Raw genomic sequence first — 97,100 nt, forward strand, 5'->3', positions numbered from 1 at the left:
GAATTACAGAAATCTTTCACCGTCTGCGCGATCCCGTTTTAACGCCGCTTATCCACCTAAACCTTGGGCGCCACACGTCGAGTCTGCTACGCCTGAGCAAGCCGCAGAATACCTGCAACTTGAGGGGCCGAATGCCCGTGCATACCAGCAAGGGTATGTCCGGTATGCGGGCGGTGCAACCTGGCATTGGGCTGGCATTTGTTGGCGTTTGACACCTGACGATATGCGCCTGAAAAGTTTGTACGGGGTGGGCCGAGACTGGGACTTGGATTACGCGACACTTGAGCCGTATTACGTTCGTGCAGAGTACGCGATGGGTGTTGCAGGTCCTTCTGATCCTGAACTGCAGTGGCCGCCCATTCGCTCAAAACCTTACCCGATGGGCCCATTTCCTTTTGGGCCTGGAGAGCAGCGATTTACCGAGGCCGCGGCATCGATAGGGTTGCGCAATCACCCCTCAGCGCAAGCGCGCAACAGCGAAGTTGCCTACGACGGACGGCCACCTTGCTGCGGCAACAATAATTGCATTCCTGTCTGTCCAGTTGCCGCCAAATATGATGCCGCGGCTACGCTCCCAAGAATTGAATCCAAGGGCGGCAAGATAATGTGCGATTCGGTTGTTTACCGACTCGAGGCAGGCGCGAAAAATGAAATTGTGGCTGCACATTATTTTGACAGTAGCAAAGTTTCCCATCGGATAAGTGGCAAATTATTCGTCGTCGCTTGCAACGGTATTGAGTCACCTAAAATACTGCTGATGTCTAAAAATGAGCAAAACCCCGAAGGCTTCGCTAACAGTTCTGGCCAAGTGGGAAGAAATATGATGGATCAACCAAAACTCGTGGTCGCTCTTGAACTTGCAGAGCCCGCTTGGACTGGAGTGGGTCCAGTACAAGGCAGCAGTATTATTGAAACTTCTCAAGGCGATTTTCGGAGCCGTCACGGTGGGGCACTGTTTCGCTTCAATAATATGGCTCGTAGCAGAGTTGGCGCATTCGCCGCTCTGGAAAAAGGACTGGTTGGCAAAGCGTTGGATACGGAGATACGTCGACTGTCAGCGTGCACCGCAGAAATAGCGATAGAGCACGAGCTGCTGCCAGATCCTGACAATCGTCTAACACTTTCCAACAAAAAAGATTGGCTGGGCATACCCAAACCTAATATTTACTACGACGTCGGCGCCTATGTTCGGAGATCTGCACAGGAATACTCGGTGCCTATTGCTAAAAGACTGGCCGAAGCCTTGGGGGCAACTCATTTCCAGGTGACGACGGAATTTGTTCAAAGTGATCACATCATGGGAGGGACGATCATGGGTCGAGATTCTGCCACATCCGTGGTCGATCTCGACTGTAGAGCACACGATCATTCCAACCTTTTTTTACCGGGGGGGGGAGCGATGGTTACCTCCGGAAGCGGTAACAGTACGCTAACGATGGCGGCGTTAGCGCTCAAGTCTGCGGACGCCATCGTTACCCAATTAAGGAATGCTTGATCATGTATTCCTTTAAATCCTGGGTTATGAACAGTGCCGTAGTGATGTGCGTCGCCAGTGGGACGTGCGTGGCCGGCGAGCAACCACAAACAGACCTGATAGCGCGTGGAAAATACCTTTCAATTGCATCCGATTGTGCTGCCTGCCACACAGTTAAAGGGGGGGCGGAATTTGCGGGTGGGTTGGCTATTGTATCTCCCGTCGGGAAGATATTTGCCAGCAACATTACCCCATCCAATTCCGCAGGCATCGGCTTATATAGTGAAGGACAATTCTCTTCGGCCTTGCGTAAAGGCATTCGTAGGGATGGCGCGAATCTATATCCAGCAATGCCATATGCGTCCTACTCGGCACTCAGCGATGTTGATATAAAAGCGCTTTATGCGTACTTCAAAGACGGTGTCAAAGCGGTGGACACGCCGGCGCCAAAAACCTCGCTGCCATTCCCAATGAATATTCGCATGTCCATGAAAGCATGGAACTTGCTGTTCTTGCCCGGTCGGCCGATGAAGGATGACCCGGGGCAGTCCAGTGAATGGAATCGCGGCAGGTATCTGGTTGAAGGGGCGGCACACTGCGCAGAATGCCATACCCCACGGGGCCTGCTGATGCAGAAAAAAAGCGGCTCGGCAATGAGTGGTGGATTGGTGGGAGCCTGGTACGCGCCAAATATTACATCAGACCCGATTAGCGGGATAGGCATCTGGAGTAATACAGAATTAGTCGAATATCTTCGAACTGGCAAACTCCATGGAAAAGCCCAGGCGGCTGGAAGTATGGCAGAAGCGGTTGAAGACAGTTTCCAGTATCTTACGGATCAGGACTTAAGCGCGATAGCCACGTACATCAGGCGCGTCCCGGCTATAAATGACGAAGGCGAATCGAATAATCGGTTTTCACAAGGAAAAGCCAGTTCCGAAACGGCAGTTTTTCGCGGTGTGACGTCTTCAACCTCATTGGAAGAAACGGCTACTGGCGCCCAGCTTTTCCAAGGTAATTGTGCAAGCTGTCATCTGGACAAAGCCCAAGGCACTAGAGATGGATATTATCCAAGTTTGTTCCATAATTCGGCGACCGGTTCTATTAATGCCAACAACCTTGTGGCTACCATTCTAAACGGCGTCGATAGAACGACCACGAAAGGCCAAGTTTATATGCCCGGCTTCGGTGGGAAACCCGCAGACCTCAACGCCCTTAGCGACACTCAGATTGTCTCATTGGCGAACTATATTCTGTCGAACTATGGACAACTGTCTGTAAAAGTTACTTCGGAAATTGTAGCGACTGTCCGCCAAGGAGGGCCAGCATCGAACCTTATCCTATGGGCAAGAATTGGCATGGCAGGGGGTGCACTTATAGTAGTGCTGCTGGGTGTTTGGTGGTTGAGACGTCGATCTCGATCGCGCACAAAAGGAACAGCGAGCTTCCCAACCTCCTAACGTTGAAACTCATTTAGCAGCGTGTTGCCTACCGGCTGCGAAGAAGGAGAAACATGAATAGTTCTGGTTTTTATGAAATTGGTGATCTTCGGATTACAAAAATTACCGAGCAGCTTTTTAGTACGCTATCAGTAGTTCAGCTTTTTCCTGATGCCACTCCACAGTTGCTAGGTTCGCTTGCGTCGGCTGCGGGAATAACACAGGACAGCGCTGTTGAAATGAGTATTCACAGTTGGTTGGTTGAGACGCCACACCATAGACTGTTGATTGATACGGCTTCTGGCAATTTTAAAGATCGACCTTTCAGCAGTATATTTCACCAATTGAATAGTCCATGGATGGAAAACCTAACACTGGCAGGGAAACGTCCTGAAGATATTGATTATGTACTTCATACTCATCTTCACGCCGACCATGTGGGTTGGAACACGGTTTTGAAAGATGGCGTATGGGTTCCGACTTTTGTGAATGCAGTTCATGTGTGTTCCCAAGCTGAATTAGACTTTTACGACACGCCAGCGGCTGCTCCACGAATGATGATTTTTGAAGACAGTATCCGTCCGGTGCGTGATGCAGGTCAGTTGCAAATCATCGACAATCAAGGTGGCGAGTTCCTGCCAGGGATTAGATTTTATCCCACTCCAGGTCATAGCCCTGGTCACATGAGTATCGCCATTGAATCAGGCAATGAGGTTGCGTTGTTCTGTGGAGATGTCATGCATAGCCCGCTACAAATTGCATTTACTGATTGGAATTCAATGTTCTGTATGAGCCAATCAGCAGCTCGTGAGTCTCGAAAATGGTTTCTTGAGCACAGTCTTTCCGATCATATTACCGTGTTCACCAGCCACTTCACCGAGTCTTCAGTGGGTCGTATTACTAAAGACAATGAGCAATATATCTGGGAATTTATTTAATTTAAATTCCGCAAAAAGATGAGGCTTGTATATGAACATACTCCACAGTTTTATAGTGTCTTCAGTCGCCGTGTTTTTTTTGGCCGCTGGTTCAGCCAGCGCAACTCCGCTGGCACAGGCGCCTGGCTACTACCGAATTCCTCTCGGGGATTTCAAGGTCACGGTTTTGTCTGACGGGACAGCGCCCAGGGATCTCGCTTCGATCATGAGCAAACCTGCTGTAGTGCGTGCCGCTTACGCCGCCGCGCATGAAGCGCTACCGGTCGAGCTTTCCATCAACTGCTTTTTGATTGATACGGGTAAGCAACGCATCCTCGTGGATACGGGCGCTGGTGAGTTGTTTGGTCCGGGCTCGGGGAAAGTGGTTGCCAATCTTCAAGCGGCGGGTTACAAGCCGGAAGATATCGACACGATCCTGCTTACTCACATTCATGCAGACCACTCGGGTGGCTTAACCGTAGCGGGGAAGCGTGTGTTCCCCAAAGCTGCCGTCTATGTCGATAAGGCAGACCCTGCTCTGTGGTTGAGTCAGGCCGAAGAGGCCAAAGTCCCTGCCGACCGTAAAACCACCTTCGAGCAGTCGCGTAAAACGGTAGGCCCTTATGTCGACTCAGGTCAGTTGAAAACATTCACCGCGCCGGTCAACCTGTTTCCTGGGGTTAGCGCAATTCCATTGCACGGCCACACGCCGGGCCACACTGGCTACATGATCGAAAGCAAGGGGCAGAAGCTATTGCTTTGGGGTGACACCGTTCACTCGACCGAAGTGCAACTGGACCATCCTGACATTACGATCCAATACGACGTGAACGCGACCGATGCTGCCAGTTCGCGACTTAAAGCTTTAGAACAAGCAGGCAAAGAAGGGTATCTGGTCGGGGGCGCACACATATCCTTTCCAGGATTTGGCCACGTCGAACATCGTGCTGCAGTCTACATTTGGCATCCAATTCCCTATTCGGCCACAGATTGAATCTTTTATTTTAAGTGGACACTCGCGCCTGTCAGTTCAGCGATCTCGGCCATGTGCATTTGGCGATACGCATGAAGTTTTCACCGTAAATGGCGTTGATCTCCGAGGGTGCGTAACCCAGGCGGGTCAATTGTTGCGCAACCTCCCCAAGCATTTCCGGCTGCAACTGTTTGTGACCGTTCATTTGCTCGTAGTGCTCATGTGGCCACCAGTCGTCCTCGCTTTCACCCTCTGGCAGATCTTTGTGTTCCGGATATAGCTCGGTATCCAGGCCCAAGCCTATGTGGCTTGTCCCGATACGTTCGGCCAGATAATCGATTTGACGAACGTATGCCGCTACCGATGCGGATGGATCGCCCATGAAAATACCTAAACCGGTGAGGCCAATGACGCCGCCTTGACCCGCACAAGCGAAGATTTGCTCGTCATCGATTGTTCGCGGATGGTCGAAAATCGCTTTAACGTTAGTGTGGGAAAAAATCACAGGCCGCTGTGAAATTTCCATAATTTCGAGACTTGAACGTTTGCTCGCATGGGAGGAGTCGACAATGATCCCGGCAGCATTCATAGCGCCAACAACCTCGCGACCAAGGGGGGTCAACCCGGTCCCTTTTCCATGGCAGCCGCCCGAGCAGCTGTTGTCCCGGTTGTAGGCGAGCAACATCTGGCGAACGCCTAAAGTCGCAAATAGCTCGACCATGGCGAGATCCTGATGGAGCATATTGGAACCTTCGAGATCGAAAGAAACTGCCAGCTTTCCATGACTGCGGGCTTGGTAAATATCGTCAGTGGTGGTCACGAGTACGAAGTCTTCACTGTGAAAAGCCAGCCATTGACGAAACCCCGCGATCATTCGCATAACGGTAATAAACGGGGTCATGTCCATGCCCACGTTGATCGATACATGATGGAAGCCGGCGTCGCGATACCTTGTCAGGCAGGACATGTCCTGCCCGGGAATCAAAGGCAGGCACGCGTGCGCTTCCCACTGAACGACTGGGGTGGTGTCCGATTGCGATTGCTTGAGGGTCATGTCTTGCCCATCTTTGGCTGCAGCATAGGGTTCTGGCCTGGAGCGGGGTCATCTTTACTCCCTGACCGTCGCTTGCATGATGCATGTTTCTTCCAGTCAGCGAGTACCCAGTAGGGAAAATAAGTCCACGGCGTTTTCGTGGTCTATCGAAACTCGCTCAGATTCACTCAGTTGCAATTGAGGCAGGAGATTCGCCATGGCGGATACCAAAAAAGTATTGATATTGGGGGCCACGGGGGGAATCGGCGGCGAGGTGATGCGCCAGCTGTGCGAACGCGGCTGGGACGTACATGCATTGCGACGTGGCGAGGCGAACCTTGCAGGGAAACGCGACGGAGTAACCTGGGTGATTGGCGACGCGATGGACGGCCATACGGTGATGGCAGCGGCGCAGGGCTGTTCAGTGATCGTCCATGCAGTTAATCCCCCGGGCTATCTACGCTGGGCTGAGCTTGTACTGCCAATGCTGGACAACACCATTGCTGCAGCCAAGGTTCTGGGCGCAACCATCGTTCTACCAGGCACGCTATATAACTTCGGCCCCAGCGCTTTTCCACTCGTAAATGAGCACTCTCCGCAAAAACCGGTTTCTCGTAAAGGTGCCATCCGCGTGGAGCTAGAAGAACGTTTGCGCACTGCTACCACGCGAGGATGTCGCGTGATTATCCTCAGGGCGGGGGAATTCTTTGGGCCAAAAGCGGTGCAAAGTTGGTTTGCTCAGGCCTTAGTTAAACCAGGTCAGCCCGTTAACCACATAAGCCTTCCAGGAGCTCCAGGCGTCGGTCATCAGTGGGCCTATCTTCCAGATGCCGCGCGCACAATGGCGATGCTGCTGGAATGTCGTGGAAAGTTACTGCCCTTCGCGGTATTTCACATGAATGGTCATTGGGACAATGACGGAAACCAGATGGCTGAAGCAATCTGTAGAGTCGTGAATAAGTCTGGTGGTGCGCAGCCCAAGCTACGTAGGTTCCCCTGGTGGTTCGTTAGATTGGCCTCACCGTTCATGGCAACCTTTCGCGAGATGCTGGAATTGCGGTACATGTGGCGTGTTCCTGCGCAAATGACCAACTCGCGGCTGCTGGCCACGCTCGGGCATGAGCCGCATACCCCATTGGATCAGGCTGTGGAGGCTACATTGGTGGGAATGAGATGTTTGCCGAAAAGACATACCTGAGGAAATCGGTCGCACGGTGCTGAATTAATGACCTTCTTGGCTCGATGTTGGCCAGTGGCGACAGATGTCGGGAGGATCCCCTTCCGGGGATTGGGTCATGTCGAACATCTTTCCCCGAACTACATAATGCGAAAATCTGCTATTGGAATCTAATCAATCAGGTTCGCTCAGCTCCATTTTCAAACCATTCACTGTGATGGAAAACCTGAAAGGACGATACTGGATCGCCCCGATTTCCTAAAAGCATCCGACGTCTGCTTTTGGCCGATTCTGTTGAAAAAGTAGCTCTTCTGTCTGGCCTGCGGCAAAATCTCTGCATTGGCCAGCAGGGAAGCACGCAGCATGATGGGACAGTTATCGAGTGGGCAGGAGCGGCTGTTTTACTCGTTCAACCTTGAAGATCACATTCCAGCCAATCACCTTCTGCGCAGCATTGATCAATGTCTCGATCTGAGCGACCTGCGCCATTACCTCGCCGATATCTATAGCCCGATTGGGCGTCCGTCGATTGATCCCGAACTGAGATGCCCATTTGAACCTGGCGTATCGCTGGTTCTGCCGGTTGAGCCTTGAGACGAAATCCCCAACCACTCGACCTTTTCCAAAAATCGACACGGCCGTTTTCGGGACAGTGATCTGTTTCGCTGGTTGTTCAATGAAGTGCTGCGTCGCTGCATGGACGCCGGTCTGGTCAAGGGCGAAGGCTTTGCCGTGGACGCCAGCATCATCAAAGCGGATGCGAGTCAGCAGCGCGGCGTACCGGGAGATGAACCGGTCAACTGGAGCGATCCATCCCTGAGCACCCGCGCCGTGCGTGAGTACCTTGAGGTACTAGATGAAGAGGCTCTGGCCGAAACGCTACCGAAGCGAAATCCGCCGCTCGCCGAGATATTCCGCCCAAAGTCACAGGCGACTTTACTTACATGCAGGACTTCAAGGTTCCGGGGATGCTCCATGCACGAGTCATTCGACCGCCCGCCATGAGGGCGACGCTTGTCAGCGTCGATCAGGGGGCGGTCAAGGAGATTCCGGGACTGCTGAAAGTCGTACGCGAAGGCAATTTCCTGGCCGTAGTGGGAAAGACGGAATGGTCAGCGATCCCGGCTGCGAGAACCCTCAACGCTTTGTGGACGCAATGGACTGGATTGCCTGAGCAGGAAAAGCTTTGGGAGCATGTGCGTGCTACCCCCGTGACGAATACCGAAGTCTCCAGCAACTTAGGCGATACCGGTGCGGCATTGCGTAGCGCCCATCGCATGTTGAAATCCACCTACGATTTCGCCATTCATACCCATGGCTCCATCGGCCCGTCGTGCGCCATTGCCCAGTTCAAGGACGGAGATCTGACTTGCTGGACTGCATCCCAAGGCGCGCACGCTCTGCGTCGGCAGTTAGCGATAATGTTCAAGCTTGATCCAAAAAACGTGCGCGCCATTTACCTCGAGGGTGCAGGTTGCTACGGTCGCAATGGTCATGAGGACGCTGCGGCAGATGCAGCTTTGCTGGCGAAGATCATGGACAAGCCGGTGCGCGTACAGTGGATGCGTGCCGATGAACACGGATGGGACCCGAAGGGCCCTCCGACGCTCATCGATATGCAGGCCAGCTTCGACGCCGATAACCATCTGACTGCTTGGCAAAGCGACTTTTTCGTGCCGGACGGCAAACCGGGCACGGTAGCGCTGATTGCTGCCGAACTGAGCGGCATGCCCCATGAAGACTTCATCTCGCCAGGCGGCGTGATGGGTAATTCAGGCATTCCCTATCGCTTCGCCAATATCCTCACGCAAGGTCATCGCCTGGCCAATACGCCGTTTCGTCCTGCCTGGATTCGCTCCCCCGGACGGATGCAGAACACTTTTGCCAACGAAAGTTTTCTCGACGAAATCGCTGCAGTCGAAGGAATTGATCCGATGACGATTCGTCTCAAAAGCATCGATCCGACCGACCTGCGTGGTGCCGAGGTGTTGCAACGTTTGGCGGCGATATCGAAGTGGCAGGCAGGAACTTATCCTCGCCCGGTCGGTACCGACGATACGGTAAGGGGGAGGGGATTGGCCTACGTCAAATATGACTTGTCGAAAACTTACGTGGCCATGGTGGCGGAGGTTGAGGTAAACCGAAAAACCGGCAAGATCCTGGCGCGCAAGTTCTACGTCACTCATGACTGCGGGCTTGTGATTAATCCCGATGGGACTCGCAACCAGATTGAAGGCTGCATCGTACAAACACTAAGTCGTACCTTGCGCGAAGAGCTCAAATTTGATCAGTCCACTGTTACCAGTCGGGACTGGGCGTCCTATCCTATCCTGACATTTCCGGAAGTTCCGGAGATCGAAATTGAATTGATCGAACGCCCCACGGAACCTCCGCTGGGCGTGGGTGAAATTGCCGCAACAGTGGTGTGTGCGGCGGTCGGTAACGCGGTGTTCGACGCTACGGGCGTGCGTCTGCGGTCGATCCCTTTCACCGAGCCAAAAGTGTTGGCCGCGCTGGGGCATACCGCAACTACGCACGCTTGATTGCCGTCCCTACCTTCAATCATGTCCGGAGGCCCCATGGACAGCGTCGACCTCAATGTCTTGAAAAATGTACTGCAATGGCGCCGTGACGGACATCGTGTCTGGCTTTACACCGTCATACAGACGTGGGGGAGTGCTCCGCGTCCACCGGGCGCGATGTTAGCCTTGCGCGAAGACGGCATGGTGATCGGATCAGTGTCCGGAGGGTGCATTGAAGATGATCTGATCGCACGTCGTCAGTCGGAACGAGATCAATTAACGCTCAATGTTCCCGTGCAGCTGATCACCTACGGGTTGAGCAGGGAAGAAGCGGCCCGCTTTGGACTGCCGTGCGGAGGCACGTTACGGCTAACCGAGGAACGGATAACTGATGCGTCCTGGGTCGAAGAATTATTGACGTGCTGCGAAAACCACGAAATTGTGAGTCGTGAACTGTCGATAAGCACAGGTCAGTCAAAACTGGGTGGCGCAACGCGCGATGATATCCTTGAATTCGACGGAAAACGGCTGAAGACTGTTTATGGACCGCGCTGGCGTCTGCTGTTGATTGGCGCTGGGCAACTGTCGCGCTACGCGGCCTCTATTGCACGAATGCTGGATTTCGACGTCCTTATCTGCGATCCGCGAGAAGAGTTTGCCTATGGTTGGGACGACGAAGGGGCCCGTTTTGTTCCAGGAATGCCTGACGATGCAGTGCAAGCTATTTTCCCTGATGCGCATACCGCCATCGTCGCGCTGACTCATGATCCACGGTTGGATGACATGGCATTACTGACCGCACTGAAATCCGACGCTTTCTATATCGGTGCGCTTGGCTCACGAGTCAACACACTCAAACGTCGAGAAAACCTCCTTTTACTGGGGTTGTCAGAAGACGAAGTCGGGCGATTGCATGGACCCGTTGGTTTACATATTGGTAGTCATACTCCACCGGAAATAGCCTTGTCCCTGATGGCCGAAATCGTCTCGATCAAGAATGGTGTCCATGCGGTACAGAAAAAGTCATTTGTTGAGCCGCGGGTTTTATCGCTGATTGCAAGCGCCTGAGTCTCTGTGATCTACACCGAGTGAACCAAAGCGTTGTTGAATGGGCATTGCATGAGAGGACAAGACGCATCGTACAATATCCGGGGCTGACAGTTATCGGATGTTGCATCTGTATTGAACCCTTCTGGTCTCTAGCCAGTTAGACCTGCTTCGATCTCGTGCCGAATGCGCTCAATCAACGAGTCAAAATCAGCCGCTGGATCAAGGAGCAGAAAACACTCGACAAGGAGAGTCAGCGGATGGACGTCCATTCTCTCCGCGAGCTCGGAAGCCTTCTCCAATGTGACATTTTTCAGGCCTCGCTCAAGCGTACTGAGATAGGTCCTGCTACTCACAATTCCAAAGTCTTCTTGGGTCAAGCCGTGGCGAACGCGCGTGTTACGTAACGCAATGGCAAATGCTTCCCTGAGTTCCATTTTGCTTAATCCACAAAAGGAACGATGAAGCCTTTTTGAACTCTATAGGGCTACAATCTATAGTGTTCATTTTGAGAAAGATTTATGCCCGCACTTAAGATAAGCGCCCGTCAGGTATCTGCGACGAGTAATGAGCACAGTCCTTCAACCATGCTAATGGTCGCAGTGGCGAACGTTACGCAGCCGGAGCAGGGCATAGAGATAGTCAAACGCTTCTCCGGTCAACATCTGATCGACCTGTTCAACGAATTGGATCGGCCTGATTCAGAAAAGGCGATCGTTGGCGTCCTGCTGGCAATTCCCCCAAAACTTAACGGCTCTCCGCGATGGATCGCTGATAATGTGCTTGATTTTGGCCGAGTCGAGCTAAGGTTTGCTGATGGCGCTTGCTTGGATACCTACGCCTACCGGCTTGCTTCAAAAGCTGTATTCAGAGACAACGCTAAGGTCGACCCAGCAGATATCCAGTGCTGGAGATCACTCTATGAAACGTCCAATGCGGATGGTGACGTTGATCCAGAGCTTGTTGCCCATCAAACCTGGTTGTCGGTCGTCATCACTCGAATGGTCAACGCGGTAAATCTACCTGATGAGGAGGATGCCCCTGAGTAGTTGGCGACTCCCCATTGGTACCGTAGCCCAATCCCAAAGGACCTTTTTGCAGATCAAACCGAGGAGGAGGGTACGGATACTTTCGGCTTTCAAACTTATCGACCTCCACATCAATCATCGCCGCCGGCGAAAGGTCACGACGAACGCGCCGACGAAGCCCCCTTACCCAACAGCGTTCATGAGAAGCGGCCATGAAAGGAAGACGTAAAGTTAAAACGTCTAAGTGGTTTTTAAAGGCTCAATTTGAGGCCGAAGCTCAGCGCATGATGGCAAATAGATCTAATGAAGCACCACATAGATTTCTTGATGCGGCCTCGCAATTCGGAATAGAACATGAACCTACTGGGCGCCTTGCGGGCGGCTAGCATAACCCTAATCCTCAAGGTGACCGCGGCTGCACACGCCTATTTTCGACCCATCACATGAGGGCAGATAATGCCCTCTGGATGCATAGACAAATCTGAATTGCCTAGCTGACAGCCTAACCCTCATCAAGCGTCCCAGTATTTCTTCCGATATTGAGAGCCCCATGCACAAATCAAATCTTCCAATGCTACTCACTCAGACTATCGAGGTAGTTATCCGCGCGGGGCAGCTACTTATTGCGGAATGGGCGAGGGTAAATGGACCACGAGGGAAGGGCGATAAGGCCATAGTAGACATAGAAATCGAACGCGTTTTACGCCAGCAACTTCTAGGACTTTTTTCTTGTGACTTCTGGGGCGAGGAAACCGGACATAGCCTCACGGGACATTCCTGGTGTTGGGTCGTCGATCCTAACGACGGTACGAGTGATTTTCTCAAAGGTCTCAAAGGGTCTGCCATTTCTGTCGGCCTTCTGCATAAGCAAATTCCGGTATTGGGCGTGGTCTACGCACCAGTCACTGTTGAGGGCTCGCCTGATTGCATCGCCTGGTCTGAGGGACTACCCGATTTGTTGCGCAATGGACAACCAGTAGTAACGAAGCTTTCTGAAATGGCGTTGTCGCGCAGCACTCGCGTGATGGTGAGTGCCGCTGCGGTTTACAAGTCTGAGATCAATCGCGAACTCTGTGCTCCCGGCAGCATTGTTCCTATGCCCTCAATTGCCTACAGGCTTGCAAAAGTCGCCGCAGGAGATGGCGTCTGCGGAATTTCTCTGTACGCGGTTTCTGCACATGACGTCGTCGCAGGACATGCGTTGTTGCGAGGTGCGGGTGGCATTTTGGTCAATGAAAATGGTGAATCAATTTTCTATGTAACAGAAGCAAACATGCAGACCGTTTCAAGACGCTGCTTCGGGGGAGCAGAGATCGCGTGTCGGACTTTGGTGGCTCGAGATTGGAATCGTATTTTCACAGCGGAATAGGGCGAAGCTTGAACGGCAATCATTGACTCTGGCGTTTATAATTAATCCATAGCAATGGTGACGCTTCGGGCGTCAGACAATTCTCCCGCTGCTCGCCAGCAGCGTGTTTCGTACAGCAGGAGAATTGGAAGGTGAATCAGCTTAGCGTCCATGAGCCGATTGATTGGCCGTGCTAAGTTTTTGATATCACCCGTTCAAGCTACTGTGCCCACCGCCTCGTGCGCCGAAAGTCTGATATCGAACGGCCTCGGTTGCTCAGCCGTATAAGAGAGCCGTGCTCGCAAAGTCGTAGTTCTGACGGCAGGCGTAGCGAGCTACTCACGACTAAGAATCCATCTTTGTGACGCATCCGACGGAAATTACATGAATTCCATCCGAGTGCGACGAAGAGGCCATGTTTTCTGTCTTCGCGGGATTCTGGACACTAAAAAAATGGGCAAATATACCAAGAATACTGTCGGTGCGGGGGCGCGGGACGGGGCTCTCATTTCTAATGACATCGCTCTCATTTCTAATGATCACCTAGGGCTCCCACAGGGGTGGGCTTGGGCATCTAAACGATGGGGCGTCTACGTAGAACTACGTAGTCCGGTTGTACGTAGTTCTGCGGATTTATTTGTGGACGGCATGCGCGGATATTGGGCCCGCTCCGCACAGCGGACACAATTATAAAAATTACCGCCGCAGCCATGCGCTGTCGGCAGGAGACGCATATGCCCCGTCTGGCTAAACACCTTGCCTGGTTTGCCGTGGCTGTCCTGGGAGCGTTCGCGCTGAGTGTCGTGGCCCTGCGCCGCGGCGAAGCCATCAACGCCCTGTGGATCGTAGTCGCAGCAGTCGCCATCTACCTCGTCGCTTATCGCTACTACAGCCTGTTCATCGCCAAAAAGGTGATGCAGCTTGACCCCAACCGAGCCACGCCTGCCGTGCTCAACAACGATGGTCTGGACTACGTTCCCACCAATAAACACGTGCTGTTCGGTCACCACTTCGCGGCCATCGCCGGCGCGGGGCCTTTGGTGGGTCCGGTACTGGCGGCGCAGATGGGTTATCTGCCCGGTACCCTGTGGCTGATCGCCGGTGTGGTGCTGGCCGGTGCGGTGCAGGACTTCATGGTGCTGTTCCTGTCCACCCGCCGCAACGGTCGCTCCCTGGGCGATATGGTCCGTGAGGAAATGGGCCGCATCCCTGGCACCATCGCCTTGTTCGGCTGCTTCCTGATCATGATCATCATCCTCGCGGTGCTGGCGCTGATCGTGGTCAAAGCCCTGGCCGAGAGTCCGTGGGGCATGTTCACCGTGATGGCGACCGTGCCGATCGCGATGTTCATGGGCATCTACATGCGCTATATCCGCCCGGGCCGCATTGGCGAGATCTCGGTGGTGGGCGTGTTGCTGCTGCTGGGCTCGATCTGGCTGGGTGGCCAGATTGCTGCTGATCCGGTGTGGGCCAAGGCGTTTACCTTCACCGGGATCCAGATCACCTGGATGCTGATTGGTTACGGGTTTGTCGCTGCGGTGCTGCCGGTGTGGCTGATCCTCGCACCCCGCGACTACCTGTCGACCTTCCTGAAAATCGGCACCATCTTGGCCCTGGCGATCGGCATCCTGGTGACCATGCCAGACCTTAAAATGCCAGCCCTGACCCAGTTCATCGACGGCACTGGCCCGGTGTGGAAAGGCGGTCTGTTTCCGTTCCTGTTTATCACCATCGCCTGCGGTGCGGTGTCGGGTTTCCATGCGCTGATCGCTTCCGGCACTACGCCGAAGTTGCTGGCCAGCGAGGGGCATGCCCGTTACATCGGTTACGGCGGCATGCTGATGGAATCCTTCGTGGCGATCATGGCCATGGTCGCCGCTTCGGTGATCGAACCGGGTGTGTACTTCGCCATGAACAGCCCGGCGGCGATCGTCGGTTCCGATGCGGTGACGGTTGCGCAGACGGTCAGCAGCTGGGGCTTTGCGATCACGCCGGACGCGCTGGAAGCGGTGGCCCGGGATATCGGCGAGACCACCATCCTGGCCCGTGCCGGTGGTGCGCCGACCCTCGCGGTGGGTATCGCGCAAATCCTGCACCAGTTGCTGCCGGGTGAAAACACCATGGCGTTCTGGTACCACTTCGCGATTCTGTTTGAAGCGTTGTTTATCCTGACGGCGGTGGACGCCGGTACCCGTGCCGGGCGCTTCATGCTGCAGGACTTGCTCGGCTCGTTTGTGCCGTCGCTGAAGCGCACCGAGTCCTGGGCCGCCAACCTGATTGCCACCGCTGGCTGTGTGGCGATGTGGGGGTATCTGCTTTATCAGGGCGTGATTGATCCGCTGGGTGGCATTAACACCTTGTGGCCGCTGTTTGGTATCTCCAACCAGATGCTGGCGGGTATCGCGCTGATGCTGGCGACGGTGGTGCTGATCAAGATGAAACGTCAGCGTTATGTGTGGGTGACCATGCTGCCTGCGGTGTGGTTGTTGATCTGCACCACGACTGCCGGTTTCATCAAGCTGTTCGATGCCAACCCGGCGATCGGTTTCCTCGCGCTGGCGAAGAAGTACAGCGATGCGCTGGCCAACGGGCAGATTCTGGCGCCGGCCAAGGACATCAACCAGATGCAGCACGTGATCTACAACGCCTACACCAATGCAACGCTGACGGCGCTGTTCCTGCTGGTGGTGTTCAGCATCCTGTTCTTTGCCCTGAAGGTCGGTATTGCCGCCTGGGGTAGCAAGGAACGCACCGATAAGGAAGCACCGTACCAGGCGCTGCCAGAGGCCTGAGGAGGGCGGCATGTTTAATGACTTGAATCGGCTGGGCAAGTACCTGGGGCAGGCGGCGCGGTTGATGGTGGGGATGCCTGACTATGACAACTACGTCGAGCACATGCAGACCCGGCACCCGGACCAGCCGATGATGGATTACGAGATGTTTTTCAGGGAGCGGCAGGAGGCGCGGTACGGGAGCAAGGCCGGGCCGAAGTGTTGTTGATTTGTTGAATGCTGGAGTAATACCTGTGGGAGCCAGCCTGCTGGCGATGGACTTCAACGATGACGCGTGCATTCTGGATGTACGCGTCGTTGTTGAGTTCATCGCCAGCAGGCTGGCTCCCACAGTTGTTTTTGCAGTGACTGCTGGCTCCCACAGTTGTTTGTGCAGTGACTGATAGTGTTCGCAGCAAACTGAGCTGCGATCAGCTACCGCCACTGCCACCGCTGCTGCTGCCGCCACCGGCCTTGTCCGCACCGCCCGCCTTGGAACCGCTGGGCGTTGGGCCGTTGTCGGTGGTGTCGCCGTCTGCGCCCTGGGGCAGCGAGGCAGCATCCGGATCGGCGTTGGTGGCTTTAGGCGCCGGGTCGCGGGTCTGGCTGGTGCCATCCGCCGACGGCGTGCCACTGGTGGATTCGCCGGCCGCGAAAGCGTTGAGCGAGAAGGCAGACATGACGCCTGCAAGCGTGAGCACCGCAATTTTTCTGTTCATCATGTTGAATCTTCCTTGCGAGTGGTTAACACAGCATTGGAAGGATGCCCCGGCCATAGGTGCTGGCCAGTGGACGAACGGTAGGGTGCGATTTTTCGTGGCAGCTGGCGCCGCCTGCGCGGGTGCGTGAGGCGGCTCAGCGTGTTTATCGGTGGTGTTTAACGGCGCAGACGAATCTTCTGCCAGTTATCGTCGCTGGTGAGCGTCCCCGTATCGCCGCGTACGGCGTACAGGGTCGCCCGATACAGCGCAGTGAAGCGCGAGCAGTGCAGCCCGCGAAGTTTTTGGTAGGCCCAGGTCCAGCCGTGCTTGGGTGTATGGCCCATACGTCTCCCTCTGTCCAGTTCGTCCCTGACCTGAGGTTAGCAGCGAACCAGGCAGAGTGGGGCGAGTTGGATCCAAGCCCCGGTCCCGACATCAGTAGCGCATTTCCACCGCCACATAGGCGCCGATCCCGTCACCCGGGTACAGGGATGCGGTGTCCTGGCCCTTGGCGTCGTAGAGCGGCTGCACCGCCGTGACGTATTTTTTGTTCGCCAGGTTTTTCAGGTCCAGCGAGACTTTCCAGTCCTTGTTCGGCGTTTCGTAGCCCACGTTCGCGCCGAAAATGGTGTAGGAGGGCGCATAAAAACTGTTGGCGTAATCCACCGCCGTGCGCGAGGCCGACTGCACGTTGACCCCGGTGTAGAAGCCGCTCGGATGTTCGTATTGCACTTCGCCCTGGTACACGTGCTTGGGAATGCCCGGCAGTTGGTTGTCGCCGAAGGTTGGGTCATGGCGATAGTAGAAGTCGTTGTAGGTGTACACCTGACGCAGGGAGACCTGCTCGCCGCTGTCGTTGTCCCACAGGCGAGTGTTTAAACCGGCTTCAACGCCCTGGTGAATCGTCGGCGTTGCGTTAAACGCGCCGGTGACGGCGGCAGCAGTAGGCGTGGCGCCGATCAACTGGACGTTGAGCAACTCGTCCTTCACCCACGAGCGATACAGCGCCAGGCTGCCGTCGAAAATCCCCGCGGAACCCTTGATGCCGACCTCCACGGTGTTGGCTTTCTGTTCCACCAGCGGCCGCACATAAGGCGCGGTGGGGCCGGAGCCCGAATATTCCCAGGACGCCGGAGGGTCGACCGAGCGGCTGACGTTGGCGAACACCTGCAGGTCTGGATTGAACTGGTAGCGCACACCGATCCGCGGCGCCAGGCTCCAGTTGTCGTAGGTCACGTCGGTGGGGAAGGCGGTGGTGTTGGCCACCAGCGACTCCTTGACGTTGGCGTGGCGACGCACGTTGATGGCGGACACGCCGGTGGTGAGCCACAGGTCGTCGACCAGTTCCAGGTCGTTGCCCAGCGAGAACACGTGGTCGAAGGACGAGCCGTAGTCCACCCGCTTGCGCGTCTGCTTGTTGGCGAAGGCGGAGTCGACTTCGCCCTTGAGGTGTTCGGTGGAGGTGAAGGCGATGCTGGAGCGGCTTTCGTGGCCGAACCATTGATCAGTGCGGTCGTAGTTGATCACGGCGCTGAGGTCGTGCCAGGTCCAGAAGCTTGGGTTGCTCGGGCTGTTGGGGCTGTTGTTGTGGGCGTACTCGTAGTAGGCCAGGCCCACGGACAAGGTGGCGTCGTCGTCGAAGGTGTAGGTGGTCTTGCTGCCGGCCCAGACGCTGCCTGGGCGACGGCTGCCGGCGCCGCTGGAGGCAGCGGTGGCGCTGGCGCGGTCGCTGTGGTGCTTGACCTGGTCCAGGGTAGTGGCGCTCGGGTCGTTGTGGTACTCGTCGCGGTAGCGCAGCATCAGCTGGGTTTCGAGTTTGGGGCTGAATGTGTAGCCGAAGTTGGCGACCACGCCCTGGCTTTTTGACAGGCTGTAGTCGCGAAAGCCGTCGCTGCGATAGTTGTCGGCGTTGATGTAGTAATCGAAGTCGCCCTCGACTCCGCCGAAGCTGGCGCTTTGTTTGTTGTAGCCATAGCTGCCGGCCTCTGCCCGCAGGCGCAGGCCCGGGGCGGTGTAGCCGGTCTGGTTGACGAAGTTGATCGCGCCGCCCAGGCTCAAGGCGCCGTACTGGAAGGCGTTGGCGCCGCGCAGGATTTCGGTGTAGTTGACCCCGGAGCCGTTGAGGAATTCGTAGGGTGTGCCGCCGGGGCCGGTGATGGGCAAGCCGTTGAAGAGGAATTTGATGCCTTCGCGGAAGTAGCCGGGCGAGGTGTTGGCGCCCGAGCCGCGGATGGAAATTTTGGCGGCGTCGTTGCCGCCGGTGGATTGCACGAATACGCCGGGTTGGTAGGCGAGGGTGTCTTGCAGGGTGGCGGTGCGGCCTTTGGACACTTGTTCGCTGTCGACGATGCTGGTGCCGCCGGGTACTTGGTCGAGCTGGGTTTTTGCGGTTTCGGCGGGTGTGGCTTGCTGGCCTTTTACGGTGACGGTTTGCAGTTGTGGTTCGGTTGAGCCAGTGGTGGTTTGTTCATTTGCCTGGGCGGCGCCTGAGAGCAACAGGGCGGAGCTTAGTCCTACTGTTGTTAACCAGGTGGCCTGGCGGATGGCGTGCGCTAACGTGTGTAGCTCTCCCCGGAATACTGATTGCATCAAAGTTAATCCCCAATGAATAGATAGAGTTGTCTGGGCTTTCTATTCGTATAGTCATGCTTGGGTTGGGTCTAAGCAGTAAGTGTGCCAGTGCTTCTTTTCGCTCTTTGGGTGGGTGTTCGATTGTGAAGTTTGCTGTTGGGGGTTCTTTTATTTGGATTGGTGTTTGTGGGGCAACACTTGAGGGTACATATTCGTTTCTGCCGTGACAGCGGGCCATAACGTTTCTCCTGTAGGAGCTGTCGAGTGAAACGAGGCTGCGATCTTTTGATCTTGCTTTGTGTGCATATCCATTGCTGCGGTAACGGCGCCTTATGGTTCCGCCCTTACGGCGGGTCACTTTTGATAGAGCGCAAAAGTAACCAAAACGCTCTTGCCCCACCACTCGGCACCTCGCCTAGGCTCGGTGTGCCCTCACTCCGGCATTGCTCCGCGGGTCGCCGCGATGGGCCATCCCTGGCCCAGCGCGGCTAAACCGGCATCCTTGCCGGTTTCCCCGCTGCGCAATGCCTGCGTTCGGCCAGCGTGGTTAACGGGGCGCCTGCGATCAAGAGCCTCGCCGTGGCGGCCTCTGGGCCGACCAAGGCATCACGCCGGCGCGCTGCGCTGCTCTGATGTGCACACCCTCTGGGCTGTAGCTGTAGCTGTAGCTGTTGCTGTTGCTTGTGGGAGCAAAGCTTGCTCGCGATAGTGGGGTGACATTCAGCATCAATGTTGGATGCGAAACCGTCATCGCGAGCAAGCTTTGCTCCCACAGATATCAATCGCTCCACAGAGATATCTTTCCAGAGGGATCACTTCCCAAGGAATTCGCCTTCCTCGGATACCACCTCACAGGTGTCATTTCATATCCAGAAAAGGTTCACGACCCAACAAGCGAAGCGCGCCAGCTTGATGCCTTGGTCGGCCCGAAGGCCGCCACGGCTCGGTTCTTGATCGCGGACGCCCCGTTAACCACGCTGGCCGAACGCAGGCATTGCGTAGCGGGGAAACCGGCAAGGATGCCGGTTTAGCCGCGCTGGGCCAGGGATGGCCCATCGCGGCGACCCGCGGAGCAATGCCGGAGTGAGGGCACACCGAGCCTAGGCGAGGTGCCAAGTGGTGGGGCAAGAGCGCTTTGGTTACTTTCGCGCTCTTCGAAAGTGACCCGCCGTAAGGGCGGAACCCTAAGCAGCCATTACCGCAGCAATGGATATGCACACAAAGCAAGATCAAAAGATCGCAGCCTCGTTTAACTCGACAGCTCCTACACACCAACAACACCACCCGCCGCACCCACAGCACCCACCAATGAAGTGTTTGTCCCAATGTGTCTACCAAGCGGCACCCTTTGAACCGGAGGGGTCGGGTATACTCCCGCGTTTTGCGATGCCCTGCCGGCGTCATGGCTGAGATGGACAGCGTCATGCAATCCGCACTTACGATTTGTTCAGTGCAGACCGCGCGATTCTGAACCAGCCTTGCAGGGATGTTTCGGTGATTTTTGGAGTTTTTATGCTCGAACAGGCTCAACGCGTCCTCAAGGACATCTTCGGCTACGACAGCTTTCGTGGCCGCCAGGGTGCGATCATTGAGCGCGTGGCCAGTGGTGGCGACGCCCTGGTGCTGATGCCTACCGGCGGCGGCAAGTCCCTGTGCTTCCAGGTACCGGCATTGCTGCGCGAAGGCCTGGCCGTCGTGGTCTCGCCGCTGATCGCGTTGATGGACGATCAGGTCGCCACCCTCGAAGAACTGGGTGTTGCCGCCGCTGCGTTGAACTCCACACTGAGCGCCGAACAGCAACGGGACCTGGCCAACCGCATCAAGCGCGGTGAGGTGAAGATGCTCTACCTCGCGCCTGAACGCCTGGTTCAGCCGCGGATGCTGGCATTCCTGCAAAGCCTGGAAATCGCCCTGTTCGCCATCGATGAAGCACACTGCGTATCGCAATGGGGTCACGATTTCCGCCGCGAATACCTGCAATTGGGCCAACTGGCCGAGCTGTTCCCCAACGTCCCGCGCATCGCGCTGACTGCCACCGCCGACAAACGCACCCGCGAAGAAATCGTCGATCGCCTGCACTTGCAGGACGCCGAGCGTTTCCTGTCGAGTTTCGACCGCCCGAACATCTTCTATCGCATCGTCCCCAAGGAGCAGCCGCGCAAGCAGTTGCTGGCGTTCCTGGCCGAGCGGCGCAGCGACGCCGGTATCGTCTACTGCCTGTCGCGCAAGAAAGTCGACGAAGTCGCGGTATTCCTCAGCGAGCAGGGGTTTCCGGCGCTGCCTTATCACGCCGGGCTGCCCAACGAAACCCGCGCCCATCACCAGAAGCGCTTTCTCAACGAGGAAGGCCTGATCATGGTGGCCACCGTGGCGTTCGGCATGGGGATCGATAAACCCAACGTGCGTTTCGTCGCGCACCTGGACTTGCCCAAATCCCTGGAAGCGTACTATCAGGAAACCGGCCGCGGCGGGCGTGATGGCCTGCCGGCTGATGCCTGGATGGCTTACGGCCTGCAAGACGTGGTGATGCTCAAGCAGATGCTGCAGAACTCCGAAGGCGACGAGCGTCACAAGCGCCTGGAGCAGCACAAGCTCGACGCCATGCTTTCGCTCTGCGAAGAAACCCGCTGCCGCCGGCAAACCTTGCTGGCCTATTTCGACGAAGATATGCCGCAGCCGTGTGGCCATTGCGACAACTGTGTCGATGGCGTGCAGACGTGGGACGCGACCGAGCCGGCTCGCCAGGCCCTTTCGGCGATCTTCCGCACCGGCCAGCGTTATGGTGTGGGGCATCTGGTGGACGTGTTACTGGGCAAGGACAATGAAAAGGTCCGCAGCTTTGGGCATCAGCACCTGTCAGTGTTTGGTGTCGGCAAGGCGATGGGCGAGAGCGAATGGCGATCGCTGTTTCGCCAGCTGGTTGCCCGCGGGCTGGCGGACATCGACCTCGAAGGTTATGGCGGCCTGCGGTTGAGCGCCACTTGCCGGCCGCTGCTCAAGGGCGAAGTGACCCTGGAGCTGCGCCGCGACCTCAAGCCGCAAACGACTGCGAAAAGCAGCAAGAGCCAGGCGAGCCAGCTGGTTCGTGGTGAGGAACGCGAGCAGTGGGAAGCCTTGCGCGCGTTGCGTCGCAAGCTTGCCGAAGAGCACGGGGTGCCACCGTACGTCATCTTCCCGGATTCGACCCTGCTGGAAATGCTGCGCAGCCAACCGGGCTCCATGGCCGAGATGGCACGGGTCAGCGGCGTCGGCGCGCGCAAGCTGGAGCGTTACGGGGAGGCATTCCTCGAAGTGCTGGGCGGCCAGGCCGAGGCGCCAAAAGTGGTGGCCGACCTGCGCCACGAGTTGATCACACTGGCCCGCGCAGGCATGACGCCACTGCAGATCGCCGGCCAGTTGCAGTGTTCGGAAAAGAATGTGTACACCCTGCTTGCCGAGGCGATTGGCAAGCAACAGTTGTCCCTGGAGCAGGCACTGGATTTGCCTGAGGAATTGATGGGCGAAATACAGGATGCTTTTCTCGACGGTGAAGGCGAGTTGCCACCGGTTGTGGAGATCGCAGCAATATTTGCCGGACGGGTTCCAGAGGGCGTGTTGTACTGCGTCCGGGCGGCACTGCAGTCGGAATTCGAAATTTGAAACAACCCTTGCTTTGATGTAACGATTCAGTACAAAGCGAGCCTTGCGTCATGTCATCGGCCATGCTTAGCTGACTAATAATTAGGTTTTCTCTATTTCAGTCTAACCATGAGTTTTTTATGCCGTTAACCGATCAACACCGCTTTGGCATGCAGTTGGCGCAGGTGTCCCGTGGCTGGCGAGCCGAACTGGACCGTCGCCTGGCGGGCCTGGGATTGTCCCAGGCCCGTTGGCTGGTGCTATTGCACCTCGCGCGTTTCGGAGAGCCGCCGACCCAACGAGAGTTGGCGCAAAGCGTTGCCGTAGAAGGTCCGACCCTGGCCAGATTGCTCGACAGCCTCGAAAGTCAGGGTCTGGTCCAGCGCCAGGCAGTGGTGGAAGACCGCAGGGCGAAGAAAATCGTCCTCTGCGCCCCGGCCCGTCCGTTGATTGAACAGATTGAAACCATTGCCAACCAGCTGCGCCAGGAACTGTTTGAAGGCGTTGATGAGGCGGAATTGAAGATATGCATGCGAGTTCACGGGCATATCCTGGCCAACCTGGAAAAATCCTGACTCGTTGCTTCGTGCAGGACTTTTGAGATCGCCCGTTGGGCGGACTATAAAGAACTACTATGCATTATCGCGTTCGTACCGGATGTGCGAACGCGTACGGTTGGTTCTGGTTATCTAAGGGATGCTCATGCTTGAGAGTTTGCACGTTGTCTTGCGGTGTGGCACCAGGCTGCTGCTGGTGGGTGGCGCTGTGTGTTACTCGGCATTGGCGCCTGCGCTGGGGTTGGGTGAAATCACCCTGCATTCCGCGCTGAATCAGCCGTTGCGGGCAGACATCGCGCTGGTGGACGCGGCGGGGCTCGAAGAGGGCGACCTGTCGGTCAACCTTGCTACGGCGGACGAATTCAGCCGCGCGGGTGTTGAACGCGTGTTTTTTCTCAACGACCTGAAGTTCACCCCAATCCTCAAGGGCAATCGCAGCCTGATCCGGGTGAGCTCCAATAAAGCGGTCAATGAACCCTTCCTGAATTTCCTGGTGCAGCTCAATCAGCCCAATGGGCGGGTGCTGCGCGAATACACGGTGTTGATCGATCCTCCTGGCGCGCCGGGTGTTGTTCCTGTGGTCGATGAACCCGCCGCCACCACGCCAAACTCTCCGTTTCCTGCAGTCAAGCCTGCGGCAGCCACGCCAGCGCCAGCGCCGAAAAAAGCTGCTGCGCCCAAGGCCGAGGCTGTTGCCCCGGTAGCGGAAATTGACCCCGCTGCAGAGCAGTTGGCTGCCAGCGTCCTGCAAAACCAACAACTGCAAGCGACCATCACTGAGCTGAATGCGCGGCTGCAGGCACAGGACGAACAGATTGCCGCCCACAAGAAGCAGGTGATCGAACTGCAAACCCGGTTGGCCGAACTGCAACAGGCACCGCCCGCGGCACCTGTTGCCGTGGCACCGCCGGTAGTCGCCGTTGAACAGCCTGATGCCAATCAATGGCCAATGATTCTCGGCGTTCTGGCCCTGGCGGTCCTGGTACTCCTGGGTTTGTTCATGCGGCGCCAACGCCAACGCCAACAGGCGGATGAGGTGGCGCAGGAGGCTCCCGTGCCTGCTTCCCGGCCTGAGTCCGTGGCTGATGATCCTGTAGGAATGCAGGCACCGCCGGCCAAATCGGCGGCTGATCACCAAGAGGATGCGCCGTCGGGCGACGTGCTGGAGGGCGTGGGTATCTACATGGCCTATGGCCGATTTTCCGAGGCGGCCGGTTTGCTGCGCGAGGCGCTGGCCAAAGAGCCACAGCGCACTGATCTAGCCGTGCAACTGCTGGAAGTGCTCGGCAAACAAGGCGATGTGGCGGCCTATGACGCCCAGGAAACCCAGCTGCGCGACTCAGGATTTGACCCACAGGCCCTGCAGGACATTCGCAGCCGACACCCGAAAATGCACAACGTGACGCCGCTGGCTGCTGCGCCGGTTGTCGCTTCAGTGATCGCCGCAGCGCCCGTTGTTGCCCAGGGCGATGAGTTCCAGTTGAATCTGGATGACCTGTCGATGGACGCCAATTGGGACCTGATCAGCCCCTTCGACAGCGCTCCGCCGCCACCCGCACTTCCAGAAGAGCCGGCGTTTCACTCCAACCTCCACATCTTGCCCGAGGTGTTCGAAATGCCCGAGGAGCCGTCACTGGGCGAACCCGAGCTGGAGTGGGATGCGCCAGCGGATTCCCAGGGGCTGGACGACGATTTCCTCGCCGAATTCGGTGACCCGGACTCATCGCTGGAAATTGAGCCCTTCAGTCTTGAACCGGACAACGCCGGCAAACTCGAACAGGCTCAGACCTGTATTGATGACGGCGATCTGGACAGCGCGATTGAGCTGCTCAACGAGCTGCTCAAGGATGCCGATGAGCCACTCAAGCAGACCGCGCGGAGTTTGTTGGCCGGCATTCGCTGATAGTGCATGTGTCGTTATCAATGTGGGAGTGAGCCTGCTCGCGATAGCGGTGGGTCAGTCGACATAAATAGCGACGGACCAGCCGCAATCGCGAGCAGGCTCCCTCCCACAGGCTTCAGAATGTTTGCCCCAGGTTCAGGTACACGGCCTGCTCATCGGCATCGTTAAAGCCGTAACTGAAGTTCAGCGGACCCAAGGGCGTGTCGAAGCCGATGAATACGCTGGCGGCATTGATGTAGCCACTGTCGAACTCATTGTCGTTGTTCCACGCCCGACCTCGTTCCAGTGACCCACCGGCATACAGCGGGAAATCGAGCGGCAGGTACGAGCGCGGTGTCAGGCGTCGATAGTAGACGGCGCGCATCAGGCTGATGTTCTGCCCGGAAATCGCATCCTCCCTGAAACCCGATAACTGCCGTGCTCCGCCGAGCAGGAAGCTGGAAGTCACCACATTGGCGTCATTGAGCGTGCGCCCGTAGCGGCCGCCGAGAATGAAGGTGTCCGGGCCGTGGCTGAGGGCCTTGTCCAGCGCGACTTCCCATTGTCGATAGCGATTGTCCGAGCCCAGGCCGGGTTCGTACTGCCGCAAGGCCAGGCCGAAGTCTTCGCCTTCATGGGGGAAGTAGACGTTATCCAGTGAATCGAACGAGTACTTCACTTCATAAAACCCTTCGTTGAAGCTTTCGCTGGGCAGGTCCTGGTCGCCAATGCGCACGTCTGCCTTGCCCCAGGCTTCGCCAACACCCAGGCGCACTTCGCCGCTGTTGCCGATCTGGCGGCCTACGTTCAGGCCAAAGCCGTAGCGCTCAACCCGGTATTGGGCGATCGGATCGTTGTCCAGAGTGGCTTCGACGTTCTGCGCGTCAAAGGCGGCGTAGGGCGCAATGAAATATCGCGATCCGACATCCAGTGGCTGGTAGAACTCGCTGTACAGTTCCTGGCGGTCGCCGATCTGCGCGCGGGTCAACCATTCGGCACCCAGGCGGTTGATGCCGTTGACGCGGTAACTGGCGCCCAGGTTGAACGCACTGTCGCCGCGCATATCGTCCGAGAGGTTCAAGCCCAGCCGCAGGTAATCCGTGCCGCTGCGCTTGCCGCGGGCAGTGATGATCAGGGTGTGGTTAGTGCCCTTGTGGGCGACTCGGTATTGCACCTGCTCGAAGTAGTCCAGGCCATACAAGGTGCCCATATCGGTTTGCAGGCGTCCCAGGTCCAGTGGTTGACCAATGTGCTGGCGAATGTAGTACCGAATGACATCATCGCCGACTTTCGAGTCATTCTCGACCTTGATTGCGGTGATGATCGGCGTGCGCTCACTGGGCTCACGGGCGGCGCTCAGCTCCGGATCCAGCGGCTGCGACGGCTTGAGCTGCGCCAGGCGTGCATCGAGAATCCTGGTTGCGCGATAGCCTGCCTCGATCATTTCTTCGGCACGACCAAAGTCGGTCACCCCAACACTCGCCAGTGACGGCTGGATCAGGATGTCGTCCGGGTGCAAGGCGGCGAGCTGTTCTTCGGAGTTGCGGCGGGTCATCAAGGTGATCGACTGGTTCAGCACGTCGACCACGGTGGTCAGTTGTTTGCTGTTGCGCAGGGGCGTGCCGATGTCGACCACGATCGCCACGTCGACCCCCATTTCCCTGGCGACATCCAGCGGGATGTTATCGGTCATGCCGCCGTCCACCAGCAGGCGCCCATCCAGTTCGACAGGGGCGAACACCGCCGGGATCGACATGCTGGCGCGAATCACCTGAGGCAGGTGACCCTTGCGAAACACCACCTTCTCACCACTGGCAATGTCGGTGGCGACCGCGCGGAAGGGTATGGGCAGCTTGTCAAAATCCCGGGTATCGCTGGCATGGGCCAGCAGGCTTTCCAGCATCAAGGCAAGGTTCTGGCCCTGGATGACCCCGAGCGGCAAGCCGAGGCTGCCGTCGTCGCGAAAACTGAGTTTCTGCTTCACCAGGAAGTCGCGATCATCCTGCTTGCGCCGGAACGGCACGTCAGCTCTGGGCGGCGCATCCGACAGGGCCTGCTGCCAATCAATGTTGAGGGCGAGCTTTTCCAGCTCATCGATCTTGTACCCGGATGCGTATAACCCGCCCACCACCGCACCCATGCTGGTGCCGGCGATGGCATCGATCTGGATGCCTTGCTCCTCCAGCGCCTTGAGCACACCAATGTGCGCCAGGCCTCGGGCTGCGCCACCGGACAGCACCAGGCCGACTTTTGGTCGGGGGGCCTCGGCGGCCTGGACGATCATGGGCAGCAAGCAGAGCAGCAGGCAGGACAGAAGATGGCGCATCATGAATCTCGGGACCAGCGGAAAAGGTCGCTATTATAGCGGCGCCCCTCGCCTCTGGAGTCTCGTCAATCATGCCTGCCAGCAAACCGGAAATTGTCATCACCTATTGCACCCAGTGCCAGTGGTTGCTGCGCGCAGCCTGGCTGGCCCAGGAACTGCTCAGTACCTTTGGTGACGACCTGGGAAAGGTGTCGCTGGTGCCCGGCACGGGTGGGGTATTCCATATTTTTTGTGATGGCGTGCAGCTTTGGGAGCGCAAGAGTGACGGCGGTTTTCCCGAGGCCAAGGTGTTGAAACAGCGGGTCCGGGATCAGATTGATCCCGACCGCGACCTCGGTCACAACGACCGGACTCAGTGAGAGGCTGCCTCTGCAGCAACGGTTTTCTTGTCTGACCCGCCGGCAAGACGGCTGGAGACCACAATCGCCACGATGATCAACGCGCCGCCGAGCAGCATGCGTGGCGTGGGATTTTCGTTGAACAGCAGCCAGGCCATGGTGATGCCGTATACCGGTTCCATGGCGAACACCACTGCGGCGGTGCGAGCCTTGATCACCGCCAGGCTGGCGACGAACAGGCTGTGAGCGACACCGGTGCAGAAGATTCCGAGCAGGCTGATCCACAGCCAGTCCAGGGCGCGCACTTCGCTCAATTGCGGTGCGGCCACCGGCAGCAGGCACAGCGCGACCACCACGTTCTGGCACAGCGCGGCCTGCACCGGCGGAATCCGTGAGGAACTGGCGCGGTTGGTCAACGACAATAAAGCGAAGAGCAAGCCCGAACCCACTGCCCACAGCAGGCCGGTGGTGGCGCCGCTGGCGAGGTCGAAATCAGGCGTGACCAGCACCAACCCGATACTCACCAGCACCACCAGGAGAATTTCGTTGGCGCGAATTCGCTCGCGGAAGATCAGTCCTTCGAGGATCACGGTAAAAGCCGGGAAACTGGCGAATCCCAACGTCGCAATCGCCACACCGGCAACCTTCACCGCGATGAAAAAGCTTACCCAGTGCCCGGCCAGCAGTACGCCGCTGAGTAACAATCGGCGCCAATCCACGGCTTCGAGAGGTTGCCAGCGGGTGGCACTGGCGAACCGCGCAAACACCGCCAAGGCGAGCACCGCGAATGCCGCGCGGCCAAAAACGATTACGGCCGGGGAGGCTGCCGCGAGTTTGCCGAACACGCCGGTCAGGCCGAACATCAGTGCACCAATGTGCAGGGCGCCAAGGGCGGTACGGGGAGTCATTGCAGATCCTTGATCGATGTGTGAGCACGGCCGATACAGCTCCTACAGTAGACCGTGGAGGAGCCGTATACGTCTGTCGCCAGACTAGCGTCTTTTGTCGCCGCCCTCGCGTCGCAGTTTTCCCGGAGAGGCGCCGAACTCGCGCAACACCGCGGCGGCGAATGCACTTTGCGAGCTGTAGCCGACCCGGCTGGCGATTTCGCCGATAGGCAGCACGGTGTCGCGCAACAGCTCGACAGCCCGGTGCAGGCGGCGGCTGCGGATGTAATCCATCGGCGTCTGCCCGCATTCCGCGACGAAGCGGGCATGCAGGCGGGCGCTGGACAAGTCGGCGATGCGGGCGAGGTCAGCGACCTGCAGGGGATAAGCCGCGTGCTGGTCGATGTGCGCATTCAACGCCGCGTAGGGCAGGCGACGCCCCCCCATGACCTCGGGTTTGACGTTATTGAGAGTGGCCAGCAACAGCACGGCACCCTGTTGCGCGATCAGCGGGTCGTCGACCTGGCTGCCCGCCAGCCAGCTCACCAATTGGCTCTGCCCGGCATCGAGGGGCAGGCGTGCGGCGCTGTCGAGCAGGCGTCGGCTGGCGTCGGCATGCTCACCCAGGGACTGCGCCACCCATTGATCGCTCGGTATATCCAGCACCAGGCAACGGCTGCCATTGGCACTGTTGCAGGCGTGATGAAAACCGGAAGGCACCACCACAAAACTCTGCTGAATCACCTGGCTGCCATGCCCGCCCACCTCGAAATCCAGCGCACCCGACAACCCGAACACCAACTGCGCATGGTCGTGGCTGTGGATGATCAGGTCCTTGGTGTATTGGCGGAGCGTGAGGATCGGTCTCATCGCAGGTCTCCCGGGCAAGGTGGGCATTCTACACCGCGTTGGCCTCCCGGCGTTGTCACAGGACTGACGCGTCATTGTCATGGGCGATTCACCCGCCCGGCGCACAGTTGCCCAAACCATCGTGGAGCGTTGCCAATGACCAGTGCCGAGCTCGCCAGACCCGGTCGCAAGCAGCGGGTGCGGACCTTGTGGATTTCCGACGTGCATCTGGGCACCCGGGACTGCCAGGCCGAGCACCTGAGCACATTTCTCAAGGGTTACCACGCGGACAAGGTCTACCTGGTCGGCGACATCATCGATGGCTGGAAGCTGCGTAGCGGCATGTACTGGCCCCAGGCGCACACCAACGTCATCCGCCGCCTGCTGACCATGAGCAAGCGCGGCACCGAGGTGATCTACGTGACGGGCAACCACGATGAATTCCTGCGCCGTTACTCGAAGTTGATCCTGGGCAATATCCAGTTGGTCGACGAGGCGGTGCACGTCACGGCGGATGGCCGGCATCTGCTGGTGATCCACGGCGACCAGTTTGATGTGATCACCCGCTACCACCGCTGGCTGGCGTTTCTTGGGGACTCGGCCTACGAATTTACCCTGACGCTCAACCGCTGGCTGAATCACTGGCGCGCCCGCTATGGATATGGGTACTGGTCGTTGTCGGCCTACCTCAAGCACAAGGTGAAAACCGCGGTCAGCTTTATCAGTGATTTCGAGGAGGCTATCGCCCACGAGTGCGTGAAGCGCGAGTTGCACGGCGTAGTGTGCGGGCACATTCACCATGCCGAAATCCGCCGGGTGGGCGGCGTGGATTACTTGAACTGCGGGGATTGGGTTGAGTCGTGCACGGCGCTGATCGAGCACTGGGACGGCTCGATCGAGTTGTATCGATTGGCGGACGCACAGGCGCGGGAAGAGCAGATGACGGCGCAGAAGGTGGGTGAGCCTGCCTGAGATCAAAAGATCAAAAGATCAAAAGATCAAAAGATCGCAGCCTTGTAGATCGAGTTCTTCGGCTGCGCAAACAGGCGCTCCATCATCGGCTCGAAGAAGCTCAGCGGCAGCGTTTCGTAGGCGGGGTCAAACGCCGCCGCATCATATTTGGCACAGAAATCAATGGTCGCCTGATACTGCGGATGACCACTGAATTGCTCGCGCAGATGCCGATCCATACCCAAGTGATGAAAAAAGTAGTAACCCTGGAAAATCCCGTGCTTTTCCACCATCCACAAATTCTCGGCGCTGACGAATGGCTTGAGGATCGCCGCAGCAATGTCCGGATGATTATAGGAGCCCAACGTATCGCCAATGTCATGCAACAGCGCACACACCACATATTCCTCATCACGGCCGTCGCGCCAGGCACGTGTTGCGGTTTGCAGGGAGTGGGTCAGGCGATCCACGGGAAAACCACCGAAGTCACCCTCGAGCAGCGTCAGGTGGGCCACGATCCGTTTCGGTAACTGCCTGGCGTAGGCGCTGAAGTCGGCAGCGATGATTGCCCAGTCTTCCTGGGTGCCGTCCTGCATGTGGGTGAAGCGGGCATTGGCATTCATCGACTGTCCTCGAATAGCGGGTGATTCCTAGAACGGCACGCGACCCAGGATCATGTCGCGGTACATGACAAAATCGCCGAGCAGGCTGTAAAAGGGATGCTGGAAGGTCGCGGGACGATTTTTCTCGAAAAAGAAATGCCCGGCCCAGGCGAAGCTGTAACCGGCCAGCGGCAGGCTCAACAGTAATAGCCAGGCGCCTTTGCCGATGGTCATGGCCAGAATGAAAATAACCAGGGTGGTGCCGATGAAGTGCAATCGTCGGCAAGTACTGTCGCTGTGCTCGCTGAGGTAATACGGGTAGAACTCGGCGAAGCTGTTGAAACGTTTGATGTTTTCCACGACAACGGTCTCTGTGGTTATTGTTCTGGCGCCAAGTTGTTCTGCGGGTAGCTTATTTAAGTCTAGAGTGATCATTGGCATCAGCCAGTGACAATAGGCGCCACTTTAGTATCCTTCGGTAAACCTGACGCCGTAGACGGCTCACCAAGACAGTAAACGCCATGAGCGAAAGAACGACTTCTGCAAGCTGGGCGATGGGGATTGTCAAGGCACTGGAAATGGACGGCCTGGATTGTCGGGTCCTGTTCAGGCAGCTGGGGCTGGACTACGCGGCCCTGACCGACCCGGATGGGCGCTTTACCCAGGACTCCATGACACGACTGTGGCAACGCGCGGTCGAGCTGTCGGGTAACCCGGCGATCGGCCTGAACATGGGCAAAGTGGTGCGGCCGGCATCCTTTCATGTGGCGGGCTACGCCTTGATGTCGAGCCAGACTCTGGTTGAAGGTTTTCAGCGCCTGGTGCGTTATCAACGGATCATCGCCGAAAGTGCCGACCTGAGTTTCCGCCTGCTGGACGAGGGTTATGCGCTGATCCTGACGGTGCATGGCGACCATCTGCCGCCGACCCGGCAAAGCGCCGAGGCTTCCCTGGCCTGCGCCCTGGGGCTGTGCAACTGGCTGACCGGGCGAACCCTGCAACCCCGCAAGGTGATGTTCCAGGGTGAGCACCCCGTCAACCTTGAGCCCTATACCCAAACATTCCACGCCCCGCTGGTATTCAGCGCGCCCTATGACGCGCTGATTTTCGAGCGCGCCGACATGGAGGCGCCGCTGCCTACGGCCAATGAAGCGATGGCGGCGTTGCATGACCGGTTTGCCGGCGAGTACCTGGCGCGGTTTTCCGAAAGCCGAGTGACCCACAAAGCGCGTCAGGTGTTGTGCCGGCTGCTGCCGCAGGGCGAACCCAAGCGCGACACCGTAGCGCAGACGCTGCACCTGTCGCAGCGCACCTTGCAGCGCCGGTTACAGGAAGAGGGCACCAGTTTCCAGGCCTTGCTCGACGATACTCGCCGCGAGATGGCCGAGCAGTACCTGGCCCAGCCCAGCATGACCCTGCTGGAAATTGCCTACCTGTTGGGTTTCGCCGACCCCAGCAACTTTTTCCGCGCGTTCCGCCGCTGGTTTGACGCCACGCCGGGAGAGTACCGGGCACGGTTGGCGGGCACGCCTGCGCCGGTCAGTGACGCCAAAACGCCGGAATACACAACACAAACACCGTGATGATCTCCAGTCGGCCCAGCAACATGCCGAACGACAGGATCCACTTGGCGGCGTCGGGCAGCGTCGCGAAGTTGCCCGCCGGGCCAATGGTCTCACCCAGCCCCGGGCCGACGCCGGACACGGTACTGGCTGCGCCTGTCAGCGCGGTCATCCAGTCCACTCCCAGCAGCGAAAGCAGCAGGGCGATGACGCAGATGGTGATGGCAAAGAAGAACGAGAAGGTCAGGATCGACCGCACGATCTCTTCGTCGAGCCGGTGTCCGTTGTACTTCTGCTTGATCACTGCGCGCGGGTGAATCAATTGGTTAAGGTTGGCCTTGAGCAGGATATAGGCGACCTGAAAGCGGAAGATCTTGATCCCGCCAGCGGTCGAGCCTGAGCAACCACCGACAAACCCCAGGTAGAAAAACAGCATCAGCGAGAAATTGCCCCACAGGCTGTAGTCTCCCAGGGCAAATCCGGTCGTGGTGACCACCGAGGTCACGTTCAGTGCCACGTGGCGCAGGGCCTCCAGCCAGTGCAGCTGGGTGGTCCACCAGTACCAGGTGCCGAGCACCAGCCAGGTCACCAGCAACATCCCGAGCAAACCCTGAACCTGCTGATCCTTGATCAAGGCGCGCCGGTTGCCGCGCAAGGTCGCCACGTACAAGGTGAATGGCAGGCTGCCGAGGATCATGATGACGATCGCCACCCAATGCACCGCGGGCTGTGTCCACTTGGCCAGGGACAGGTCGGAGGTCGAGAAGCCCCCGGTGGAAATGGCCGACATCGCATGGTTGATGGCATCGAAGGGGCTCATCCCGGCCCACCAGAAGGCCAGGCTGCCGAGGATGGTGATGCCGACATAGGCTGCAACAATAAGACGCGCCACCATGTGCGAGCGGGGCATGACTTTTTCGGAGCGGTCCGAGGATTCAGTCTGGAACAGGCGCATGCCACCGATGCGCAGCAACGGCAGGATCGCCACTGCCATGCCGATAAAGCCGATGCCGCCGATCCAGTGCAGCAACGAGCGCCACATCAGGATCCCGGGGGACATCTTGTCCAGGCCGTTGAGCACTGTCGACCCGGTGGCGGTGATGCCGGACATGCTTTCAAAGAATGAGTCGGTGTAGCTGATGTGCTGGGTCAGCAGGAACGGCAGCGCGGCGAATATGCACACCACCAGCCAGCTGCTGACGGTCAGCAGGTACATGTCCCGCGGGCGCAGGTGTATGTGTTCGGGGCGACCGGGGATGACCAGCGCCAGGCCGGCGACGAAGGTGATCATGCTGGCCCAGAGGAACGACGGCAGGTCGCTGGTGCGGTCGAAAATCACCAGCGTGGCCATGGGCACGACCATGGCGATGGCCAGGGTGATCAGAAAGATGCCGATGATGAAACCAATGATCCGTAAGGTCGGCAACGCCATGAAGTCCGCTCGGGCTGAATAGGGAAGGGCGCCATTCTACCTGCGGGGCAGGGCATGTAAACCGGCATCCCTGCGGCAGTTACCGCTAGAATAGCCAAACATTTTTCATTGGAGGTGGCCGATGCAGGCTCTCGACGCTTTGCTCAACCGTGTTTCCGTTCCCCGACTGCTCGAACCGGCACCGACCGCCGAGCAGCGTGAGGCCCTGTTCGCCGCAGCCATGCGCGCACCGGACCACGGTCATTTGCAGCCTTGGCGGTTTCTGACCATCGAGGGTGCTGCACGGGAGCAGATGGGCGAGCTGCTGGCTGAGGCGGCGAAGCAACAGGACAGCGAAGTGTCTGAAGCCGCGGTGGACAAGGCGCGCAACGGGCCGCTGCGAGCGCCGCTGGTGGTCGTGGTGATCGCGCGATTGCAGGAACACGTGAAGTATCCGAAATCCGAGCAGCTGCTGGCTGCGGGTTGCGCGGCCCATGGCATCCTGCTGGCCGCCTATGCCCAGGGGATTGGCGCGGTGTGGCGCACTGGCGACCTGGCGTATTCGCCCCACGTGGCCAAGGGCTTGGGTTTGGCGGAGGGGGAGGAAGTCATTGCGTTTCTCTACCTGGGCACGCCGCAGAAAGAACCGCGGGTGGCGGAGAAAGTGAACCTTGATGAGTTCGTCAGCGCCTGGCCGGGCAAGCGCTGAACATCGACAGATCGCAGCCCCGTTTCAAAGACGGCGCGTTCTGTAGGCGCTGTCGAGTGAAACGAGGCTGCGATCTTTCCGACAACACCGCTATCGCTACGGCTGGACCACGGCCCCTGGCACCAACGGCAACTCGAGACTGGCAATGAACCCGCCTTGCGGATGATTGCTTAGCATCAGACTCCCGCCATGCCGCTCCGCCGCTCGGCGCGCAATCGCCAGACCCAGGCCATGCCCTGCGGCAGTCTGTCCCGGCGCCCGATAAAACGGCTCTCCCAGCTGACTCAGATGCACGGCCTCCACGCCGGGGCCGTGATCGCGCACGCTGATCACCATCCGCTCGCCCTGCCGGGTCGCCCGCATTTCTATCGATTGCCCGGGCGGATTGAATCGTTGGGCGTTGCGCAGCAGATTATCCACCGCACGTTCAATCATCGTTGGCCAGCCCTTGAGGCTGAGCGCCGAGTCGGCTTCCAGGCTTACGGGCTGTTCCGGCGAATTCAGCTGGGCATCTTTTTGCAGGGTTTGCAGCAGCGCATGCAGATCAACGTCTTCGGCGCTGGCATTGTCGGCATCGACCCGCGCCAGGACCAGGATTTCGCTGATCAGCGCCTCCAGTCGGTCGCACTCGCGGGTCAGGCGAGGCCAGAGCTTCTGCCGTTCTTCCGGGTTGGCCCGCTCGGCGAGCGCCAGGGCGATACGCAGTCGGGCGAGGGGCGAGCGCAGTTCGTGGGATACATCGCGCAGCAATTGCCGCTGGCTGCCGATCAGGCTTTGCAGACGCGCGCCCATGCGGTTGAAATCATTGGCCAGTACGCCGAATTCGTCGCGGCGATTGGCCAGTTTGACCAGGCTGTTCTGTTGGTAGGTGGTTTGCCCCAGGTCATGCACGGCCCCGCGTAAGCGGCTGAGCGGGCGGGTGATCGACAGGGTCACGAACAGGCTGAACAGGGTGAGTACCACCAGCGCGATGCCTAGCGCACTCAAGGGCCACAGCAGGCTTTCGCGGTGCCAGGAGTCGAGTTCCGGGTGCGGGATGCGGTAGATCAGCAAGTAGGTGTTGCCGGTTTTTTCGCTGGTGTACTCGTCGGTCAGGCGCCGCCAGGGCAGGCGTCGATCACCGTCGTTCTGGCGTGCTTCGAACGCTGCGGCGCGACGCGGGAAAGTGCCGCGAACCACCGGATCGCCGCTCTCGTTAAGCACCTGGACGTCGATATGGTATTGGCGTTTGCGCTGTTCAAGGATGTCTTGCGCGGCTTCTTCGCCCTGGGCTTCGAAGGTTTGCGTCCACTGTTCGGCCAGGGTGTTGAGGCCCGGGTGGCGGCTGAGGATCCATGCGTCCTGGTTGAGCATGTGCCCCAGCAGTATGGAAAGCCCTGCAACCAGAGCGATGGCTAGCCAGAAGCTGGCCAGGATACGCCAGAACAGTGAACGCACAGAAAGTCCTCAGCAGACACGAATTAACACTGTAGGAGCGAGCTTGCTCGCGAAAAACGCAGGTACGACGTGGGCTGTCTGATATCCCGCGTTTTCGTTGACGATTTTCGCGAGCAAGCTCGCTCCTACAAAAAACAGGACCCAACGGTGGGGGCCGTTGGGTCTGTGGTCAGCGTATTATTGCGCTTTTTGCGGTTGCTGCGCTTTCCACGCCTTGAACTCGGCCCATTCGGCGCGACGTTCAGCTTTTTTCTTCTGCATCTCGTCGAATTGCTTCTGCTGATCCGGTTTCAGCAGGGCGCGGACGTCCGCTTCGGCCTTCTTGTGGTTGGCGGCCATTTCATCTTTCATGGCTTTCTGGTCGGCCGGGGAGAGTTTCTCCAGGTACTTGTCGACCACTTGCTTACGCTCGTGCATCTGCTCGCCCATGATCTTGCGGATCTGCTCGCGCTGTTCGCGGCTCAGGTCAAGTTGGCCGTAGGGGCCTTTGCCGTGCACGCCGTGCATCTGACCGCCGTGGCGCGGGCCATCCATCGGACCACCCATCGGGCCGGCGCCTTCAGGCATCGCCATGGCAACGGTCGGCAGGGCGGTGGCGAACATCAGAGCGATAAGAGTCTTGCGCATGGTGAATCTCCTTGTCTCGTTCCCGGTACGTTCCGGATGAGTACAGATTATCGAGACCAAGGTAAGCGGCGGTCAGTGGAGCGTAAAGCCTGTGTAAAGAGAATTTTGGCCCGGCCTGACAAACCAGTTAACCACCTGATCTCCAGGACTCATGATCTACCGCCCCGCCCCCGAGCCTCCGGCAGCTCCTACCGAGAGCGCGATTTATGTCGATCGTAGGGGGCTTCAGAGACTGTAATAGTACCCACGGCTGCGCAACGCAATGATGCGCGGGCGGCCGTCGGGGTGGGGGCCGATCTTTTTGCGCAGGTTGCTCACGTGCATGTCCAGGCTTCGATCGTAAAGGGTTAGTTTGCGGCCCAGGGCGATCTGCGCCAGTTCCTGTTTATCCAGCGGCTCGCCCGGTTGCTTGAGCAGCGCTTCGAGCAGGCGGCTTTCGGAAACCGTGAGGGTGAACTCCTGTTCGTCGATGCTGACCACGCCTCGCGCCGGGCTGAAGCACAGGTCGCCCAGTTCCACCTGGCTGGACACCGCCGCCGGATGACTGCGCCGTAGCACCGCGCGCAGGCGGGCGGTCAGTTCCCGCGGGTCGCAGGGTTTGGCCAGGTAGTCGTCGGCACCCAGTTCCAGCCCAAGAATCCGGTCCAGGGGTTCGCCACGGGCCGAAAGCATCAATACCGGCAGGTCCGGATGATCGCTGCGCAACTGCTTGAGCAACTCCAGCCCGCTGCCGTCCGGCAACATGACGTCCAGCACCACCGCTGCGGGAGAAGTTTCGCTCAGGGCCCGGCGGGCACTCTGGCCATCGTGGCAGGCACGGACCTGAAAGCCTTCCTGGCCCAGCCAACTGCACAGGAGCTCACACAGCTCCTGGTCATCATCAATTAATAACAGCTCGCTCATGAATCACTCAATTTAGCCATTGCCGAGGTTTTTCGACTTGCCCCGATGGCGAAGATACCGCACAGCAGGGCCAACCGCGCAACTCCCGCCTGATTCCAATCGGTTATTGGGCAGGTTGTCGGCAGGTAAACGGGAAGGATGAGCGATTGAGAACACGATGAACCCGGGAAGGTTCATCGTGGGGGACAAACTAAGGCAGGACTTGCTTGAACGGCTTGACCGAAACGTTGGCGTACACGCCCGCGGCGATGTAGGGGTCGGCGTCGGCCCAGGCCTGGGCGGCATTCAGGGAGTCGAACTCGGCGACGATCAGGCTGCCGGTGAACCCTGCAGCGCCCGGATCATTGCTGTCGACCGCCGGGTGCGGCCCGGCCAGTACGATTCGGCCTTCGCCCTTGAGCTGTTGCAGGCGCTCAAGGTGGGCAGGCCGCGCGGCCAGGCGAGCTTCCAGGGAGTTAGCGACGTCTGTGGCAATGATTGCGTAAAGCATGTCAGTCCTCGGTTTTTGGCGTTGTGGTATCGGTGTCGTGCAGGTGGCGCGACAGGTAGATGCCCTGAGCGACCAGGAACAACAATGTCATGCCCAGGCTGCCGAAAACCTTGAAGTCGACCCAGTAGTTCTGGAACGTGAACGCGACAAACAGGTTGGCGGCTCCGCAGAACAGGAAAAAGCCGATCCATGCGATGTTCAGGCGAGTCCAGACCGGGTCTGGCAGGGTCAATGCATGGCCCATGATGCGCTTGATCAGCAGGCGGTCGCCGATGAAATGACTGCCGATGAACGCCAGGGCGAACAACCAGTTGACCACCGGTGCCTTCCATTTCAGGAAGGTTTCGCTATGAAACGCCAGGGTCATGCCCCCGAACACCAGGCAGGCGATAAGGGTCAGCCACTGGCTCTTCTCCAGCTTGCGCTGGCTGATGAACAGGGCGCCGTAGACCACCAGGGAGCTGATGATCAGCATCGCGGTGGCGCTGTAGATCCCGCCTACAGTCAACTCATGGCCGGCGATGTCGACGACCCGTGGATCAAGTTTGTAGACGATGAAAAACAGGAGAAGCGGGATGAAATCGATGAATTGTTTCACAGTGGCAGCCAGAAGCAGGATGTGGCGGCATAATAACAAACATATGGGCGCGCGATAGCGCCAGCTGATTTGAGGTAACACTTCCCCGTGAATGTTGATCTGCACTGCCATAGCACGGCTTCCGATGGCGCCCTGGCGCCGGCGATTCTGGTTGCGCGTGCGTTCGAGAAAGGCGTGCGAGTCCTGGCCTTGACCGATCACGACACCCTTGAAGGGCTGGATGAAGCCCGCACGGCCGCCACGGCGCTGGGCATGCAGTTGGTCAATGGCGTCGAATTGTCCTGCACCTGGGGCGGCGCGACCATTCATGTGTTGGGTTACGGGTTTGATGTAAATGCGCCATCGCTGGTCGAAGCTATCGCCCGGTTGCACGATGGCCGCTGGTTACGGTCCGAGGAAATAAGCCGCAAGCTGGCGCTCAAGGGCATGCCGGGCGCGCTCGAAGGCGCACGGGCCATCCAGCAGGAGTTGGGCGACAGTGGCAACGCGCCGGCCCGTCCGCATTTTGCCGACTGGATGGTGCGCGAAGGTTTCGTCAAGGATCGCGCCGAGGCGTTCCGCAAATGGCTGGGTGCCGGCAAGTTGGGGGACGTCAAGCAGCATTGGCCGACCCTGGAAGAAACGGTCGAAACCCTGCGCGCGGCGAAAGCCTGGGTCAGCCTCGCGCACCCATGGCACTACGATTTCACTCGCAGCAAGCGTCGTCGGCTGATTTCTGACTATATTCAAGCAGGCGGCCACGCCATAGAAGTGGTCAATGGCCATCAGCCCGCCGAACAGGTCGGCAGCCTGGCGATTCTTGCTCGTGAGTTCGGTCTGCTGGTCAGCGCCGGCAGTGATTTCCATGGCCCTGGAGGCTGGTCCGAGATCGGCGAATATCGCCCGCTTCCGGAGGATCTGCCGCCACTTTGGTCTCGATTCAAACATGACCCAATTATTGCCGCCGTCTGAACAGGTAGAGAATGTGAGTCAATTTTTCCAGATTCATCCGGAAAACCCGCAAGCGCGCCTGATCAAACAGGCGGTCGAGATCATCCGCAAAGGCGGGGTGGTGATTTACCCCACGGACTCGTCCTATGCGATTGGTTGCCAGATTGGCGACAAGAATGCGGTTGAGCGTGTGCGTCGCTTGCGTCAATTGGATGAAAAGCACAATTTTGCGCTGATTTGCAGCGATCTTTCGCAATTGGGCCTGTTCGCCAAGATTGATACCGGTACGTTTCGCCTGCTGAAGGCCCATCTTCCGGGCCCCTACACCTTCATTCTCAACGCGACACGGGAAGTCCCGCGGCTGTTGCTGCACCCGAAAAAGCGCACCATCGGCCTGCGTGTGCCGAGTCATCCGATTGCCCTGGCCTTGCTCGCAGAGCTGGGCGAGCCGCTGATGAGCGTGACGCTGATCATGCCGGGTGACACCGATCCCTTGACCGACCCGTACGAAATGCGCCAGCTGCTCGAGCATCAGGTCGACCTGATCATCGACGGCGGCGTCGGCGGGATCAAGGCCTCCACCGTGATCAGTCTTGCCGATGGCGAGCCGGAAGTGATCCGCGTCGGCTGCGGCGACCCTGCGCCGTTCATGGCCGAAGCCTAGATGTCGGCAGTAGAGCCCGTCGACACTCAGGCCGGCGCCCAACAGGAGCTGCCTTTCGCCATGGTCTATGGCCAGGCGGTAATGGAAATGCCGCTGGACCTGTACATTCCGCCGGATGCTCTCGAGGTGTTTCTCGAAGCCTTCGAAGGCCCCCTCGATTTGCTGCTGTACCTGATCCGCAAACAGAACATCAACATTCTCGACATTCCGGTGGCGGAAATTACCCGCCAGTACATGGGCTATGTCGAGTTGATGCAGTCGGTGCGCCTGGAGCTGGCGGCCGAATACCTGGTGATGGCCGCGATGCTGGCCGAGATCAAGTCGCGGATGCTCTTGCCTCGGGCGGAGTCGATCGAGGCCGAGGAAGACGATCCCCGCGCCGAACTGATCCGGCGCCTGCAGGAGTACGAACGGTTCAAGGCCGCAGCCGAAGGCATCGATGGCCTGAGCCGGGTTGGCCGTGATGTCGTGGTGCCCAGGCTTGATGCCCCCGAGGCGCGGGCGCGCAAGCTGGTGCCGGACGTCAGCCTGGCGGAGTTGCTGATGTCCATGGCCGAGGTGCTGCGCCGGGGCGATATGTTCGAAAGTCACCAGGTCAGTCGCGAAGCCTTGTCCACCCGCGAGCGCATGAGCGATGTACTGGAAAGGCTCAAGGGCGGCGGGTTCGTGCCCTTCGTCGAGCTGTTCACCGCCGAGGAAGGGCGCCTGGGGGTGGTGGTGACCTTTATGGCGATCCTCGAACTGGTCAAGGAATCCCTGGTCGAGCTGGTGCAGAATGAGCCGTTCGCGCCGATCCACGTGCGGGCCCGAGCCGAATAACGAGTTGAATCATGAACCTGACTGAACCCCGCGAGCTGGCACCACTGCTTGAAGCCTTCCTGTTGGCCTCGGGAAAGCCGCAATCGCTTGAACGCCTGTTCGAACTCTTCGAAGAGGCCGAGCGCCCGGAGCCACCGGTCTTCAAGAAGGCCCTGACGATTCTGGCCAAGTCCTGTGATGGTCGTGCCTTCGAACTCAAGGAGGTCGCCTCCGGCTATCGCCTGCAAATCCGCGAAAAATTCTCGCCGTGGGTCGGGCGCCTGTGGGAAGAGCGCCCGCAGCGCTATTCCCGCGCCATGCTCGAAACCATGGCGTTGATCGCCTATCGCCAGCCAATCACCCGGGGTGAAATCGAGGACGTGCGGGGTGTGGCGGTCAACAGCCACATCGTCAAGACCCTGCTTGAGCGCGAGTGGATCCGCATCGTCGGCTACCGTGACGTGCCCGGCAAACCGGCGATGTTCGCCACCACCAAGGCGTTTCTCGACCATTTCAACCTGAAGAATCTGGACGATCTGCCACCCTTGGCAGAGCTGCGCGAGCTGGAGCCCGACCCGGTGCTCGACTTCGACGACGCCCCCGTACCTGCCAGCCTGCAAGAGCTGGCCGACGCCAGTGCCGAACCGGAGGAGCCCAAGGAGGAAACCAGTTTCCATACCTTGCTGCTGGAGCTGGACACCATGGAGGAGGGGCTCAAGACCGATTTCGACGATCTGTTGCGCGATGGTGCGGTGACCCAAAGTGATGAGTTTCAGGATCAGCCTGAATCTGAATCCGAGATTGAGCCTGAGATGGAAGTTGAGGTTGAGGTTGAGCCAGAACCTGCGATTGAAGTTGAACTTCACGCCGAGCCTGACGCCACACTCGAAGAGGAACCGGGCGACGATGTGCTTGGCGTTGCCGAAGCTCGCGAAAAACTACTGGCCGCCGTCGCTGCCCTCGAACAGCACAAACCGGAGCCCGAATCTGAGTTGAGTGACGAGGAAGCCGAAGCCCGCGCTCTGGCCGAAGCCATCGAAGCTGAACGCCGCGAATTCGAAGACTGAGGTGCTGCCAAAAGATCGCAGCCTTCGGCAGCTACAGGACCGCGTTTGCCACCGGTATCAATTTGTACCCGGTCATGTAGGAGCTGCCGCAGGCTGCGATCTTTTGACTTTAATTTTTGAGGCCTCAAGTGAGCTCAACCAAAGACCCCTGCATCAGCGTCTGCAAATTCACCGACGACATCTGCATCGGCTGCGGCCGCAGCAAGCGCGAGATCAAGTCGTGGAAGAAGCTCGACAAGGTCGACAAGCGCACCGTGCTCGCCGAAGCCGCGTTACGCCTGATCGCGCTCGGCCCTACCGCTCGGCGCAAAAGCAAATAACCTGGTCTGCCTGCGCTAGTCTCTGATGCGTAAATCCGCGCATGCGCGTATGATTCGCGACCCTTCGGCGATCCCTTCGCCCAAGTACCAGATAGACAACGCTTCAGGACGCCTTATCAGCGCTTCCTGAACAGACCACACCGGGAGGTGCCCAGATGAGTATCAACGACCAGAAAGACGACCAGGAAATCGGCCCAGCAGGCGAAAAACTGCAGAAGGTCCTCGCCCGTATCGGCGTAGGCTCGCGCCGTGACGTGGAAGCCTGGATCAGCCATGGCCGCATCAAGGTCAATGGCAAAGACGCCACCCTTGGTCAGCGCGTCGACCTGCATGACGCCATCACCATCGATGGCAAGGTGATCAAGCGCGAAGAGGCCGCCGAGTCGGTTCGCCGCGTGATCATGTACAACAAGCCCGACGGTGAAATCTGCACCCGCAACGACCCGGAAGGCCGTCCAACCGTTTTCGACAAGATGCCGCGCCCGAAAGAAGGTCGCTGGATCAATATCGGCCGCCTGGACATCAACACTACCGGTCTGCTGATGTTCACCACCGACGGTGAGCTGGCCAACCGCCTGATGCATCCTTCCTACGAGATGGACCGTGAATACGCGGTACGTGTGCGTGGCGAAGTGGATGACGAGATGATCGAGCGCTTGAAAGCCGGGGTTGTCCTCGAAGACGGCCCGGCCAAGTTCACCGACATCAAGCAGGCGCCAGGTGGCGAAGGCTTCAACCACTGGTACCACTGCGTGGTGATGGAAGGTCGTAACCGCGAAGTTCGTCGTCTGTGGGAATCCCAGGGCCTGGTGGTCAGCCGCCTGAAACGCGTGCGTTTCGGTCCGGTGTTCCTCAACTCCGACCTGCCGATGGGTCGCTGGCGCGAAATGAGTCAGTACGAAGTCGACATCCTCAGTGCCGAGGTTGGCCTGACGCCTGTGGCCATGCCGCAGATGAACGCCAAGAGCAAGGACAAGCTCGAGCGGATGCAGCGCAAGTCGTCGCGTCCGATGGGCACCACCGAGCGTGTACGGACCCTGCGTCCAGCCGCCGGTGCTCCAGCTGCCAACCCGCGTCCGGCCCGTGAGCCGCACATCGAAGGCGAACGTCCGGCCCGCAAGCCGGCGGCTCCTCGCGCCGATGGCGAGCGCGGTCCACGCACGCCGCGTCCGGCCAATGGCCGTACCGAGCGCGGTGAAGGCCGTGGCGCGCCAGCCGGTGGTCGCAGTGATCGCGGCGCTCCCGCCGGTCGCGGTACGCCAGTGGCGGATCGTCCAGCGGACACCAAGCGTCCAGCCAAGCCAGCCGCGAAAAAGCGTCCGGGCATTGTCCTGGTCGACAAGGATGCGCCATCAGGCAAGCGCCGTGGCGCGCCGGCCGGTTCGGGTCAGCGTCCGGGCTTCGGGCGTCGCAAGCCGGAGTGAAGCAGCGGTAAGCTTCAAGCGGTAAGCCGTCAGTGAAAAGCGCCATCCTTCGGGGTGGCGTTTTTTTTTGTCTGGCTCAAATGCTGCGGCGCCTGGCAGTCCGCCTTCGCGAGCACGTCGCACCGTCGCTCCCACAGGGTGCTGGAGGTAGACGCAGCATTTGTGTTCGGCGGATATGCCTGTGGGAGCCGGGCTTGCCCGCGATGGCACCGGCGAAGACACCAAAGCATGTCGATTGGAAATCCGTCGTTACACGCTGTAACGAGATCTTGACGAATTACCCAGTGCTTCAGCTACTTCCCGCCGGGTGTAAGGAAATCCTTCCGCTAGCCCAGACCTTATGGATTCCCAAGCCCTCTATCGCGCTTGTTTCAACCTCCATAGCAGGATCAGATGCGCCCCATGCCTGCCGTGCAGGTGAATAAAAACAAGGAGGCGCAATGAACGCCGTGACCCAACTCCACCTCTCTCCGAGGGGCGATTTTCCTGTCGTCCCCGTCGATGACCTGCAAAGGTCTGAATCAGTTTTTGCAGCCGTCCGGCACTGCCGGGGCGGACACAGGCAATCCCGGCAAATGACACGCTGATCCAGCGGGTCTGGCAGCAGGGGGTTACAGGTGTACAATGCGCCGCGTTTTAACTGTGACTTCCTGCGCACCAGCGCAAACCTCAGGGCTATCCGCCTTGTTAACTCCGTTGCGCCACAAGCGCGTCGGGTTCGATTTCGTCACAGATAAAAACAAACAGGTGACGCATGAACGTTGTAAATACGCTGAACTCCTGGTGCTTGCGCTGGGGTTTGATCGGCGCTGCTTGAAATCGCAACCCGAGCAGCACGTCTACTGAACATCATCAAACCTTGCGTGAGACCCTTTTCATGAGTGGACAAAACTCGCATTCAGGCGAGCTGAAACGCGGCCTGAAAAATCGCCATATTCAACTGATCGCCCTCGGTGGGGCGATCGGTACCGGACTGTTCCTCGGCTCGGCCGGGGTGCTTAAATCCGCCGGCCCTTCGATGATCCTCGGCTACGCCATCTGCGGCTTCATCGCATTCATGATCATGCGCCAGCTTGGCGAAATGATCGTCGAAGAGCCGGTTGCCGGTTCGTTCAGCCACTTTGCGCACAAATACTGGGGTGGTTTCGCCGGCTTCCTGTCGGGCTGGAACTGCTGGATCCTGTACATCCTGGTGGGCATGTCGGAGCTGACTGCCGTCGGCAAGTACATCCACTATTGGGCGCCGGACATCCCTACCTGGGTCTCGGCGGCCGGTTTCTTCGTCCTGATCAACCTGATCAACCTGGCCAACGTCAAGGTGTTCGGCGAGGCAGAGTTCTGGTTCGCGATCATCAAGGTCGTGGCGATCGTCGGCATGATTGCCCTGGGCAGCTACCTGCTGGTCAGCGGCAACGGCGGGCCGCAGGCGTCGGTGAGCAACCTGTGGTCCCACGGCGGCTTCTTCCCCAATGGTGTCAGCGGGCTGGTGATGGCCATGGCGATCATCATGTTCTCCTTCGGCGGCCTGGAAATGCTTGGCTTCACCGCAGCAGAAGCAGACAAGCCGAAAACCGTGATCCCGAAAGCCATCAACCAGGTGATCTACCGGATCCTGATTTTCTACATCGGTGCATTGGTCATCCTGCTGTCGCTGACCCCATGGGACAGCCTGCTGGAAACCCTGAACGCCTCCGGCGATTCCTATAGCGGCAGCCCGTTCGTGCAAGTGTTCTCGATGCTGGGCAGCAACACGGCGGCGCACATCCTCAACTTCGTGGTGTTGACGGCGGCATTGTCGGTGTACAACAGCGGCACCTACTGCAACAGCCGCATGCTGCTGGGCATGGCCGAGCAGGGCGATGCCCCGAAAGCCCTGGCGAAGATCGACAAGCGCGGCGTGCCGGTGCGTTCGATCCTGGCCTCGGCGGCGGTCACGCTGATCGCGGTGTTGCTCAACTACCTGATTCCTCACAGCGCGCTTGAGCTGCTGATGTCGCTGGTGGTAGCCACCCTGGTGATCAACTGGGCGATGATCAGCTTCTCGCACTTCAAGTTTCGCCAGCACATGAACAAAACCAGCCAGACACCGCTGTTCAAGGCGCTGTGGTACCCGTACGGCAACTACATCTGCCTGGCGTTCGTGGTGTTTATCCTTGGCGTGATGCTGTTGATCCCGGGCATCCAGGTCTCGGTGTACGCGATCCCTGTATGGCTTGCCTTCATGTGGATCTGCTATGGCATCAAGAACAAGCGCAGCGCACGGCATGCCTTGCAGCCTGCCGTGAAGTAACGCGGTACGCAGAAACAACAAACCCGGCCATGTGCCGGGTTTTTTTGCAGGTGAGCAGCATAATCTGTGGGAGCTCGCTCCCACAGGGTATCCTGCACCTTCTGAATACGGACACTTTTACCATGCTGGAGATTTCCAACAACGTGCACCTGCCGGATGCCGAGATCGAGCTGACGGCCATTCGCGCCCAGGGCGCCGGCGGGCAGAACGTCAACAAGGTCTCCAGCGCCATGCACCTGCGCTTCGACATCCCCGCGTCTTCATTGCCCGAGTTCTACAAGGAGCGGCTGCTGGCGCTGCGCGACAGTCGCATCACCAGCGATGGCGTGCTCATCATCAAGGCCCAACAGTACCGCACGCAGGAAGCCAATCGCGCCGATGCGTTGGAGCGCCTTGTCGAGCTGATCCAGAGCGCCACCAAGGTCGAAAAGAAGCGCCGCCCGACCAAGCCGACCCTTGGCTCGAAAAAACGTCGCCTCGAGTCCAAGACCAAACGCGGCAGCATCAAGGCCGGGCGCGGCAAGGTCGACTTCTAGCGGGCGTCCCGTTGATCCCGGTACTTCGGCGCCTGGCTGTACAAATAGATGCTCAGGGCCAGACCGCCAAGGGCGGCAAGCGCGGCGAACAGGAAGATCGAGGCAAAGCCGAACCCTGCGGCGATGGCACCGGCCAATGGCCCGGTGATCCCCAGTGACAGGTCGATAAACAACGAATAAGCGCCCACTGCTGCCCCGCGGCTCGAAGCCGGCACCAGGTTCACGGCTTCCACGCCCAGCGCCGGGAACACCAGGGAGAAGCCAAATCCGCTAAGCGCTGCGCCGGCCAGGGCCCAGTGTGCATCCGGTGCCAGCCACAGCAGCAATAAGCCCAGGGTTTCCACCGACAGGCAGGCGATCGCCACGCGAAAGCCCCCGAGGCGGTTGATCAGGTTGCCGAACAGCAGGCGCGCGCCAATGAAGCTGGCGCCGAACAGGCTCAGGCACAGCACGGCGTTGTTCCAGTTTTGCGTGGCGTAATACAGGGTAATGAAGGTGGCGATGGTGCCAAACCCGATGGAGCCCAACGCCAGGCCACAGCCATGGGGCAGCACTCGCCCCAGCACGTGCATGAACGGCAAGCGCTCGCCGATCACGATCGGCGCGGCGGTCTTTGGCCATGCCAGGGCCAGGCCGATCACCGCCAGCAGCACGATACTCACGCCCATGCTCCACAAGCCCAACTCCCTCACCAGCAGCACACCCAGCGGCGCGCCGACAGCCAGTGCGCCGTAGCTGGCGATGCCGTTCCAGGAGATGACTTTGGCGGTATTCGCCGCACCGACCCGGCCGATGCCCCAGCCGATCGAACCGGAGCCGACCAGGCTTTCGGCGCTGCCGAGCACCAGGCGGCCAATCAACAGGCTGATCAGGCTCACCATCGGCAGGTTTTGGGTCCAGGCTGAAATCAGCATGAACACGCCGCTCAGGCCGCAGCCGGCAAGGCCGTACATGACTGCCAGCTTGCTGCCCTTGTTGTCGATGATCTTGCCGGCGTAGGGTCGGCTGAGCAGGGTGGCCAGGTATTGCACGCTGATCACCAGCCCGGCGATCACGGCACCAAAGCCCAGGTCGCTGTGGACATAGCCCGGCAGTACCGCCAGGGGAATGCCGATGTTCAGGTAGCCGATGAAGGTGAAGAGGACGATGGAGACAACTTGCAGCGTGACCGCCAGGGGGCGCTGGTTTTCAGACATGGGTAAAGGTCCACGGCAAAGCAGGATAGATAGGCTGCTTATGATAGCGGTGGGAGGGCGCGCAGGTCGTGAAAAAGTAAAACTATTTGCCGGGCGGGGTTGAGTTGGTCGTGTCCGGGGCAACCAGTTGCGTCGTGACCAAGGCGGCCAGGGCGTTTTCCTGGGTGCCGAAACGGGCGAGCAGGGCAGCCTGTTTTTCGGCGGAGAGGCGATTCCAGATAGCGATCATTTTCTCGGCGGTGCCGATCAGGACGCTGGCCTGGTTCTCGTTAAAGTCGTCGTTCATGCGCGGCTCAGGGTTCAGGCGGTGTGGAAAGCGCATGTTAGCGCTTTCCACACGGTCTGGCATTGCGGGTGTCTCAGTCTTCGCTGTCAGCCTTGCGACTGTCAGATGCTTCTTTCGGCTCGGGCTGTTGGGCGCCGGCTTGCTGCGTGGTTGTCTGCTCAGTTTCGTGCAGGCTTGGGAAGGGGAGATTAGGGATCTCGTGCATGTTTCGCGCTCCTCGCAAAGTCTGTTGATAGATCTGGTAGATCCGCGCTTTTACAAAGCCTGGGCAGGATACAGCAGGAGAAATGACAATTAGAGTTTTATCTGGGATTTCTGCGACAGATGGCCGCAGGGGGGCGCTCGATCTTGCGATGATTAACTGCAGGAGCTGCGTAAGAGCTGCGTAGGAGCTGCCGAGCCTGCGAGGCTGCGATCTTTTGACGTTGCCCTTCAAAATCAAAAGATCGCAGCCTCGCAGGCTCGACAGCTCCTACAGGGTTGTTTTGCAAACAGGGCTATTTGCAACCAGGGTTACTTGCAGACCTCGGCGATGGCCTCGGCCAGCAGGTCCAGGCGCGTTGCATCGATGCCGGCCACGTTCGCCCGGCCGGTGCCGACCATATAGACGCTGTGGTGGTCACGAAGATTTTTCACCTGCTCCGGCGACAGGCCGGTATAGGAGAACATTCCGCGCTGAACGCCGATGTGGGCAAAACGCTCGCGCAAACCGTGAGGCTCAAGCGCCTCTACCAAACCGCTGCGTAACTGCGCAATGCGCAGGCGCATGGCTTCCACTTCGTCGGCCCACAAGCTTTTCAACTCAGGGTCGCCAAGGATGGTCGCCACCACTGCAGCGCCATGATCCGGCGGTGTCGACCACAGGTTGCGGGCAATGTTGGCCAGTTGGCTGCGTATGTCCACCAGCTTGTCAGCGCTCTGGGCGCAAACAATCAGCGCGCCGGTGCGATCGCGGTACAGGCCGAAGTTCTTCGAGCAGGAACTGGTGATCAGCACTTCCGGCAACTCGGCGGCGAACAGTCGGGTTGACCAGGCATCCTGCTCCAGGCCATCACCAAAACCCTGGTAGGCGAAGTCGATCAGCGGCAGCAGGTCGCGGCTGCGCACGATGTCCAGCACCCGCCGCCAGTCGTCATGGGACAGATCAAAACCGGTCGGGTTGTGGCAGCAGGCGTGCAACAGCACTACGTCGCCCTTGGGCACTTCACGTAGTACCGCCAGCATGGCCTCGACGTCGAGACGGTTATCGCTGCCCACGTACGGGTAATGGCTGACCTTCACCCCGGCTGCCGCGAAAATCGTTTCATGGATCGGCCAGGTCGGGTTGCTCAGCCACACGCCACGGCCCGGCAGGCACTGGGCAATGAAGTCGGCGCTGAGGCGCAATGCCCCGGTGCCGCCTGGGGTCTGCGTGGCCCCCGCGCGCTGCCCGGCGATCAGCGGGGAGTCGGCGCCCAGCACCAGCTCGTTGATCACCTTGCCAAACGCCGGCTCGCCATGACCACCGATATAGGTCTTGGTGGATTGCTTGTCAACCAGTCGCGCCTCGGCGAGTTTCACCGCTTGCGGGATTGGCGTCAGGCCGTGGGCGTCTTTATAGACGCCCACCCCGAGGTCGAATTTGCGCGGGTTGGGATCCTGCGCATACGCCTCCATCAACCCCAGGATCGGATCGCCAGGCACCCGGCCGATCGAGTCGAAATGCATTATTTGCGGCCCTCGGCGTCCTTGGCCACTTCGTCGGTGCGCGCGGCCATGATGAAGTCGTTGCGATGCAGGCCCTTGATGGAGTGGCTCCACCAGGTCACGGTGACTTTGCCCCACTCGGTGAGCAGGCCCGGGTGGTGACCCTCCGCCTCGGAGATTTCACCGACCGCGTTGGTGAACGCCAGCGCATGCTTGAAATTCTTGAACAGGAAGACTTTTTCCAGCTGCATGATGCTGTCGCGAACTTCGATGTTCCAGTCCGGGATCTGCTTGAGCAATACCGGCAATTCTTCGTCGCTGACCTGAGGTGCGCCGGCTTGGCAGGCTTCGCAGTGGGCTTGGTTCAGAGCGTTCATGGTGTATTCCTGAATTCGATTCTTGTTGGAAATTACTATCTTTGCGCGCAAGTCGCGAGCGGGATCTGCTCAGGCCGCTTTTGGCTTGGGCGGAAATTTTGGTGCGTGCAAGCCCATCTGCATGCCTTGCTTGACCATGCCCATAATGTCCTCGTGGGCCAGGTCGAACAGGCGCTTGAGGTTGGGCAGCACGAAGTACAGGGGCTGCAGGATGTCGATGCGGTAAGGCGTGCGCATGCATTCCAGCGGGTCGAAGGCTTGATGTTCAGGCTCATCGGACAGGCAGTAGACGGTTTCTTTCGGTGAAGAAAGGATACCGCCGCCGTAGATGCGCTGGCCCTGGGGCGTGTCGACCAGGCCGAACTCGATGGTCATCCAGTACAGGCGCGCCAGGTACACCCGTTCTTCCTTGGTCGCCTGCAGGCCAAGCTTGCCGTAGGTGTGGGTGAATTCGGCGAACCAGGGGTTGGTCAGCAGCGGGCAGTGGCCAAATATCTCGTGGAAAATATCCGGCTCTTGCAGGTAGTCCAGCTCTTCGCGAGTGCGAATGAAAGTGGCCACCGGGAACTGCTTGTTGGCGAGCAATTCGAAGAAAGTCTGGAAGGGAATCAGCGCTGGCACCCGGGCCACCTGCCAGCCGGTGGTTTCACCGAGCACCTTGTTGATCTCGCCCAGTTGCGGGATGCGGTCGTGGGGCAGACCGAGTTTTTCGATACCGTCCAGGTATTCCTGGCACGCACGACCCTCGATCACTTTCAGTTGGCGAGTGATCAGCGTGTTCCACACCGCGTGTTCTTCGGCGGGGTAATCGATAAAACCTTGCGCATCGGGCTCACGAGCCACGTATTGCGTCTGCTTCATGCTGCTCTCCTGCTAGGGGAAATTCGTTCTTGTTATGTCCAGCTATGGACTTACAAATACCCCAGGATTTTCGGATGTGCAGCCCCGTGCGCGAGGTGTAGAGAGCAAAAACCAGTGCTTTTCGTAAACTTTTCGTTACGCAATGGCAGTTGTGTCGTGGCTGTTGAGTTTTCTGGTTTGAAAAGCGCCGTGGGTGTCACATAATCTTTACGACTATCTGAGCGTCGCAGCAAAAAACCGCTCCTGCGGCCACCGCAATCCCCCTGTGGGAGCGGGTCGAGCTTGGCATGATTTCCTTAACCGCTTTTTGAGCCTTTATATGCGTATCAAAGTCCACTGCCAGAACCGCATCGGCATCCTGCGCGACATCCTCAACCTGCTGGTGGAGTACGGGATCAACGTCGCGCGTGGCGAAGTCGGGGGTGAGCACGGTAATGCGATCTACCTGCACTGCCCGAACCTCATCAACCTGCAGTTCCAGGCGCTGCGGGCGAAGTTCGAATCGATCCCCGGGGTGTTTGGCGTCAAGCGCGTAGGGCTGATGCCCAGCGAGCGCCGGCACATGGAGCTCAATGCGCTGCTCGGCGCGCTGGAGTTTCCGGTGCTGTCGATCGATATGGGCGGTTCGATCGTCGCGGCCAACCGGGCCGCCGCACAGCTGCTCGGTGTGCGGGTGGACGAGGTGCCGGGCATCCCGTTGTCCCGTTACGCCGAGGATTTCGACCTGCCGGAACTGGTACGTGCCAACAAGTCGCGGATCAACGGGCTGCGGGTCAAGGTCAAGGGCGACGTGTTCCTGGCCGACATCGCGCCATTGCAATCGGAGCATGACGACAGCGAGGCCATGGCCGGCGCGGTATTGACGCTGCATCGCGCGGATCGGGTAGGTGAACGCATCTACAACGTGCGCAAGCAGGAACTGCGGGGGTTCGACAGCATTTTCCAGAGCTCGAAGGTGATGGCCGCCGTGGTCCGCGAAGCCCGGCGCATGGCGCCCCTGGACGCACCGTTGTTGATAGAAGGCGAAACCGGCACCGGCAAGGAGTTGCTGGCGCGGGCCTGCCACCTGGCAAGTCCCCGCGGCCAGTCGCCGTTGATGGCGCTCAACTGTGCGGGGCTGCCGGAGTCCATGGCCGAGACCGAATTGTTCGGCTACGGCCCTGGCGCATTCGAAGGCGCCCGTGCCGAAGGCAAGCTCGGGCTGCTGGAGCTGACTGCCGGCGGTACGCTGTTTCTCGATGGTGTCGGTGAAATGAGCCCGCGCTTGCAGGTGAAATTGCTGCGCTTCCTGCAGGACGGATGCTTTCGTCGGGTAGGCAGTGATGAAGAGGTGTACCTCGATGTGCGGGTGATCTGTGCGACCCAGGTCGACCTGTCGGAGCTGTGCGCTCGCGGGGAGTTCCGCCAGGATCTGTACCACCGCCTGAACGTCTTGTCGTTGCACATCCCGCCACTGCGCGAATGCCTGGACGGCTTGACGCCCCTGGTCGAGCACTTCCTGGACCAGGCCAGCCGGCAGATCGGTTGTCCGCTGCCGAAACTGGCGCCGGCGGCGATGGAGCGGCTCAGTCATTACCATTGGCCGGGCAACGTTCGGCAATTGGAGAATGTACTGTTCCAGGCGGTGTCCTTGTGCGAAGGCGGCACGGTCAAGGCCGAGCACATCCGCCTGCCGGACTACGGCGTGCGTCAGCCGCTTGGCGATTTTTCTCTGGAAGGCGGGCTGGACGAGATTGTCGGGCGCTTCGAGAAGGCGGTGCTGGAGCGTCTGTATTCAGAACATCCGAGCAGCCGGCAGTTGGGTAAACGCCTGGGGGTTTCGCATACCACCATTGCCAACAAGCTGCGTGAGTATGAGGTGGGCAAGGACAGCAGCACTTAAAGTCAAAAGATCGCAGCCTCGTTTCACTCGGCAGCTCCTACGGGGATCAGGTATTCATGTAGGAGCTGCCGAGTGAAACGAGGCTGCGATCTTTCGCTCTATTGCCGCGAAGCGGCACAACACCGCCGGTTTTTCGACTTCACCCCATTCCTTCACTCCTCTCCAAACCCCTCAAGCCCCCTGTTTGCCGGGCCCCGCGCCGCCAGAAAATAGTTGGTCTGCAAATTGCTTATGGCTCAGCAGTACAGCGGTGGGCGGCAAACGTCCGGCATGCAGAGGAAAGAGTGTGGATAAGTACCTTTATGTAGCTATGACCGGCGCCAGCCAGAATGCACTGGCGCAGAAGGCTCATGCGAACAACCTCGCGAACATCTCCACCAACGGATTCCAGAAAGACCTGGAGCAGGCGCGCTCGATGCCGGTGTTTGGTGACAGCTTTCCGGCGCGTGCGTTTGCCATGTCCGAGCGTCCGGCCACCGACTTCTCCGCAGGTTCGCTGGTGGAAACCGGCCGCGACCTCGACGTTGCCGTACAGGGCAATGGCTGGATTGCCGTGCAGAACCCCGATGGCGGTGAAAGCTATGTGCGAACCGGCAGCCTCAACGTCGACGCCCTGGGCGTATTGCGCGCCGGCAACGGTATGCCGGTGATGGGCAATGGCGGGCCGATTGCCGTGCCGCCCGAGCAACAGATCGAGGTGGGCGAGGATGGCACCATCAGCATTCGGGCGATGGGCGAAGGCCCGCGCGTGATGGCCGAAGTCGACCGCATCAAGCTGGTCAACCCTGACTTCAGAAACATGACCAAAGGCCTGGACGGTTCGATCCACACCAAGGACGGTCAGCCGGCGCAGGCGGATGCCAACGTCAAGCTGGTGTCCGGTTTCCTCGAGTCGAGCAACGTCAACGCCGTGGAAGAAATGACCTCGGTGCTGGCCCTGGCCAAGCAGTTCGAATTGCACATCAAGATGATGAACACCGCCAAAGAAGACGACCAGGCCATGGCTCGGGTCTTGCAGATCAGCTAATTACCAGAACGTCGCGCCGTAAAACAGGCGCACGAGGAGAATCGAATGCTTCCGGCTCTATGGGTTGCCAAAACCGGTCTGTCCGCCCAGGACACCAACCTGACCACCATTTCCAACAACCTGGCGAACGTGTCGACCACGGGTTTTAAACGTGATCGCGCCGAGTTCCAGGACCTGCTGTATCAGATCAAGCGTCAGCCTGGCGCCCAGTCGACCCAGGACAGCGAATTGCCGTCGGGTCTGCAAGTGGGTACTGGTGTGCGCATCGTCGGCACCCAGAAAAACTTCACCGCCGGCAGCCTGCAAACCACCGAGCAGCCGCTGGACATGGCTATCGACGGTCGCGGTTTCTTCCAGATCCTGCAGCCGGATGGCACCACGTCCTATACCCGTGACGGTACTTTCCACCTGGACTCCAACGGCCAGATCGTCAATGCCAGCGGCTTCGCCCTGGAGCCGGCCATTGTCATCCCGAACGACGCCCAGACCTTCACGGTCGGCCGTGACGGTACCGTGTCGGTCACCGTTCCCGGCAACGCCGCTTCCCAGGTGATCGGCAACCTGCAGACCGCCGACTTCATCAACCCGGCCGGCCTGCAAGCGGTGGGCAACAACCTGTTCCTGGAAACCGCCGCCAGCGGCGCGCCACAGGTTGGCACCCCGGGCCTCGCCGGTTTCGGCACCACGCTGCAGAACACCCTGGAAACCTCCAACGTCAGCACCGTTGAGGAGATGGTCAACATGATCACCACCCAGCGCGCCTACGAGATGAACTCCAAGGTGATCTCCACCGCCGACCAGATGCTCTCGTTCGTAACGCAGAATCTGTAATCAAGAATATGGGGCGGCCACGCGGTCGCCTGCAACACCGTGAGGTAGGGTCATGAATCGCTTCGTATCTGTTCTGGCACTGAGTGGCATCACCGCACTCGCGGGCTGTGTCGCGCCTGCGCCGCGGCCCAATGACCCTTACTACGCCCCGGTGTTGCCGCGCACACCACTGCCGGCTGCCGCCAACAATGGCTCGATCTACCAGGCCGGATTCGAACAGAACCTGTACAGCGACCGCAAGGCGTATCGCGTCGGTGACATCATCACCATCACGCTGAACGAGCGCACCCAGGCCAGCAAGAACGCCAACTCCCAGGTGGGCAAGACCAGCAAGACCGACATTGGCCTGAGCTCGTTTTTCGGTGGTGGCCTGAACACCAACAACCCGGTCGGTGGCGGTGACCTGAGCCTGGACGTCGGTTATTCCGGCGACCGTGCGACCAAGGGCGACAGCAAGTCCGGGCAGAGCAACAGCCTGACCGGCTCCATCACCGTGACCGTCGCCGACGTATTGCCCAACGGTATCATCGCCGTACGCGGCGAGAAGTGGCTGACCCTCAACACCGGCGATGAGCTGGTGCGCATCGCCGGCATGGTCCGCGCCGATGACATCGCCACCGACAACACCGTGTCGTCGACCCGGGTTGCCGATGCACGTATTACCTACTCGGGCACCGGTGCCTTTGCCGATGCGAGTCAGCCAGGCTGGTTCGACCGTTTCTTCCTCAGCCCGCTGTTTCCTTTCTAGGTGGCTATCAAGTTGAGCATGTTGAACTTCAAACGCCTGATGGTGGCCGCCCTGATGCTCTCGGCTGCGTTCAGCGCGCAAGCCGAGCGGCTCAAGGACATCGCCAGTATTTCTGGCGTGCGTTCCAACCAACTGATCGGCTACGGCCTGGTGGTTGGGCTTAGCGGCACCGGCGACCAGACGACGCAGACCCCGTTCACCCTGCAGACCTTCAACAACATGCTCTCGCAGTTCGGCATCAAGGTGCCGCCGGGTTCGGGCAACGTGCAGTTGAAAAACGTCGCGGCGGTGTCGATCAGCGCCGACTTGCCGGCGTTCGCCAAGCCGGGTCAGCAGATTGACATCACTGTAGCGTCCATCGGCAACTCCAAGAGCCTGCGCGGCGGTACCTTGCTGCTGACGCCGCTCAAAGGTATTGACGGTAACGTCTACGCGATCGCCCAGGGCAACCTGGTGGTCGGCGGTTTTGATGCCGAGGGCCGCGACGGTTCGAAGATCACCGTCAACGTCCCGTCGGCGGGGCGCATTCCCGGTGGTGCATCGGTCGAGCGGGCGGTGCCAAGTGGTTTCAACCAGGGCAACAGCCTGACCCTGAACCTCAACCGTTCGGACTTCACCACCGCCAAGCGCATCGTCGACAAGATCAACAACATGCTCGGCCCGGGCGTGGCCCAGGCCATCGACGGCGGCTCGATCCGCGTCAGTGCGCCACTGGACCCGAGCCAGCGCGTGGACTACCTGTCGATCATCGAGAACCTCGAAGTCGATCCGGGCCAGGCGGTGGCCAAAGTCATCATCAACTCGCGCACCGGCACTATCGTGATCGGCCAGAACGTGAAAGTGTCCCCGGCCGCCGTGACCCACGGCAGCCTGACCGTGACCATCACCGAAGACCCGATCGTCAGCCAGCCGGGCCCGCTGTCCAATGGCCAGACGGCCGTGGTGCCACGCTCGAGGGTCAACGCCCAGCAGGAAGCCAAGCCGATGTTCAAGTTCGGCCCGGGCACCACCCTCGACGAAATCGTGCGAGCGGTGAACCAGGTCGGCGCCGCACCGGGTGACTTGATGGCCATCCTCGAAGCACTGAAACAGGCCGGCGCACTGCAAGCCGACCTGATCGTGATCTGAGGACTGCGCCCATGGATATGTACAAGAGCGGTGTGGTCAGCAGCAGCGATTCGGGGTCCTACTCGGACTTGAATCGCCTCAACCAGCTCAAGGTCGGCGACAAGAACAGCGACGCGAACATGCGCAAAGTGGCGCAGGAATTCGAGTCGCTGTTCCTCGGTGAAATGCTCAAGTCCATGCGCTCGGCCACCAATGCGCTGGGCCAGGACAACCCGCTCAACACCGCCGAAGCCAAGCAGTACCAGGAAATGTACGACCAGCAGCTGGCCGTTTCCATGTCCCGCGAAGGCGGCGGTATCGGCCTGGCCGATGTGTTGATGCGTCAGATGTCGAAGAACAAACCCATGGCCCCGGGTGAAGCGGCGGCAGCGTCCGCCGCCAAGCAAGCCGAGGCCAAAGCCGCCGTGGAAACGCCAATTGCCGCCGGCACGGCTGCCACCCACGGACCCTTGTCGCGCCTCAATGGCCAGCGCCCGTTGTGGGCGTCGCGATCGATCCATGCACCGCAGGCAGCAGGCGAGGGCGCGCATCGCAATGACATGGCGCTGATCAACCAGCGCCGCCTGGCGTTGCCGCCAAAACTCGCAGACCGCCTGCTCGCCGGCCTGGTGCCATCGGCCGCGACGCCGGCTGCGACTGCGACGACAGCGGCGACCGCCATCAACAAAATCGACGTGCCCGCGATCAGCCCGACCGGTTCCGGCTCGCTGTACAACGGCGACTGGCTGACCGCCCAAACCGAAGCACCGGCCAGCGGTCGCCTGCAGGTCTACGGCCGGGCCATGGCGCAGATCCCGCTGGCACCGCCAAAGAAAGCCTTCAGCTCCGCCGACGAATTCGTCAACGCCATGCTGCCCATGGCCAAGGAAGCCGCCGACCGCATCGGCGTCGATCCGCGTTACCTGGTGGCCCAGGCCGCCCTCGAAACCGGCTGGGGCAAATCGGTCATGCGCGCCCAGGATGGCAGCAGCAGCCACAACCTGTTCGGCATCAAGGCCAGCAGCAACTGGAAGGGCGATTCAGCCCGGGCCATCACCAGCGAATTCAGAAACGGCGAGATGGTCAAGGAGACGGCGCAGTTCCGTACCTACGACTCCTACAAGGACAGCTTCCACGACCTCGTGACGCTGCTGCAATCCAACAATCGCTATCAAGATGTCGTGAAGTCTGCCGATAACCCCGAACAATTTGTACGCGAGTTGCAGAAGGCCGGCTACGCAACCGACCCGAACTACGCCAGCAAGATTTCGCAAATAGCCAGGCAGATGACGAGTTATCAGAACTACGCTGCGGCGGGCGTTTCCACTACGCCTTTATAGGCACAAGGTATAAGGTCTGAACCATGAGTTTGCTCAATATCGGGATGTCGGGTCTCAACGCCAGTCAGGTGTCGTTGGCGACTGTCGGCAATAACATTGCCAACGCCAACACCGCCGGCTATTCACGCCAGCAGACCATTCAGACCAGCAATGCCTCGAACCTCAATGGCGGGGTGTTCATCGGCAGCGGCACGACCCTGGCGGATGTGCGTCGGGTATATAACGCCTATCTCGATCAGCAGCTGCAGACCAGCACTTCGCTGAGCAACGATGCCAACTCCTACCTTGAGCAGGTGAACCCGCTCGACAAGCTGTTCTCGGACAAAACCACCGGCATCAGTGCGGTGTTGAGCAGCTTCTTTGCCGCCGTGCAGACCTCGGCCGCCACGCCCAGCGACACGGCTGCGCGGCAGTTGCTGCTGACCAATGCGCAGACCCTGAGCAACCGCTTCAACGCGTTGTCGTCGCAGATGCAGCAGCAAAACGAAGGCATCAACAGCCAGCTGACCACCATGACCGAAAAGGTCAATCAGCTGACGTCCTCCATCGCCTCGCTGAACCAGCAGATTTCCCAGGCCGGCAGCTCGAACGGCAGCGGCCCGAACAACCTGCTCGATGCGCGTAACGAAGCCGTGCGCACACTCAATGAACTGGTCGGCGTGACCGTCCAGGAACAGAACGGCAGCTACAACGTATCCCTCGGTACCGGCCAGTCGCTGGTGTTGGGCAACACGTCCAACACCCTGACGACCGCCCGCACCGGCATCGACAAGAACCAGGTAACTATCCAGGTCAAATCGCCGTCTTCAGTGAGCGATGTGACCTCTGTCGTCAGCGGCGGCAAGATCGGCGGACTGCTGCGCTACCGCGACGACGTGCTGGTGCCGGCAATGAACGACCTGGGCCGCACCGCCATCGTGGTCGCCGACAAGATCAACCGCCAGCTGGGCCAGGGCCTCGACGCCAATGGCGAGTTTGGCGCATCGCTGTTCTCCAGCATCAACAGTGCCGCAGCGATCAGCCAGCGCAGTCTCGCCGCCTCGAGCAATAGCGCGGGCTCGGGCAATCTCGACGTCACCATCACTAACACCAGTGCGTTGACCGCCTTCGATTACGAAGTGACGTTCACCGCTGCGGACAAGTACACGGTCAAGCGCTCCGACGGCAAAAGCATGGGCAGTTTTGATCTGAACCCGGCGGCCGAGATCGATGGGTTCAAGCTCAATCTTAACGGCGCTGCCCTGAGTGCGGGCGATACCTTCAAGGTGATCCCGACCCGCACCGGTGCCAGCAACATCACCACCCAGATGACCGATTCCAACAAGCTGGCCTTTGCCGGCGCCCTGGTCGCGACCAGCAACACCGGCAACGGCGGCACTGGCGCCTTGACCGCGCCCGCGCTGACCGTGCCAATGGACATCTACGCCGGCGCCGACCTGGCCGACCTGCAGGCCGGGATCAAGAATTCCATGCCGGTGACCCTGACCTTCAAGGACGCTGCCGGCGGCAGCCAGGGCTACGAAGTGTTCAACGCCAAAGGCCAGAGCATTGGCACCGGCACCATCGTGCCTGGGCAGGGCAACGACCTGACGATCAACGTGCCGATGCTCGACGCGACGGGCACGGCGATCCCTGGTAAATCGTTTTCCTTCAACACCACGGTCAGCGGCTCACCGTCGAAGAACGACAAGTACGAAGTCGCCTTCAACGTCGACGGCAAGAAAGACAACCGCAACGCCAACGAATTGTTGGGCCTGCAAACCAAGGCCACGGTCGGCGTCAGCGGCGGCAACGCCGGCATGAGCATGACCACCGCCTACAGCCGCCTGGTGGAACAGGTCGGTGCCAAGGCCAGCCAGGCCCTGGGTGACAGCACCGCCAGCGGGGCGATCCTGGCCCGCGCCAAGTCCGAAGTCGCCTCCGTGTCCCAGGTTAACCTGGACGACGAGGCCGCCGACCTGGTCAAGTTCCAGCAGTACTACACCGCGTCGTCGCAGATTATCAAGGCCGCGCAAGAAACCTTCAGCACGCTGATCAACAGTCTTTAAGGGAGTCTTCGACGATGCGAATTTCTACAGCCCAGTACTTTGAGACGAGTGCGGCCAAGTACCAGAACAACTTCTCCTCGATTGTGAAGACTCAGGAGCAGATCACTTCGGGCGTGCGTATTCAAAGTGCCGGTGATGATCCTGTCGGTGCTGCGCAGTTGTTGATGTTGCAGCAGCAGAAGGCGATGCTGGGGCAATACAGTACCAATATGGGCAGCATCAAGAGTTCGCTGTCTAACCAGGAGAGCGTCCTTGAAAGCCTGAATACCTCGATTCAGCGCGGTCGCGAACTGGCGCTGCAGGCCGGTAACGGTGGCTACAGCGATGCTGATCGAAAGTCGATTGCCAGCGAAATCGGTGAGATCGAAGAGCAAGTATTGGGCCTGCTCAATAGCAAGGACCCGTCCGGCAACTACATGTTCTCCGGCTCGAAAACCCTGACTCCCCCCTATGTGCGCAACAACGATGGCACCTACTCTTATCAGGGTGATGACAACCAGTTGAGCTTGCAAGTCTCTGACATTTTGTCGATTGCGACCAACGACACCGGTAAGAGCGTCCTCGAGTCGGCCACGAACTCAGGTCGCACCCAGGCGGTACTCGATCCTTCCAAGCCTAATGACGGTACGGTTTCAGTGTCGGCAGGCCTGATGAAATCGAATGCGGCCTACACCAAGAACTTTGCTGCAGGCGAGCCTTACGAACTGAAGTTCGTCGACAGTACTCACTACACCATCGCTGATAAGGATGGTAACGACGTGACCACCGAAGTGTCCGGCAATGGCGCTTTCGATGCGAGCAAGCAGGGTGGCTCGACCATCAATTTGCGCGGAGTGGAGTTCGACATCACGCTGCGACTAAAGGCGCCTATCGATCCGGTGACCACGTTGCCGATGACGCCTGATGAAGAAGTGAAGGATCACATTTTTTCGCTGGGCACCAAACCTGACAGCTTTAACTCTTCACGCACGCCGAGTAATACCTCGACTGCTCAGATCACCGGTTCCGGCGTCTCCAGCCAATCTGACTACGTCAACGGATTTCCTAACAGCGGCGTGGTGGTCAAATTCACCGATGCAACAAACTACGAAGTCTTTGCCCAGCCAATGGGCTCGGACAGCAAGCCAATCGGTGGTGGGGTGCTGGCTGCGGGCTCGATCACTGTAGCGGGGGTCAAGCTCGACTTCACCGGCGCCCCGGCAGCAGACGATCAATTCGTAGTAGGTGCCAGCAGCCATAAAACTCAGAGTGCACTGGATACATTGAGTCAGTTGCGCCAGGCGCTCGAAACCCCGGCCGACGGCAATGATCTGGCTCAGATCAAGCTCAAGGACGCGGTGAATGCAGCGATCAGTAACCTGTCCAACTCCAGCGAGCAGATCGATAACGTTCGCGGGTCGATTGGTGCTCGATTGGGTGCCATTGACATCCAGAGCGCCGAAAACACCAGCATCGGCCTGGTAAACACCAGTACCCAGGCCGCCATTGGCGATACTGACGTGGCAACAGCATCTATCGACCTGGCCTTTCAGCAATCACTGCTGCAAGCCTCGCAATTGGCGTTCGTCAAAATCGCCCAGTTGAGCCTGTTCAACAAGCTGTAACCCTCCTTTGATTACCGGCACCCCAGGGTGCCGGCGATGTCTCGTTGACGCTTTTTCCTCCCTTAGGTTGATCGTTTTTACCCTCCAGTCGGCGGTTGATCGCCTGTTTGTGACTGGATGTTTGGTATAAGCCACGCATAATGCGTGACCTGCGAGTCATAAAGCGCATCTTCACTGTATTGTGTAAAAAAGGATGGGCAGGGGGCTGACCCTTGTCGGGCGTGTTTTCCGGATTGGCGGAGCGCCTGCGCCGTATTTTTTCACTCGGCGAAGTCCAGTATTGTCAGTACCTCTCGGTCTTGCGAGCGGTGATCTCCAGCTATTTAGTATTGGGAAGCCACAATGATTGGCATAAAAAGCATTGCCAGCTACGTGCCAGCGAGTGGGCTGGATAACTATGCTCAGGGTGCGAAGTTCGAAAAGGATGAAGAATTCATCCTTGGAAAAATCGGCTCGGCGTTCCTGCCGCGCAAGGACGCTGCCCAGGAAACCTCCGACCTGTGTGTCGAGGCCGCAAACGCGTTGTTCGCCAATAATCCGCAGCTCGATCGTCAAGCCATCGACGTATTGATCGTCGTCACCCAGAACGGTGACGAAGAAGGGCTGCCGCACACGTCGGCCATCGTCCAGGACAAACTCGGCCTGTCGACCAACGTCGCAGCCTTCGACATCTCCCTGGGGTGCTCGGGTTATGTCTATGGCATCTACGCCATCAAGGGCTTCATGGAAGCTACAGGCCTGAAGAATGGCCTGCTGATCACCGCCGACCCGTATTCGAAGATCGTCGACCCTGAAGACCGCAACACCACCATGCTGTTCGGCGACGCCGCCACGGCCACCTGGATGGGTGAAGATGCAGCCTGGCAGCTCGGCAAAGCCAAGTTCGGCACCGACGGCTCCGGTGCTCCGCACCTGAAAGTCACCGACGGCGTGTTCTATATGAACGGCCGGCAGGTGTTCAACTTTGCCCTGCTCAAGGTGCCGGCGCATCTGCACGAGCTGCTCGATGAGTCTGGCCTGGTATCCCAGGACATCGATGCGTTCTGCATCCACCAGGGCAGTGCGGCCATCGTCGACGCTGTGGCTCGTCGTTTCGAAGGCGAGCCGGAGAAGTTCATCAAGGACATGGTCGAGACCGGCAACACCGTGTCGTCGAGCATTCCGCTGCTGCTGGAAAAGCACATGTTCGACTCCAGCTGGAAGCGCGTAGCGATCAGTGGTTTCGGTGTGGGTCTTTCCTGGGGTTCGGCAATTATTCACCGCCCCTGACGCGCCAGTTAAATAACGCCAAAAAAACGCCCATGGCCGCGAGGTCATGGGCGTTTTTGCTTTCTGGCGTGTCGATGTAAGCGCTTGAATCGCAAGGAGTGGCACGGTGCTAGTAAAAAAAATCAAAAAAGCGCTCAAGCAACCTGCTTTTACGACGATAACTATTACGAAGGTTCTCTAGGCCACACCCGGCGGTTGCCAGGGCCGGAAGCCGCAGCACCCAACCAACGAGGAATTCGTCATGTCTTTATCTGTTAATACCAACATCACCTCCCTGGGCGTTCAGAAAAACCTGAACAAGGCTTCCGATGCTCTGAGCACCTCGATGAGCCGTCTGTCTTCCGGCCTGAAAATCAACAGCGCTAAAGACGACGCTGCCGGCCTGCAGATCGCTAACCGTCTGACCAGCCAGATCAATGGTCTGAACGTTGCCGTGAAAAACGCCAACGACGGTATCTCCATCGCCCAGACTGCTGAAGGCGCGATGCAAGAATCCACCAACATCCTGCAGCGTATGCGTGAACTGGCTCTGCAATCGGCGAACGGCTCGAACAGCGATGACGACCGTACTTCCCTGAACCAGGAATTCACCGCACTCTCGGGTGAGCTGAACCGTATCTCCAACACCACCACCTTCGGTGGCAAGAACCTGCTGGACGGTTCGTTCCAGAACACCAGCTTCCAGGTAGGCTCCAGCGCTAACGAAACCATTTCGTTCGGCATGGGCAACCTTAGCGCTTCGGGCCTGAAAGGCACTTACAGCAGCGCTGAAGTGACTGGCGGTCCAATGTCTGCCATGGCTGCTAGCGTGCAAGGTTCTACCACTACTCTGAAGTCCACTACTGTTACCGGTGTTGCTTACGCCGCGTTCGCTCCAACGGGCACTGAAAAACTAAGTGTTAACGGTGTTGACATTACGTTGGCCACTACCGATAACGATAGCAGCAAAGTTGCTGCTGCAATTCAACTTCAAGTGCGCGCCGCCACCGGCAGCACCACGTTTACTGCTGCTGCAGCGACCGCTACTGATCCTATCGCGATCACCAACCCTGCTGGACCTGTATCCATAGCAGGTGCTGATGTAGGTAAGTTTGGGCTGACGGCTGGTACCACTAGCAACAAAACCGACGGCCCATCTATCCCTCCCAAAGGTAGCATCCTGGTTAACAACACTGCCGTTTCTTGGACTGGCGCCGCCGGATCCGACGTGGACAAGATTCTGGCCGACATCGCAGCAGTGGCCGGTGTTGGCAGCGCTAAAATTGTTGATGGTCAAATCTCCATCACTTCCAAAGATGGCACCAAGCTGACCCTGGCAGACAATACTGGCGCAAGTGACAGCGGTTCTCTCGCCACGTTGGGCCTGAAAAGCGGTACTTCCGATGTGAAGATGACTGCAGATACCTCCCTGAAAATCGGCACCACCGAAATCAAGATCACTAAGGGCAGCGACCTTGACGCTGTTATTTCGTCGATCAACAGTGCCAGTGCCGGTGCTACCGCTACCAAGACCGCTGATGGCAAGATTCAGCTCAGCGGCAAGGCTGACATCGTGATCTCAGCAGGCAACACCGGTTCCCTGGGTGACCTGGGTCTAAAAGCAGGTATCTCCAACGCCAGCGAAACCCAAACCACCGTTGGCGACCTGGACATCCTGTCCGCTGCCGGCTCCCAGCAATCCGTACAAGCTCTCGACGCTGCCATCCAGCAGATCGACAGCCAGCGCGCCGCGCTGGGTGCCGTTCAAAACCGTTTCGACAGCACTGTAGCCAACCTGCAAAGCATCGCTCAGAACTCTACCGCTGCACGCGGTCGCGTTCAGGATGCTGACTTCGCTTCCGAAACTGCCGAGCTGACCAAGCAACAAACCCTGCAACAGGCTTCCACCGCGATCCTGTCCCAGGCTAACCAACTGCCATCCGCTGTACTGAAACTGCTTCAGTAATTCCAGCGTCTGGTGATTGAAATGGAAGGGCGCGTCTAACGCGCCCTTTTGTTCATTCCGTTGGTTTCTCATGTGAGGAGATGGTAATGGACATGAGTGTCACGTTGAATCAAGCCCCGCCCGTGAATCCGGTGCAAGGGACAGTCAGCGCAAAACCGTCGGCGCAATCTGTCGATGTGAGCACAGTTACACCAGTGGGACAGCCCAAGCGGGCAGAGTTGGAAAAAGCAGTGACCGAGATCCGCGACTTTGTGCAATCGACCAAGCGCAATCTGGATTTCTCCATCGATGATTCGACGGGTCGAGTCGTGGTCAAGGTCATTGCTACAGAGAGCGGTGAAGTCATTCGCCAGCTACCTTCAGAAGCAGCATTAAAACTGGCAGCGAGCCTGCACGACGCAAGCAGCCTTTTGTTCGACGAAAGAGCCTGATCTGGCACGGGTTTTGATGCTGGCTGTTAAAGGTTAATCGCTCGTCAAGAACATGGCGACCGTCCGGGAAGGAGAAGAAACATGGCAAGTTCAACCGTCAGTGGCATTGGGTCAGGGATTGATACCCAGAAAATTGTCACCGCTTTGGTCGAAGCCGAAAAAGCGCCCAAACAAGCCCAGATCGACAAGCAGACCGCTTCCACCAGCACCACGCTGTCGGGTCTGTCGATCATCAAGAGCGCGCTGGACACCTACCGGGCAGCGATTGCCAAACTCAATACAGCCACCGCATTCGGCAGCATTTCCGGTGCGTCTTCGGATGAGAAAATCGCCAAGACCACGGTCAACGATGCCGCTACCAATGGTAGCTACGCACTTGAAGTGACCAAGCTCGCCACGGCCTCGAAGGTCTCCACGGCTGTGTTTGCCGGTGGCGCTTCGAGCGTAGTGAACAGCGGGACGCAGGCAACCACCCTGACCATTTCCCAATCGGGTAATGATTACGGTGTGATCATTGAGCCGGGTGCCACGCTGCAGGAAACCCGTGACGCGATCAACGAACAGCTTAAATCGAAGAACATCAGTGCCAACATTCTGACCGACGCCAACGGGTCTCGTCTGGTCTTGAGTTCGAACACCACCGGCAAAGGTACTGAGCTGACCCTCAGCGGTGCCGAGGAGCTGACCAAGGATTACGTGGTCACCACTGTTCCGCAGAATGCCGAGTACACACTTGATAATGTGAAATTGGAGTCTGCTTCCAACTCCATTTCCTCGGTGGTGAGCGGTGTTAACCTGGAGTTGATCACAGCAGGCAAGTCCACGATTACGGTGTCGAGCAGCACCGCGCAGCTGAAAACGTCTGCCCAGGCTTTCGTTTCGGCCTACAACGCGCTTATGACTGCCATCAATACACAAACCAAGGTGACTGCTACGGCGACCGCGACTGGCGGTGCGACAACGACTGCTGGAGCCCTGACCGGTGATGCGACCATGCGCAGCCTGGTGTCGTCAGTGCGCAATGAGCTGGTTTCCGCTGAAGCTGGGTCAGGCAACAGCGGCCTGAGCATGCTCTCGCAACTGGGCATCAACACTGACAAAAGTACGGGGTTGTTGACCCTTGACGATGCCAAATGGGACAAGGGCGTGAAAGCGTTTGGTCCCCAGGTTGTCGAGCTGTTTACCGGCAAGACTGGGCTGATCAGTCGCATGACCAGCGCGACCGATGCGTTTGCAAAATCCGACGGAGTCCTGGCTCAGCGCCAGACCAGCCTGACTGAATCCCTGGATTCGCTCAAGGTCGATCAGGAAAGCCTGACACGCCGCATAGCGACCTTGCAGACCACGTTGACCGCCAAGTACACCGCGATGGATACCCTGGTTGCCCAGTTGAACGCGAGCTCCAAGAGCATCATGACCACGCTCAACGCGCTGAACAAAGTCAACGCCGACTGATGATTGCCTGACCGACAACCCGGACTCCTGTGCTCAGGCGCTCCGGGTTTTTTTGTCTGGCGCGCCGCTCCAAGACTAAAGTTCTGCCGGCTTGGGTCGATAAAAAGTCATGGTAGATAATTGACCGTTTACAGTTTTTCAAGGAATCGAACATGAACCCTATGAGAGCCCTACGCCAGTATCAGAGCGTTAACTCGCACGCGCAGACTTCCGAGGCTAGCCCGCACCGCCTGGTGCAGATGCTGATGCAAGGCGGCCTTGATCGTATTGCCCAGGCAAAGGGCGCGCTGGAGCGCAACGATACTGCTGGCAAGGGCCTGTGCATCGGCAAGGCCGTGGCGATCATCGGTGGCTTGCGTGAGGGGCTGGACCCAGAGAAATCGCCAACGCCTTTGGCAGATCTCGACAGTCTTTACGACTACATGATGCGTCGCCTGACGGAGGCGAACATCAAAAGCGATCCGCTCATTCTCGATGAGGTCGCCGGGTTGCTCAGCAACATCAAGGAAGGATGGGATGCCATCGCGCCCTGATGGTCTTCGCTTTAATTCTCGAGGAACAACGCCATGAGTCAAGCATTGCAACGGATTGAACAAACCCGCGAAGCGCTCATCGATGCGCTGGCCGAGCGTGATTGGGATGCGATTGGCGAGCTGGATACGGCCTGCCGGGAATGCGTCGACGAGGTGCTCAGCGAAGCGCCGGTCGACGAGGAGGCCGTGCGGACCAATCTGGAAAGCCTGCTGGCGGTGTACAAGGATTTACTGACGGCGACGATGGGCGAGCGTCAGGCGATAGTAGACGAGATGTCGCAGATCACCCAAGCGAAGAGTGCGGCGAAGGTTTACCATCTGTTTGGCTAATTAATCCCCAGTTAATCCAGACATCTGCGCCATATATTTGACTATGCACGGTTTTTTGACTTAACTAGTGGCTGTTTACTGATTTCAGGCGTCTCATAGGCTTAACAGGTCTGCAAGCGTCTAGCTTGCCCACTCATTTCGGGCATCGAGTTGACTAGGGAAGTTGCTATTGCATGTGGCGTGAAACCAAAATTCTGCTGATTGATGACGATAGCGTCCGCCGCCGCGACCTGGCGGTGATTCTTAATTTTCTCGGTGAAGAAAATTTGCCCTGCGGAAGCCATGACTGGCAGCAGGCTGTGGGCTCTCTATCGTCTAGTCGTGAAGTGATCTGTGTCCTTATCGGGACGGTCAATGCTCCTGGTGCACTTTTGGGCTTGCTTAAGACACTCTCAACCTGGGATGAGTTCCTTCCGGTTTTGTTGATGGGCGATAATTCTGCCAGCGACTTGCCTGATGACCAGCGTCGACGCGTGCTGTCGACCCTGGAAATGCCGCCCAGCTACAGCAAATTGCTCGACTCCCTGCACCGTGCCCAGGTCTATCGCGAGATGTACGACCAGGCCCGCGAGCGCGGTCGGCATCGCGAACCCAATCTGTTCCGCAGCCTCGTCGGCACCAGCCGGGCGATCCAGCATGTGCGCCAGATGATGCAGCAGGTGGCTGACACCGACGCCAGCGTGCTGATCCTTGGCGAGTCGGGCACCGGCAAGGAAGTGGTGGCGCGCAACCTGCACTACCACTCCAAGCGTCGTGACGCGCCGTTCGTGCCGGTCAACTGCGGGGCGATCCCGGCCGAGTTGCTGGAAAGCGAATTGTTCGGCCACGAGAAGGGCGCGTTCACCGGGGCGATCACCAGTCGTGCCGGGCGCTTTGAACTGGCCAATGGCGGCACGCTGTTCCTCGACGAAATCGGCGACATGCCGCTGCCGATGCAGGTCAAGCTGTTGCGCGTGCTGCAGGAGCGCACCTTTGAGCGCGTGGGTAGCAACAAGACCCAGAGCGCCGATGTGCGCATCATTGCCGCGACCCACAAGAACCTCGAAAGCATGATCGAGATCGGCACCTTCCGCGAAGACCTCTACTATCGCCTGAACGTGTTCCCGATCGAGATGGCGCCGTTGCGTGAGCGCGTCGAAGACATCCCGCTGCTGATGAACGAACTGATCTCGCGCATGGAGCACGAGAAGCGCGGTTCGATCCGTTTCAACTCGGCGGCGATCATGTCGCTGTGTCGTCACGGCTGGCCGGGCAACGTCCGCGAGCTGGCCAACCTGGTGGAGCGCATGGCGATCATGCATCCGTACGGGGTGATCGGCGTGGTCGAGCTGCCGAAGAAATTCCGTTACGTCGACGACGAAGACGAGCAACTGGTCGACAGCCTGCGCAGCGACCTGGAAGAGCGGGTGGCCATCAACGGCCATACCCCGGACTTTTCCGCCAATGCCCTGCTGCCGCCGGAAGGCCTGGACCTCAAGGACTACCTCGGTGGCCTGGAACAAGGGCTGATCCAGCAGGCGCTGGATGATGCCAATGGCATCGTGGCGCGCGCCGCTGAACGCTTGCGTATTCGTCGAACCACCCTGGTGGAGAAGATGCGCAAGTACGGCATGAGCCGGCGTGATGGTGATGAACAGGCAGATGATTGACGCCTGTTTTTCAAGTCATTCATTTATAGGCGGTTTTTTTTAGGCACGGGTATTGCTACATCCCTCGCAACGTTCCGTTTAACTGACGGTCAGCCAAGCGAGAGTGCCCGATGCCCCAAGCCGCCCAGATGTCTCCTGTCCCTGATGCTTCGGGGCCACTGTCGTCCGTAGAGCAGGCCAGCCGGCTGGGTCTTGAGCAGTCGTTTGCGCTGTTCAACCAAATGTCGAGCCAGTTGACTGACTCCTACAGCATGCTCGAAGCCCGGGTGACCGAGCTCAAGGGCGAGCTGGAAGTGGTCAGCGCCCAGCGCATGCAGGAACTGGCGGAAAAAGAACGCCTGGCCAACCGCCTGCAAAACCTCCTTGATCTGTTGCCCGGTGGCGTGATTGTCATCGACGCCCAGGGCATCGTGCGCGAAGCCAATCCTGCGGCCTGTGAGTTACTTGGCCTGCCTCTGGAAGGCGAGTTGTGGCGCCAGGTGATTGCCCGCTGCTTTGCGCCGCGTGAGGACGATGGGCATGAAATTTCCCTCAAGGACGGTCGGCGCCTGTCGATCTCGACCCGCTCGCTGGATGCCGAGCCGGGCCAGTTGGTGCTGCTGAACGACCTGACTGAAACCCGTCACCTGCAGGACCAGTTGGCCCGGCATGAGCGCCTCTCGTCCCTGGGGCGGATGGTCGCGTCTTTGGCGCATCAGATCCGCACGCCCTTGTCCGCCGCCTTGCTTTACGCCAGTCACCTGACCGAACAGGCGCTGCCCGTCGCCACGCAGCAGCGCTTTGCCGGGCGTTTGAAAGAGCGGCTGCACGAGCTGGAGCATCAGGTGCGCGACATGCTGATTTTCGCCCGAGGCGAACTGCCGCTGACCGACCGAATCACCGCCAAAATGCTCATGCAGTCGCTTCAGGCGGCGGCCCAGGCGCATGTGCAGGGTCTGCCGATTCGCTGGCAATGCGACAGCCATGCCGGTGAGTTGCTGTGCAACCGCGACACCCTGGTGGGGGCGATCCTCAACCTGATCGAGAATGCCATCCAGGCCAGCGCCACGGACGTGCGATTGAAGGTGCATCTCTATGCCCGGGACAACCACCTGCGGGTGGCGATCAGCGACAGTGGCAGCGGCATCGATCCTGCGGTGCTGGCGCGTCTGGGCGAACCTTTTTTCACCACCAAGGCCACCGGAACGGGCCTGGGCCTGACCGTGGTCAAGGCAGTCGCCCGTGCGCATCAGGGAGAATTGCTGCTGCGCTCGCGACCCGGTCGCGGCACTTGCGCGCAGGTGATCCTGCCACTGTTTTCCAATGAACACCCCCCCTGCAGGAGCGAGCTCGCTCGCGAAAAACGAGAGAGCACCGCGGAGACTCTGGTCCCCGCCGCAATCGAAAACGTCCATCGCAAGCAGGGAGCGAAGTAACCCAAATGCCAATCAAGGTTCTGCTGGTCGAGGATGACCGGGCTCTGCGCGAAGCGCTGGCCGATACCCTGCTGCTCGCGGGGCACGATTACGTCGCCGTCGGCTCGGCAGAAGAGGCCCTGACGGCCGTCACCAAGGATGCGTTCAACCTGGTGCTCAGCGACGTCAACATGCCGGGCATGGATGGTCATCAACTGTTGAGCCTGTTGCGTGCGCGGCAGCCGCAGCTGCCTGTGTTGCTGATGACGGCCCACGGTGCGGTCGAGCGTGCGGTGGATGCCATGCGCCAGGGCGCGGTGGACTATCTGGTCAAGCCGTTCGAGCCCAAGGCGCTGCTCGATTTGCTGGCGCGGCACGCCCTGGGCAGTGTCCCAGCCGAGGGCGAGGGGCCGATTGCGTTCGAGCCGGCCAGCGCCCAGCTGCTGGACCTGGCCGCTCGCGTGGCCCGCAGTGATTCCACCGTGCTGATTTCCGGCGAGTCCGGAACCGGCAAGGAAGTGCTGGCGCGCTACATCCATCAACACTCCCATCGGGCTACCCAGCCGTTTATTGCAATCAACTGCGCGGCGATCCCCGACAACATGCTCGAGGCCACGTTGTTTGGCCACGAAAAGGGCTCGTTCACCGGCGCGATTGCCGCGCAGGCGGGCAAGTTCGAGCAGGCGGATGGCGGCACTATCCTGCTCGACGAGATATCCGAGATGCCCATGGGGTTGCAGGCCAAGCTCCTGCGGGTGTTACAGGAACGCGAGGTCGAGCGGGTGGGTGCGCGCAAGCCGATTTCCCTGGATATCCGGGTGGTCGCCACCACTAACCGCGACCTGGCTGCGGAAGTGGCGGCGGGGCGCTTCAGGGAGGATCTGTACTATCGACTGTCGGTGTTCCCGCTGGCCTGGCGCCCGTTGCGCGAACGGACCGCCGACATTCTGCCGTTGGCTGAACGTCTGCTGGCCAAACACGTCAATAAAATGAAGCATGCGGCGGCCAGGCTTTCGCCAGCAGCGCAGGCGTGCCTGATCGCTTATCCGTGGCCGGGGAATGTGCGCGAGCTGGATAACGCCATCCAGCGGGCGTTGATCCTGCAGCAGGGCGGGTTGATCCAGCCTCAGGATTTCTGCCTGGCCGGGCCGGTTGCCTGTGCGCCGTTGCCGGCATTGGCGGCGCCGCTGCCCCTGGTCGAGGCCGAGTCCGCCGGGGCGCTGGGGGATGATCTGCGCCGACGCGAGTTCCAGATGATCATCGACACCCTGCGCACCGAACGTGGCCGGCGCAAGGAAGCCGCCGAACGCCTGGGCATCAGCCCGCGCACCCTGCGCTACAAACTGGCGCAGATGCGCGATGCCGGGATGGACGTGGAAGCTTACCTGTTCGCCACCTGATCCCAGAGAACCTGATTTGTGATCAGTGCCCACATAGCTGGCACCCTTGTTGCTACCACCTGTATACCCGCCGAGTGAGCGTCAAAAAATTGCGGGTAGTCATTGGGAGTGGAACATGAGCCAAGGTATTGAATTTAATCGGTTGATGCTGGATATGCGAGCCATGCAAATGGACGCCATGTCTGCGCCTAAAGCGACTGCCGCCGTGCCTCAACTGCCGGGCAGCAGCTTCTCCGATATGCTCGGCCAGGCCGTCAATAAAGTGAACGAAACCCAGCAGGCGTCCAGCCAGCTGTCCACCGCGTTCGAGATCGGTAAAAGCGGTGTCGACCTGACTGACGTGATGATCGCCAAGGAAAAAGCCGGCGTGTCGTTCCAGGCCATCACCCAGGTGCGCAACAAGCTGGTCCAGGCGTATCAAGACATCATGCAGATGCCGGTTTAAGGACGATATTGAGTCATGGCAGAAGCAGCCAGCGATAACGTTCCGGCCAAGGCCAGCGCAATAGACGGCAAACCGCCGCTGTTCGGCTTGTCCTTCCTGGAAAACCTTTCCCAGATGACCATGTTGCGTCAGGTCGGCCTGTTGGTCGGGCTGGCAGCGAGCGTGGCCATTGGCTTTGCCGTGGTTCTGTGGTCCCAGCAACCGGATTACCGTCCGCTGTACGGCAGCCTCGCCGGAATGGACGCCAAGCAAGTGATGGACACCCTGGCGGCCGCTGACATTGCCTACTCCGTCGAACCCAATTCCGGCGCCTTGCTGGTCAAGGCCGAAGACCTGTCCCGCGCGCGGCTCAAGCTCGCGGGCGCTGGTGTCACTCCCAGCGACGGCAATATCGGCTTTGAAATCCTCGACAAGGACCAGGGCCTGGGCACCAGCCAGTTCATGGAAGCCACCCGTTATCGTCGCGGCCTCGAAGGCGAACTGGCGCGCACCATCTCCAGCCTGAACAACGTCAAGGGTGCCCGGGTGCACCTGGCCATTCCGAAAAGCTCGGTGTTCGTGCGCGACGAACGCAAGCCGAGCGCCTCGGTACTGATCGAACTGTACTCCGGCCGCTCCCTGGAGCCTGGCCAGGTGCTGGCGATCATCAACCTGGTGGCGACCAGCGTGCCTGAGCTGAGCAAGTCCCAGGTCACCGTGGTCGACCAGAAAGGCAACCTGCTATCGGACCAGGCGGAAAATTCCGAGCTGACCATGGCCGGCAAGCAATTCGATTACAGCCGCCGCATGGAAAGCATGCTGACCCAGCGCGTGCACAACATCCTGCAACCGGTGCTGGGTAACGATCGCTACAAGGCTGAAGTGTCCGCCGACGTGGATTTCAGCGCCGTCGAATCGACCTCCGAGCAGTTCAACCCGGACCAGCCGGCGTTGCGTAGCGAGCAGTCGGTGAACGAACAACGCACCACCAGCAATGGTCCGCAAGGCGTACCGGGGGCCCTGAGCAACCAACCGCCATCGCCGGCGTCCGCGCCTGCAACCACCGGTGGCGCTACCGCTTCTGCCGGCATGGTGCAGCCCGGCCAGCCGCTGCTGGACGCCAACGGCCAACAGATCATCGACCCTGCCACCGGTCAGCCGATGCTGGCGCCTTACCCGGCAGACAAGCGGCAGCAGTCCACCAAGAACTTCGAGCTCGACCGTTCCATCAGCCACACCAAGCAGCAGCAGGGGCGGTTGAATCGCCTGTCGGTGTCGGTGGTGGTGGACGATCAGGTCAAGATCAACCCGGCCAACGGTGAAACCAGCCGCGCGCCGTGGACCGCCGACGAATTGGCGCGCTTCACCCGTCTGGTGCAGGACGCGGTCGGCTTCGACGCCAGCCGTGGTGACAGTGTGAGCGTGATCAACATGCCGTTCTCCGCCGAGCGCAGCGAAGTGATTGCCGATGTGCCGTTCTATTCCCAGCCGTGGTTCTGGGACGTGATCAAGCAAGTGCTGGGCGTGTTGTTCATCCTGGTGCTGGTGTTTGGTGTGCTGCGCCCGGTGCTCAACAACATCACCAATGGCGGCAAAGGCAAGCAGCTGGTCGGCATGGGCAGCGACGTCGAGTTGGGTGGCATGGGCGGCCTGGATGGCGAACTGGCCAACGACCGCGTCAGCCTTGGCGGTCCGCAGAGCATCCTGCTGCCGAGCCCGAGCGAAGGCTATGATGCACAGTTGAACGCAATCAAGAGTCTGGTGGCAGAAGATCCGGGCCGTGTGGCCCAGGTCGTGAAAGAGTGGATTAACGCAGATGAGTGATAACCGAGCCGTTGCCGCCAAACTGTCCAAGGTCGACAAAGCCGCGATCCTGCTGCTGTCCCTGGGTTCTACCGATGCTGCGCAGGTGTTGCGCCACATGGGGCCCAAGGAGGTCCAGCGTGTGGGCGTGGCCATGGCGCAGATGGGCAACGTGCACCGCGAGCAGGTCGAGCAGGTGATGAGCGAGTTCGTCGACATCGTCGGCGACCAGACCAGCCTGGGCGTCGGTTCTGACGACTACGTGCGCAAGATGCTCACCCAGGCCCTGGGCGAAGACAAGGCCAACGGACTGATTGACCGGATCCTGCTGGGCGGCAACACCAGCGGCCTCGACAGCCTGAAATGGATGGAACCGCGCGCCGTCGCCGACGTGATCCGCTACGAGCACCCACAGATCCAGGCGATCGTCGTGGCGTACCTCGACCCTGACCAGGCTGGCGAAGTGCTGGGCAATTTCGACCACAAGGTTCGCCTGGACATCATCCTGCGCGTATCCTCGCTGAACACCGTGCAGCCGGCGGCGCTGAAGGAACTCAACCAGATTCTCGAGAAGCAGTTCTCCGGCAACTCCAACGCCTCGCGCACCAACCTCGGTGGCATCAAGCGCGCAGCCGATATCATGAACTTCCTCGACAGCTCGATGGAAGGGCAGTTGATGGACTCGATCCGCGAAGTCGACGAAGACCTGTCCGGTCAGATCGAAGACCTGATGTTCGTGTTCAACAACTTGGCCGATGTCGACGACCGCGGCATCCAGGCGTTGCTGCGCGAAGTGTCCTCCGACGTACTGGTGCTGGCCCTCAAGGGTTCGGACGAGAACGTCAAGGAGAAGATCTTCAAGAACATGTCCAAACGAGCGGCCGAACTGTTGCGCGACGACCTCGAGGCCAAGGGCCCGGTGCGCGTCAGCGACGTGGAAACCGCACAGAAAGAAATCCTCACCATCGCCCGCCGTATGGCCGAAGCCGGAGAAATCGTTCTCGGCGGGAAGGGCGGCGAAGAGATGATCTAAGGTCACCATGTCGACCAAACACGATGAGTCCCAGACTGACCTGATCCGTGCCAAGGACGTCAGCACTGTCGATATCTGGTCCCTGCCCAGTTTCGATCCCTACGTCCCCGCGCCCGAGCCGGAACCTGTGCCCGAGCCTCCGGAAATGGAGGAGGTGCCGCTCGATGAGGTCCAGCCAATGACCCTCGAAGAACTCGAGAGCATTCGCCAGGAGGCCTACAACGAAGGCTTCGCCACGGGCGAGCGCGAGGGTTTCCACAGCACGACGCTCAAGGTTCGCCAGGAAGCCGAAGCGGCGCTGTCGGCCAAGGTCGGTGCGCTGGAAAAGCTCATGGGTCAGTTGTTCGAACCGATTGCCGAGCAGGACACCCAGATCGAAAAATCTTTAGTCGACCTGGTGCAGCACATCACCAAACAAGTGATCCAGCGCGAACTGGCGATCGATTCGACCCAGCTTGAACACGTCATGCGCGATGCCCTGAAGCTCTTGCCGCTGGGCGTGGGGAACGTTCGGCTGTACATCAATCCGCAGGATTTTGAACAGGTCAAAGCCCTGCGCGAGCGTCATGAAGAAACCTGGCGCATCGTCGAGGACGACACCTTGTTGCCCGGTGGTTGCCGGGTCGAGACCGAACACAGTCGCATCGATGCCACGGTGGAAACACGCCTGGCGCGGGTCATGGCCAAGCTGTTCGATCAACTTCACGAACAGGCCCTGCATCCTGCTGCCCCGGACTTGAGCGTGGAGCTGTCTGGGCGCAATCCGCCGCCAGTCGCCCCGGCGGCGGACGAACCTGATGCGCCTTGATCGCACCAGCTTCGCCAAGCGCCTGGGCAGTTACGCCGAGGCCACGCAACTGACCGGCGGCCCGATCCTGGAAGGCCGCCTGCTGCGCATGGTCGGCCTGACCCTCGAAGCCGAAGGCCTGCGCGCCGCCATGGGCAGCCGCTGCATGGTCATCAACGACGACAGTTACCAGCCAGTGCAGGTGGAAGCCGAAGTCATGGGCTTCTCCGGCAACAAGGTGTTCCTGATGCCGGTGGGCAGCGTCGCCGGTATTGCGCCGGGCGCCCGGGTGGTGCCGCTGGCCGATGCCGGTCGCTTGCCGATGGGCATGAGCATGCTCGGGCGGGTACTGGACGGCGCCGGTCGTGCGCTGGACGGCAAGGGCGGGATGAAAGCCGAGGACTGGGTGCCGATGGATGGCCCTACGATCAACCCGCTCAAGCGCGAGCCGATCAGCGAGCCGCTGGATGTGGGCATCCGCTCGATCAACGGATTGTTGACCGTGGGGCGCGGCCAGCGTCTGGGTCTGTTTGCCGGTACCGGCGTGGGCAAGAGTGTGCTGTTGGGCATGATGACCCGCTTTACCGAGGCCGACATCGTGGTCGTCGGCTTGATCGGCGAGCGCGGACGGGAGGTGAAGGAATTCATCGAGCACATCCTTGGCGAGGAAGGGCTCAAGCGTTCAGTGGTGGTGGCTTCGCCGGCGGACGATGCGCCGTTGATGCGCCTGCGTGCCGCGATGTACTGCACGCGCATCGCCGAGTATTTCCGCGACAAGGGCAAGAATGTCCTGTTGCTCATGGATTCCCTGACCCGATTCGCCCAGGCCCAGCGGGAAATCGCCCTGGCCATTGGCGAACCGCCGGCGACCAAGGGCTACCCGCCTTCAGTGTTTGCCAAGTTGCCGAAACTGGTCGAGCGCGCGGGTAATGCGGAGAAGGGCGGGGGCTCGATCACCGCGTTTTATACGGTGCTGTCCGAAGGCGATGACCAGCAGGACCCGATTGCCGACTCCGCACGGGGCGTGCTCGACGGTCACATCGTGCTGTCGCGGCGCCTGGCCGAGGAAGGTCACTACCCCGCTATCGATATCGAGGCGTCCATCAGCCGGGTCATGCCGTCGGTGGTGACGCCGGAGCACATGACCCGGGCGCAATACTTCAAGCAGCTGTGGTCGCGTTATCAACAGAGTCGCGACCTGATCAGCGTCGGCGCCTACGTGGCCGGCGGTGACCGCGAGACCGACCTGGCGATTGCCCTGCAACCGCAGCTGGTCAAATACCTGCGCCAGGGCTTGAACGACAACATCAGCCTGGGTGAGAGCGAAGCCTATCTTGGCTCGATCTTCGCCCCGGCGGCCGGCGGCTAACCGGCCATGGCCCAGAGTCGAGCTTCGCGCCTGGCGCCCGTGGTGGACATGGCCGAGAAGGTCGAGAAAGCCGCGGTGCAGCGCCTTGGGCATTTTCAGGGCCAGGTGCGCCTGGCCGAAAGCAAGCTCGCCGACCTTGAAGCCTTCCGTCTCGATTATCAGGAGCAATGGATCGTGCGCGGCAGCAGTGGGGTGTCCGGCCAGTGGTTGCTCGGCTATCAGGGGTTTCTCGCGCAACTGGGCACTGCTATCGATCAGCAGCGGCAAAGCCTGGCCTGGCACCAGAACAACCTGAACAAGGCACGCGACACCTGGCAGCAGGCCTATGCCCGAGTGGAAGGGCTGCGCAAACTGGTGCTGCGCTACATGGATGAGGCGCGCCGCCTGGAGGACAAGCGTGAGCAGAAGCTGCTGGATGAATTGTCCCAGCGGCTGCCGCGGCAAAACCCTTATTAATCTCCGCCCCTTTTGATCTTGCTCCTGTCACCACCAAATGCTACACCTTGTACTAGCAAGTTCCCCCAAGACAAGGAAGCCAACAATGTCAGTCGTCTCAGAAGTTTCCCCGGATGGGCAAAAACTGACGATATCGATCAAGGGTCGTTTCGATTTCGCCAAGCATCAGGAGTTTCGCCAGTCCTATGAGGACAGGAATCTCAATGCTGTGGTGGTGGATCTGAAGGAGGCCACCTACCTCGACAGCTCCGCCTTGGGCATGCTGCTGTTGCTGCGCGATCACGCTGGCGGCGACCAATCCGACATTCGCGTGGTCAACAGCAGCATCGACGTGAAGAAAATCCTCGCCATTTCCAATTTCGACAAACTGTTCGACATCAGTTGAATTCGGTGCAGTCGCCGCTTGAAGCACTGACGATCCTGATCGCCGAGGACAGTGCGGCCGATCGCCTGTTGCTCTCGACCATCGTCCGCCGCCAGGGCCATGCGGTGTTGACCGCCGCCAACGGCGCCGAGGCAGTCGAAGCGTTTCGTTCGCAGCACCCGCAGCTGGTGTTGATGGACGCCATGATGCCGGTGATGGACGGTTTCGAAGCCGCACGACAGATCAAGGCGCTGGCCGGGGAAACCCTGGTGCCCATCATCTTTCTGACCTCGCTCACTGAAAGCGAAGCCCTGGCACGCTGCCTGGAGGCTGGCGGTGACGATTTTCTGGCGAAGCCCTACAACCAGGTGATCCTCGCCGCCAAGATCAAGGCAATGGACCGCTTGCGCCGCTTGCAGGCTACGGTGCTGGAGCAGCGTGACCAGATCGCCCGGCACCACGAATACCTGCTCAACGAGCAGCGCGTGGCCAAGGCGGTGTTCGACAAGGTGGCGCATTCCGGATGCCTGAACGCCCCCAACATCCGCTACCTGCAATCGCCGTATGCGTTGTTCAACGGCGATCTGCTGCTGGCCGCGTTTACCCCTGCGGGTGACATGCACGTGCTGCTGGGGGACTTCACCGGCCATGGCTTGCCTGCGGCCGTTGGCGCCATGCCTCTGGCCGAGGTCTTCTACGGCATGACTGCCAAGGGTTACGGGCTCTCGGAAACCCTGCGCGAGATGAACGCCAAGCTCAAGCGCATCCTGCCGGTGGACATGTTCTGCTGCGCGACGTTGCTGCGCCTGAGCTTCCAGAGCCGCTCGGTGGAAGTCTGGAATGGCGGCATGCCCGACGGCTACCTGCACCGGATCGCCACTGGCGAGCGCACGCCGTTGCCGGCCAGGCATTTGCCGCTGGGGGTGCTGAGCCCGCAGGCGTTCGACGATCGCACCGAAGTGCTGCCCATGGCGGTGGGTGATCGGGTGTTCCTGTTGTCCGATGGCGTGATCGACACCTGCGATGCCAACGAACAGCTGTTCGGAGTGGAGCGCCTGCAGCAAGTGTTTGCCGCCAACCGGCAGCCGGATGCACTGTTCCAGGAAATCGAGCAGGCATTGGGCGATTTTCGCGGGCAAGCCCGGGACGATGTCAGTCTGCTCGAAGTCAGCCTGATCGACGCGGCGCAAATGCGCCCACCGACACTGGTCTACTCCGACAGTGGGCAGTCGTGCCCGCTGGACTGGTCCGTCAGCTTCGAATTTCGCGCCGACTCGCTCAAGCGCTTCAATCCACTGCCCTACCTCCTGCAACTGCTCAGCGAAGTGCACGGCCTGCGGGCCCAGAGCGGAGCGATGTACAGTGTGCTGGCGGAGCTGTATTCCAATGCCCTGGAGCACGGCGTGCTCGGGCTCGATTCCAGTCTCAAGCGCGATGCCCTGGGATTTGCCCGCTATTATCAGGAACGCAACACGCGCCTGGATGCCCTGGACGCAGGTTACGTGCGCGTGCACCTGCAGGTGGTGCCGGAGTGCGAGGGCGGTTGCCTGACCATTCGGGTGGAAGACAGTGGCAAGGGATTTGATGTGGTGCGGGTGATCGAGCGACCGCTGGACAGTGTCCGTTTGTCGGGACGTGGCATCAGCCTGGTCCGACAATTGGGGCGTAATGCCCGGTGGTCCGACGATGGTCGCAGTGCTCACGTGGAGTTTTTCTGGGGGGCTCTGGCATAATCCTGCCCATTCTTGATCAAGGAGTGAACAAGTGGATTCCCCACATCTGAATCGCGACGTTTTGCGCGCCTTGCAGGAAGTCATGGAAGATGAATATCCGATGTTGCTGGATATCTTCCTTGCCGACGCCGAAGAGCGGTTGGTTATCTTGCGCGGGACGCAGGATGCCGCGCAGCTGATGGAAACTGCCCACAGTTTTAAAGGCAGTTGCAGCAACATGGGGGCGGTTCGCCTGGCAGAGTTATGCAATGAGCTGGAGCAGCGCGCCAAAAACGGCAGAAACACCGAACCTGCCCAGCTGGAAAAACTCGTCCATGCGATCGGCTCCGAGTTTGCCTTGGTTCTTCCTCTCTATCAGGCCGAGCGCTCCCTCGCAGGCAGTCACATCACGCGGTCCGTCTAGCGTCAGTTCAGCAAACCTGGCTCGACCTTTGCAGTAATCCACCCACTTGTATCATCGACCACAGTGCGGCGGAGACTGTCCCATGCCCGTTACCCCGAATTTGCTGCTTCAGGCCGCCGCCAAGGCCAAGGCTCAACCCGCATCCGCCAATCCCTTGGCGTCGCCCGCCGAGCCGGCGGGCAAGGCCTCGAGCTTCGCTAACGTGTATGCCCGGCAGGAGCGAACCAGGCCTGCTGACGGGTTTGACACTGCTGCCCGGACGGTGCGCGATAAGTCGCCTGACTTCGCTGCAAAGAAGGACTTGGGCAACGACAAGTCTGCCGCCGCGAAACCTCAAGTTGCCGATAGCGGCAAATCCTTGCCCGCCGATAAACCGGCGCAGGTCGACGATAAGGTCGCCAGTGGCGAGACCGGCGACACAACGGTTGCGGCTGACCCTGCAACTGCAACTGCGCCCGTGGTTGAGTCGCAGCCCGCCGCCCCTGTGGCCGCCACCGAGCCTGCGCTCGACCCCGCTACAGCCGCAGCACTGGCGGCTGCAGCCGTCGCTGCCGACCCTGATTTCGATCCTGAAGCCGACCCCCTCGATGCGCTTCCAGCCGTGCGCATGGCCCTGGAGCAGAGCGGGCATGTGTCCGCTTCCAGTCAGGCGCAAGCCAAGGCTTCCCCGGCCCAGGCAGACGGCGAGCCGACTTCGGCGCAGAATTTCGCCTCCGGCCTGGCCAATATGCTGGACGTGCAAGCCGGCAAGGACAGTACCAGCCAGGGAGGAGAGAAGGCCTTCAGCGGCCTGATCGATGATGGCCTCAAGGACTTGAAAGCCTCGACCAGCGACACCCGCGTCGAAGATTTCGCCAGCCGCCTGGCTGCACTGACCCAGGCGGCCACCCCCAAGACCGCCAACGCGATCCCGGTAAACCAGCCGATCGCCATGCACCAGAGCGGCTGGACCGAAGAAGTGGTCAACCGCGTGATGTATCTCTCCAGCGCCAACCTCAAGGCGGCCGATATCCAGTTGCAGCCGGCCGAGCTTGGCCGCCTGGACATCCGGGTGAACATGGTGCCTGACCAGCAGACCCAGGTGACCTTCATGAGCGCCCATCCCGGCGTTCGCGAAGCGCTGGACGGGCAAATGCACCGGCTGCGCGAGATGTTCGTGCAGCAGGGCATGGGGCAGGTCGACGTCAATGTCTCCGACCAGTCCCGGGGCCAGGATCAGCAACAGGCCCAGCAGAGTCAGGCTGGGCGCGCAGAAGCCGGTGGCGGTCGTCTGGATGCCATGGATGAAGACCTCGCCCCGGCGGTTGCGCAAGTGGCCGCACCCACCAGCGTGATCGGCTCCAGTGCAGTCGACTATTACGTCTGAAATTGGGCGGTGCCCTTTCAAAAGATCGCAGCCTGCGGCAGCTCCTACAGTGGGATGGTGTACACCCTGCAGGGGCTGCCGCAGGCTGCGATCTTTTGCGCTTCCATCCCCACTCAATTTTTCCTACATGGCATAACACTTGCTCTTGCCTTCCCGTGCAACTGTGAAACCCCGAATAGTGACGGATTATTGGCATGGCGAAGAGCGACGCAGCAGTAAAAGACCCTGCAACCAAAGGCAAACTCAAGCTGATCATCCTGGTCGTGGTGGCGTTGCTGCTGGCGATCGGCGTGTCCGTGGGGGCGACCTGGTTCTTCATGCACAGCCCCGAAAGCAAGCCTGCCGTCGTTGCCGAAACCGCCGTGGCGGGCAAGCAGGCGGCGGTCTTCGAGCCTTTGCTGCCGGCGTTCGTTTCCAACTACAACCAGAACGGCCGCCAGCGCTACATGCAGGTGAGCATCACCATGATGGGTCGCAACCAGGCTGACATGGAAGCGCTCAAGGTGCACATGCCGGTCATCCGCAACAACCTGGTGATGCTGTTCTCCGGGCAGGACTTCGCCACCCTGGCCTCGCCGGTCGGTCAGGAAATGCTGCGTCAGAAGGCCACCGCCAGCGTCCAGGAAGTGGCGCAGAAAGAACTCGGCAAGGTCGCCATCGAGCAGTTGCTCTTCACTAATTTCGTACTGCAGTAGGAACACGACATGGCCGTGCAGGACCTGCTGTCCCAGGATGAGATCGATGCGCTGTTGCATGGCGTCGACGACGGTCTGGTACAGACCGACAACACCTCTGAACCCGGTGCTGTCAAAAGCTACGACCTGACCAGCCAGGATCGCATCGTCCGTGGACGCATGCCGACCCTGGAAATGATCAACGAGCGTTTCGCGCGGTACACCCGCATCAGCATGTTCAACTTGCTGCGCCGCTCGGCAGACGTGGCGGTCGGTGGCGTGCAGGTGATGAAGTTCGGCGAATACGTGCACTCGCTGTACGTGCCGACCAGTCTCAACCTGGTCAAGATCAAACCGTTGCGCGGCACTGCCTTGTTCATTCTCGACGCCAAGCTGGTGTTCAAGCTGGTGGACAACTTCTTCGGCGGCGACGGTCGCCACGCCAAGATTGAAGGTCGCGAATTCACTCCGACCGAGCTGCGCGTGGTGCGCATGGTGCTGGAGCAGGCCTTCATCGATTTGAAGGAGGCCTGGCAGGCAATCATGGAAGTCAACTTCGAGTACATCAACTCGGAAGTGAACCCGGCCATGGCCAACATCGTCGGCCCGAGCGAGGCGATTGTGGTGTCGACTTTCCATATCGAACTCGATGGCGGTGGCGGCGACCTGCACATCACCATGCCGTACTCGATGATCGAGCCGGTGCGCGAGATGCTCGATGCCGGCTTCCAGTCGGACCTCGACGATCAGGACGAGCGCTGGGTCAACGCCCTGCGCCAGGACGTGCTGGACGTCGACGTGCCGATTGGTGCCACTGTTGCCCGCCGTCAACTGCGCCTGCGGGACATCCTGCACATGCAGCCGGGGGACATCATTCCGGTGGACATGCCGGAAACAATGATCATGCGCGCCAATGGCGTGCCTGCGTTCAAGGTCAAGATGGGCTCGCACAAAGGCAACCTCGCGTTGCAGGTGATCGAGCCGATCGAGCGCCGGTGATCGGCGTCTTTATTCGTTTTTAACTGACGGCGTCCATCCGAGATGGGCGCTCGCCGAGGACACATGATGGCTAGCGATATGAATTCCCAGGACGACCAGGCACTGGCTGATGAATGGGCTGCGGCCCTGGAAGAATCCGGTGATGCTTCGCAGGACGAGATTGACGCGCTGCTGGCTGCTGATTCCGGCAGCTCGCCGTCCAATCGCCTGCAAATGGAAGAGTTCGGCGCCTCGCCGAAAAACCACGAGCAAGTGACCCTGGACGGTCCGAACCTGGACGTGATCCTCGATATTCCGGTGTCGATTTCCATGGAAGTGGGCAGCACCGATATCAATATTCGCAACCTGCTGCAGCTCAACCAGGGCTCGGTGATCGAACTCGATCGCCTGGCCGGTGAGCCGCTGGACGTGCTGGTCAATGGCACGCTCATCGCCCATGGCGAAGTGGTGGTGGTCAACGAGAAGTTCGGCATCCGCCTGACGGACGTGATCAGCCCAAGCGAACGCATCAAGAAGCTGCGCTGAGTGAACAGGGTCCTGGGTTTTTTGTTGGCATTGCCCTTGAGCGTCCTGGCGGCCGAACCGGTGGCCACGGCTGCCGCGACGCCGGCGGTGAGCAGTGGGGTGGCGGGGCAATTGACGCAGTTGGTGTTCGGCTTGCTGCTGGTGCTGGGGTTGATCTTCTTCCTCGCCTGGTTGCTGCGCCGGGTGCAGCAGGCAGGCCCTGCCGGCAAAGGCCAGGTGATCGAACTGATCGGTTCGCGCGCACTCGGTCCGCGTGATCGCTTGATGCTGGTGCAGGTTGGCAATGAGCAGATCCTGCTCGGCCTGAGCCCTGGCAGCATCACCGCCTTGCATGTGCTCAAGGAGCCGGTGCAGGTGCCGGCCAGTTCGGAAAAAGCCACCCCGGAGTTCGCCCTGCGCCTGATGGAGCTGATGGGCAAGGACCAGAAGGATAAGAAGTAATGGGTGCGCTACGCATCGTCTTGACGCTGGCCTTGCTGCTGGCTGCACCACTGGCATTGGCCGCCGATCCGTTGTCGATCCCGGCCATCACGCTCGGCACCAATGCCGACGGCGCCCAGGAGTACTCGGTCAGCCTGCAGATCCTGCTGATCATGACGGCGCTGAGTTTCATCCCGGCGTTTGTCATGCTGATGACCAGCTTCACCCGGATCATCATCGTCTTCTCGATCCTGCGCCAGGCCCTGGGCCTGCAGCAGACGCCGTCGAACCAGATCCTCACGGGCATGGCGCTGTTCCTGACCCTGTTCATCATGGCGCCGGTGTTCGACCGGGTTAACCAGGATGCCCTGCAGCCGTACCTGGCCGAGAAACTGACCGCCCAGGATGCCGTGGCCAAGGCCCAGGTGCCGATCAAGGACTTCATGCTGGCGCAGACCCGCAGCAGCGACCTTGAGCTGTTCATGCGCCTGTCCAAGCGCACCGACATCGCCACCCCGGATCAGGCCCCGCTGACTATTCTGGTGCCGGCATTCGTCACCTCCGAGCTCAAGACCGCGTTCCAGATCGGCTTTATGATCTTCATTCCGTTCCTGATCATCGACCTGGTCGTGGCCAGTGTGCTGATGGCCATGGGTATGATGATGCTGTCGCCGCTGATTATTTCCCTGCCGTTCAAGATCATGCTGTTCGTGCTGGTAGATGGCTGGGCACTGATCATCGGCACGCTCGCCAGCAGCTTCGGCGGTGTGTCGCCATGACGCCGGAAGTAGCGGTAGACATCTTCCGCGAGGCGCTGTGGCTGACCACCATGATGGTGGCCGTGCTGGTGATCCCGAGCTTGCTGGTGGGGTTGCTGGTGGCGATGTTCCAGGCAGCGACCCAGATCAACGAACAAACGTTGAGCTTCCTGCCGCGACTGCTGGTGATGCTGGTCACGCTGATCGTTGCCGGGCCGTGGCTGGTGCAGACCTTCATGGAATACATCCTGCAGCTGTACGGCAGTATTCCCCAGGTCATTGGCTAAGCCATGCAGTCGCTGCTGCAACTGACCGATACCCAGATCAGCACCTGGGTGGCGACCTTCATGTTGCCGTTGTTTCGCGTCGGCGCGCTGCTGATGGTTATGCCCATTGTCGGCACGACCCTGGTGCCCACTCGCGTGCGCCTGTACTTCACGCTGGCCATTACCGTGGTGATCGTCCCGGGCCTGCCGCCGATGCCGCCGGTGAATGCGCTGGACCTCAGTGGCCTGCTGCTGATCGCCGAGCAGATTCTCATCGGGGCGATCCTGGGCTTTGCCTTGCAGCTGTTTTTCCAGGCATTCGTGGTCGCCGGGCAGATCGTCTCGATTCAGATGGGCATGGGCTTCGCCTCGATGGTCGACCCCACCAACGGCGTCTCGGTGGCGGTGATCGGGCAGTTCTTCACCATGCTGGTCACGCTGCTGTTCCTGTCCATGAACGGCCATCTGGTGGTGTTCGAAATCCTCACCGAAAGCTTCACCACCTTGCCCGTCGGCAGTGGCCTGATGGTCACCCATTTCTGGGAGCTGGCGGGCAAGCTGGGCTGGGTCCTGGGGGCCGCATTGCTGCTGGTATTGCCGGCGATCACGGCGCTGCTGGTGGTCAACATCGCGTTTGGCGTGATGACCCGGGCCGCGCCGCAGCTCAACATCTTCTCCATCGGCTTCCCGCTGACCCTGGTGCTCGGGCTGTTCATCGTCTGGGTCGGGCTCGCCGACATCATCAATCAGTATCAACCACTGGCCTCCGAGGCCCTGCAGTGGTTGCGCGAACTGGCACGGGCGCGCTGAGCCATGGCAGAGAGCGAGAGCGGTCAGGACAAGACAGAAGACCCCACGGAGAAAAAGAAAAAGGACGCCCGGGAGAAGGGCGAGATCGCCCGTTCCAAAGAGCTCAACACCCTGGCCATCATGCTCGCCGGTTCGGCCGCGCTGCTGATCTTCGGCGGGGCGCTCGCCCAGGAAATGATGGACCTGATGCGCATGAATTTCTCGCTGTCGCGCGAAGTCATCCTCGACCAGCGGTCCATGGGGGCCTTCCTCCTGCATTCAGGGCTGATTGCCTTGCTGGCCATCCAGCCGGTCATGATCACGCTGTTGCTCGCGGCCCTGATCGGCCCGATTTCCCTGGGCGGCTGGCTGTTCTCCGCCGGCACCATGGCGCCCAAGTTCAGCCGCATGAACCCCGGCGCCGGGCTCAAGCGCATGTTCTCGTCGAAGGCCGTGGTAGAGCTGCTCAAGGCCCTGGCCAAGTTCTTCATCATCCTGTTCGTGGCCCTGGCCGTGTTGTCCTCGGACATCGACGACCTCTTGCGCATCGCCCACGAACCGCTGGACATGGCGATCATCCACAGCCTGCAGGTGGTCGGCTGGAGCTCGTTGTGGATGGCTTGCGGCCTGATCATCATCGCCGCCGTGGACGTGCCGGTGCAGCTGTGGGAAAGCGCCAAGAAACTGAAGATGACCAAGCAGGAGGTGCGCGACGAGCACAAGGACCAGGAAGGGCGACCGGAGGTCAAGCAGCGCATTCGGCAACTGCAGCGCGACATGTCCCAGCGTCGGATGATGGCGGCCATTCCTGATGCCGACGTGGTCATCACCAACCCGACTCACTACGCCGTGGCGCTCAAGTACGACCCGGACAAGGGCGGGGCGCCGATGCTGGTGGCCAAGGGCAGCGATTTCCTGGCATTGAAGATGCGTGAAATTGCCGTGGCGAATAATGTGCTGCTGCTGGAATCGCCGGCGTTGGCGCGGTCGATCTACTACTCCACGGAGTTGGACCAGGAAATACCCGGTGGCTTGTACCTGGCCGTTGCCCAGGTACTGGCGTATGTCTATCAGATTCGCCAATACAAGGCAGGCAGGGGCAAGCGCCCGGACCCGCTCAAGGATGACTTGCCGATTCCGCCGGACCTGCGGCGCGATTCTTGAGTTGTGTGCGGGTAATGCCGGCCCCGACAGGAGCAGGAACAACCGCCAAATCACCCGTCGACACACAACCTGTGGGAGCGGGCTTGCCCGTGATGAGGCCCGCCCAGGCAACACCACAATCCCTGAATAAACCCCTCTGTTTCAACACTCCGCAAAAGTTGGAGGGTTTCTTGCAATAGCGGCTTTGCGCCTGCTTCTGGCGTCAAAAGTTTGCTTTACAGGAACGAGGAAAATCGGTGGATCGCTCTCAGTTATTCAACAGTGCTCGCACAAACGTTGCCGACTTAAGTCGGGGCAATCTGGGCGTGCCGTTGTTGCTGCTGGTCATGCTGGCGATGATGATGTTGCCGATGCCGCCGTTCCTGCTGGACGTGTTCTTCACGTTCAACATTGCGTTGTCCATCGTGGTCCTGCTGGTGTGCGTCTACGCGTTGCGGCCGCTGGATTTTGCGGTATTCCCCACCATCCTGCTGGTGGCGACGCTGCTACGGCTGGCGTTGAACGTGGCCTCCACACGCGTGGTGATGCTGCACGGCCAGGACGGTCACGCCGCTGCGGGCAAGGTGATCCAGGCCTTCGGTGAGGTGGTGATCGGCGGCAACTACGTGGTCGGTATCGTGGTGTTCGCGATCCTGATGATCATCAACTTCGTCGTGGTGACCAAGGGTGCCGGACGGATTTCCGAGGTGAGCGCACGTTTCACCCTCGATGCGATGCCCGGCAAGCAGATGGCGATCGACGCCGACCTCAATGCCGGTTTGATCGACCAGAACCAGGCCAAGGCGCGCCGTTCGGAAGTGGCCCAGGAAGCCGAGTTCTACGGTTCTATGGACGGTGCCAGCAAGTTTGTGCGCGGTGACGCCATTGCCGGCCTGTTGATTCTGTTTATCAACCTGATCGGCGGCATTGCGGTGGGTATCTTCCAGCACGGCATGACGTTTGCCGACGCCGGTAAGGTGTACGCGCTGCTGACCATCGGTGACGGTTTGGTGGCGCAATTGCCATCACTGCTGTTGTCCACCGCAGCGGCAATCATGGTGACCCGTGCTTCCGGTTCGGAAGACATGGGCAAACAGATCAGTCGCCAGATGTTCGCCTCGCCCAAGGCTCTGGCCGTGGCCGCCGGCTTGATGGCGGTGATGGGTCTGGTGCCCGGCATGCCGCACTTTTCCTTCCTGAGCATGGCGGCGCTGGCGGCAGGTGGTGCGTACCTGTTCTGGAAGAAGCAGAACGGCGTCAAGGTGCAAGCCCTGGAAGACGTCAAGCGCCAGCAGGAACTGCTGCCATCGCCGGCCCGCGCCCAGGAAACCAAGGAACTTGGCTGGGACGACGTGACGCCGATCGACATGATTGGCCTGGAAGTGGGCTATCGCCTGATTCCGCTGGTCGACCGCAATCAGGGTGGGCAGTTGCTCGCGCGGATCAAGGGCGTGCGCAAGAAGCTGTCCCAGGACCTGGGTTTCCTGATGCCCACTGTGCACATTCGTGACAACCTCGACCTGGCGCCGAGTGCCTATCGCCTGACCCTGATGGGCGTGATCCTGGCCGAGGCGGAGATTTACCCGGACCGCGAACTGGCGATCAACCCGGGGCAGGTCTACGGCACGCTCAACGGCATCACCGCCAAAGATCCGGCTTTTGGTCTGGAGGCGGTCTGGATTGAAGTCAGCCAACGTGCCCAGGCGCAGTCGCTGGGATACACTGTGGTCGATGCCAGTACAGTAGTGGCCACTCACTTGAACCAGATTCTGTACAAGCACTCCAGCGAGCTGATCGGGCACGAAGAAGTGCAGCAACTCATGCAATTGCTGGCCAAAAGCTCGCCCAAGCTGGCAGAAGAGCTGGTGCCGGGCGTGGTGTCGCTGTCGCAATTGCTCAAGGTGCTGCAGGCTTTGCTCGCCGAACAGGTGCCGGTTCGGGACATTCGCAGCATCGCCGAGGCCATCGCGAACAACGCGGCCAAGAGTCAAGATACCGCCGCGCTGGTAGCTGCCGTGCGGGTCGGCGTATCCCGCGCAATCGTCCAAAGCATTGTAGGTACTGACTCCGAGCTGCCAGTTATCACGCTGGAGCCAAGGTTGGAACAGATATTGCTCAATAGTCTGCAGAAGGCAGGACAGGGCTCGGAAGAGGGCGTCCTGCTGGAGCCAAGCATGGCTGAGAAGCTGCAGCGTTCGTTGATCGATGCCGCGCAGCGTCAGGAAATGCAAGGTCAACCGGTGATTCTGCTGGTGGCCGGTCCGGTTCGCGCGATGCTCTCGCGGTTCGGTCGGCTGGCAGTCCCGGGTTTGCACGTGTTGGCGTATCAGGAAATCCCTGACAACAAGCAAGTGACCATCGTTGCGACAGTAGGGCCCAACGGCTGAGGTAGTGGTTTATGCAAGTTAAGCGTTTTTTCGCCGCCGATATGCGTCAGGCCATGAAACTGGTTCGTGACGAGCTGGGCGCCGATGCCGCGATCATCGGCAACCGCCGAATCGCCGGCGGCGTGGAGCTGACGGCTGCCCTCGATTACAAGCTGTCGGCGCTGGCACCGCGGGTTCCGAACATGGAACTCGAGGACGAATTGCGCAAGACCCAGTCGCGGATCGTCACCGCCCAGGCCGAACTGAGCCTGCGCAGCGAAGGCGAGAGCGACAAGGCCACCAATCGCCAGCTGTTCGCCGGCTTGCCCCTGACTGCCGCCGAACCGCTGGTCGAACCCACCTACACCGAGCCTGCACGCCCGGCGCCGGCGCCCGCTGCCACTGGCGGTGTCGATCCGCGTGCATTTGACTCGATGCGCTTTGAACTCAATAGCCTGCGCGAACTGATGGAAGTGCAGTTGGGCTCCCTGGCGTGGAATCAGCTGCAAGGCAGCCGCCCGGCCCAGGCCAACCTGTGGCGCCGGCTGCAACGCATTGGCCTGTCCGGTCCGCTGTCGCGGGATCTGCTGGCAATGATCGGCGACATTGACGAGCCTCGCCAGGCCTGGCGCATGCTGCTGGCGCACTTGGCGCGGATGATCGCCACACCGGAAATCGAACCCCTGGAAGAGGGTGGCGTGATTGCCATGGTCGGCCCTGCCGGCATGGGCAAGACCACCACCCTGGCCAAACTCGCTGCCCGCTACGTGCTCAAGTACGGCGCGCAGAACATTGCGCTGGTGAGCATGGACAGCTACCGGATCGGCGCCCAGGAACAGCTCAAGACCCTGGGCCGCATCCTCAATGTGCCGGTGACTCATGTCGACCCGGGGCAGTCGCTGGTGCAGGCGCTGGAGCCTTTGTTGCGCAAGCGTGTGGTGTTGATCGATACCGCCGGCCTGCAGGCCAGCGATCCGGCACTGCGCATGCAGCTCGAAAGCCTGGCCGGACGTGGCATCAAGTCAAAAAATTACCTGGTCCTCGCAACCACCAGCCAGAAACAGGTTCTAACCGCCGCTTATCACAGTTACAAGCGCTGCGGGCTCGCCGGCTGCATCCTGACTAAACTGGATGAAACGGCCAGTCTGGGCGATGTGTTGAGCCTGGCCATCAGTCATGAACTGCCGGTGGCCTACCTGACCGATGGGCCACGGATCCCGGATGACTTGCATCTGCCGCGGCGTCATCAATTGGTCAGTCGCGCAGTCAGCGTGCAAATGCAGGAAGAACCCAGCGAAGAAGCCATGGCTGACATGTTCGCTGATATTTACCACAGTCCCACCAAGCAGGTTGGCTGAGGTATTAATGAATCGTTTTTGTACCTACATCGATGGTCTGCCATGCATTGTTCAGATGATGAACGCGCAGCCAGTAATGTGGCCTCCGTCTATGCAAGACAAGGTAAAGAAATAACATGGGCAGCATGCATCCCGTACAGGTGATCGCGGTGACCGGCGGCAAAGGTGGCGTCGGCAAAACTAACGTGTCAGTGAACTTGTCGCTGGCTTTGGCTGAGCTCGGACGGCGCGTCATGCTTCTGGACGCCGACCTTGGGCTGGCGAACGTCGACGTCCTTTTGGGGCTGACACCCAAACGTACCCTGGCCGACGTGATCGAAGGCCGCTGTGAGCTGCGCGACGTTCTGTTGCAAGGCCCGGGCGGCATTCGTATCGTGCCGGCCGCGTCCGGCACCCAGAGCATGGTGCACCTGACACCGGCTCAACACGCCGGCCTGATCCAGGCCTTCAGCGACATCGGCGATAACCTCGATGTGCTGGTGATCGACACGGCTGCGGGCATTGGTGATTCGGTGGTCAGCTTTGTGCGCGCCGCCCAGGAAGTCCTGCTGGTGGTGTGCGACGAGCCGACCTCGATCACTGACGCCTATGCGTTGATCAAGTTGCTCAACCGCGACTACGGCATGAACCGCTTCCGCGTCCTGGCCAATATGGCCCAGAGCCCGCAGGAAGGGCGCAACCTGTTCGCCAAGTTGACCAAGGTCACGGACCGCTTCCTCGACGTCGCCCTGCAATATGTCGGCGCGGTGCCATACGACGAAAGCGTGCGCAAGGCCGTGCAAAAACAGCGTGCGGTTTACGAAGCGTTTCCGCGTTCCAAATGTTCGCTGGCGTTCAAGGCGATCGCGCAGAAGGTCGATACCTGGCCGCTGCCGGCGAACCCGCGCGGGCACCTGGAATTTTTCGTTGAGCGCCTCGTACAACAAACGGCAGGGCCGGTGCTATGACCGCCAGTGGCTATAACCTCTACAAGATATCGGCCCGCGATGCGCAGTGCGAGCTGATCGAGCGTTACGCGCCACTGGTAAAACGGATTGCCTACCACCTGTTGGCGCGTTTGCCGGCCAGTGTCCAGGTCGAAGACCTGATCCAGGCCGGGATGATCGGCCTGCTTGAAGTATCCACCAAATACGACGCCAGCAAAGGCGCGAGTTTCGAGACGTACGCGGGCATTCGAATCCGCGGCGCGATGCTCGATGAAGTGCGCAAGGGGGACTGGGCGCCACGTTCGGTCCACCGCAATACCCGAATGGTCAGCGACGCAATTCGCTCGATTGAAGCTAAAACAGGTCGCGACGCTAAAGATCACGAAGTTGCGGCCGAACTCCAATTGAGTCTTGACGATTATTACGGGATTTTGAACGACACCCTGGGCAGCCGCCTCTTCAGTTTCGACGACCTGTTGCAGGACGGCGAACACGAAGGGCTGCACGAGGATGGCGCAAGTGCTCATACGGAGCCGTCGCGTGACCTGGAAGATGAACGCTTCCAGGCCGCGCTGGCGGACGCGATTGCCAATTTGCCGGAGCGTGAGCGACTGGTGTTGGCGCTGTACTACGACGAAGAGCTGAACCTCAAGGAAATCGGTGAGGTCCTGGGTGTCAGCGAATCTCGGGTCAGCCAGTTACACAGCCAGTGCGCGGCCCGTTTGCGGGGGCGTTTGGGGGAGTGGCGAGCGCGCTGAAGGCAGTGTGGGGACACTGCGAACGGGCTGGCGGGTGTTAAACGCGCCGGTCGCGATCTGTTGTGCTCCAGACAGTCATCGAGTGTTTTGCCGGATTGAATGAAATGGCGTGTCCAGGTGCTGGGCGCGTTTAAGACTGCTTGGAGGTCGAATTGGACAAGAACATGAAAATCCTCATCGTTGATGACTTCTCAACGATGCGGCGGATCATAAAAAACCTGTTGCGTGACCTTGGGTTCACCAACACGGTCGAGGCGGATGACGGCACTACGGCCATTCCGGTCCTCAACAGCGGTAGCATCGACTTTCTGGTAACGGACTGGAACATGCCCGGCATGACCGGCATCGATCTGCTGCGCCACGTGCGTGCCGACGAAAAGCTCAAGCACCTGCCAGTGCTGATGGTGACCGCCGAAGCCAAGCGCGAGCAAATCATTGAAGCAGCCCAGGCCGGTGTTAACGGCTATGTGGTCAAGCCCTTCACGGCCCAGGCGTTGAAAGAAAAAATCGAAAAGATTTTCGAACGCATAGGCTGAGTCACTGCGCCACGGGGGAGCTATGGAGCAAAAAGAAATTTCACAGGGCGATTTCGAATCGACCCTGAAAAAACACGCCGTCGAATTGGTCGAGAGCCTTGAAAAAGGCAAGTTCGGCGACGCCGTGCAACTGATCCATGAGCTCAACCAGACCCGTGACCGCGGCCTGTACCAGGAGGTGGGCAAGCTCACCCGCGAGTTGCATAGCGCGATCGTCAATTTCCAGATTGATCCGAATATGCCGCAAGCCGAGGAGGTCTCTCAGATCACCGACGCCACCGAGCGCCTGGGGTACGTGGTCAAGCTCACCGAAGCCGCCGCCAACCGCACCATGGACCTGGTGGAAAACGCCACGCCGCTGGTTAACAGCCTGAGCCAGGAAGCCGAGGCCTTGAGCACGGACTGGGGACGGTTTATGCGCCGCGAAGTCGGGGCCGAAGAGTTCCGCGAGCTGGCCCGGCGGGTCGACGGTTTCCTGACACGCAGCAGCGAAGACAATCGCGTGGTGGCGGGCAACCTCAACGACATTCTGCTCGCTCAGGATTACCAGGACCTCACCGGCCAGGTGATCAAGCGCGTGACTCAATTGGTCACCGAAGTTGAAAGCAATCTGCTCAAGCTCGTGCTGATGGCCAGTCAGGTGGACCGCTTTGCGGGCATCGAACATGACCGTCAAGCGATGCACGCGGAAAAAGATCCACAAAAACATCTCTCTCAGGGTGAAGGTCCGCAGATTCATGCCGATAAAAGAGAAGACGTTATGTCCGGTCAGGACGATGTGGACGATTTGCTATCCAGCCTTGGATTTTAGACCTGTAGGAGCACCCCATTAATGAGCTTCGGCGCCGATGAAGAGATCCTTCAGGATTTCCTGGTTGAGGCCGGCGAGATTCTAGAGCAACTGTCCGAACAACTGGTCGAGCTGGAAAGCCGACCGGATGATGCGGATTTGCTCAATGCAATTTTTCGCGGTTTTCACACTGTAAAAGGGGGCGCCGGCTTCCTCCAGCTCAACGAGCTGGTGGAGTGCTGTCACATCGCCGAGAACGTGTTCGACATCCTGCGCAAGGGTGAGCGTCGCGTCGACTCGGAACTGATGGACGTGGTTCTCGAAGCACTGGACGCGGTGAACGGCATGTTCACCGAAGTCCGCGAGCGCAGCCCGATCACGGCGGCCACGCCTGAGTTGCTGGCAGCCCTGGCCCGTCTGGCCGAGCCGCAATCGGCCGACGAAGCCGCACCGGTTGCCGAAGTGGCGCCGGTGGCAGAAAGCACATCGGGTGACATCACCGACAACGAATTCGAGCAACTGCTGGACTCGTTGAACGCCGTCAAGGCCCAGGCCGAGGCGGCGCCTGCCGCACCAGCACCCGTCAGCACCACGGCTGCAGCCAGCGACGAAATCACCGACGACGAGTTCGAGTCGTTGCTCGATCAGTTGCACGGTAAAGGCCAGTTCGCCATCGACGCCGTGGTTGCCCCGGCGGCACCTGCCGCACCGGCTGCACCAAAGGCCGCAGGCGACAGCTCGGACATCACCGACGAAGAATTCGAAGCACTGCTCGATCAGCTCCATGGCAAGGGTAACTTCGCCGTCGAAGCGCTGGAGTCGGCGATTGCGTCGGCGCCCGTCGCGGCAGCACCAGTCGCCGCCGCAGTGGGCAGCGACCTGATCTCCGATCACGAATTCGAAGCGCTGCTCGACGAATTGCACGGTAAAGGCAAGTTCTCCGAAGTCGGCACGGCTACGGTCGCTGCCAGTGCTGCTGTTGCCGCGCCGGTAGCCAAGGCCGCAGCGCCCAAGCCGGTGGCGAAAGCCCCTGAGCCAAAAGCCGAAGCCGCCAAGCCTGCCCCGGCTCGCGCACCGGCCACGCCGCCGGCGGAAAAGCCGGCCAGCGAAGCCGAGACTACCGTGCGGGTCGATACCGCACGCCTCGACGAAATCATGAACATGGTCGGCGAACTGGTGCTGGTGCGTAACCGCCTGGTGCGCCTGGGTGCCAACAGCGCCGACGAGGCAATGTCCAAGGCCGTGTCCAACCTCGACGTGGTCACGGCGGACCTGCAAACCGCGGTGATGAAGACCCGCATGCAGCCAATCAAGAAGGTCTTCGGGCGTTTCCCGCGCCTGGTTCGCGACCTGGCTCGCCAGCTCAAGAAAGAGATCAACCTGGAACTGGTCGGCGAAGAAACCGACCTCGACAAGAACCTCGTCGAGGCCCTCGCCGACCCGCTGGTCCACTTGGTACGCAACGCCGTCGACCACGGTATCGAGTCGCCGGAAGAGCGCGAAGCCGCGGGCAAGTCCCGTGGTGGCAAGGTCATTCTTGCGGCCGAGCAGGAAGGCGACCACATCCTGTTGTCGATTTCCGATGACGGCAAAGGCATGGACCCCAACATCCTGCGCGCCATTGCGGTCAAACGCGGGGTCATGGACAAGGACGCCGCCGATCGCCTGAGCGACACCGAGTGCTACAACCTGATTTTTGCCCCGGGCTTCTCGACCAAGACCGAGATCTCCGACGTGTCAGGGCGTGGCGTGGGCATGGACGTGGTGAAAACCAAGATCTCCCAGCTCAACGGCTCGATCAACATTTACTCGGCCAAGGGCCAGGGCTCGAAGATCGTCATCAAGGTGCCGTTGACCCTGGCGATCATGCCGACGCTGATGGTCATGCTCGGCAACCAGGCGTTCGCGTTCCCGCTGGTGAACGTCAACGAGATCTTCCACCTCGACCTGTCGCGCACCAACGTGGTCGATGGCCAGGAAGTGGTGATCGTGCGCGACAAGGCGTTGCCACTGTTCTACCTCAAGCGCTGGCTGGTCGCTTCCGCCGCTCATGAAGAGCAGCGTGAAGGCCATGTGGTGATCCTTTCGGTGGGCACCCAGCGGATCGGCTTTGTCGTCGATCAACTGGTAGGCCAGGAAGAAGTGGTCATCAAGCCATTGGGCAAGATGCTCCAGGGAACCCCGGGCATGTCGGGCGCCACCATCACCGGTGATGGCCGTATTGCGCTGATTCTCGATGTTCCGAGCATGCTCAAGCGTTACGCCACCCGGCGTATTTGATTCTGGTGGAGCAGGGCGATCGCGCCTTCGCTCCATCTAACGGAGTGTTTATGGCAGTCAAGGTCCTGGTGGTGGACGATTCGGGTTTTTTCCGTCGCCGCGTCTCGGAAATTCTTTCGGCGGATCCGAACATCCAGGTCGTCGGTACCGCGACCAACGGCAAAGAGGCGATCGACCAGGCGTTGGCCCTCAAGCCGGATGTGATCACCATGGACTACGAGATGCCCATGATGGACGGCATCACGGCGGTGCGGCACATCATGCAACGCTGCCCGACCCCGGTATTGATGTTCTCCTCGCTGACGCACGAAGGCGCCCGGGTCACCCTGGATGCGCTGGACGCTGGTGCGGTGGATTTCCTGCCGAAGAATTTCGAAGACATCTCGCGCAACCCGGACAAGGTCAAGCAACTGCTGTGCGAGAAGATCCATACCCTCTCGCGCAGTAATCGGCGCGCCGGTGCCTACAGTGCGCCGGCCCCCGTTGCCGCGCCCATAGCCGCACCTGCGCCCGCGCCGTCGAGCGTTGGCAGTTACAGCAGCAGTGCGCCTGCGCGTCCGGCACCGGCACCGATTGCCTCTGTCTCTTATACACATCT

At 59.7% G+C, this 97,100-nt stretch carries 90 protein-coding genes and 3 pseudogenes; 70 read left to right on the forward strand and 23 right to left on the reverse strand.

Annotated elements, in window-relative coordinates; genetic code table 11:
• The 4 genes from UB23_RS28365 to UB23_RS08135 form a co-directional block, all read left to right on the forward strand.
• A partial coding sequence (locus UB23_RS28365; RefSeq protein WP_045058911.1) for a GMC family oxidoreductase occupies positions 1–1,495 on the forward strand: 1,495 nt, incomplete at its 5' end.
• Between the two features lie 2 nt (positions 1,496–1,497).
• Entirely contained in the window at positions 1,498–2,934 is a 1,437-nt protein-coding gene (locus UB23_RS08130; RefSeq protein ID WP_052672979.1) for a cytochrome c, read from the forward strand.
• Between the two features lie 53 nt (positions 2,935–2,987).
• Positions 2,988–3,851 carry an MBL fold metallo-hydrolase gene (locus UB23_RS28370; protein WP_082069151.1) on the forward strand — a complete coding sequence of 288 codons (864 nt, stop codon included), beginning with the start codon at positions 2,988–2,990 and terminating at the stop codon, positions 3,849–3,851.
• Between the two features lie 31 nt (positions 3,852–3,882).
• Positions 3,883–4,824: an MBL fold metallo-hydrolase gene (locus UB23_RS08135; RefSeq protein ID WP_045058833.1), complete on the forward strand. Its 942-nt coding sequence runs from the start codon at positions 3,883–3,885 to the stop codon at positions 4,822–4,824.
• Between the two features lie 31 nt (positions 4,825–4,855).
• Here UB23_RS08135 and UB23_RS08140 read toward each other — a convergent pair whose 3' ends face one another.
• Positions 4,856–5,857: a membrane dipeptidase gene (locus UB23_RS08140; protein WP_045058834.1), complete on the reverse strand. Its 1,002-nt coding sequence runs from the start codon at positions 5,855–5,857 to the stop codon at positions 4,856–4,858.
• A gap of 196 nt (positions 5,858–6,053) precedes the next feature.
• Here UB23_RS08140 and UB23_RS08145 point away from each other — a divergent pair, with 196 nt between their 5' ends.
• The 4 genes and pseudogenes from UB23_RS08145 to UB23_RS08160 all read left to right on the forward strand — a co-directional run bounded on the left by UB23_RS08145 (position 6,054) and on the right by UB23_RS08160 (position 10,603).
• On the forward strand, positions 6,054–7,034 hold the full coding sequence (locus UB23_RS08145; RefSeq protein ID WP_045058835.1) for an NAD(P)H-binding protein: 981 nt from the start codon (positions 6,054–6,056) through the stop codon (positions 7,032–7,034).
• Positions 7,035–7,376: 342 nt separating this feature from the next.
• A pseudogene (locus UB23_RS08150) lies at positions 7,377–7,904 on the forward strand (transposase); the annotation flags it as partial.
• Between the two features lie 53 nt (positions 7,905–7,957).
• Positions 7,958–9,556, forward strand: a complete 1,599-nt coding sequence (locus UB23_RS08155; protein ID WP_236695847.1) for a xanthine dehydrogenase family protein molybdopterin-binding subunit — start codon at positions 7,958–7,960, stop codon at positions 9,554–9,556.
• 36 nt (positions 9,557–9,592) lie between these two features.
• Complete coding sequence (locus UB23_RS08160) at positions 9,593–10,603, forward strand: XdhC family protein (RefSeq protein WP_045058836.1); 1,011 nt, start codon at positions 9,593–9,595, stop codon at positions 10,601–10,603.
• Between the two features lie 131 nt (positions 10,604–10,734).
• Here the strand turns inward: UB23_RS08160 and UB23_RS08165 are convergent, their stop codons facing one another.
• Positions 10,735–11,019, reverse strand: coding sequence for a helix-turn-helix domain-containing protein (locus tag UB23_RS08165; protein WP_045058837.1), 285 nt, complete (start codon positions 11,017–11,019; stop codon positions 10,735–10,737).
• A gap of 84 nt (positions 11,020–11,103) precedes the next feature.
• On the opposite strand from UB23_RS08165, the gene UB23_RS08170 reads away from it, so the two are divergent.
• The 4 genes from UB23_RS08170 to UB23_RS08185 all read left to right on the forward strand — a co-directional run bounded on the left by UB23_RS08170 (position 11,104) and on the right by UB23_RS08185 (position 15,958).
• Positions 11,104–11,631 (forward strand): hypothetical protein, encoded by a 528-nt coding sequence (locus UB23_RS08170; protein WP_236695848.1) that lies wholly within the window; start codon positions 11,104–11,106, stop codon positions 11,629–11,631.
• 529 nt (positions 11,632–12,160) lie between these two features.
• Positions 12,161–12,979 carry an inositol monophosphatase family protein gene (locus UB23_RS08175; protein WP_045058839.1) on the forward strand — a complete coding sequence of 273 codons (819 nt, stop codon included), beginning with the start codon at positions 12,161–12,163 and terminating at the stop codon, positions 12,977–12,979.
• Between the two features lie 713 nt (positions 12,980–13,692).
• Positions 13,693–15,750: a carbon starvation CstA family protein gene (locus UB23_RS08180; protein WP_045058840.1), complete on the forward strand. Its 2,058-nt coding sequence runs from the start codon at positions 13,693–13,695 to the stop codon at positions 15,748–15,750.
• A gap of 10 nt (positions 15,751–15,760) precedes the next feature.
• Positions 15,761–15,958 carry a YbdD/YjiX family protein gene (locus UB23_RS08185; RefSeq protein WP_045058841.1) on the forward strand — a complete coding sequence of 66 codons (198 nt, stop codon included), beginning with the start codon at positions 15,761–15,763 and terminating at the stop codon, positions 15,956–15,958.
• Between the two features lie 202 nt (positions 15,959–16,160).
• Here the strand turns inward: UB23_RS08185 and UB23_RS08190 are convergent, their stop codons facing one another.
• From UB23_RS08190 to UB23_RS08195, 3 genes are all read right to left on the reverse strand, one after another.
• Positions 16,161–16,451 carry a hypothetical protein gene (locus UB23_RS08190; protein WP_045058842.1) on the reverse strand — a complete coding sequence of 97 codons (291 nt, stop codon included), beginning with the start codon at positions 16,449–16,451 and terminating at the stop codon, positions 16,161–16,163.
• Between the two features lie 155 nt (positions 16,452–16,606).
• Entirely contained in the window at positions 16,607–16,774 is a 168-nt protein-coding gene (locus UB23_RS29895; RefSeq protein ID WP_177328537.1) for a hypothetical protein, read from the reverse strand.
• A 91-nt stretch (positions 16,775–16,865) separates the two neighbouring features.
• A complete protein-coding gene (locus UB23_RS08195; RefSeq protein WP_045058843.1) occupies positions 16,866–19,019 on the reverse strand; it encodes a TonB-dependent receptor family protein in 2,154 nt (717 codons plus the stop codon).
• A 1,494-nt stretch (positions 19,020–20,513) separates the two neighbouring features.
• Between UB23_RS08195 and recQ the strand changes: the two genes are divergently transcribed.
• The 3 genes from recQ (at position 20,514) to UB23_RS08210 (ending at position 25,079) form a co-directional block, all read left to right on the forward strand.
• Positions 20,514–22,640 carry a DNA helicase RecQ gene (gene recQ / locus UB23_RS08200; RefSeq protein ID WP_045058844.1) on the forward strand — a complete coding sequence of 709 codons (2,127 nt, stop codon included), beginning with the start codon at positions 20,514–20,516 and terminating at the stop codon, positions 22,638–22,640.
• Between the two features lie 119 nt (positions 22,641–22,759).
• Positions 22,760–23,194 (forward strand): MarR family transcriptional regulator, encoded by a 435-nt coding sequence (locus UB23_RS08205; protein ID WP_045058845.1) that lies wholly within the window; start codon positions 22,760–22,762, stop codon positions 23,192–23,194.
• A gap of 127 nt (positions 23,195–23,321) precedes the next feature.
• The gene (locus UB23_RS08210; protein WP_045058914.1) at positions 23,322–25,079 is read left to right on the forward strand and encodes a FimV/HubP family polar landmark protein; all 1,758 of its coding nucleotides are present in this window, start codon (positions 23,322–23,324) and stop codon (positions 25,077–25,079) included.
• 115 nt (positions 25,080–25,194) lie between these two features.
• On the opposite strand, the gene UB23_RS08215 is transcribed toward UB23_RS08210, so the two are convergent.
• Entirely contained in the window at positions 25,195–27,384 is a 2,190-nt protein-coding gene (locus tag UB23_RS08215; RefSeq protein ID WP_045058846.1) for a patatin-like phospholipase family protein, read from the reverse strand.
• Between the two features lie 71 nt (positions 27,385–27,455).
• Here UB23_RS08215 and UB23_RS08220 point away from each other — a divergent pair, with 71 nt between their 5' ends.
• The gene (locus tag UB23_RS08220) at positions 27,456–27,743 is read left to right on the forward strand and encodes a SelT/SelW/SelH family protein (RefSeq protein ID WP_045058847.1); all 288 of its coding nucleotides are present in this window, start codon (positions 27,456–27,458) and stop codon (positions 27,741–27,743) included.
• Here UB23_RS08220 and UB23_RS08225 read toward each other — a convergent pair.
• Positions 27,737–28,630 carry a DMT family transporter gene (locus UB23_RS08225; protein WP_045058848.1) on the reverse strand — a complete coding sequence of 298 codons (894 nt, stop codon included), beginning with the start codon at positions 28,628–28,630 and terminating at the stop codon, positions 27,737–27,739. The two genes, UB23_RS08220 and UB23_RS08225, sit on opposite strands and share 7 nt — an antisense overlap.
• 84 nt (positions 28,631–28,714) lie before the next feature.
• Entirely contained in the window at positions 28,715–29,479 is a 765-nt protein-coding gene (locus UB23_RS08230) for a helix-turn-helix transcriptional regulator (RefSeq protein ID WP_045058849.1), read from the reverse strand.
• Positions 29,480–29,614: 135 nt separating this feature from the next.
• Between UB23_RS08230 and UB23_RS08235 the strand changes: the two genes are divergently transcribed.
• Positions 29,615–30,430 (forward strand): UDP-2,3-diacylglucosamine diphosphatase, encoded by an 816-nt coding sequence (locus UB23_RS08235; protein ID WP_045058850.1) that lies wholly within the window; start codon positions 29,615–29,617, stop codon positions 30,428–30,430.
• Positions 30,431–30,456: 26 nt separating this feature from the next.
• On the opposite strand, the gene UB23_RS08240 is transcribed toward UB23_RS08235, so the two are convergent.
• On the reverse strand, positions 30,457–31,032 hold the full coding sequence (locus UB23_RS08240) for an HD domain-containing protein (protein WP_045058851.1): 576 nt from the start codon (positions 31,030–31,032) through the stop codon (positions 30,457–30,459).
• 27 nt (positions 31,033–31,059) lie between these two features.
• Positions 31,060–31,371 (reverse strand): DUF962 domain-containing protein, encoded by a 312-nt coding sequence (locus tag UB23_RS08245; RefSeq protein ID WP_045058852.1) that lies wholly within the window; start codon positions 31,369–31,371, stop codon positions 31,060–31,062.
• 161 nt (positions 31,372–31,532) lie between these two features.
• On the opposite strand from UB23_RS08245, the gene UB23_RS08250 reads away from it, so the two are divergent.
• Complete coding sequence (locus UB23_RS08250) at positions 31,533–32,594, forward strand: AraC family transcriptional regulator (protein WP_082069152.1); 1,062 nt, start codon at positions 31,533–31,535, stop codon at positions 32,592–32,594.
• Here UB23_RS08250 and UB23_RS08255 read toward each other — a convergent pair.
• Complete coding sequence (locus UB23_RS08255; RefSeq protein WP_045058854.1) at positions 32,551–34,005, reverse strand: TrkH family potassium uptake protein; 1,455 nt, start codon at positions 34,003–34,005, stop codon at positions 32,551–32,553. The genes UB23_RS08250 and UB23_RS08255 overlap by 44 nt on opposite strands.
• A 121-nt stretch (positions 34,006–34,126) precedes the next feature.
• On the opposite strand from UB23_RS08255, the gene UB23_RS08260 reads away from it, so the two are divergent.
• Positions 34,127–34,693 (forward strand): NAD(P)H nitroreductase, encoded by a 567-nt coding sequence (locus UB23_RS08260; protein ID WP_045058855.1) that lies wholly within the window; start codon positions 34,127–34,129, stop codon positions 34,691–34,693.
• Positions 34,694–34,789: 96 nt separating this feature from the next.
• Here UB23_RS08260 and UB23_RS08265 read toward each other — a convergent pair whose 3' ends face one another.
• The 6 genes and pseudogenes from UB23_RS08265 to UB23_RS08285 form a co-directional block, all read right to left on the reverse strand.
• Positions 34,790–36,130: a sensor histidine kinase gene (locus UB23_RS08265; RefSeq protein WP_045058856.1), complete on the reverse strand. Its 1,341-nt coding sequence runs from the start codon at positions 36,128–36,130 to the stop codon at positions 34,790–34,792.
• A gap of 177 nt (positions 36,131–36,307) precedes the next feature.
• Positions 36,308–36,757, reverse strand: a complete 450-nt coding sequence (locus tag UB23_RS08270; protein ID WP_045058857.1) for a Spy/CpxP family protein refolding chaperone — start codon at positions 36,755–36,757, stop codon at positions 36,308–36,310.
• 225 nt (positions 36,758–36,982) lie between these two features.
• Positions 36,983–37,660 carry a response regulator transcription factor gene (locus UB23_RS08275; protein WP_045058858.1) on the reverse strand — a complete coding sequence of 226 codons (678 nt, stop codon included), beginning with the start codon at positions 37,658–37,660 and terminating at the stop codon, positions 36,983–36,985.
• A 7-nt stretch (positions 37,661–37,667) separates the two neighbouring features.
• Positions 37,668–37,749 (reverse strand): annotated as a pseudogene (locus UB23_RS30685) (translation initiation factor 2); the annotation flags it as partial.
• 101 nt (positions 37,750–37,850) lie between these two features.
• Positions 37,851–38,150: a YciI family protein gene (locus tag UB23_RS08280; protein ID WP_045058859.1), complete on the reverse strand. Its 300-nt coding sequence runs from the start codon at positions 38,148–38,150 to the stop codon at positions 37,851–37,853.
• A 1-nt stretch (position 38,151) separates the two neighbouring features.
• Positions 38,152–38,748 (reverse strand): septation protein A, encoded by a 597-nt coding sequence (locus tag UB23_RS08285; protein ID WP_045058860.1) that lies wholly within the window; start codon positions 38,746–38,748, stop codon positions 38,152–38,154.
• Positions 38,749–38,835: 87 nt separating this feature from the next.
• Between UB23_RS08285 and UB23_RS08290 the strand changes: the two genes are divergently transcribed.
• The 8 genes from UB23_RS08290 (at position 38,836) to arfB (ending at position 46,777) form a co-directional block, all read left to right on the forward strand.
• Positions 38,836–39,699: a PHP domain-containing protein gene (locus UB23_RS08290; protein ID WP_045058861.1), complete on the forward strand. Its 864-nt coding sequence runs from the start codon at positions 38,836–38,838 to the stop codon at positions 39,697–39,699.
• Positions 39,700–39,712: 13 nt separating this feature from the next.
• Positions 39,713–40,342 (forward strand): L-threonylcarbamoyladenylate synthase, encoded by a 630-nt coding sequence (locus tag UB23_RS08295; RefSeq protein WP_045058915.1) that lies wholly within the window; start codon positions 39,713–39,715, stop codon positions 40,340–40,342.
• A gap of 60 nt (positions 40,343–40,402) precedes the next feature.
• Positions 40,403–41,161 (forward strand): segregation and condensation protein A, encoded by a 759-nt coding sequence (locus UB23_RS08300; protein ID WP_177328538.1) that lies wholly within the window; start codon positions 40,403–40,405, stop codon positions 41,159–41,161.
• 11 nt (positions 41,162–41,172) lie between these two features.
• Positions 41,173–42,207 carry an SMC-Scp complex subunit ScpB gene (gene scpB, locus UB23_RS08305; RefSeq protein WP_045058863.1) on the forward strand — a complete coding sequence of 345 codons (1,035 nt, stop codon included), beginning with the start codon at positions 41,173–41,175 and terminating at the stop codon, positions 42,205–42,207.
• A 128-nt stretch (positions 42,208–42,335) separates the two neighbouring features.
• On the forward strand, positions 42,336–42,527 hold the full coding sequence (locus tag UB23_RS08310; protein WP_045058864.1) for a DUF1289 domain-containing protein: 192 nt from the start codon (positions 42,336–42,338) through the stop codon (positions 42,525–42,527).
• Between the two features lie 155 nt (positions 42,528–42,682).
• The gene (gene rluB, locus UB23_RS08315; protein ID WP_045058865.1) at positions 42,683–43,951 is read left to right on the forward strand and encodes a 23S rRNA pseudouridine(2605) synthase RluB; all 1,269 of its coding nucleotides are present in this window, start codon (positions 42,683–42,685) and stop codon (positions 43,949–43,951) included.
• 877 nt (positions 43,952–44,828) lie between these two features.
• Entirely contained in the window at positions 44,829–46,241 is a 1,413-nt protein-coding gene (locus UB23_RS08320; protein ID WP_045058866.1) for an amino acid permease, read from the forward strand.
• 122 nt (positions 46,242–46,363) lie between these two features.
• Positions 46,364–46,777, forward strand: coding sequence for an alternative ribosome rescue aminoacyl-tRNA hydrolase ArfB (gene arfB / locus UB23_RS08325; RefSeq protein WP_045058867.1), 414 nt, complete (start codon positions 46,364–46,366; stop codon positions 46,775–46,777).
• On the opposite strand, the gene UB23_RS08330 is transcribed toward arfB, so the two are convergent.
• The 6 genes from UB23_RS08330 to phhA all read right to left on the reverse strand — a co-directional run bounded on the left by UB23_RS08330 (position 46,774) and on the right by phhA (position 51,183).
• Positions 46,774–47,973, reverse strand: coding sequence for an MFS transporter (locus tag UB23_RS08330; protein ID WP_045058868.1), 1,200 nt, complete (start codon positions 47,971–47,973; stop codon positions 46,774–46,776). The two genes, arfB and UB23_RS08330, sit on opposite strands and share 4 nt — an antisense overlap.
• Before the next feature lie 82 nt (positions 47,974–48,055).
• Positions 48,056–48,295: a hypothetical protein gene (locus tag UB23_RS08335; protein WP_082069154.1), complete on the reverse strand. Its 240-nt coding sequence runs from the start codon at positions 48,293–48,295 to the stop codon at positions 48,056–48,058.
• 37 nt (positions 48,296–48,332) lie between these two features.
• Complete coding sequence (locus UB23_RS30500) at positions 48,333–48,464, reverse strand: hypothetical protein (RefSeq protein WP_263868325.1); 132 nt, start codon at positions 48,462–48,464, stop codon at positions 48,333–48,335.
• A gap of 308 nt (positions 48,465–48,772) precedes the next feature.
• Complete coding sequence (locus UB23_RS08340; RefSeq protein ID WP_045058869.1) at positions 48,773–49,966, reverse strand: amino acid aminotransferase; 1,194 nt, start codon at positions 49,964–49,966, stop codon at positions 48,773–48,775.
• The gene (locus UB23_RS08345; RefSeq protein ID WP_045058870.1) at positions 49,966–50,322 is read right to left on the reverse strand and encodes a 4a-hydroxytetrahydrobiopterin dehydratase; all 357 of its coding nucleotides are present in this window, start codon (positions 50,320–50,322) and stop codon (positions 49,966–49,968) included. Before UB23_RS08345 ends, UB23_RS08340 begins: the two co-directional genes overlap by 1 nt.
• Before the next feature lie 69 nt (positions 50,323–50,391).
• Positions 50,392–51,183: a phenylalanine 4-monooxygenase gene (gene phhA, locus UB23_RS08350; protein ID WP_045058871.1), complete on the reverse strand. Its 792-nt coding sequence runs from the start codon at positions 51,181–51,183 to the stop codon at positions 50,392–50,394.
• A gap of 319 nt (positions 51,184–51,502) precedes the next feature.
• Between phhA and UB23_RS08355 the strand changes: the two genes are divergently transcribed.
• The 43 genes and pseudogenes from UB23_RS08355 to UB23_RS08565 form a co-directional block, all read left to right on the forward strand.
• The gene (locus UB23_RS08355) at positions 51,503–53,065 is read left to right on the forward strand and encodes a sigma-54-dependent phenylalanine hydroxylase transcriptional regulator PhhR (protein ID WP_045058872.1); all 1,563 of its coding nucleotides are present in this window, start codon (positions 51,503–51,505) and stop codon (positions 53,063–53,065) included.
• Between the two features lie 286 nt (positions 53,066–53,351).
• A complete protein-coding gene (locus UB23_RS08360) occupies positions 53,352–54,092 on the forward strand; it encodes a flagellar basal body rod protein FlgF (RefSeq protein WP_045058873.1) in 741 nt (246 codons plus the stop codon).
• Between the two features lie 45 nt (positions 54,093–54,137).
• Positions 54,138–54,923 (forward strand): flagellar basal-body rod protein FlgG, encoded by a 786-nt coding sequence (gene flgG / locus UB23_RS08365; protein WP_045058874.1) that lies wholly within the window; start codon positions 54,138–54,140, stop codon positions 54,921–54,923.
• Positions 54,924–54,975: 52 nt separating this feature from the next.
• Positions 54,976–55,671: a flagellar basal body L-ring protein FlgH gene (gene flgH, locus UB23_RS08370; protein WP_045058875.1), complete on the forward strand. Its 696-nt coding sequence runs from the start codon at positions 54,976–54,978 to the stop codon at positions 55,669–55,671.
• An 18-nt stretch (positions 55,672–55,689) separates the two neighbouring features.
• On the forward strand, positions 55,690–56,799 hold the full coding sequence (locus UB23_RS08375) for a flagellar basal body P-ring protein FlgI (RefSeq protein ID WP_045058876.1): 1,110 nt from the start codon (positions 55,690–55,692) through the stop codon (positions 56,797–56,799).
• An 11-nt stretch (positions 56,800–56,810) separates the two neighbouring features.
• The gene (gene flgJ / locus UB23_RS08380; protein ID WP_045058877.1) at positions 56,811–58,118 is read left to right on the forward strand and encodes a flagellar assembly peptidoglycan hydrolase FlgJ; all 1,308 of its coding nucleotides are present in this window, start codon (positions 56,811–56,813) and stop codon (positions 58,116–58,118) included.
• Between the two features lie 23 nt (positions 58,119–58,141).
• Positions 58,142–60,166: a flagellar hook-associated protein FlgK gene (flgK, locus tag UB23_RS08385; protein ID WP_045058878.1), complete on the forward strand. Its 2,025-nt coding sequence runs from the start codon at positions 58,142–58,144 to the stop codon at positions 60,164–60,166.
• Between the two features lie 14 nt (positions 60,167–60,180).
• A complete protein-coding gene (locus tag UB23_RS08390) occupies positions 60,181–61,770 on the forward strand; it encodes a flagellar hook-associated protein 3 (protein WP_045058879.1) in 1,590 nt (529 codons plus the stop codon).
• A gap of 342 nt (positions 61,771–62,112) precedes the next feature.
• Positions 62,113–63,039, forward strand: a complete 927-nt coding sequence (locus tag UB23_RS08395) for a ketoacyl-ACP synthase III (protein WP_045058880.1) — start codon at positions 62,113–62,115, stop codon at positions 63,037–63,039.
• A 241-nt stretch (positions 63,040–63,280) separates the two neighbouring features.
• The gene (locus tag UB23_RS08400; protein WP_045058881.1) at positions 63,281–64,984 is read left to right on the forward strand and encodes a flagellin N-terminal helical domain-containing protein; all 1,704 of its coding nucleotides are present in this window, start codon (positions 63,281–63,283) and stop codon (positions 64,982–64,984) included.
• A gap of 86 nt (positions 64,985–65,070) precedes the next feature.
• Positions 65,071–65,415, forward strand: coding sequence for a flagellar protein FlaG (locus UB23_RS08405; RefSeq protein ID WP_045058882.1), 345 nt, complete (start codon positions 65,071–65,073; stop codon positions 65,413–65,415).
• Between the two features lie 81 nt (positions 65,416–65,496).
• Entirely contained in the window at positions 65,497–66,870 is a 1,374-nt protein-coding gene (gene fliD, locus UB23_RS08410) for a flagellar filament capping protein FliD (protein WP_045058883.1), read from the forward strand.
• Between the two features lie 152 nt (positions 66,871–67,022).
• Positions 67,023–67,403, forward strand: coding sequence for a flagellar export chaperone FliS (gene fliS, locus UB23_RS08415; RefSeq protein WP_045058884.1), 381 nt, complete (start codon positions 67,023–67,025; stop codon positions 67,401–67,403).
• Positions 67,404–67,436: 33 nt separating this feature from the next.
• Positions 67,437–67,733, forward strand: coding sequence for a flagellar protein FliT (fliT, locus tag UB23_RS08420; protein WP_045058885.1), 297 nt, complete (start codon positions 67,437–67,439; stop codon positions 67,731–67,733).
• A 173-nt stretch (positions 67,734–67,906) separates the two neighbouring features.
• Positions 67,907–69,382 (forward strand): sigma-54 dependent transcriptional regulator, encoded by a 1,476-nt coding sequence (locus tag UB23_RS08425; protein WP_045058886.1) that lies wholly within the window; start codon positions 67,907–67,909, stop codon positions 69,380–69,382.
• Between the two features lie 128 nt (positions 69,383–69,510).
• Positions 69,511–70,677: pseudogene (locus UB23_RS08430) on the forward strand (sensor histidine kinase); the annotation flags it as partial.
• A gap of 125 nt (positions 70,678–70,802) precedes the next feature.
• Positions 70,803–72,176, forward strand: a complete 1,374-nt coding sequence (locus UB23_RS08435; protein ID WP_045058887.1) for a sigma-54-dependent transcriptional regulator — start codon at positions 70,803–70,805, stop codon at positions 72,174–72,176.
• Positions 72,177–72,291: 115 nt separating this feature from the next.
• The gene (fliE, locus tag UB23_RS08440; RefSeq protein ID WP_045058888.1) at positions 72,292–72,621 is read left to right on the forward strand and encodes a flagellar hook-basal body complex protein FliE; all 330 of its coding nucleotides are present in this window, start codon (positions 72,292–72,294) and stop codon (positions 72,619–72,621) included.
• Positions 72,622–72,636: 15 nt separating this feature from the next.
• Entirely contained in the window at positions 72,637–74,424 is a 1,788-nt protein-coding gene (fliF, locus tag UB23_RS08445; RefSeq protein ID WP_045058889.1) for a flagellar basal-body MS-ring/collar protein FliF, read from the forward strand.
• Entirely contained in the window at positions 74,417–75,436 is a 1,020-nt protein-coding gene (gene fliG, locus UB23_RS08450; protein ID WP_045058890.1) for a flagellar motor switch protein FliG, read from the forward strand. Before fliF ends, fliG begins: the two co-directional genes overlap by 8 nt.
• A 7-nt stretch (positions 75,437–75,443) precedes the next feature.
• A complete protein-coding gene (gene fliH, locus UB23_RS08455; protein ID WP_045058891.1) occupies positions 75,444–76,244 on the forward strand; it encodes a flagellar assembly protein FliH in 801 nt (266 codons plus the stop codon).
• A complete protein-coding gene (fliI, locus tag UB23_RS08460) occupies positions 76,234–77,592 on the forward strand; it encodes a flagellar protein export ATPase FliI (RefSeq protein WP_045058892.1) in 1,359 nt (452 codons plus the stop codon). Before fliH ends, fliI begins: the two co-directional genes overlap by 11 nt.
• Positions 77,593–77,598: 6 nt before the next feature.
• Positions 77,599–78,048, forward strand: coding sequence for a flagellar export protein FliJ (gene fliJ / locus UB23_RS08465; RefSeq protein ID WP_045058893.1), 450 nt, complete (start codon positions 77,599–77,601; stop codon positions 78,046–78,048).
• Between the two features lie 85 nt (positions 78,049–78,133).
• Complete coding sequence (locus UB23_RS08470; RefSeq protein WP_045058894.1) at positions 78,134–78,433, forward strand: STAS domain-containing protein; 300 nt, start codon at positions 78,134–78,136, stop codon at positions 78,431–78,433.
• Entirely contained in the window at positions 78,430–80,145 is a 1,716-nt protein-coding gene (locus UB23_RS08475) for an ATP-binding SpoIIE family protein phosphatase (RefSeq protein ID WP_152644257.1), read from the forward strand. Before UB23_RS08470 ends, UB23_RS08475 begins: the two co-directional genes overlap by 4 nt.
• A gap of 31 nt (positions 80,146–80,176) precedes the next feature.
• Positions 80,177–80,548 (forward strand): Hpt domain-containing protein, encoded by a 372-nt coding sequence (locus UB23_RS08480; RefSeq protein WP_045058895.1) that lies wholly within the window; start codon positions 80,177–80,179, stop codon positions 80,546–80,548.
• An 82-nt stretch (positions 80,549–80,630) separates the two neighbouring features.
• Positions 80,631–81,914, forward strand: coding sequence for a flagellar hook-length control protein FliK (locus UB23_RS08485; protein ID WP_045058896.1), 1,284 nt, complete (start codon positions 80,631–80,633; stop codon positions 81,912–81,914).
• A 194-nt stretch (positions 81,915–82,108) separates the two neighbouring features.
• Positions 82,109–82,609, forward strand: coding sequence for a flagellar basal body-associated protein FliL (gene fliL, locus UB23_RS08490; protein WP_045058897.1), 501 nt, complete (start codon positions 82,109–82,111; stop codon positions 82,607–82,609).
• A gap of 9 nt (positions 82,610–82,618) precedes the next feature.
• Complete coding sequence (fliM, locus tag UB23_RS08495) at positions 82,619–83,587, forward strand: flagellar motor switch protein FliM (RefSeq protein ID WP_045058898.1); 969 nt, start codon at positions 82,619–82,621, stop codon at positions 83,585–83,587.
• 66 nt (positions 83,588–83,653) lie between these two features.
• Positions 83,654–84,112, forward strand: a complete 459-nt coding sequence (fliN, locus tag UB23_RS08500) for a flagellar motor switch protein FliN (protein WP_045058899.1) — start codon at positions 83,654–83,656, stop codon at positions 84,110–84,112.
• A complete protein-coding gene (gene fliO, locus UB23_RS08505; RefSeq protein ID WP_045058900.1) occupies positions 84,113–84,553 on the forward strand; it encodes a flagellar biosynthetic protein FliO in 441 nt (146 codons plus the stop codon).
• Positions 84,553–85,311, forward strand: a complete 759-nt coding sequence (gene fliP, locus UB23_RS08510) for a flagellar type III secretion system pore protein FliP (RefSeq protein WP_045058901.1) — start codon at positions 84,553–84,555, stop codon at positions 85,309–85,311. The genes fliO and fliP overlap by 1 nt, the downstream gene beginning before the upstream one ends.
• Positions 85,308–85,577 carry a flagellar biosynthesis protein FliQ gene (gene fliQ, locus UB23_RS08515; protein ID WP_007948918.1) on the forward strand — a complete coding sequence of 90 codons (270 nt, stop codon included), beginning with the start codon at positions 85,308–85,310 and terminating at the stop codon, positions 85,575–85,577. The genes fliP and fliQ overlap by 4 nt, the downstream gene beginning before the upstream one ends.
• 3 nt (positions 85,578–85,580) lie before the next feature.
• Positions 85,581–86,366, forward strand: coding sequence for a flagellar biosynthetic protein FliR (gene fliR, locus UB23_RS08520; RefSeq protein ID WP_045058902.1), 786 nt, complete (start codon positions 85,581–85,583; stop codon positions 86,364–86,366).
• 3 nt (positions 86,367–86,369) lie between these two features.
• Positions 86,370–87,509 carry a flagellar biosynthesis protein FlhB gene (flhB, locus tag UB23_RS08525; protein ID WP_045058903.1) on the forward strand — a complete coding sequence of 380 codons (1,140 nt, stop codon included), beginning with the start codon at positions 86,370–86,372 and terminating at the stop codon, positions 87,507–87,509.
• Between the two features lie 236 nt (positions 87,510–87,745).
• Positions 87,746–89,875: a flagellar biosynthesis protein FlhA gene (flhA, locus tag UB23_RS08530; protein ID WP_045058904.1), complete on the forward strand. Its 2,130-nt coding sequence runs from the start codon at positions 87,746–87,748 to the stop codon at positions 89,873–89,875.
• 11 nt (positions 89,876–89,886) lie between these two features.
• Positions 89,887–91,212 (forward strand): flagellar biosynthesis protein FlhF, encoded by a 1,326-nt coding sequence (flhF, locus tag UB23_RS08535; RefSeq protein WP_045058905.1) that lies wholly within the window; start codon positions 89,887–89,889, stop codon positions 91,210–91,212.
• Positions 91,213–91,328: 116 nt separating this feature from the next.
• Positions 91,329–92,159 carry a flagellar synthesis regulator FleN gene (fleN, locus tag UB23_RS08540; RefSeq protein WP_045058906.1) on the forward strand — a complete coding sequence of 277 codons (831 nt, stop codon included), beginning with the start codon at positions 91,329–91,331 and terminating at the stop codon, positions 92,157–92,159.
• The gene (fliA, locus tag UB23_RS08545; protein WP_045058907.1) at positions 92,156–92,896 is read left to right on the forward strand and encodes an RNA polymerase sigma factor FliA; all 741 of its coding nucleotides are present in this window, start codon (positions 92,156–92,158) and stop codon (positions 92,894–92,896) included. The genes fleN and fliA overlap by 4 nt, the downstream gene beginning before the upstream one ends.
• Positions 92,897–93,060: 164 nt before the next feature.
• Positions 93,061–93,432, forward strand: a complete 372-nt coding sequence (locus UB23_RS08550; protein ID WP_003183998.1) for a chemotaxis response regulator CheY — start codon at positions 93,061–93,063, stop codon at positions 93,430–93,432.
• Between the two features lie 22 nt (positions 93,433–93,454).
• A complete protein-coding gene (locus UB23_RS08555; RefSeq protein WP_045058908.1) occupies positions 93,455–94,243 on the forward strand; it encodes a protein phosphatase CheZ in 789 nt (262 codons plus the stop codon).
• Between the two features lie 21 nt (positions 94,244–94,264).
• Complete coding sequence (locus tag UB23_RS08560) at positions 94,265–96,502, forward strand: chemotaxis protein CheA (protein ID WP_045058909.1); 2,238 nt, start codon at positions 94,265–94,267, stop codon at positions 96,500–96,502.
• Between the two features lie 50 nt (positions 96,503–96,552).
• Positions 96,553–97,100, forward strand: a 548-nt coding sequence (locus UB23_RS08565) for a response regulator (RefSeq protein WP_045058910.1), incomplete at its 3' end; no start/stop codon positions are given.

This window comes from Pseudomonas sp. ES3-33, from assembly GCF_000952175.1.
GTDB classification, from domain to species: Bacteria; Pseudomonadota; Gammaproteobacteria; order Pseudomonadales; family Pseudomonadaceae; genus Aquipseudomonas; species Aquipseudomonas gregormendelii.

Coding starts and splice junctions, on each gene's coding strand:
- UB23_RS08130 (WP_052672979.1), top strand. CDS start 1,498: ATGTATTCCTTTAAATCCTGGGTTATGAACAGTGCCGTAGTGATGTGC.
- UB23_RS28370 (WP_082069151.1), top strand. CDS start 2,988: ATGAATAGTTCTGGTTTTTATGAAATTGGTGATCTTCGGATTACAAAA.
- UB23_RS08135 (WP_045058833.1), top strand. CDS start 3,883: ATGAACATACTCCACAGTTTTATAGTGTCTTCAGTCGCCGTGTTTTTT.
- UB23_RS08140 (WP_045058834.1), bottom strand. CDS start 5,857: ATGACCCTCAAGCAATCGCAATCGGACACCACCCCAGTCGTTCAGTGG.
- UB23_RS08145 (WP_045058835.1), top strand. CDS start 6,054: ATGGCGGATACCAAAAAAGTATTGATATTGGGGGCCACGGGGGGAATC.
- UB23_RS08155 (WP_236695847.1), top strand. CDS start 7,958: ATGCAGGACTTCAAGGTTCCGGGGATGCTCCATGCACGAGTCATTCGA.
- UB23_RS08160 (WP_045058836.1), top strand. CDS start 9,593: ATGGACAGCGTCGACCTCAATGTCTTGAAAAATGTACTGCAATGGCGC.
- UB23_RS08165 (WP_045058837.1), bottom strand. CDS start 11,019: ATGGAACTCAGGGAAGCATTTGCCATTGCGTTACGTAACACGCGCGTT.
- UB23_RS08170 (WP_236695848.1), top strand. CDS start 11,104: ATGCCCGCACTTAAGATAAGCGCCCGTCAGGTATCTGCGACGAGTAAT.
- UB23_RS08175 (WP_045058839.1), top strand. CDS start 12,161: ATGCACAAATCAAATCTTCCAATGCTACTCACTCAGACTATCGAGGTA.
- UB23_RS08180 (WP_045058840.1), top strand. CDS start 13,693: ATGCCCCGTCTGGCTAAACACCTTGCCTGGTTTGCCGTGGCTGTCCTG.
- UB23_RS08185 (WP_045058841.1), top strand. CDS start 15,761: ATGTTTAATGACTTGAATCGGCTGGGCAAGTACCTGGGGCAGGCGGCG.
- UB23_RS08190 (WP_045058842.1), bottom strand. CDS start 16,451: ATGATGAACAGAAAAATTGCGGTGCTCACGCTTGCAGGCGTCATGTCT.
- UB23_RS29895 (WP_177328537.1), bottom strand. CDS start 16,774: ATGGGCCATACACCCAAGCACGGCTGGACCTGGGCCTACCAAAAACTT.
- UB23_RS08195 (WP_045058843.1), bottom strand. CDS start 19,019: ATGCAATCAGTATTCCGGGGAGAGCTACACACGTTAGCGCACGCCATC.
- recQ (WP_045058844.1), top strand. CDS start 20,514: ATGCTCGAACAGGCTCAACGCGTCCTCAAGGACATCTTCGGCTACGAC.
- UB23_RS08205 (WP_045058845.1), top strand. CDS start 22,760: ATGCCGTTAACCGATCAACACCGCTTTGGCATGCAGTTGGCGCAGGTG.
- UB23_RS08210 (WP_045058914.1), top strand. CDS start 23,322: ATGCTTGAGAGTTTGCACGTTGTCTTGCGGTGTGGCACCAGGCTGCTG.
- UB23_RS08215 (WP_045058846.1), bottom strand. CDS start 27,384: ATGCGCCATCTTCTGTCCTGCCTGCTGCTCTGCTTGCTGCCCATGATC.
- UB23_RS08220 (WP_045058847.1), top strand. CDS start 27,456: ATGCCTGCCAGCAAACCGGAAATTGTCATCACCTATTGCACCCAGTGC.
- UB23_RS08225 (WP_045058848.1), bottom strand. CDS start 28,630: ATGACTCCCCGTACCGCCCTTGGCGCCCTGCACATTGGTGCACTGATG.
- UB23_RS08230 (WP_045058849.1), bottom strand. CDS start 29,479: ATGAGACCGATCCTCACGCTCCGCCAATACACCAAGGACCTGATCATC.
- UB23_RS08235 (WP_045058850.1), top strand. CDS start 29,615: ATGACCAGTGCCGAGCTCGCCAGACCCGGTCGCAAGCAGCGGGTGCGG.
- UB23_RS08240 (WP_045058851.1), bottom strand. CDS start 31,032: ATGAATGCCAATGCCCGCTTCACCCACATGCAGGACGGCACCCAGGAA.
- UB23_RS08250 (WP_082069152.1), top strand. CDS start 31,533: ATGAGCGAAAGAACGACTTCTGCAAGCTGGGCGATGGGGATTGTCAAG.
- UB23_RS08255 (WP_045058854.1), bottom strand. CDS start 34,005: ATGGCGTTGCCGACCTTACGGATCATTGGTTTCATCATCGGCATCTTT.
- UB23_RS08260 (WP_045058855.1), top strand. CDS start 34,127: ATGCAGGCTCTCGACGCTTTGCTCAACCGTGTTTCCGTTCCCCGACTG.
- UB23_RS08270 (WP_045058857.1), bottom strand. CDS start 36,757: ATGCGCAAGACTCTTATCGCTCTGATGTTCGCCACCGCCCTGCCGACC.
- UB23_RS08275 (WP_045058858.1), bottom strand. CDS start 37,660: ATGAGCGAGCTGTTATTAATTGATGATGACCAGGAGCTGTGTGAGCTC.
- UB23_RS08280 (WP_045058859.1), bottom strand. CDS start 38,150: ATGCTTTACGCAATCATTGCCACAGACGTCGCTAACTCCCTGGAAGCT.
- UB23_RS08300 (WP_177328538.1), top strand. CDS start 40,403: ATGGTCTATGGCCAGGCGGTAATGGAAATGCCGCTGGACCTGTACATT.
- scpB (WP_045058863.1), top strand. CDS start 41,173: ATGAACCTGACTGAACCCCGCGAGCTGGCACCACTGCTTGAAGCCTTC.
- rluB (WP_045058865.1), top strand. CDS start 42,683: ATGAGTATCAACGACCAGAAAGACGACCAGGAAATCGGCCCAGCAGGC.
- UB23_RS08320 (WP_045058866.1), top strand. CDS start 44,829: ATGAGTGGACAAAACTCGCATTCAGGCGAGCTGAAACGCGGCCTGAAA.
- arfB (WP_045058867.1), top strand. CDS start 46,364: ATGCTGGAGATTTCCAACAACGTGCACCTGCCGGATGCCGAGATCGAG.
- UB23_RS08330 (WP_045058868.1), bottom strand. CDS start 47,973: ATGTCTGAAAACCAGCGCCCCCTGGCGGTCACGCTGCAAGTTGTCTCC.
- UB23_RS08335 (WP_082069154.1), bottom strand. CDS start 48,295: ATGCGCTTTCCACACCGCCTGAACCCTGAGCCGCGCATGAACGACGAC.
- UB23_RS30500 (WP_263868325.1), bottom strand. CDS start 48,464: ATGCACGAGATCCCTAATCTCCCCTTCCCAAGCCTGCACGAAACTGAG.
- UB23_RS08340 (WP_045058869.1), bottom strand. CDS start 49,966: ATGCATTTCGACTCGATCGGCCGGGTGCCTGGCGATCCGATCCTGGGG.
- UB23_RS08345 (WP_045058870.1), bottom strand. CDS start 50,322: ATGAACGCTCTGAACCAAGCCCACTGCGAAGCCTGCCAAGCCGGCGCA.
- phhA (WP_045058871.1), bottom strand. CDS start 51,183: ATGAAGCAGACGCAATACGTGGCTCGTGAGCCCGATGCGCAAGGTTTT.
- UB23_RS08355 (WP_045058872.1), top strand. CDS start 51,503: ATGCGTATCAAAGTCCACTGCCAGAACCGCATCGGCATCCTGCGCGAC.
- flgG (WP_045058874.1), top strand. CDS start 54,138: ATGCTTCCGGCTCTATGGGTTGCCAAAACCGGTCTGTCCGCCCAGGAC.
- flgH (WP_045058875.1), top strand. CDS start 54,976: ATGAATCGCTTCGTATCTGTTCTGGCACTGAGTGGCATCACCGCACTC.
- UB23_RS08375 (WP_045058876.1), top strand. CDS start 55,690: ATGTTGAACTTCAAACGCCTGATGGTGGCCGCCCTGATGCTCTCGGCT.
- flgJ (WP_045058877.1), top strand. CDS start 56,811: ATGGATATGTACAAGAGCGGTGTGGTCAGCAGCAGCGATTCGGGGTCC.
- flgK (WP_045058878.1), top strand. CDS start 58,142: ATGAGTTTGCTCAATATCGGGATGTCGGGTCTCAACGCCAGTCAGGTG.
- UB23_RS08390 (WP_045058879.1), top strand. CDS start 60,181: ATGCGAATTTCTACAGCCCAGTACTTTGAGACGAGTGCGGCCAAGTAC.
- UB23_RS08395 (WP_045058880.1), top strand. CDS start 62,113: ATGATTGGCATAAAAAGCATTGCCAGCTACGTGCCAGCGAGTGGGCTG.
- UB23_RS08400 (WP_045058881.1), top strand. CDS start 63,281: ATGTCTTTATCTGTTAATACCAACATCACCTCCCTGGGCGTTCAGAAA.
- UB23_RS08405 (WP_045058882.1), top strand. CDS start 65,071: ATGGACATGAGTGTCACGTTGAATCAAGCCCCGCCCGTGAATCCGGTG.
- fliD (WP_045058883.1), top strand. CDS start 65,497: ATGGCAAGTTCAACCGTCAGTGGCATTGGGTCAGGGATTGATACCCAG.
- fliS (WP_045058884.1), top strand. CDS start 67,023: ATGAACCCTATGAGAGCCCTACGCCAGTATCAGAGCGTTAACTCGCAC.
- fliT (WP_045058885.1), top strand. CDS start 67,437: ATGAGTCAAGCATTGCAACGGATTGAACAAACCCGCGAAGCGCTCATC.
- UB23_RS08425 (WP_045058886.1), top strand. CDS start 67,907: ATGTGGCGTGAAACCAAAATTCTGCTGATTGATGACGATAGCGTCCGC.
- UB23_RS08435 (WP_045058887.1), top strand. CDS start 70,803: ATGCCAATCAAGGTTCTGCTGGTCGAGGATGACCGGGCTCTGCGCGAA.
- fliE (WP_045058888.1), top strand. CDS start 72,292: ATGAGCCAAGGTATTGAATTTAATCGGTTGATGCTGGATATGCGAGCC.
- fliF (WP_045058889.1), top strand. CDS start 72,637: ATGGCAGAAGCAGCCAGCGATAACGTTCCGGCCAAGGCCAGCGCAATA.
- fliG (WP_045058890.1), top strand. CDS start 74,417: ATGAGTGATAACCGAGCCGTTGCCGCCAAACTGTCCAAGGTCGACAAA.
- fliH (WP_045058891.1), top strand. CDS start 75,444: ATGTCGACCAAACACGATGAGTCCCAGACTGACCTGATCCGTGCCAAG.
- fliI (WP_045058892.1), top strand. CDS start 76,234: ATGCGCCTTGATCGCACCAGCTTCGCCAAGCGCCTGGGCAGTTACGCC.
- fliJ (WP_045058893.1), top strand. CDS start 77,599: ATGGCCCAGAGTCGAGCTTCGCGCCTGGCGCCCGTGGTGGACATGGCC.
- UB23_RS08470 (WP_045058894.1), top strand. CDS start 78,134: ATGTCAGTCGTCTCAGAAGTTTCCCCGGATGGGCAAAAACTGACGATA.
- UB23_RS08485 (WP_045058896.1), top strand. CDS start 80,631: ATGCCCGTTACCCCGAATTTGCTGCTTCAGGCCGCCGCCAAGGCCAAG.
- fliL (WP_045058897.1), top strand. CDS start 82,109: ATGGCGAAGAGCGACGCAGCAGTAAAAGACCCTGCAACCAAAGGCAAA.
- fliM (WP_045058898.1), top strand. CDS start 82,619: ATGGCCGTGCAGGACCTGCTGTCCCAGGATGAGATCGATGCGCTGTTG.
- fliN (WP_045058899.1), top strand. CDS start 83,654: ATGGCTAGCGATATGAATTCCCAGGACGACCAGGCACTGGCTGATGAA.
- fliP (WP_045058901.1), top strand. CDS start 84,553: ATGGGTGCGCTACGCATCGTCTTGACGCTGGCCTTGCTGCTGGCTGCA.
- fliQ (WP_007948918.1), top strand. CDS start 85,308: ATGACGCCGGAAGTAGCGGTAGACATCTTCCGCGAGGCGCTGTGGCTG.
- fliR (WP_045058902.1), top strand. CDS start 85,581: ATGCAGTCGCTGCTGCAACTGACCGATACCCAGATCAGCACCTGGGTG.
- flhB (WP_045058903.1), top strand. CDS start 86,370: ATGGCAGAGAGCGAGAGCGGTCAGGACAAGACAGAAGACCCCACGGAG.
- flhF (WP_045058905.1), top strand. CDS start 89,887: ATGCAAGTTAAGCGTTTTTTCGCCGCCGATATGCGTCAGGCCATGAAA.
- fleN (WP_045058906.1), top strand. CDS start 91,329: ATGGGCAGCATGCATCCCGTACAGGTGATCGCGGTGACCGGCGGCAAA.
- fliA (WP_045058907.1), top strand. CDS start 92,156: ATGACCGCCAGTGGCTATAACCTCTACAAGATATCGGCCCGCGATGCG.
- UB23_RS08550 (WP_003183998.1), top strand. CDS start 93,061: ATGAAAATCCTCATCGTTGATGACTTCTCAACGATGCGGCGGATCATA.
- UB23_RS08555 (WP_045058908.1), top strand. CDS start 93,455: ATGGAGCAAAAAGAAATTTCACAGGGCGATTTCGAATCGACCCTGAAA.
- UB23_RS08560 (WP_045058909.1), top strand. CDS start 94,265: ATGAGCTTCGGCGCCGATGAAGAGATCCTTCAGGATTTCCTGGTTGAG.